We start from the raw sequence: 115,343 nt of genomic DNA on the forward strand, positions 1-115,343 counted from the left end.
GCACGGTTGGCATCCAGCCAGAATACTGCAGGCATACCACTCAGGCGTGAGCGGTTGACAGCCAATTTGACCCAATCACGGATAGGCTCGTCTTTGACCTGACACATGCGCCAGATATCACCTTTAGTAACCTCGTGTGAGAATACTTCCTCGCCAGCTTGGTTCAATACTTTGACCATACCGTCAGCTGGAATTTCAAAGGTCTTATCATGTGAACCATATTCTTCGGCTTTTTGCGCCATCAGGCCAACGTTCGGGCAGGTCCCCATGGTCGCCGGATCGAACGCACCGTTCTCACGACAAAAGGTAATAGTTTCATCATAAACACCGGCGTAAGAACGATCAGGAATCATTGCACGGGTATCCTGGCGTTCGTCGTTACGATTCCACATTTTACCTGAGTCACGAATCATCGCTGGCATAGAAGCATCGATGATGACATCACTAGGTACATGCAGGTTAGTAATACCTTTGTGCGAGTTGACCATCGCCAGGTCTGGCTGATCGTCGTAAACCGCCTGAATGTCCGCTTCAACTTCAGCACGTTTGTCGGCAGGCAGTTCTGCGATTTTAGCCAGCACGTCACCGAATCCATTGGTCGGGTCAACACCTAAATCATCGAACAGGTCAGCATGCTTATTGAATAGGTCTTTGAAGTAAACCTTCACCGCATGACCAAACATGATGGGGTCTGAAACCTTCATCATGGTCGCTTTTAAATGTAACGACAGCAGTACGCCCTCTTCTTTCGCTTTTGCGGTTTCACGAGCGAAGAAGTCCTGCAGTTTAGCGACGTCCATACGTGCAGCGTCAACCACTTCACCCGCCAGTACTTTGACCGAGTCTTTCAGTACAGTCTGGCCAGCAGGCGTGTTTAAAACAATTTTCAGGTCATCGGCAGCGGCAAAGGTGGTGGACTGCTCACTACCGTAAAAATCACCTTCGTCCATGTGTGCGACGCGGGTTTGCGAGTCTTTGCTCCACTTACCCATGCGGTGCGGGTGCTTCTTCGCATAGTTTTTCACTGATGCAGGAGCCCGGCGGTCTGAGTTACCTTCACGCAAGACCGGATTTACGGCAGAGCCTTTCACTTTGTCATAGCGCGACTTGATCTCACGCTCTTCATCCGATGCCGGCTCAAACGGGTAATCCGGAAGTTTATATCCCTGACTTTGCAGTTCCTTAATACAAGCGACCAGCTGCGGAATCGAGGCACTGATATTAGGTAGCTTGATGATGTTCGCTTCTGGTGTTTTGGCCAGTTCGCCAAGCTCAGCCAGGGCATCATTGATGCGTTGGTCTTCGCTCAGGTACTCAGGGAACAGGGCGATCACACGACCCGCCAGCGAGATATCACGAGTTTCAACTGAGACGCCTGCAGCTTCGGTAAATGCGCGGATAATCGGCAAGAAGGAGTAGGTTGCCAAGCGCGGCGCTTCGTCAGTTTCCGTATAAATAATCTTTGAACTATCAATCGCCATAGTCGTTCCTTACTAGGTTCGGAAAGGATTAGAAAAGTGGCGCGAAGTATAGCAAGGATGGGCAATATAGACCAGTCAGCCTAACTTAAATTCCACTATTCATGGTGTTTATTACTCTTCTCATAAATTGACAGTTATCCGTTTGCAAACTAGGAATAAGTAACCGCGTGACAACGCATAATAATTAAGGAGCGAGAAATGACATTGCGATGGATCAAAGTTCTTCTGGTACTCAGCATGGGGCTGATGTGCCTGTTCTATGCTTTGCAAAACATAGCAAATCTGGATGCAGTCTACTATTTTGTCGGCTCAGTGCTTACCATGGCTGATCACGAATACTATCCCAATACGTTCGCTTTTGCTGTTGAGGGGAATGGGCTCATCCAGGTCGCTTCCTGGATTATTATTTTACTCGAGGCGCTGGCCGGCTTATTGTTTCTGTTCGCGGCCTGGCTACTGATCAAGCAAATCAACTCCCCCGCCATTGTCTTTCAAAAAACCAAATCCATGACCTTTATCGCAGCGGGTGTTGCGACCTTAGTCTGGTTTGGCTTGTTTCATGTGCTCGGCGGTGCCTTCTTCCAAATGTGGCAAACACCTCTCGGCGATAGTGCCTTTAAAGGCTCCTTTACTTATTTCGCTTCAATATTGCTGATCACCTTTTTCGTCAATCTGCACGAAGACTAAAAAAAAAGCAGGCACCAAGTGCCTGCTTTGTGAACCTAAACGCTTGGCGTTTTAGTTTTAGTCAATTTTTGGCGCAGTCAGACCACGACGTTCCAGCAAAGCGTCAACCGTTGGCTTTTGGCCACGGAAGTCGATGTACTGTTGCATCGGATCTTTACTGTTACCTTTGGACAGAATGGCATCACGGAATGCCTGACCGTTTTCAAGGGTAAGACCGCCGCTCTCCTGCACGTACTTAAACGCGTCAGCAGCAAGTACTTCTGACCACATATACGCGTAGTAACCCGCTGAGTAACCGCCAGCGAACACGTGGGCGAAGAAGTTCGAGCGATAACGTGGTGGTACCGCATCAACGTCAACACCGTTACGTACCAGTGCGCCTTCTTCAAACTGATTCACATCTTCGATGCTTGCTGCAGCTTCCTTGGTCAGAGTGTGATACTCAAGATCAAGTAATGCTGCGGCAATGTACTCGAGCGTGTCATAACCCATGTTGAAGTTTTTCGCAGCCATGACTTTGTCCAGCAATTCCTGTGGAATTTGCTCACCTGTTTCATGGTGTTTGGCCATGTTCGCAAGAACTTTCGGGTTCAGCGTCCAATCTTCCTGGAACGTCGATGGGAACTCAACATAGTCACGTGACACTGAGGTGCCGGCCAGTGACGGGTACATAACGTCAGAGAACATACCATGCAAAGCGTGGCCCATCTCATGGAACATCGTGCTCACTTCGTCAAAGCTTAACAGCGTTGGCTCACCGTCAGCGGCTTTAGTGATGTTCATGTTGTTCAGGATAACCGGCTTGGTGTCCATTAAGTGTGACTGTGAAACGAACGAGCTCATCCAGGCGCCGCCACGTTTACCGTCACGGGTGAACCAGTCACCGTAAAACAATCCCAGGCTCTCACCATCAACATCTTTAACTTCATAAACGACAATATCGTCCGCGTAAGTCGGGATGTCGTCACGCTTTTCAAAGCTGATACCGAAGAGCTGGTTCATGGCATAGAATACGCCATCTTCAACAACGCGGTTGAACTCGAAGTATTGCTTCACTTCATTGGAGTCCATTGCGTATTTTTCTGCACGGACTTTTTCAGCATAAAATGCCCAGTCCCACGGCTCAACTTCAAACTCGCCGCCTTCAGCGTTAATCACATCCTGAATAGCGACCATTTCGCCTTTAACGTTGCTCACCACCGCAGGTACGAGGTCACGGAGCATGCTTTGCGCAGCTTCCGGAGCTGAGGCCATGCTGCGCTCAAGCACATAGGCACCCCAGTTTTCATAGCCTAATAATTCGGCTTTTTCAGCGCGTAATTCAGCAAGTTTTTTCACCAGTGGACGGTTATCCGTCGCGGTATTACCAGAACCACGAAGCGCAGACGCTTTCCAGACTTTCTCGCGCAGTTCACGATTTTCCAGTGACGACAAAATCGGCTGGCGAGTTGTGTTGGTTACTGTAATAACGTACTTACCTGGCATATCTTTGCTTTCTGCAGTACTGGCAAGGCGAGCAATTTGAGATTCAGTCAAACCTGCTAATTCCGCTTTATCTTCCACCACGACCATGTTCTCATCGACTAAGTTCATGAGGTTGTTACGGAATTCGGTGGTAACTGAAGACATCTCAGAGTTGATTTCGCGGATACGCGCCTGCTGATCATCGGACAGCTCAGCACCAGCGCGAACAAAGCCTTTATAGGTATCTTCTACTAAGCGCAAGGCTTCGCCTTCCAGCTGGTCGCGATTTTCATAAACGGTTTTTACCCGTGCGAACAAATCAGCGTTCAGATTGATGTTATCGCTATGCGCGGCAAACTTAGGCGCCATCTTCACTTGTAAGGCACGGAACTCATCGTTACCCGCTGAACCCGCAACGTTGCCAAATACCGCCGCAACACGGCCCAGTAACTGACCCGATTTTTCCATCGCTACGATAGTATTTTCAAAAGTCGCTGGCTCAGAATTTGCAGCAATGGCTTCGATTTCCTTAGCATGCTCTTCAATACCGGCAAGTAAGGCTGGCTCGTAATGAGCGAATTCAATTTTGGTGAAATCTGGAGCCTGAAACGGCAAGCTGCTCTCAGCATAGAATGGGTTGCTTTGGTTGAACTCAGCGGCTGCGCCTTGTTCGGTTGTTTGTTGAGTTTGCTCGGCGGCTTGTTCTGTCGCAGTCTGTGCTGCTTCTTTATCGCCACACGCAGCAACTGTGAGTGCTGCGCCGATAGCTACGGCAATGATGCTCTTACGCATTGGAGAATCTCCCTGTGGGTTCGTTGACCTACTACCTTAACAGATAGGGTTGGTTATTAACGCACAATAATGTAACCCTTGGTTACCGGGCACTCAAGAGCTTTTCGTAGCGTCAAACATGCGTTTGAACCTATTCTGACGAGCTTAAGCGACTTCTTTGACAGGGATCAGCGCCGCCAGACCATAATTTGCCCGAGCTTTGTCACAGTAAGGATTAGCAATTTCATCACCGGCCACAAACTCGCGACAGGGTGAAGGACGATTTTGATAAATGCGACATCCGACGTGTTTGCCGATCTCGCCTTCCAGCGCGACACAACGCGGTTGAGCCTGATTCGTGCCCTGCATGCAGAGTAGATGAGGATGGAAAATTTCGGTTAATTCTGAAGGAACGTAACCGGCAGGTGCGCCAGTGGCTTCACCCCAATAGAAAGACACGCGATAGAACGCGCAGCAAGCCCCACACGTCAAGCAGGCGGAAACCTTACTCATCGCGCAACACTCCAGAAGAAAAGTCTTATTGAAATGGCGGAGCGGACGGGACTCGAACCCGCGACCCCCGGCGTGACAGGCCGGTATTCTAACCAACTGAACTACCGCTCCGCAGCGGTCAATGCTTTCAGGAAAGTGGCGGAGCGGACGGGACTCGAACCCGCGACCCCCGGCGTGACAGGCCGGTATTCTAACCAACTGAACTACCGCTCCAGTTTCCTGATTCTGGGTTTCCCGGGTGGGTCCCCCTGAATGCGGAGCGAATATTACGAGGGCGGTCGCCCCTCGTCAACCTTTTTTTTGAAGTTTTGTTTTGTTTGCCTGAAAAACAATCAAATCGCCTTGTTTTCCTTACTTTCGCCCCTGCAGACCGATCGCAATTATGCGCAACTTCAGGTAATCTCCCTCTACATTACAGCGAATCACTACAAGGTTTATCAGCGGCATGCGACAAATCGTACTAGATACTGAAACCACCGGCCTTGACCCTGCGCGCGGACACCGCATTATCGAGATTGGTGCGGTTGAGCTTATTGGTCGTAAGCTTACCGGCAATACCTTCCATGTCTACATCAACCCGCAGCGCGTGGTTGAGCAGGAAGCCATTGGCGTACATGGCATCACCAATGAGTTCCTGCAAGATAAACCAGTGTTTGCTCAAATCGCAGACGAGTTTCTGGAGTTTATTAAGGGTGCTGAATTAGTCATTCACAACGCGCCTTTCGATGTCGGCTTTATGGACCATGAGTTCGCCCTCCTGCGCAATGGCACCGGCGCCACCCGCGATTACTGTGGTGTGCTGGATACCCTGTTGCTGGCGCGGGAAATGCGCCCAGGGCAGAAAAACAATCTGGATGCGCTTTGTCGGGCCTTTGGCATCGATAATTCTAATCGAACCTTTCACGGCGCGCTACTCGATGCGGAACTACTGGCCGATGTTTACCTGATGATGACAGGTGGCCAGACCAAACTGGAGCTTGCCACGCAAAAACAGTCCCATCAGCAAAACGGTCAGCAAGTAGACTGGCGGCCAGTGCAGGATAAACCCTCATTGCGGGTTATCAAGGCCTCGGCGGAGGAAGAACAAGCGCATCAGGAGCGACTTCAGCTTATCGACGCGCCACTCTGGCAGCAGCCCTCATGAAGCACGTACATATCTATACCGATGGTTCTTGTCTGGGAAACCCGGGCCCTGGCGGCTATGGTGCGGTCATTGAATATGGTGAGCATCGTAAGGAACTTGCTGCGGGGTATCGTCTGACGACCAATAACCGGATGGAGATGCTGGCCGCAATTAAGGCACTTGAAGCCTTGAAGCATCCTTGTCAGGTCACCCTTACTTCAGACAGTCAGTACCTTAAACAGGGCATCGAAAACTGGATTCATAACTGGAAACGTAACGGCTGGCGTACATCCAATCGTAAGCCGGTGAAAAATGCGGATCTTTGGCAGGCCTTGGACCAAGCGGTCCAGCGTCACAAGGTCAGTTGGGAATGGGTGAAAGGCCATGCCGGCCACCCCCAGAACGAACGCTGTGATGAATTAGCGCGACAGGCAGCCAGCGGATCCAAGCTAAGCGAGGACACTGGCTACCAGCCTTAGCTGAGTGCGGATACTCGATTATTCCCCGGTCACTTGCGGGTATTTGCGTTCGTCCCATGCCTGCATGCCACCATCAACTGAGATCACTTTATCAAATCCCATGCGTTGCAGTGACTCGGCAGCCAGCGCTGAGCGCCCACCTGAACGACAAATCAAATACAATGGCTGCGCTGCAATACGCTGCAGTGCGTCATCGTAGCCAGCGACATCCGGATGTTGGTTCAGCTGCATTTCCAGCACGCCCCGGGGCATATTGACCGCTCCGCGAATATGACCTGCTGCATACTCACCGGGCTCCCGCACATCTATCACCCGGGCTCCCTCGGCGATTCGTTGTTGCAGGGTATCGACATCGACCTCGTCGACATTGCTCTTTGCTTTTGCGCATAATTGTTGTGGTGTTAGCATCAGTACTCCTTCGGTTGGGTTTGGTTCGCCAGGGGTGCAGTCTGCAAATTTGGCCGTACCTGGCGGTGTTTATGGCGCTCGCTTACTAACGTTAACGGAAATTCTCGTTTTTTAGCAACAACTAAATAAAGCGCCCCACTTTGCGGAATAAATTTATAAATGCGTTCCATCCCTGCTTGCAGGATTCCCCAGCGCTGCTGCAACAGGCTCGGCGCGAAATACTGCTGTACCGTGACCTCAAAATTCAGTAATGACAGCCAGTCTAACAACCGGGCTTTACTAAAGTAACGGCCCGACCAAGGGTAACGCTTCATATTGCCCGGCCATAATCCCGTTAACAGGTTTGGGCTAAAAGGATTAAAGCCCACGTAGATTAATTTACCATCGGCAATCAAACTGCGGCTTACATCCCTTAATACTTGATGGGGATCGCTTTCAAATTCAAGCTGCCCCACCATCAAAATCGAATCCAGCGCGTCCTCCGCGAACGGCCAGTCGGTGCTTTTCGCTTGTACCTGTACTTGCTCATGCAGTTGCTCCGCGACGCTGAACTGATGGGCAACGGCAAATTTAGGCAGTTCCAGTTCAGCTGTCAGACAGCCCACCCTGGCAAAATGGTACCCATACAACCGCTCACAGTGGGGCGCTAGCTCCTGCTCAGTCTGCGTCTTCAGCCATTGGCCGCAAGCTAACTGCTGCCAATGCTTCGGCGCTTTCACTGCCTGTTCACGAAATGCGGGTTTTAACATGTGCTCCGTTGACCTGTATACTGTTCGCACGCGAATGCAAAATGAATGAGTAAATTATGCTTATATCCCCGATCAGAGCCTTTGATGATAACTACATTTGGGCGATTCAGCCAGCCAAGGGGAAGCCTGCTGTTATTGTAGACCCCGGTGATGAAAAACCTGTGCTGGCGTGGCTGGAAAAGCACAATGTGCAACTGGCAAGTATCCTGATCACCCACCATCATTGGGATCATACCGACGGTCTGATGCCGTTACTGGAGCACTACCAGGTGCCGGTCTACGGCCCTGCGAATCCGAAAATAGAAGGTATCACTCATCCCGTTGCCGAAGGCAATACCTTCGTACCTGAGGGTCTTCAAAGCCGCTTTGAAGTGATTGAAACGCCCGGTCATACCCTCGACCATATCAGCTTTTACACCCCGGGCCTGCTGTTTTGCGGCGATACCCTGTTCAGCGCTGGCTGCGGACGTATGTTTGAGGGCACAGCACCACAATTTTACACGTCTTTACGCAAACTGGCAGAACTTCCGGCAACAACCGCCGTCTACTGTACCCATGAGTATACTGCCGCCAACTTGCGTTTCGCAGCCGCTGCCGAACCTGATAACAAGGCTATCGAGCAAGCTCAACGGGACGTCGCCGCCCGGCGTGAGGACGACCAGCCCTCTTTGCCGTCGAGCATAGCGCGGGAGCTCGAAATTAACCCCTTTTTACATGCCCGGGATCCTGACGAGTTCGCACGATTAAGGCAGTGGAAAGATAAGTTTTAAACCCGTACACTGCTGTGCAGAACGTCGCAGAGATTTTATATATAGGAACAGGTTCACATGAAAAATTGGGTAGTGCTGACCATGAGTGCGTTGGCTCTGGCTGGCTGTCAGTCGACACCGACCGAGCAGCAGACGGCAAAAATAGAAACAAAACAGGAAGATAAAATCTCGCCAGCACCCCAGATTGATACCACGCCCGAGCGAGTTTTGTTAAGTCCACAACTGATCGCTGCCGAGCCTGTTATCGAAGAGCTGACACCACAGCAGGAAGCTGACGTCTGGGAACGTATCCGGCGCCAGCTGAGCATGCCCGTTCCTGATGAAGCCCGGATTACGGCGCAGCGGAATTATTACCTCAAGCATCCCGCTTATATGAATCGGGTGGCCGAGCGTGCTGCACCTTTTATGCACCTCATCGTGGCCGAGATAGAACGCCGTGGATTGCCTTTAGAGCTGGCTCTGTTGCCCATCGTTGAAAGCGCATTTGACCCATTTGCTTACTCCCATGGGCAAGCCGCAGGGGTGTGGCAGTTTATTCCGGGAACTGCGCGACAGTATGGCCTTGATATTAACTGGTGGTACGACGGTCGGCGCGATGTTTATGCCTCAACCCATGCTGCATTGGACTATCTCACCGACTTAAATAGTCGCTTTGATGACTGGTTGCACGCGCTCGCTGCTTATAACTCAGGCGGTGGCCGGGTCAACTCAGCTATTCGTAAAAATAAACGTCAAGGTAAAGCCACAGACTTCTGGTCCCTTGATTTGCCGCGGGAAACCCGTGCTTATGTACCAAAACTTCTCGCTTTGGCGGACATTCTGAAAAATCAGGACACCTATCAGGTCAGTTGGTTACCGATCCCAAACCAACCCTACCTGGAAGTGATTGAAACCGAAGCCCAAATTGATTTAGCGCTGGCTGCAGAGAAATCCGGGCTTAAGCTTGATCAATTGCACCACTACAACTCTGGCTACAATCGCTGGGCTACTGACCCCGAGGGGCCACATCGCCTGTTACTGCCACGGGAAAATGCGCAACAACTTAAGCACTGGTTAGCAACTGCCGACAGCAAAGACCTGGTCCGGTGGACCCGGCACAAAGTGCAGTCAGGAGAGAGCCTGATTGTCATCGCCAAGCAGTACCAGACGACCACACAAGCTATTCAGCAAGCCAATTCGATACGTGGCCACCTGATCCGTGCGGGGGATTACTTATTAATTCCAGCTGCCTCACGCGATCTGAAGGAGTATAACCTCTCAGCAGATCAGCGCTTGTCGGCGACCCAATCGCAACAACGTGGGTCTTACAAAATCACGCACGAAATCGCCACAGGCGATACCTTCTGGGATTTAAGTCGCAAATATAACGTCAACTTACGCCAACTTGCCAAATGGAATGGCATGGCTCCTACAGACCCTTTGCGACCAGGCCGGGAGCTGGTGGTATGGCTGACCGATGACAGTCAGCCAAGCGGTGTTACCCGGAGTATTCACTATCGGGTTCGCTCAGGAGATTCGCTCGCACGAATTGCACAGAAGTTTAACGTGCGAATCGGTGACATTGAGAAGTGGAACCAGATTACCAGAACCAAGTACTTGCAACCTGGTCAGCGCCTCAAACTTATTGTCGACGTGACCAGGTTAGGTGCTGACTCTTAACTTGTAATCAGCGCTTGCAGATCGTCTTCGCTGAGCACTGGAACACCCAGTTGCTCAGCTTTACTAAGCTTAGAGCCGGCATTCTCACCGGCGATGACAGCTGTAGTCTTCTTCGATACGCTGCCACTGACCTTAGCGCCCCGTGCTTGCAGTGCTTGTTTGGCTTCATCACGCGTCATTTGCGTGAGTGTACCTGTCAGCACGTAGGTATTGCCGGCCAGCGTTGCTTCACTGGCAGCCAGTTTTTCTATCGCCGGCCAATGAATACCTAATTCGAGCAACTCCCGCACGACGTCCTGGTTGTGAGCTTCGCGAAAGAACTGATAGATATGACTGGCGACAACTTTACCCACGTCATCAACTTCCTCAAGCTGGTCCTGAGAAGCCTCCTGTAGCTCCTCTAAAGAACCGAAATGACTGGCCAGATTCGCAGCTGTCGCCTCGCCAACTTCACGTATGCCCAGCGCGTAGAGAAATTTAGGCAAGGTCGTTTCCTTGCTGGCAGTGATCGCCGCAACAATGTTCTCGGCTGACTTCTCACCCATGCGCGGTAACATTGCTAGCTCGCGCGCCTTTAGTCGATAAAGGTCGGCCGGTGATTTTAACCATTCACGCTCAACCAGTAATTCAAGCAATTTATCGCCGAGACCATCAATATCCATGGCTTTACGTGAGGCAAAGTGCTTGAGAGCTTCTTTACGCTGAGCGCCGCAGATAAGGCCGCCTGTGCAACGGGCCACCGCCTCGCCTTCAGCCCGTTCAATGTTTGACCCACACACCGGGCAACAGCTCGGAAATTCGATAGCTTGGGCATCATCCGGACGGCGCTCGGTGACGACATTAACGACTTGTGGGATGACATCTCCGGCGCGGCGGATAATCACCGTGTCGCCCAGTTTAATATCCAGTCGCGCAATCTCATCGGCATTGTGCAAGGTGGCATTGGAAACGGTCACACCAGCGACTGCTACCGGCTCAAGCCGCGCCACTGGTGTAATAGCACCGGTTCTGCCGACCTGGAAGTCGACACCATGAATCACCGTCATTTCCTCTTGTGCAGGAAATTTCCAGGCGATTGCCCAACGTGGCGCACGGGAGACAAATCCCAGATCCTGTTGCTGCTTGATAGCATCCACTTTTAATACGATACCGTCGATTTCGTAGCGCAAATCATGACGGCGTTCGAGGATGTCAGCGTAATACGTCAGACAACCTGCGGAGCTCTCAACTTGTTTAACCTCTGCACTGACCGGCAAGCCCCAGTCCGCCAATTGCTGCAACCGCTCATAATGAGAGTCCGCCAGTTCTGCATCAGCGCTCACCACGCCCATGCTATAGGCATAAAAATGTAAAGGCCGCTGCGCTGTGATCCGTGAATCCAATTGACGCAGACTGCCAGCCGCAGCATTGCGCGGATTGGCAAAGGTTTTCTCGCCTCGAGCCAGCGCTTTTTCGTTAAACTCCGCAAACGCTTGCAGGGGCATAAAAACTTCGCCACGCACCTCCATACGTTCGGGAAAATTACCGTGTAGCTGCAGCGGTAAGTTGCGAATCGTTCGCACGTTAGCAGTAATGGCTTCGCCTGTTTGCCCATCGCCCCGGGTCGCCCCCTGTACCAACTGACCATTCTCGTACAGCAAGCTGACAGCGGCACCGTCTAGCTTTGGCTCACAGCAATACGCAATCTCTGAGCCACTGTCCAGGCGCTCTTCCACTCGGCTGGCAAATGCTTCAAACTCACTTTGTTCAAACGCGTTGTCCAGCGACAACATCGGCATTTCGTGACGCACTTGTGAAAAAGCTGAAACCGGCCGGCTGCCGACTTTTTGGGTAGGCGAATACTCACTTTGGAGCTCGGGATGTTGCCGTTCCAGTTCCTGCAATTCGCGAAAGAGTCGATCGTATTCAGCATCGGGCACTGAAGGCTCATCGAGTTCGTAGTATTCCTGATTATAACGGGTAATGAGCGTGCGTAGACGTTCTACGCGCTGGCTAACATCTGTGTCTGTCATAGCGTTTTGTTACTGCCGAATAAGTCGTTTACGTTCGTATTCACGAATGTTCTGATGAATATGCTGCACTGCCTGACGGGTCAACGGATTGCGATTCTCATCCAACACCTGGCCGCCATCAACTGCTGCGGCGAGCTTCTCTGCCGCGTTTTGCATCATGGTAAAGGCTTTTGTTGAATTACTTTTTATGGGTAATGCCAGAAATAATGCGACCCCTTTGGTTTCAAATTGCTCCATCGCATCAATATCAAAAGTGCCAGGATTAAACATGTTCGCCAAACTAAACAGCACAGGTCCCTGACCTGCGGTATCAACGTGACGATGAAAAATATCGAACTCACCGTATTTAAAGCCAAGTTCAGTCATTTGCTGCAATAACACTGGTCCGGTGATATGACCCATGACATGTAAAGCAATCACCAGATCGGGGGCTTGTGTCAACGCGGGTTCATCTCCTGGCTCTAACTCGAGTTCCATACTTTGCTGTGCGGGCTGGGATGGTTCCGGCTTATTCCGCACTGAGGCCGCTTTTGGCTTAGCTTTTTGTTTTGCGGGCTGTTGCTGTTCAGCCTGTTTCAGCTCATCGGGCTCTGCCGCCAGCGATGGCAAATCAAGTTCACCTTCATCGTCCATCGCCCGAATGGGCTTACTCCGTGGTGTTAACTCTTCAGCGTCCACTTGCGTGGGCTGTCGCGCTGCTTGCGCACCAGCTTCATTTTGCGTGCGTCCAACCACTTCTCGCGGTTCTGTTGATTGCTGGGTTCGAGCAACGTGACTACCGTCAGCCGAACGACGCGCTGCTGCTCCTGCCGGACGCTCCTGAGCGCGCTCAGAGGCGCGCTTAATCACGCGCACTTCACCGATGCCATCGTCATCAAAGCCCTGACCTGGCTGCGACTGCTGTTGGCGTTTACGCTCAAGCTCAAGTTCGCGTGCCTGGGCACGACGTTCATTACGACGTATATTCCACATACCGTGGCCAATAATCAGGCCAATCAGTAGCAGACCGATTACGCTAAAAACAATTTGCATGGTACTCATTGCAGGCTTTCCATGATCTGTGATTACCCTATAGTTCTTGTTTTTAAGAGGCTTCTGTTAGTGCGACGGCTTCGTCAACATCAACCGCTACCAAACGCGAGACGCCCGGCTCTTGCATGGTTACCCCCGCCAGGTGAGAGGCCATTTCCATCGCTACTTTATTATGACTGATGTAGATGAACTGAACCGTTTGTGACATCTCTTCCACCAATCGGCAAAATCGTCCAACGTTGGCATCATCAAGTGGCGCATCAACCTCATCCAGCAAACAAAACGGCGCTGGATTGAGCCTGAATATCGCAAAGACTAATGATAAAGCCGTCAGCGCTTTTTCACCACCCGATAACAAGTGAATTGTACTATTTTTCTTGCCCGGTGGGCGCGCCATAATGGCTACACCTGTTTCGAGCAGATCATCTTCAGTAAGTTCCAAATAGGCACTGCCACCACCAAATACTTTTGGAAATAACTCTTGTAAACCATTATTCACTGCATCAAAGGTGGTTTTGAAGCGCTGTCGGGTTTCCCGGTCAATCTTGCGTATGGCGGAATCTAACGTCTCCAGACTCGAACTTAAATCCTCATGCTGCTGATCTAAATAGGCTTTTCTCTCGCCTAAGGTATCAGCCTCTTCGATAGCCGCCAGGTTAATTGCGCCCAGACGTGAAATAGCACTTTGCAGGCGATCAACTTCCGCTTGCCAGGCGCGTTCGTTGGCATCTTCTGGCAACTGCTCCAATACCGGTTTCAGGGGCTGCTGCATCTCGTCTAGCACATTAAGAACGTTGCGGCTGCGCTCTTGCAGTGCAGCCAACTCCATCTGCGTACTTTGCAGTTGCTGTCGGGCATTTTCAATCCGGCTTTCAACACCTTTGGCGCCGCTGCTGACCTCATGCAATTGCTGTTCAACCTCAGCAAGTTTATTGGCCCACTCGCGGCGTTGTTCATCCACGCGTTCACGTTGCAGCAGGAGCTCTTCAAGCTGCAAAGCCTGAACTTCCAACTCTTCCTGTTGCTCAGTATCGGGATCAGCCAGCAGCTGCAACTGCTCCTGTGCCTGATGCTGTTGTTGCTGCAGCCGTTGCAACAGTGTCTGCGTATGCTGCAACTGGCTGCGCACTTGCTCGAACTGCAGTTTCTTATCCTGCAATCGTTGTTGTTGCTGCTGCAGAGCATCTCGCAACAGGCCCCGCTCAGCTTGCAATTGTTCACGCTTTTCCTGCCACTGCTCGTCACCCTGTGTGTCGTGCTGCTGCGCTTCGAAAGCGACCACCTGCATAGCAATTTCTTCCTGCTGCAGGGCCAACTCTTCGCTCTGTTCGGCCAGCTCAGACTGGCGCTGTTTCAGTGCGCCAAGTTTTTGTTCGAGCTCCTGCTGCTGCCGCGCTTGCCACTGCTGTTTTTCGCGCCAGGTGGAAAGTTCTGCCTGACATTGGCCATGATGCTCGCGCTGCTGTTGCAACGAAGCTTCCAGTTCCTGCCGCTGTCCTTTCTGTAGTGTTAAAGCTTGTTCCAGTTGCGTTAACTCTGTCGCAACTCGCGCCAGCGTCTCATCAAGCTGCATCAGTTCCTGTTGCTGCAACAGCTGACTGTCCGCCGCATCAATCTGAGAAGCTTGATATCCCGCCGCAGACCACATCTCCCCGGCCGCCGTTAAAGCGCATTGCCAGCCCGGTTCAGCGAGCTTGAGTTGGGCCTCAGCGGCATCTTTGACCAAGGCCACCTGCTGCAACCACGGCCAGTGTCGTAAAGGTCCCTGCATCAAGCTCGCCAGGCTTCTTGCCGGAGCATCGTCAGCCGTTAATACTACCAATCTCGTGCCTAGCTGCTCTGGCCAGGACGAGGGCTTGGTCGCCACCACATAAGCATCCAGCCAGGCTCCCAGCAACTGTTCTGCGGCAAAACGCCAAGCGTCATCGAGTATCATCGCCTCGCGAACCTGGCCATGGTGCTCGATCCGCTGCTCGGCGAGCCAGCCACCTAGTGCCTGCGGCCAGTCACTCGCCTGAGAAGCTTCTAACAGGGTTTGCAGCGAGCTCTGACGTCCCATCAATTGCTGCTGCTGTTGTCGCTGCTGCGTTAAATCCTGTTCTGTCTGCTGACGTTCTTCGCGCAACTGCTGCTGCTGTTGAGCGAGCTCCTGCAAGCGCTGTTCGCTGCTTGCCAGAGCGGCGGCAGCATCTTCCAGCCCGCTCTCAGCTGCATCAGCTTGAATCGTAGTCAGCTCCTGCTGCAGTTGTGTCTGTTGCTGCTGCAGCTCCTGTTGCTGCTGCTGATTACGCTGCACCTGGTCGGCCACACGCTCCTGTTGCAGTTGCAGTTGTTGCCCTCGTTCCCGCTGATGCTGTTGCGCCGCGATATGCGCCTGATAATCATTTTGTAGCTGCAGCCAAGCCTCTTCGTGAGCATCAAATTGCTGCTGTGCTTGCTCCGCCGTAACCGCCGCTTCGTCGAGCTCCGGCTGTAACTGCTCAAGCTGCAATTGCAGCTCCTCCTGCTGAGCCAGGTCACGCTGGCAGGTGTCGTTGAGTTGCTCCAGCTCGGCCTGTAATTGCTGCTGACGTTGCTGACGTTGCTGCAGTTGCTGACGGGCGCTCTGTAGCTGGTGTTCGGTGCGGGTGATCTCGTTACCTAACTGGTAGAACTGGTGCTGAATCTCATCGAGTTTAGCTTTGGTTTCCGCAGCCTGTTCACGCAACTCCAGAGAGCCGCGCTCACTGCCGCGTTGTTCAGCGATCCAGCGTTCCAGCTCTGCTTCGTGCTCGCGAACAGTCTGGCGCAGGCGCTCGGCCTGTTGTTCATGCGCAAGCCATTTCAAAGCCTGCAGCTCGCCTTTATACTTCCGCTCTTGCTGCTTGAGGTCTTTGTAACGCCGCGCTGCAGCCGCCTGACGTTGTAGTTTTTCAAGTTGCGAACCGAGCTCATCACGCACATCGCTCAGGCGCTCAAGGTTATCCCGCGTATGTTGCATACGATTTTCGGTTTCCCGGCGCCGTTCTTTGTATTTTGAAATACCTGCAGCTTCCTCAATGAACACCCGTAGTTCTTGTGGCTTAGACTCTATCAGGCGTGAGATCATGCCTTGCTCGATGATGGCATAGCTGCGCGGACCCAACCCCGTCCCCAAAAATAAATCCGTAATGTCGCGGCGACGACATTTACTAGAATTCAGGAAGTAGTCCGAGCGGCCATCGCGGGTGACCAAGCGTTTCACTGAGATCTCGGCGTAATTCGCGTATTCTCCCTGAATGCGACCATCGGAATTATCAAACACCAGTTCCACGCTGGCTTGCGAAACCGGCTTTCTGGCACCAGAACCGTTAAAAATGACGTCAGTCATGGCATCGCCACGCAGGTTTTTCGCCGAGCTTTCTCCAAGCACCCAGCGCACCGCATCTATCACGTTTGATTTGCCACAGCCGTTCGGCCCGACCACGCAGGTCATCTGGTGGGGGAAAGGCACTTTGGTCGCATCGACAAAGGATTTAAAACCAGCAAGTTTGATGTGTTTTAGGCGCATTCGGTCTGCAGCTGCATTGTTATCGTTGTCCGTTCATAATGCTAGATTTTGTAACATTTTCAAGGGTAGGTTAACTAGTATAAGCACGTATACTAAGTAAAGCTTTAGCAAATACAGACTTGCTCAACATCCAGAGGAGTAAAGAATGCCCCAACCAGCCTACAGTGACATTGGCGCAAGCTACGTTGCACGTGGTTTTGAGCTCGCATTTCAAAAAGGCGTGCGGCGCTATGCAATCATTCCGTTGAGTATTAATATTGTACTTTTTAGCATCGCGATTTATTTCATCTTTCACTATACCGCGATTTGGGTTGCTGATTTAGTCGCCTGGTTGCCGGAGTGGCTGCGCTGGCTAGAAGTTGTGGTCTGGCCGTTGATTATTATTGGCGTACTACTACTGTTCGCACTGACCTTTACCAGTGTCGCCAATATCATCGCTTCGCCTTTTAACAGCCTGCTCGCTGAAAAGGTGGAAGAACGACTTACCGGTATTCGCGCGCCAGGCGGCGGTGTGGCGGGCATGATAAAAGATATCCCACGTACCTTTGGCCGCGAAATGCAAAAGTTAGTTTATTTTATTCCGCGTACGCTGGGCTTCCTGCTGTTGCTATTGTTCTTGCCGGTGATCGGCCAGATTCTCTGGCTGCTCTGGGGGGGATGGATGATGACCATTCAATATGCAGACTATGCTTTTGATAACCACAAAATTCCGTTCCGGACCATGCGCTCCAGCTTGCACACCCATCAGGGCAAGAGCCTGACTTTTGGTGTTGTTGTCGCATTCCTGGCCTCCATTCCAGTGGTTAACCTTATTATGATTCCGGTTGCTGTTTGTGGCTCTACCGCGATGTGGGTAGATCATATGCGTGGCCAAAATTTACCCTAGCGCAACCGCCTGGCAATGGTTATGATGGTTAACATTCTGTTAGCTACTCAGGTTATTCAAGGTGGGTAAACTTCGCCATTACGCAGTTACATTGCTCTTGGTTTGCGGTCTCGGACCAAGCCTTCACGCCAGTGATGCTGATATCATCTGGGGCGTAAACAGTGCGCCTCCGTTTCACGTCGTTGAAGGGTATTTCGCCAAACAAGGTGTTTGTGATGCCATGGTCGAAGCTTTTCAGCGCGCTCTGCCTGATACCGATCAGCGCATCAGCCGTTATCCAGCCGGACGTATCGCCGCGTTGATCCGGCAAGGGGGAGATATTTGCTATCCCTGCGTGATTCGGCTCGAGCAGGATACCGACGTAGCATACTTCTCCGACACAATTTTGGAATATCCAGCGCATGGCATTATCACTCGCCCCGAACTGGCACAAACCTTCACCGAAAGGTTTGGCAATCCTGTCGATTTTGTCGAATTGCTTAAGACTGGCGACTATCGTTTCGGGCAGCCCTTAGGACGCCGTTACGGCACCTTGCAACCTTATATTGAACGGTTTTTGCATAATACCTCGCGCTTTAGCGAGATCTCTGGCGCTGATGCAAACGCCAACATGCTGGCGATGGTGAATGCATCGCGAATTGATTTCGTCGTCGACTACCCAATGCTGCTGAACTATCACAACCAAATACTTCCTATCGAATTGGTTTTTCTGCCGATTAAAGAGAACTATGGCGAGATAGTTGAAGGCGCCGTGGGCTGCCCTGCAACGCCTTGGGGTAAGCGCGCCATTGAGTTGATTAACAGCGCGATTCCTGAGGTGATACAAGATCCCAAGTTTGTTCGTGCAAAAGATCGTTGGCTTCTACCGCAGAACCCGTAAAATAGACGGATTACTGTGCATCTGGCACCTCTCTAAACTTGTATCTCTCAACACTATGGTTTGTCTAATACAATGAATCCTTTTTCTTCTTCTCTAGCGACAGTTACCGCGCTAACGCTGGCGTGTGCCAGCTCTTTGTATGCCACGGATGCTCAGGCATGGGGCAAAACGGGTCACCGCATCACCGGAAAAATTGCCGAATCCTACCTTAGCGAGGATGCGCGGGCGGCCATAACCGCATTGTTAGGCCCTGAGTCGCTGGCGGAGGCGTCCACTTATGCCGACGAAATGCGCTCCAACCCGAGTGAATTCTGGCAGGAAACGGCGAACCCGTTCCATTACGTCACCCTGAATGAGCCCCATAATTACCATGCTGAGGACTGTCCTCCGCAAGGCGACGCTATGAGCGCTTTAACTGAATTCACAGCAACCTTGCAGGATCCGCAGGCGAGCCGCGACGAGAAACAGCTGGCCTTACGCTTTATTGTGCATATCATTGGCGATTTACATCAACCCCTGCACGTGGGTTCAGCCGCGCTTGCTGATCGCGGCGGCAATGATGTCAAAGTCGTCTTTTTTGGCGAGCAGAGTAATCTCCACCGCGTATGGGACTCTGGCTTGGTGGATCATCAGCAACTTTCCTATAGTGAATTCTCGCACTGGCTGCAACGGAAAATCAGTGTGCAGCAAGCCGCATCCTGGGCCACACCCGATCCCTACACCTGGATTAGCGAGAGTTCAAAGCTTCGTGATGAGGTTTATCCGGAGACCGATGAGCCCTACCTGGGCTGGGATTACGTTTACAACTACACCCCAGTAATGAAAACCCGCCTGCAGCAAGGTGGAGTGCGCATTGCGGCTTACCTGAATCACGTTTTTGCCAAAGGTCAGAGTTAATATGAGTGTCGAGTCATTTGTGCCGGAAACAGCGCCGACTGCCGTGCAACCCAAAATTGGCTTTGTTAGCCTCGGCTGCCCAAAAAACCTGGTCGATTCAGAGCGAATTCTTACCCAGCTTCGCACCGAAGGTTATAACATCGTCAATACCTATGACGGTGCGGATATGGTCATTGTTAATACCTGTGGCTTTATCGACAGCGCGGTGCAGGAGTCGCTGGATGCTATCGGCGAGGCACTGCATGAAAACGGTAAAGTTATTGTCACTGGGTGTTTAGGTGCCAAAGACGATGAAATCCGTGAAGTGCACCCAAATGTACTGGCCATCACAGGTCCTCATGCCTACGAAGAAGTCATGGGGCATGTCCATACTTATGTACCCAAACCGGAGCGCATTCCGTTTGAAAATCTGGTTCCTGAAACTGGTGTGAAACTGACCCCGCGCCATTTCGCCTACCTGAAAATCTCTGAAGGCTGCAACCACAGATGCACATTCTGCATTATTCCATCCATGCGTGGCGACCTGATCAGCCGCCCGGTGGGGGATGTACTTGCTGAAGCGCAGCGTCTGGCGAATGCTGGCGTAAAGGAGTTACTGGTTATTTCTCAGGATACCAGCGCTTATGGGGTCGATGTGAAACACAAAACTGGTTTCTGGGACGGACAACCGGTCAAAACCCGCATGCTAGAACTGTGTGAAGCCCTCGGTAAACTCGGTATCTGGGTGCGTTTGCATTACGTTTATCCTTACCCCTCGGTGGATGAGGTTATTCCACTGATGGCAGAAGGTAAACTGCTGCCTTATCTGGATATTCCTCTGCAGCATGCCAATAAACGCATCCTGCGTCTGATGAAACGCCCCGGCTCTGCGGACCGTACTCTTGAACGTATTCAAAACTGGCGCAAGATTTGTCCCGAATTGACCATCCGCAGTACTTTTATCGTCGGCTTCCCCGGTGAAACAGAGGAAGAGTTCGAGGAGTTGCTGCAATTTTTACGCGAAGCTCAGCTCGATCGGGTCGGTTGCTTTACCTACTCTGACGTGGAAGGCGCAAAAGCCAATGATTTGCCTGACCCAGTGCCAGAAGCAGTAAAGCAGGAGCGCTATGCGCGTTTCATGGAAGTGCAGCAAGAGATCAGTGCCGCGCGTTTGCAACAGAAGATTGGCCGCACCTTGCAGGTGCTGATTGATGATGTCGATGCCGAAGGCGCTGTCGGCCGCAGTTATGCCGATGCCCCTGAAATCGACGGTCTGGTCTTCCTCAATGGCGAATATGACGTCAAACCTGGTGACATTGTTGCCGTGCGTATCGAACACGCAGATGAATACGACCTCTGGGGAACCAGAATCAGTTAAGCGTTTCGCGTAAGCTTGAAATGACGTATTGCTGTCGTAAAACTGACGTCGTCCTCGCTGAAAATTTCGCCTAAGCTCAGGTCATTGTTCAGCGAGGAATACTAATGAAAATCGACACAGCAAAGATCTTACAACTTCGCCAATTCCGCGGTTGGTCGCAACAGCAACTTGCCGATATCGCTGGAATAACCTTACGCACCGTCCAACGCATAGAGGCGTCAGGTGCAGCATCACTTGAATCAATACAAGCTCTGGCTGCAGCCTTTGAGGTTCCCATTAGTGAACTGGCCGACGAACGTAAAGCGCAGACCTCAGAGGCAATGCCGCAGGCAGTTTCGCAACAAAAACCCGACTGGCGAGACCGTTTGATTCAACTCATTGATTTCTCAGGTACGCTTAACCGGGCAGACTATTGGCGGTTTTTCTTAATTTCTGCGGTAAGCTTGGGATTAGCGACTCTGGTGCATCCCATACTTGCGGAAGCACTAGGGCTACTGGTAGTGGTTCCACTTATTGCGTTTGGATCCCGCCGCTTACGTGATGTGGGAGTTAGTGGTTGGTGGCAGTTGCTTGCTTTGGTGCCTTTTGGCGGTTTAGTCGTATTATTCCTGTTAGCGTTACCACGTGGCTACTATCAAAAAGCAACCACGCAGCAGTAACCAGACTCAGCGCCTCATGACTCGCTTTCGTCGTCGAGTAACTTATTATCAAGTTTCTTCGAGGTCTGGACGCCCATATCTTTAAACTTCTCGACGCGGCCAATTAAGTTGCCGCGTCCGGTCGAGAGCTTATTCATGGCGCCGTCGTAGTTCCGGCGCGCCGAATCCAGACTGTTGCCGATCTTTTGCATGTCTTCAATGAAGCCGACAAACTTATCGTAGAGTTTACCTGCGTCCGTCGCGATTTGTTGTGCGTTACGGTTTTGATACTCGTACTGCCAGATGTTGTTCACTGTCCGCAATGCAACTAACAAATTGGTTGGGCTCACTAACATGATGTTATTGTCCAGCGCCAACCGGATCAGTTCAGGATCGCGGTCAACCGCCAGCAGAAATGCGGGCTCAATAGGGATGAACATAAGCACGTAATCCAGCGTTCGCACACTTTCAAGTTGCTGATAATTCTTCTTACCCAGCCCCTTAATATGCGCGCGCAAAGAATTCACATGTTCATTCAAAGCCGCTTCACGGGCTTGCTCATCATCACTGTTGAAATAGCGCTCGTAGGCAACCAAGGATACTTTTGAGTCAATCACCACGTCTTTGTCGTTCGGTAAATGCACCACGACGTCAGGCTTAAAGGAACGACCGTCTTCATCGCGGTGATGACTCTGGGTTTCGTATTCGTTGCCTTCACGCAACCCTGACTGGTTCAGAATGCGCTCAAGTACCACCTCACCCCAATTGCCTTGAGTTTTGGTGTCACCTTTGAGGGCTTTAGTTAACGCCTCAGCCTCTGATGCCATTTGCTTGTTCAGATCCTGCAGTGACGTGATCTGTTGAGTCAATGAGGCTCGCTGCTTGAGCTCTTCAGTGTACTGCGATTCAACTTGCTTTTTAAAGGCTTCCAGCTGTTGTTTGAAAGGCGCCAGCGTAGTTTCCAGAGTTAGTTTGCTATGCTGCTGTAAGCGTTCTGACTTTTGCTCAAAAATCTGTTGGGCCAAACGTTCGAACTCTTTTTTCATGCGCTCTTCGCTGGCTTCCAGTAATTTTTGCTTTTCTTCGGCATGTTTTAGCGTACTTTCCAGTTTGCTCTGCGATGCAGCTAAATCAGCTTGCAACTGACTACGTTGCTGCTGCGCCTGCTGCACCTGCTGCTCAAGCTGCTGCTGACGCTGCTGAGCCTGTTGTAGCTGTTGCTGGTTGCGCTGCTCCGTCCGCTCTGCCTCAAGTTGAAGTTGTTGCTCTCGTTGCAAGGCGACCTCGTGCTGATGCGCCTTATCCTGCGCCAGCCGCGCCAGCTTTGGTCGTTGCAGCAACCAGCTCAAACCCGCGCCTACTGCCAGCGCAACCGCGCCGGCAGCTAACCATTGCCATGTCAAAAGACTAAGCATTTGCACCTTCCAATTTCACCCGCCAGATGGCCGGGCCAGTTTCGTGGGCATTTTCGCCAGTACTGTCAACGGCTACCGTCACAGGCATATCTTCCACGTCAAACTCATAGATGGCTTCCATACCTAAATCTTCGAAGGCAACTACTTTGGCCTGCTTAATGGCTTTCGCAACCAGATACGCAGCCCCGCCGACTGCCATCAGGTACACCGCTTTATGTTGCTTAATGCTCTCAACCGTGGCCGGTCCGCGTTCCGCTTTACCAATCATGCCAAGAATGCCGGTTTTGTCGAGCATAAGGTCAGTAAATTTATCCATTCGAGTCGCCGTCGTTGGACCCGCTGGGCCGACAACTTCATCACCCACCGGATCCACGGGACCTACGTAATAAATAAACTTGTTGGTGAAGTCCACCGGCAGGCTCTCACCATTATCGAGCATATCTTTGATACGTTTATGGGCAGCATCGCGACCGGTCAACATTTTACCCGACAGCAATACTGTCTCACCGGTTTTCCAGGTCTCAATGTCAGCCTGTGTCAGCTCATCCAGATTGACACGACGCGCGTCATCACCCAGCTCAAAGGTGATATCCGGCCAGTCTTCCAGCTTCGGTGGCTGAAGGTCAGCAGGGCCGGACCCGTCCAGGGTGAAATGAGCATGGCGGGTGGCTGCGCAGTTCGGAATCAAAGTCACAGGCTTTGACGCCGCGTGTGTCGGCGCAGTTTTGATTTTCACATCCATGACCGTAGTGACGCCGCCAAGACCCTGCGCGCCGATACCTAGTTTGTTGACCCGCTCGTAAATTTCCAGGCGCAACTCTTCTTCTGCACTTTGTGGTCCGCGCTCCAGTAATTCCTGAATATCCACAGGATCCATCAAGGCCTCTTTGGCCAGCACTGCCGACTTTTCGGCGGTACCGCCAATACCAAGTCCAATCATGCCCGGCGGACACCAGCCGGCACCCAGTTTCGGCATCGTCTCCACCACCCAATCGGCAATCGAATCGCTTGGGTTGAGCATGACCATCTTAGATTTGTTTTCTGAACCGCCCCCTTTCGCAGCAATCATGACCTCAACATTTGCGCCCGGGACCATGTCAATATGAACCACTGCAGGAGTGTTGTCACCGGTATTCTTACGCTTTCCAGCAGGGTCAGCGACAATAGACGCACGCAGCGGATTCTCGGGATTGGTGTACGCTTGGCGAGTGCCCTCGTCCACCATCTGCTGCACCGTCATATCCGTCTTATCCCATTGCACTCCCATGCCGACTTTCACAAAACAGGTCACGATACCTGTATCCTGACAAATCGGCCGATGTCCCTGGGCTGCCATACGTGAATTGGTCAGTACCTGCGCGATGGCATTCTTTGCTGCCTCGCTTTCTTCTTTGTGATACGCCTTTTCCAGCGCTTGTACAAAGTCCAGCGGGTGATAATAGGAAATATACTGCAGCGCGTCCGCAATGCTTGCTACGAAATCGGCTTGCCGAATGGTGGCCATGACTACCTCTACATCATCGGGTTATAATTGGCGGCTATCATAGCGTTTTCATGGCACGCTGACCAGTTTTCACCTGGCTTATGTTAAGCTATCCGTAAATCGTTCTGGAGTCGTTACACTGTGTCGATTACTGCTGTTTCTATTGACTTGAAAGTAGAATTTGCCGAGCTTTTTGCTGCCATTGCAGACGAGCCCTGGGCGCTTTTGCTGGATAGCTGTGAGCATCCACAAAGTGAATACGATTTTATTTTCCGCCAGCCCGAGCAAACCCTTACGGTCAATGATAACTGGCCGGAACAGCTGCGCCAGCTGCAAGCGCAGTTGCCCGCTTATGATGGACCTGCAACGGTGCCATTTCGAGGCGGGCTTGCCGGTGCTTTCAGTTACGATGCAGGGCGCGCGCTTGAGCATTTGCCCAGTCAGGCTGAACGCGATATCGCGCTGCCTGAGGTGGCTGTAGGGCTGTATTCCCAGGCGCTGATCCGCTGCCGTAAAAGCGGCGCAACCTGGCTGGTCGGGCGCAGCGACGAGATTACAGAACTGAGCGCCTTTTGGCGTAAGCAACTGGAGCAGAACACGCCGGGCAGCAAGCTCTTTCAACTTACCGCCGATTGGCAGAGCAACATGAGTCGCGCCGATTATCTGCAGAAGTTTGTCCGCGTGCAGGACTATCTGCATGCCGGGGACTGTTATCAGATTAACCTCGCACAGCGCTTCTCAGCACCTTTTTCAGGTGACCCCTGGGCAGCGTACCTGCAACTTCGCGCAGCTAACCAGGCGCCCTTTTCTGGTTTCATGCGCCTATCTGATGGGGCTATCCTCAGCCACTCCCCCGAGCGTTTCCTGCATGTGTCCGCAACAGGGCTGGTACAAACCAAACCTATTAAGGGCACGCGCCCTCGTGGTAAAGACTCGCAAACCGATTCAGCGCTTGCTCATGAACTGCAGCACGCCGCTAAAGACCGAGCTGAAAACGTGATGATTGTTGATCTGTTACGTAATGATTTAAGCCGCGTTTGTCAGCCAGGCTCGGTGCAGGTACCGAAATTATTTGCCATTGAGAGTTACCCTGCGGTCCACCATTTGGTCAGTACCGTTGAAGGGCAACTGGAAAGCCCGCAACAGGCACTGGAGCTTGTTGCCGCCTGCTTCCCGGGCGGGTCGATTACCGGCGCACCAAAAATACGGGCGATGGAGATCATTGACGAGCTTGAGCCTCATCGCCGCAGCTTCTACTGTGGCAGTCTTGGCTATATTTCGCAGCATGGTGAGACCGATACCAATATCGCAATCCGCACTCTGGTCGCTTGCAATCATACTATTTACTGCTGGGCCGGAGGCGGCCTGGTGGTGGACTCCGATGGCGCGGCGGAGTACCAGGAGACCCTCGATAAAGTGGCAAAAATCCTCCCGGTTCTGAGCAGCACGCTCGAGGCAGACTCAGCATGACCAAAGACGAATTTCTGCATCGCTTTCAGTTACATCCAACGCGCCAGGGAAAGCGTCCTGTGCGTAAGCGGTTACGTCCGGCAGCGGTCTTAATTCCGCTATGGGAGCGCGACGGGGAACTACAGTTAGTGCTAACTCAGCGCGCAGCAAATTTACGTCATCACGCCGGACAAATCAGTTTCCCCGGTGGTCGGCAGGAACCTGCTGACCGCTCGCTCTATGAAACTGCGTTACGTGAAGCCCACGAAGAAATCGCACTGGAGCCGAGCGCGGTCACCTTAGTCGGTCAATTACAAGACTACCCGGTCATCAGTAACTTTCTGATCCGCCCTTACGTTGCCTTCATTGACCCGCAGCATCCCTTGCAGGCCGATCCCCGTGAAGTCGCCGAAATCTTTACCGTGCCGCTCAAGCATGTTTTGCATCAACAGGAACATTTTGCCTACCGCCTAAGGCGTTTTTTGTACGATCAGGTATACTTTATTCCATATCAGCATAGAAACATTTGGGGAGCGACGGCCGGAATTTTGCGCGAATTGGCCGATCACGTGTATCCTGAAAGGCATTCATTTTTTCGTTCTCTCAACTAATAGGTTAACGATAACAGTTATGATAAGTGTTTTTGATATCTACAAAGTGGGCATCGGCCCATCAAGTTCCCATACCGTCGGCCCGATGCGAGCGGCGTTAGAGTTCCTGCGCGCGGCCGACGAGGCTGTCGGACTTGATCAGGCAACCACTATAAAAGTCGAATTATTCGGCTCTTTAGGTCAAACCGGTAAAGGCCATGGCACGGGTAAAGCAGTCATCCTTGGCTTGGCTGGCGAAGAACCTGAGACCGTAGATACCACGTCTGTCGATGAGTTTCTGGCTAACACCGAGAAAACTCAAAAGCTTAAGCTATTGGGCGAACATGAGATCAAGTTCCCTCGCGAAGGCGCCATTACTTTCCACCGCCGCAAGACCATGCCGCGCCATGCTAACGCTATGGAGCTGCGCCTGTATAAAGGCGATGAAGTGATCTACAAAGACCTCTACTATTCCATCGGTGGTGGTTTTATTGTTCGTGATGCCGACTTTGACGAGACGCTCGAAGAAGCAATTGAACAGTCCAGTCAACCCATCCCCTATCCTTTTGATTCAGCAGCCGAATTGCTTGCTCAATGCCAGGAGCACGGCTTGCGCATCAGCTCTTTGATGTTAGCTAACGAAAAAGTGTTCCGCAGTGAAGCTGATATCCGTAAAGGTTTAATGCATGTCTGGAAAACCATGGACCAGTGCATCGACACTGGCATTAAAACCGAGGGTATTTTACCCGGAGGCCTCAAAGTTCGTCGCCGTGCACCTGGGCTGTATCAGCGGTTGCGCAATGAGCGCTCAGCTGATCCCATGCAAACAATGGACTGGGTAGATTTATTCGCCCTTGCCGTCAATGAAGAAAACGCTGCTGGCGGCCGTGTCGTTACTGCGCCAACCAACGGTGCCGCTGGCATTATTCCGGCGGTGATGAAGTACGCCGATAAGTTCATTGGTGAATTAGATGAAGAGACCGTCGTCCGCTTCCTGCTAACCTCTGCTGCGATTGGTATCCTGTACAAGAAAAATGCCTCGATTTCCGGCGCAGAAGTTGGCTGTCAGGGTGAAGTAGGCGTGGCCTGCTCAATGGCAGCAGGTGCCCTTGCCGAACTTATGGGGGGGAGCGTGAGTAACGTTGAAAATGCCGCCGAAATTGGCATGGAGCATAATTTAGGTTTGACCTGTGATCCAGTTGGTGGATTGGTACAGGTTCCTTGCATTGAACGTAATGCCATGGGCGCTATTAAGGCCATCAATGCGGCCCGGCTTGCCCTGCGTGGTAGCGGTGATCACAAAGTATCGCTGGATAAAGTCATTAAAACCATGTGGGACACCGGCAACGATATGAAAACCAAATATAAAGAGACCGCTCGCGGTGGTCTCGCGGTGAATATTATCGAGTGCTAACGAACCTTAGGTGGCACCACCTATGCTATTACAATGTAGGTAGTTGCACTGAATTAAACAGGCGATCAACAGCTTCTTGAGTACGTTGTTGCATCGCCTCTTCCACCACACTCTTGGTCAGGTGCGGCGCGAAGGTTTCAATAAAATCGTACATGTAGCCGCGTAAAAACGTGCCTTTCCGAAAACCAATCTTCGTCGTGCTGGGCTCAAAAATATGCTCCGCAGGCAGCGCGACCAATCCTTTATCATTGCTTTCATCAAAAGCCATGGTCGCCACTACCCCGACACCTAAGCCCGCTCTCACATAAGTTTTAATTACATCTGCATCCGTTGCGGTAAAGACCACATTGGGCTCAATGCCAGCCTCATTAAAGGCTCTGTCTAATTCCGAGCGACCGGTAAAACCGTGCACATAAGTCACGATTGGATGTTCGCCAAGTTGCTCGATGGAGACCTTTCCGACGCTGGTCAGCGGATGATCCGTGGGTACAATGATAGAACGATTCCAGTGGTAGCAAGGCAACATCATTAAATCCTGATACAAATGCAGCGCTTCCGTGGCTATCGCAAAGTCGGCCTTGCCTTTCGCTGCTGCCTCGCTGATTTGCTCAGGGGAGCCCTGATGCATATGCAGGGATACCCGCGGATAGCGTTCCATGAATTGCTTTATTTTTGCCGGAAGAGCATAACGTGCCTGGGTGTGAGTTGTGGCAATATTGAGCTTGCCCTGGTCGGGTAACGTATGCTCGCTGGCTACAGCTTTGATACTATCGACTTGTGCAAGTATGCAGCGAGCAATTTCGATAACTTCCTGCCCGGCTGCGGTGACATGGGTCAGGTGTTTGCCACTACGCTCAAAGATCTGAATGCCCAACTCATCTTCCAGCATTCTGACTTGTTTACTGATACCGGGTTGTGAGGTAAACAGACTTTCTGCGGTCGCTGAAACATTCAGGTTATGATTTAATACTTCGACGATGTAGCGCAGCTGCTGTAATTTCATAGAAAGACCCAGTGTCGTTGCTTATTCTAAAAATATATAACACGTTGGCTATTTATTCCAAGATTTATATAGGAGGTTTTGTGTCTAGCTTGTCTGAACAACTCAAAAATTTAGGCTTTGAGGCCTCCGCTGAAGCACCTCAGGAGCAGAGTAACACTGCAGCGAGTATTGATACCAGTATCCCGGTTCGGATTCAACGACAAACTAAAGGCCGTAAAGGAAAAGGGGTGACTGTCATCATGGATCTACCCACAGACCCTCAGCTCCTAAGCGATTATGCCAAACAGCTACGGAAACAGTGCGGCGTAGGTGGCAGTGTCAAAAACGAAACCATAGAGCTTCAGGGTGACCAGCGCGAGGCAAGTAAGGCTTTTCTCGAACAACAAGGCTTTAAAGTCAAACTAGCTGGAGGTTAAGTAGTAGCCGAACGAAACTTCCCGGCCTTCATCACTCCAGTTAAGGTCACAAGCCAGCTGTTGCAACAAATCCAGACCACGTCCGTAAGGCAGGCTGGTTTTGTCGAGACTCGCTAACTCAGCCCTGGCCCAGGGCAAGCCGGTGTTGCGGACAGTAAACTTAAGGTAGTTCCGGCGCTGCTCAAAACACACCTCAATACTGATGGAGCCTGATGTCAGCGCCTGCAGACGATCTGCTCGTAATTGATAGTAATACGCGAAGCCCTCGGGATCATTTTTCATGCGTGAGTCCAGGCCAAGTAAACCATGCTCCAGTGCATTATTAAAAACTTCGGCTAACAGCAAGTAGATAGTGGTACGGTGGGCATGCAGTGCCGGCAAACGACCTAAAATTCCCAGTATCGAGGCCACCACATCGATTTGTTGCAGGTCTTCAGCGTCCAGAACGGTGGAAAAAACAAAGGGCAACGCCTGAAGTTCAGGCCCAATTTCGGGCGGTTCCAGGCCAGTAGGGCAACATTCAAGTATGGCCAGCGACACGTCATCCTGAAGCGGTTGGCTACCGCGAAAATTTTCAAGCTCAGCCACTAATCTGTCAAAATTAGCGGTCCCGGGATAGGTCTGGATAATTTCTTCAAATGCATCCATGCCCAGAAACTCATCCCGCTGGCTGAGCATTTCGATGACGCCATCGGTATACATCGCTATCGTATCATCGGTGCGAGTACTGATGGTCGCCACCTGGCTATCAAAGTCATCAACACTTAATACGCCAAGCGCCATATGTTGAGCTCGCAGTCGGTGCTTCACCATGCCATCGGGACCAAAAACTAACGCCGGCGGCATCCCCCCGTTCCAGTAGGTCAGGCGCTTGCCACTCGCCGACAGTTCCATTAAAAAGCAGGCACAGAACATATCACTGGGTAACAGCCGATGCAGCCGATAATTAAACTCGACCACCATTTCTGAGACAGAAACGCCACGATCGGCCATGGCAAAAAATGCTTGTGACAGAGGCAATGCCCCGGTGGCAGGGGCTAGACCATGACCCGTGAAATCGGCCATCAAAATATATAAGTTACCTAATGGACCTGGGGTGATTAAGCATAGGTCGCCATTAAACTTAGATGCCGGCGTTAGCAAGGTTCGAATATGTTCGTAGTGCGTAAAATTACGACTTAAAGCATTACGAAAGATGTGTTCTATCAACTCATGTTCACGTTCGACCCGTTGCGTGTGCCAAATCAAACTCTCACGCACAGCGTTTAATTGCCGGGCGGTATTAAAGCTATTTGCCATCAGGTCGATACGCTGCAATAGAACGCCGGTTTTTTCCGGCCATGACAGTACGTCGCCGTGCCACCTCAAGCTGGACTCTAGATCACTTGCACGAGGAAGGATGAGCAATTGCTGAGGACAGCGCAGGGGCGATAAAAGTTGTGGTACCAGTTCACTGGTCACCACGAGCGTGGGATGCACGTGGTTAAGATCTGAGCGCCAGTCAGAGAGGTTTTTAACTCGAACGCGCCGAGCGACGCGAAGACGCTGAAGTTTTTCAACAACTGAGATGGCAAATTCTGAACCATCCTGAAAGATGTCAATAACAATTTGCTGGGACGGCTTCAGCATCGGCGTTGCCTCTGCAAGGTGATTGTTATTCGATGGTAAACAATTTGTCGAAGCGTGAAATATCGAGAATGTTTTTTACTTCGGGACGGCTATTAATGATGTGGATACCTTTGACCCCATCACTCAAGGCTTTGCGCATATTAAGCAGCATCCCTAAAGCTGAGCTATCCAGGTATTCCGTTTCACGTAAGTCGATGTAGACCGTAGGCTTTTCGTCGCCAACTGAGCTGTAAGCGCGACGAAACTCCTGGACCAGGCCAAAGTCGAATTTGCCGTGCACTGCAATAGTGAGCTCTTTGCCATCATTTGAAACATGACGAGTGATCGACATTAGTCACCTACTTACCTTGTTATTATTAGATTAGACAGTTGTGAATAGTGCCAACACGAAGCGGCAAACACAAGCCTCAGCCGCCAATTATACGGAGAAATTCATAAAAAAAGCCGGTTTCGCTGAACCGGCTTTTTTCTTAACTTTCTGCTTAAGGTTTTTGCTGATATTTATTATAGAGTTGCAAGTGACGATTGTTTAAATCGACCAGCCGCCCTTCAATAAATAACATATCGACCTTTTGTCCGATCGGGTCTAACAAGTCGCCATCAGAAATAACCACAGTGGCTTGTTTACCCACATCCAGTGAGCCGACACGATCAGCAACGCCCATAAACTCAGCTGGCGTCAAAGTAATTGCCCGCAGTGCAGCTTCTTTATCAAGACCATAGGCAACTGCATTGCCCGCGGCAAACGCCAGGTTACGCACATCCCAGTAGCCCGGATAGCTGATGGCAAAGTCTACGCCTGCTTGTGCCAGTGTTGCTGGCGTCGAAAAGGCCTGATCGAAGGCTTCGTCATGCCGCGTTGGCAAGCCAAATGGCGCGCCATACACGACACGAATCTCGGCGGCAGCTAACTCATCAGCCATACGCCAGGCGTCACGAGCCCCCATAAGTACCCAGTCAAAGCCAAACTCTTTGGTCAGTTCCATAGCTTCCTGGATCTGACGTTGGTCGTCCGCGTGTACGAAAAGCATGCCACTGCCATCGAACAGTCCGAGCATAGCTTCCCAGCGCAAATCGGTACCTTTTAACTCACCGGCCTGCTTGGCATCGTAATAGGCTTTTGCTTCGATAAAGGCACGTTTAAGGTTCTTACGCGCTTCCGCATTTGCTTTACGTTGCTCCTCGGGTGAACGCGTCTCCCACCAGGAGTTACTCACACCCACTCGTGGCCAGTTCACATGAACACCGATATCCAGGCGCTCGCCCGCATCCTCATACGTCCAGCCATCCAACTGCAACAGGCTTGAACGACCCGTGATGAGCTCGCCCTGAGGAACGATCTGCGCGTGCGAAATACCGTTATAACGAATGGTCGGTATAACTTCGGAGTCCGGATTGTAAGCCACATGACCGCTCACCTCAGGGGTGACGGCGCCGGTTTCGTCGGAGTCTTCAGTCGCACGAACTGCTTCAATTTCCTTCAGACCCAGGGTGGTATCCATGGCAATGACGCCAGGATACAAATGTTTCCCTGTGACATCGATCACCTGCGCGCCTTCCGGAGTCGCAAGGTTTTTGCCCATGGCACTAATTTTGCCGTCAACCAGCAATAAATCAGTGTCTTGCTTAATACCATTGGTAATGGTGTAAAGAGTTCCACCTTGCAACAAAATCGGTTGCTGCTGCGGCTCACCAGGAACAATGTCATGCGCTGCAGCACTCAGGGTAAGGCTAGCAGCAGCAACTGCTGTCATTAGTTTTTTCATTATTAGTGTCCTCCGTGGCTATGCGCAGTAAAGGTTTGTAGCCATGTGTCATGCTCAGTATCGCAATGCCAGCTAGGTTGCTCACGCTTGTAGCCATTTTCCGCGCCATTGCTTGCCGCAGGATCAGCCAATACTTTCTGCATCAATGCTTGCTTCTCATCTTGCAACTCGGCACGCAATACCTGGTCACGCTCACGATCAAAGAAATTACGCGCATTGATCCAGGTCTGTTCAACCCGTGCATAAGAACTCAATGGATGGTTGTTCCAAATGACGAAGTCAGCATGCTTACCTTCAGTGATACTACCCACATATTGGTCGACTTTGAGCTGCTTCGCTGGATTTAAAGTGACCATTTTTAAGGCTTCATGCTCAGACATACCACAGTAGGTAACTGACTTGGCAGCTTCAGTGTTAAGACGACGCTGCAAGTCGTTGCTGTCTGAGTTGATACTGGTTAAGACACCTTTTTCAGACATCAGGCAGGCATTTTGCGGAATCGCATCATAAACCTCGAATTTATACGCCCACCAATCTGCGAAAGAGGAACCACCGGCACCGTGTTTCGCCATTTCTGACGCTACTTTGTAGCCTTCCAGAATGTGCGTGAAGGTGGTCAGGGTAAAGTTAAAGTCTTCCGCCAGACGCAGTAACATCAGGATTTCTGATTGCACGTAGCTATGTGCATGCACAAAGCGCTCGCGATCGAGAATTTCCAGCAAGGTCTGCAGACGATAATCCGGGCGAGGTGGTGCTGTTTTGGCACGCTCACTGCGGCTTAACTTTTCATAGGCCTGCATCCGCTCACGATAATCCAGCGCGGCGGTAAAGCCATCACGCATCAGCGTTTCAACACCCATGCGAGTTTGCGGATAACGTGTGCTCAACCACGATGGATAACGGCTTTGTTTGACGTTCTCACCCAATGCGAACTTAATCGATGGTGGTGCGGCGTCAAATTTCATCTGGTCTGCGGTTGCACCCCAGCGCAGTTTAATGACTTGTGCCTGACCGCCGATAGGGTTTGCCGAGCCGTGCAAAAGCTGCGCCATAGTGGTACCGCCAGCTAAGGACCTGTAGATGTGAATATCATCAGGATTGACAACATCACCGATGCGAACTTCTGAAGTGATAGCTTCAGACGCTTCGTTAACGCCACGATCAATGGCGATATGAGAGTGTTCATCAATGATACCGGGCGTGACGTGCATGCCAGTTGCGTCGATGACGGTATAGCCCGATGGCGTACGCAGATCTTTGCCGACGCGGTAGAACTGACCGTCGCGAACCAGAATATCAGCTTGCTCGAGAATGCCCTGCTCGTCTGCAGTCCATACTGTTGCGTTTTTGATATGCAGGTTTTGCCGCTCAGGCAGGCCATCGAGTCCGTAGGCAACGTTTGGATAGGTCAAACGGCTGACATAGTCGGTATGGGCCTGATCAGCGCTCTTTTCACTCTCGGCAGTCATCTGCTCCGCAGTGTCACGGCTACCGCTGAAAGTTAACTCACGACCATCAGGGCCTACTGCGACGCCAGCGTAGTTTTGCTCAGCTGTTTGTTCCAACTGCATGCGCCAGGTGCCGGCAACGCCAGCGAACTCTGTATCCACAACAAAGGACAGCTTGCTTTCGTCACGGCGGCTGGAACGTAACTTACTACGGGTGTCACCGATCACCAGCTCGCCACCGACTTTGTCGTCGCCTTTGAGTTCAAAGGTCACCGCTTGATTGGCGATAGTTGCTGCAATCGAACCGTTAAAGTCGGCTTTACGTAATGGCGCCAGTTCTTTCTCTTCACCTTGCAACCAAACAGACTTGATAGTCCCCGAGGTGAACAAGTCGCCTTCGGCAACCACGAAGTCAGCCATGTAGCCGGGGGCAATTTTACCGGCCTTATCGGCAACCCCAGCAATACGTGCCGGAACTGTTGTCAGCGCGGCCAGAGCGCGATCTTTGCTTAGCCCATGCTGCACGGCTTTGCGCAGATTGGGCCAGAACTCATCCGCTTTTTTCAACTGATGTAAAGTAAAAGAGAAGTCGATATCGGCCGCCGACAGGGCTGCCGCGTTACCTGGTGCCCGCTCCCAGTGACGTAAGTCTGCCAACTCAACATCCAGGTGATCGTTAACCCCCGATACATCGGGTGCAGCCGGAAAGTTTAGTGGCAGGATCAGCGTCGAATTAGTCGCTTTAATCGCGTCCAGACGCGCGTACTCAAAGTTCGAGCCGACATAGGTTACAGGTACGTCGAACTCACTGAATACAGTGTGCGCACGCAATAGCGACTTATCGTCAGAAACGGTAAAAACGAAGCCCTCTTGCTCGACCGGCCCTAACTCAGCTAACGCCGCGTTGTATTCGACAGGACCGTTGTAGGCATCTTTGCCATAGGCTTGCTCGTACCAGTTGGCGTCAGAGAGCGTTTGGCGAATCAAGGCAATCGACCCCATCAGCGAGTTCGGATACTGCTGTTGTGATGTGCCTTTATCGAAGGAACCAAAGTGACGTGCCTGGGCTTGATACACCACGTTGTTGACGATTTTATCTGCCAACGACAAGGTGACCGCCTGCCCCTGGAAGATACCGTCTAAACGGGCACTCTGGACAGCGGTGAAGCCTTGCTGAATGTAATCTTGAGCGCTCTTACTATCGCTCGCAGCATTATCGACCCACTGCACCTGGGCATGAATAGCGTCATTCGCGGCATTGCCACCTTCACGCTTATTGTTATATTCAGGTCGCGTCGAGAACCACGGTCCGCGCTGCTGTTTTTCCGGTTGAGGAACGCCGTAATTACTGTAGGCGTCGATAAAGCCTGGATACACTGTATGTCCTGACAAATCGACCACACGAGCACCTTCGGGTGCACGGTTGTTAGTATTGATGCGTTCGATTTTGCCGTTGCGGATAACCAGTGTTGCGTTTTCAATGGTTGTTCCGGGCTCGGTCACGATCGTCGCATTTTGCAGTGCGACATAGCTAGATGAGTTGTCGTGCAACCCTTGCACAGTGGTGGTTTGCGATGCTGATACCAGCGCTGGAAGCGCTGCACACATCGCAACCGCCAACTTGCTGAGGCGGTTACTGCTAATCATCGGCGTCCCCTTTATAAGGTTGGTCTGTGTTTGTGTTATGGTTTTTACTGACATCTTACTTAGCTTACATTAACGGCAGGGATAAGCTGAAAGCAATCCTTTAAAGGATAAACAGCTTAGTTAAGTCGGTAAAGCGTTGTAGTATCTGTTAAGAAGTCACTTCGAACAGCAACAATAAGGAAAACACAGATGTTCTCGAAAGCCATCCGCACTTCATTAATCGTCGCAGCCACCCTGGCCAGTGCCACGGTCGTTGCACAGCACGCGTTTAACGACGCCGATAAAGCCGTAGAGTACCGTCAAAAAGCACTCTCAGTGATGCAGAATAACTTTGCCTATATGGGCGATATGCTCAAAGGCGACATGCCATTTGATCTCAGCATTTTTAACGAGCGCGCTGAAGTGGTCGCAAAAATGGCCTCGGTACCTTGGGTGGGATTTGCGCAAGAAGGAGCCATGCCAGGCGCTAATACTGATGCGCTGCCGGCCATCTGGGACAACTGGGAAGATTTTCAGGAGCGCGCCCAACAACTGCAAACCGACGCCGATAATCTGCTTGCCGCGGCAAGAACTGGCGATCAACAACAGATGCGCGATGCCTTTATGACCACGGCGAAAAGCTGCAAAGGTTGTCACGATCAGTACAAAGACTAAGACTAACCCCAATAATACCAGGCAATGGTGGCCAGCACGGCTGCCATTAGCCAGGCCCAACCACTGGCATACAAGCGCGGCGCCTGCTCCAGCTTGCGTCTGCCATGCACCATAGACCCAAGCAGATTCTCACCGCGCAGACGGTAGACCAGAATAGCGACAACATGTACGCCAATAAAAGTGAGCAGTACGTTGAAGTTCAACTTATGAATATCCGTCAACTGGCTCTGGGTCTCACTGCTGACAAGACTCGCCAACGGACCGGAGAAAAAGATTTCGTCGGTGGCGAACAGTCCGGTTCCCAATTGCACAAAAATCAACGACCATAAAAGCAGCACGGCCCAACCACCGACAGGGTTATGGGTTTTGCCCGCTTGATAGTTGCCACTGCGCAGCTCTTTCAGGTGTTGCCAAAATGCACGGGGGCCTTTGACAAAGGTGGCGATGCGGGCGTTAGGGCTTCCGGCCACGCCCCACATCATTCGCGCCAGCATTAAAGCGCCGACACCAATAGCAATACGCAAGTGCCACTCCATGTAGGCATTTTCAGCAGTCCACCACAAGCCGCCTATAGCTACGACCAGTAACCAGTGATAACCACGTATAAAACTATCCCAGACCTTAACCATCCCAAAGCTCCGTTTGCGAATACCGTTTTTGCTGTTAGTTTGCTACTGTAAGAGACCTAGTCATTAAGGAGGTAGCCATGACGACCAGCCAAGTTAATGTAGTCATTGTTGATGACGATATTATTTCACTCGAAGTGATGAAAGCAATGCTCGCGCACTTTCCGGACGCTAAGGTTAAAACAGCTCTAACCGGTCAGGAAGCTTTCGATTTAATTATCGAGCAGCGCCCCGACTTAGTCTTGCTGGATCACGAGCTACCCGATTTTAACGGGGTCGAGCTGTATTGCAAAGTTCATGACCAGCTGGGTGATGCGACACCTGTCGCCGCCATGGTATCGGGTCACAAACCCGAACAATTTCAGGCCGAATGCGAAGCGGCAGGCATTAATAAGCTGCTACAAAAGCCGTTAGCGCCCAGCGACTTGACTGAGCTGATGCGCATCGCCGGCACTGGCAAGTAATCGCTGACTATCTTCCAGAAATTTTTGCGAGAACTCGCCGAAGTAGGAGCTTACTTCGGCAAATTTTTCGACAAACCTCGATTTATCTCCAGCTTCCAGTGCAGCTAAGTACTCATCAAAGGTTTTGAGGTAACGCCGTAGCATGGCGAAATTCTCAGGATGAGCCAGAATAATATCAGCATACAAATCTGCATTTTGGGCAAACAAGCGCCCTACCATCATCAGTTCAAGCCGGTAAATCGGAGAGCTCAAATCAAGTAACTGCTGCAAGTCAGCGCGCTCCTCTGCCAGATGAGCGCCGTAAACAAAAGTTGAGAGGTGTCGCATCACCTGAATAAAGCCCATGGCTTCGTCATGACGCGCAGCGGTGGTCGTATAGAGTTGCGCCCCCCAACGGGCAAGCGTGTCCAGCAACCACTGATAGGCTTCAGGTTGGCGGCCTTCAGCAATTACGATAAGTTGTTTGGCGAGTGTTGCCACCTGTGGTCCAAACATCGGGTGCAAGCCAACAACGGGGCCGTTATGCTGCGCCAGCATGGCCTGCAAAGGCTTTTGTTTGACACTGGTGACATCGGCGAGAATACACTGCTCTGGTAATGTTGGCAGGTTAGCAATCACCTCCTCTGTTGCCGCTATGGGAACGCTTACCAGCACTAAATCTGCGGCATGGCAGTACTCTTCTGCGCGGTGCCAATCGCCTTGATCCAGACTATAGACTGTCGCCCCGGCTTCACGGAAGCGCTCGACAAACAACCTACCTAAAGCACCGTCACCACCGACCACCACAATGGTTCTTTGTTCCAGGTGTACGTCAGCCGCCTGTTGCTGGTGATAGGATTCGCGGATAATCCGTCGCAGCACATCTTCGATTAAATCCGGTGACAGCCCTATTTTTTCGGCTTCTTCGCGTCTCGCTTCAAGCAATTTCGCCTCGCGCTCAGGCACATAAAGAGGCTGGCCCATGGCACGCTTGACCACACCCACTTCAGCAGCCAGCTGTTTACGCTGATAAAGCAGATTCAACAAAGCATTATCGGTCTCATCAATAGCTTCACGTAACTGCTGTAAACGTACCTCAGGGGTTGCTGTGGAAGGTTCAGACACGATAATGACTCCTAAATTAAGCGCATGCTCACATTGTGCCTGATTCTGGGCATAAAAAAACCCGCCAGTGGCGGGTTTTTTCAGTGCTTTCGTTAAGCCGGAGCTTAAGACAGCTTCTCGCGGATACGCGCAGATTTACCTGAACGCTCACGTAGATAGTAAAGCTTAGCACGACGTACCGCACCTTTACGCTTCACAACAATGCTGTCGATGATCGGGCTGTGTACCTGGAAAGTACGCTCAACGCCTTCACCGTTAGACACTTTACGAACCGTGAATGCAGAGTGCAAACCACGGTTACGCTTTGCGATAACCACGCCTTCAAATGCCTGAACACGCTCACGGTTACCTTCAACAACCTTAACATTAACGACCACTGTATCACCCGGAGCGTAGTCCGGAAGGTCTGATTTCATTTGTTCGTCTTCGATCGCTTTGATCAAATTGTGACTTACTTTTGCCATGTTAGCCTCACTTGCCTAGATTAACTACCCGAATCAGATTCAGCTTGATACTGGTGAATAAATTCCTCCAGTAACGCCTGCTGCTCGTCAGTCAGAGCTAGGTTATTTAATAATTCTGGACGTCTTAGCCAGGTTCTACCGAGAGCCTGCTGCAGACGCCAGCGTCTAATTTGTTCGTGGTTACCACTCAGTAATACCGGTGGCACCGCCTCACCATCTAAAACTTCAGGCCGTGTAAAGTGTGGACAATCGAGTAATCCAGCCGCAAAAGAATCTTCTGTTGCTGAGTCCTGATGACCGAGAACCCCCGGAATCAAGCGCGCCACACTGTCAATCATGACCATTGCGGGCAACTCGCCACCACTTAACACGTAATCTCCAATCGACCATTCTTCATCGACGTGGCGCATAATGACGCGCTCATCAATGCCTTCATAGCGACCGGCGATTAGGATCAACTTGTCATTCTCAGCAAGCTCACGCACACCTTCATGATCAAGTTTGCGACCCTGAGGTGATAAATAAATCACCTTGGTACTGGCTCCTAACTGTTGTTTGACAGCAGCAATCGCATCAGTGAGCGGTTGTACCATCATCAACATGCCAGGCCCACCGCCATAAGGGCGGTCATCTACGGTGCGATGCTTATCCTGAGTAAAATCGCGGGGATTGGTCAACGTTATGTCTAACAAACCATCGCGAACTGCTCTACCCGTAACACCGTTGTCGGAAATTGCCTGAAACATTTCAGGAAATAGCGTAATTACGCCAACCTGTAGTTTCGCAGCCATTAAAAGTCCGACGGCCAGTCCACAACAATACGTTTGTTTTCTTTGTCGACGTTCTGAATGTATTGACTCTGAATAAACGGAATCAAACGCTCAGAGCGACCAAACGCATCGTTACTATTCGCTTTCACCACCATCACATCATTCGATGCTGTGGCCATCAACTGGTCAACGACTCCCATGTTATAACCGTCGGTGTTTACGACCGTCATACCAATCAAATCGCGCCAGTAAAACTCATCCGCTGGCAATTCGGGCAATTGCTCGGCGCTAATCACTATGTCGGCACCTGTAAACAAGTGCGCAGCATCGCGATCATCGACACCGGCTAATTTGGCGATCAGTCCTTTATTATGTCGACGCCATTCATCGACAGTAACGTCCCGCACTTGCCCTTGTTGACGAATTTGCCAAGGGTGATAATCAAATATGGCTTCAACGTCGTCCGTGTAACTTTGAACTTTAATCCAGCCTTTTACCCCGTACACCGCGCCTAACTGGCCAACGACAACGTATTCAGCAGGATGATTCATAGCTACCCTTCAAACCGTCAAATTAAGCTGCGCTACGCGCATCTTTTAAAAGCTTAGAAACACGCTCAGATAAAGTTGCGCCGTTACCAACCCAGTGGTCAACACGCTCTAAATCGACACGTAATTTCTCTTCCTGACCACGCGCTAGCGGGTTGAAGAAGCCTACATTTTCAATGAAACGACCGTCGCGGGCATTGCGACTGTCGGTTACTACCATCTGGTAGAATGGACGCTTTTTAGCGCCGCCGCGTTGTAAACGAATGGTTACCATTACGTTCCTCGATACAGTTTTATAATGTTAAGTAAATAGAAAAACCTCCGACCGGGGTCGAAGAGCCCGGCAATTCTACCGATTTTTCCGTCGAATGCAAGTATTCTCTAGCGTTTAGGGAACATGCCTGGTGGCATTTTGCCACCCATTCCGCCCATGCTACGCATCATCTTAGCCATGCCGCCGCCTTTCATTTTCTTCATCATTTTTTGCATTTGCATAAACTGTTTGAGCAGCTTATTGACATCCTGCACCTGGGTTCCCGAACCGGCGGCGATGCGGCGTTTCCGTGAACCCTTGATCAAGTCTGGGAATTCTCTTTCTTTTGGCGTCATCGAGCTGATAATAGCTTCCATGCGCACCGTCATTTTGTCGTCGAGCTGACCTTTGACCTGAGAGCTCATCTTGCCCATTCCAGGCAGTTTATCCATTAAGCCCATCATGCCGCCCATGTCGCGCATCTGCGCCAGCTGTTCGCGAAAGTCTTCGAGGGAAAACTTCCCTTCTTTCATGACTTTTTTCGCGACTTTTTCAGCTTTGGTACGATCGACTTTCTGTTCCAGTTCGTCGATCAACGACATCACATCGCCCATACCCAGTATGCGCGACGCAACACGTTCCGGATGGAACGGCTCAAGTGCTGTGTTCTTCTCGCCCACCCCCAGGAATTTAATCGGCTTCCCGGTAATGTGACGGATTGATAACGCCGCACCACCACGCGCATCACCATCGGTTTTGGTCAGTATGACACCGGTCAGGGGGAGTGCTTCATTAAAGGCTTTGGCCGTATTCGCGGCATCCTGGCCCGTCATCGCATCCACCACAAACAAGGTTTCGATCGGTTTGATGGCACTATGTAAGTCTTTGATCTCGGTCATCATGGCTTCGTCAATCGCCGTACGACCCGCGGTATCGACCAAAACCACATCGATAAACTTCTTGCGCGCGTGGCTAATGGCAGCTTCAGCAATCGCCACAGGCTTCTGCTCAGTTGACGATGGGAAAAATTCCACCTCAACTTCTTGCGCCAACGTCTCCAATTGCTTAATCGCTGCCGGACGATAAACGTCAGCCGACACCACTAATACTTTTTTCTTCTCGCGTTCCCGCAAATATCGAGCAAGTTTACCGACGCTGGTCGTCTTACCGGCACCCTGCAAGCCCGCCATTAAAATAACTGCTGGCGGCTGAGTTGCCAGGTTAAGTGGTACATTGCCCTCGCCCATGGCATGCTCGAGTTCCTGCTGAACAATTTTCAGGAACACCTGGCCAGGCGTCAGGCTTTTATTCACTTCGGTGCCTACCGCGCGCTCTTTTACCCGCTTAATAAACTCACGCACCACCGGCAAGGCAACATCGGCCTCCAGCAAGGCCATACGGACCTCGCGCAGCGTGTCTTTGATGTTGTCATCGGTAAGTCGGCCACGGCCGGTAATGTTTTTTAATGACTGCGACAGGCGGTCGCTTAAATTCTCAAACATGGGATACTGTCCATCTACTGCTAGCTGACAATGATATTGCGCTGAGTATATCGTAATTCAAGCAAAGTTTCGCCATCCTATTGGGTTTCGTCACGACAATGCATATACTTGATGAACAATCTCAAGAAGTTAAAACTTAATTTGTGGGAACCTTGATGCTGATCCTTCTCCTTTTAACTCTGCTCCTCTACTGTGCCAGTGCCGGCGTTATGTGGCGTCAGCTAGCAACTGCTAAAGCGCCAAACACCCTGACCTGGGGCGTGGCAGTAGCTGCGGTGTTGAGTCACGGCATCTTGTTATGGAGTTACCTCGCCAGCGACGACTTTGACCATTTAAACGTTGCCAGTAGCTTAAGTGCGGTGGCGTTTTTATTAGCGTTGTTTGCGCTTTTTCGTGCGCACCGCAACAGTGGCCTGGTTCTACGTCCGGTCATCTATTTGTTTGCCGCGGTAAGCTGCATTATCTTGTGGCTGAGCCCAGCCAGCTGGGGGGCAAATATCGCCGAGAGCCATGGTCTGGTCATACATATCGTCCTGAGCCTGCTTGCCTATGCCATCCTCATGTTAGCGACCTTGTATGCGGTACAGTTGCTTTACCTGACCTACCTGTTAAAAAACCACCGGATGAATGCGCTGTCAGGTTACCTGCCACCACTCATGGTGGTGGAGAGCTACTTTTTTCGTTTACTGAGTACCGGCACCCTGTTACTTTTTATTGCCATTGGCAGCGGCTTTGTTTTCCTCAATGATATGTTCGCTCAGGGGCAGAGCCACAAAACTGTTTTGAGCTTAATTGCCGCAGCTATTTACTTGACGGTCGTCATCCTCCATGGTGTACAGCAAGTGCGCGGACGCAGCCTGGTAGTGGCAAGTGTGGTTGCCAGTATCATCTTAAGTCTGGGCTATTTCGGTAGTCGTTTCGTGCGCGATGTTTTGCTGAACTAAAGGTCTTCCCGGGTAAGAAAACTCAATGCCAAACTTGACTTGTCAGCGCAGCTCATTAAATTAGGCATTCAAGTATCCAATATAGGTAAATTTCTTGGACGAAATAGCCACGTCGACCCTGCTTATAATTCTGGGTCTCTTACTGTTTCTCTCGGCGTATTTTTCAGGTTCGGAAACTGGCATGATGTCAGTCAACCGCTATCGTTTGCGCCACCTCTCGCAACAAGACCATGCCGGCGCGAAACGTGTTCAGTATCTGCTCGACCGCCCTGATCGACTCATCGGCCTTATTCTGATCGGTAACAACCTGGTCAACATTGCCGCCTCGGCGATAGCGACAGTACTGTGTATTCGTTGGTTTGGTGATGCAGGAATCGTTGTTGCGACCTTTGCGCTGACCCTGGTGGTGCTGATTTTCGCTGAAGTCACGCCTAAAACCATCGCAGCACTACATCCGGAACGGGTGGCCTTTCCAAGCTCGCTGATCCTGAAGCCTCTGCTGACCCTCATGTACCCTATTGTGGCCGCTGTGAACTTTATCACCAATGGCTTTATGCGCCTGCTGGGGATCAATCCGAATACCACTTTGGGCCATGATGCTCTAAGCTCCGAAGAATTGCGTACCGTGGTCAATGAAGCTCAGTCCATGATTCCGAGCAGCCACCAGGACATGCTGCTCAGTATTCTTGATCTGGAAAAAGTCACCGTCGAAGACGTTATGATTCCCCGGGCGGAGATTAGCGGCATCGACGTCCAGGATGACATTAAGCTCATCATTAAACAGTTATCTCAGGCGCAGTACACCCGCTTGTTGCTCTATCGCAGCGAGATCGATGACGCTATTGGGTTTCTGCATGCCCGGGACATCATGCAGATTGTCACCAAAACCAGCGGCGATGCGGATAAAGCTGAATTGATACGGGCGGCGCGGGAGATCTATTACATTCCTGAAGGTACCCCGCTGAACGTACAGTTGCTCAAATTTCAGCATAACAAAGAGCGCATTGGCCTGGTCGTCGATGAATACGGCGACATTCAGGGGCTGGTCACTTTAGAAGATATTCTGGAAGAAATTGTCGGAGACTTTACGACGAACATCGCCCCCACTCCAAGTGAGTCGGTGAGTCCGCAGGAAGATGGGTCGCTTATTGTTGAAGGCACTGCCAACATCCGCGAACTCAATAAAGAGATGAACTGGGAGCTCCCCACCAGCGGTCCGAAAACCGTAAGCGGTCTGATCGTTGAATTACTGGGTGATATTCCGCAACATCCGCTGTGCCTGCGCATTGATGGTTACGCGTTGGAAGTCCTGGAATGCAGTGAGAGTATGGTAAAACAAATTCGATTCATTCCGAATGAATCGCGACATCTGGAACAGCAGAACCTCTTCAGTTAACTCAGAGCGTTCTGCTGTTAGCTAAAAAACATTCGCCAAAACCAGCCTTTCTGCAAATCATCTTCGCAGCTACGCAGTTGCGCGCCATAGGTCCCGGCGCGTTGCTTGACCTTTTCGGCGGTGCGCATCAGCCACGCCTTAGAACGGTAGGTTTGACGCTTATAGCCGCCCCAACCTTCATGATAATTCAGGTATTGCCCGTATGCGTCCCATTTTGAGACGCCATTAATACGCTGACTTTTGTCGATAAACCAGCCCATAAAGTCGATGGCGTCGGCAAAGGAGTCCCGCGAAGCCCAGCTATTTCCGGTTTCGCGTTCGTAATCATCCCAGGTGGGGGTTTTTGCCTGGGAGTAACCGTAGGCACTACTGACCCGGCCCCAGGGAATAATCCACAATAAATAATCCCGCGGTGGCACTGCATCGTGCTTGAATGAGCTTTCCTGATACATCATTGCCATCGGCACCTGGATAGGTACGCCCCAACGCTCCTGCATGTCAGCAGCTGCATCATACCAGTCACGTTTCTCATAGAAGATTTCGCACAAATCTTCCGGTTGTTCAGGCGGAGCTGAAGCACAGCCAGCCAATACAGCCAGCAGACAGCCGCTGACGATGGCTTTGACTTTCGCAGTCATGATGAGCCGCACTCCGCGGCGGTACAGCGGGCTTTCTCAAAATAAGTTTTCAGATAGTCATCAAACGAGGTGCCGCTATCCGCATCCTCACGTGCCTGCTGCTCGGCAATTGAAGCATCGCGCCAGCTGGAAAATTCGTCTTCAGAAAAATAACGCAACGGTTGTTGCAGTTCCTGTCGATACTGTTTCGCCAGACGCAAACCGAAATAACTATTATCCAGATCTTCATCGCGCAGAATACGTAACATCTGACCAGATAAGGTCAGCTCTGGATTCAGCACCATTTGATAATGCTCTGCCACGGTTTCCTGATAGCTTTGCCCCTGCTCGCCATCAAGGAATTTTGCGATGCTTTGCAAGTCAGCGAAAATCTCTTCCAACCAGTCGGCAATAGCACGGTCATAGCCGCGGTCGTTCAGGCTTAAGCGCGGATCACGGCCGTCCAGCACAACTTTATTAAAGTTACGCTCCGTCGCTTGCTGCTCGTCCCAGTTAAGTTCTGGACTGTCGCTCAACAGGCAGTGCAGTAACAGCATATCCAACATCCGTATTTGCCCCTCGGTAATACCTATGGGACTAAATGGATTAACATCCAGGGCTCTGACTTCAATGTATTCAACGCCACCACGCTCTAATGCCTGAGTCGGGGTTTCCCCGTTTAGGGTCACGCGCTTGGGGCGGATGGGGGAATAGAATTCATTTTCAATCTGCAAAATATTTGCATTCAGTTGGCGGTAGTCCGGAGTGCCATCGGCATTCACTTCTTTCACGCCAATTTTAGCGAATCGCTGTGAGGGCGTAGTAATTGCCCGGCGCAAACGCGTGACATAGTCGTTTAAAGAATTGTAGGTGATCTGTAAGTCAGCTTGTTCTTTATTGGTGTAGCCAAGATCACTCATTCGCAGCGCCGTGCCAAATTCACGGTACACAGTGCCTTTGCCAAGCTTTTTCAGCTCCATGGCGCCATCTGTGTGCTCTAAAAATGACTGACAAATTGCCGGAGAAGCACCAAACAGATAAGGGATCATCCAGCACAGGCGTTTGTAATTACGGATCAGACCAAAGTAGCGAGCAGAGATATAGTCTGCCGTCAGCGTTTCACCATCTTGTGCGGCGAGCGCTTCCCACATCCCCTGCGGAATCGAGAAGTTAAAATGTACGCCAGCGATGATCTGCATGCCGCCACCGTATCTATAGGTCAGCCCTTGCCGATACAGATTCTTCATGTGGCCGCTATGGGAGTCACCATAGCGCGCTATATGTATATCTGTGGCATCTCCGACAAAGCACGGCATGCTCAGTGGCCACATCAGTTCTTCACCCATATAACGGTAGGTGTAACTGTGAATGTCCGTCAGCTGATCAAGTGTCACCTGGATATCTGTCGCCACGGGGGTAATAAACTCAAGCAACATCTCAGCATAGTCAGTGGTGATATGCGGGTGTGTCAACGTCTTGCCCAGTTCGATAGGATGCGTTGTCGCAGCAAGTTTCCCTGCCGGTGTAATACGCAAACACTCACGCTCAATGCCGCGCTGGAAGCGCCGCAAATCCGCCTGATTCGATTGTGATTTTAAGTGCTTAAGTGTATTCAACAGAGTTGTCTGCAAACTGATTCCTGCCCATCACTACTTCCGCGTTAGATGATGCAAAGCTTACTGTTTATAAGCCGCTACGTCCATGATCTATGCATAATTTGAGTCAGTTTCATGACTTGGCGAATTTATCATTGCGTGGCATCATGACAACAGTTTTCTAAACACAATGGCTGCACACCACATGGCGTCGGACAAGAAACAAGCTGATAACGAGCACCTCCGCGAACTTGCTGACATGGAGCAAGCGATTGCAGCTGCCAAAGCGACCAATCAGGCGAAAAGTGAATTTCTCGCCAACATGAGCCATGAGATCCGCACCCCAATCAATGCCATTCTGGGCATGACTCAGCTCTGCCTGAAAACTGAGCTTACCGAAAAACAGCAGGGTTACCTGAAGTCAATCGAAGGCTCGTCGAAAATTCTGCTCGGTATTATTAACGACCTACTCGACTTCTCTAAGCTCGAGGCTGACAAACTTACCATCGAACAGATTCCGTTCGATCTCGAGGAAGTGCTGGGTAATCTGGCTGATCTATTTGCTTACCGGGCCCATGATAAAAACCTTGAGTTTATTATCCAACTTCCGCCCAATCTGCCGACTCGGTTAATCGGCGATGCGTTACGCCTGAATCAGGTGCTGGTCAATCTGGTCAGCAACGCAATCAAGTTTACCGAGCATGGCGAAGTGGTCGTGTCGGTCACGAAACTCGATGAAACGGATCAGCATTTATTTCTGCGCTTGTCCGTCACCGACACCGGTATTGGCATGGACGAAGAGCAACGGGCTCGACTGTTCCAGGCTTTTACCCAGGCCGATACCTCGACCACGCGGAAATATGGCGGTACCGGTCTGGGGCTTGCCATCAGCCAGAGAATCGTCAAGCTAATGAATGAGCACGGTATCGGGGTCATCAGCAGCAAAGGACAAGGAACAACCTTCTTTATTGAGCTCCAGTTACCATTACAGCAGCCAAAACAGCAGCGCATACCGCAGGATATTCTCACTGCCCTCGCACGTAAGCGGGTGCTGATTGTCGAGGATAACCTGACCACCCGGGAAATGCTCAGCGATATGCTGCGCAGCATACAGATGCAAGTCAGCAGTTTTAGAACCGCCGAAGAAGCGCGTGCAGCGATGAACTCAGAGACCTATGATGTCTGTATTATCGACTGGCAGCTGCCAGGGATGAACGGCATTGACCTATGTGAAGAGATAGTGCAACAGCCGGCTGCGCCAGCGTGCATTCTGGCCACCAGTTACCATGCCAGTGAACTGATCGAGCGCGCTCGTGAGCTGGGTGTAAAAGAGCAGCTTCTGAAACCTTATACCAGTAATAGCGTGATTCGGGCGCTGGCCTCAGTATTCGCGATCCGGCCCAAGCAGCAGGAAAATTGTCAGCAAGCAAAACTTGCAGAGCTGACCGGAACCCGAGTGTTACTGGTCGAAGATAATGATATCAATCAGCACATCGCGAAAGAAATGCTTGAGCACCTTGGTTTACAAGTTGAAGTGGCCAATAATGGTGCTGAAGCATTAGAAAATGTTGAGCGCGATGAATATGGCCTGGTGCTGATGGATATCCAGATGCCGGTCATGGACGGCTATACAGCGGCCAGAGCTATTCGCGCGCAGTACTCCTATGAGCGAGTGCCAATTATCGCCATGACGGCGAACAGTGCCACCGAAGATGTCGAACAGTCTCTGGCCGCCGGTATGCAAGATCACTTAGCCAAGCCCATTGATGAGAAAAAATTAAGACAAGCGGTTGAGAAGTGGTGCCGCCGCGATTGTTTAAAATCTTCAGATGCTCTGTACGAGAGTTCAGACGGCACTGCGGAGCAAGCCAAACGGCGTTATCCAACACATCATGATATCGACTTCCAAGCTTCTATGGAGCGTCTAAATCATAATGTCACGCTGTATACTGAATTAGTCAGGCGTTTGCATGAAAGCTATGATCAGGCGCCGCTCAAGGTCGTTGATTTTATCAGTAAAGGCCAGCATGAAGAGGCGCGCCGTTACTTTCATACTTTAAAAGGGTCAGCTGCAAACCTCGGCTTACTTGGTGTTGAGCGGCTTGCCACCCAACTGGAGCAGGCAATGAAAAACGCTGAGCTTGACCAAGTCGCTGACCATATCACCCGGCTAGGGCCGATGTTGGAGCAGGCTGCATTAGCTGCTTCTGATTTGGAACTTTGGGTTAAACGTCAACCACAAACCAAGTAGGTCATTATGATTCGTTTTTTGTTTTTAATTCCGGTCGTGTTATGCCTGATCTGGTGGATGTATTTACGGGCAAATGGGCATACCTTTTCACAGGGACGTAAAGGCTTCATCTATATTCTTATCGTCAGCGCCTTCATCGCGCTGGTCTACACATTGCTGATGTGGATCACCGGACGGCAGTTTTAACACTGCCGCCGGGTTCGGGCTGATTACCCCACCAGAGCCAGCAGGATACCTGCGGCTACGGCAGAACCTAATACACCAGCAACATTAGGTCCCATGGCGTGCATCAGCAGAAAGTTATTCTGATTCGCTTCCAGCCCCACTTTATTGACCACTCGAGCCGCCATGGGCACCGCAGAGACTCCTGCCGCACCGATCAACGGGTTAATTGGAGCTGTACTTAGTTTCGCCATGAGCTTCGCCATCAATACTCCTGAGGCGGTGCCGATACTAAATGCAACTGCCCCTAAACCCAGGATCCCCAAAGTTTCCAGGGTAAGAAACTCACTGGCGGATAACTTCGAGCCCACCGCTAAACCAAGGAAGATAGTGACGATATTAATGAGCTCGTTTTGCGCTGTCTTGCTTAAGCGTTCCACTACCCCAGCCTCACGCATCAGGTTACCCAGACAGAACATTCCCACCAGCGGCGTCGCTGTAGGAAGAAACAGTAAAGTTAAAAACAGTACAGCAAGTGGGAATAGAATCTTCTCTCGTCGCCCAATCTGACGCAGCTGCTCCATCTTGACGGCACGCTCTTCCTTGGTCGTCAGCAAGCGCATTATCGGCGGCTGGATGATAGGCACCAGCGCCATATAGGAATAGGCTGCAACGGCAATTGCACCAAGCAAGTCCGGACTTAATTTGGACGCCAGAAAAATTGCCGTGGGTCCGTCTGCGCCGCCGATGATCGCAATGGCTGAGGCGTCTTGCAATGAAAAATCAAAACCCGGAACCGCATTTAGCGCGATAGCACCAAACAGGGTTGCAAAAATACCGAACTGTGCTGCCGCACCAAGCAGGAGTGTACGTGGGTTCGCAAGCAAGGGGCCGAAATCGGTCATGGCGCCAACCCCCATAAAAATCAACAATGGGAACACCCCAGTATCAATCCCGACCACATAGATGTAGTACAAAATACCACCTGGCTCGGTAAAGCCAGCCAGCGGAATATTGGCTAAAATTGCACCAAAACCGATAGGCAACAAGAGCAAAGGCTCAAATTTGCGACTGATCGCTAAATAAAGCAATAATGCCCCGACGAACATCATCGCCGCCTGGCCCCAGGTAAAGGCAGAGAGTGCGGTGCTATCCCACAGAGTTAATAAACGATCCATGCTGCTGTTACTCCAGGCTTAGCAGACTGTCGCCGACGGCAACACTGTCGCCCTCGCGCGCGCTAACCTCTGCTACAACGCCAGCTCGGTCAGCTTTGATGTCAGTTTCCATCTTCATGGCTTCGAGAATAATCAGTACCTCACCCTCCTCGACTTCCTGACCCGGCTTCACCAGCACTTTAAATACATTTCCAGCAAGCGGAGCACTGATCACGGCAGCGTCGCTGGCGCTGCTATCACTTTCCTCGGTGACGGTTTCTGTCGTACTTACCTCTCCGGCAGGCCCCACTTCCACAGTGAAGCTCTTGCCATCCACTTTAACTTTGTAAGTTGCTTTTTCACCTTTGCTGGCCGGTACAGGTTTGTCAGCCTTTGGCGCCGTTGAAGGACTTGTGTCCGCCTGCGGTTCAGGTTCAAATGCATCAGGGTTATCGCGATTGGCGAGGAACTTCAGACCAATCTGTGGGAAAAGTGCGTAGGTCAACACGTCATCCACTTCATTGTCGGCAATGCGCAAAGACTTTTCTTTTTTATGCCGCCGCAATTCCTCGGTCAGTTTATCCATTTCGTCATCGATTAAATCCGCAGGTCTTACCGTAATCGGCTCATCCCCGTCCAGCACTTTGGCCTGCAGTTCTTTATTGACAGGCGCCGCTGTTGCGCCGTACTCACCCCGAAGCACACCTTTGGTCTCTTTCGAAATCGACTTATAGCGTTCGCCGGTCAGTACGTTTAATACCGCCTGGGTACCTACGATCTGTGAGGTTGGCGTCACCAGGGGAATGAAACCCAGGTCTTCGCGAACCCGCGGGATCTCTGCCAATACTTCATCGAACTTGTCCGCGGCACCTTGCTCGCGCAGCTGGCTTTCCATGTTAGTCAGCATGCCCCCGGGGACCTGCGCCAACAGAATTCGCGCATCGACGCCTTTCAGTGAGCCCTCAAATTGTGCGTATTTCTTTCTCACCTCGCGGAAATAACTGGCAATATTTTCCAGCTTTTCCAAATCAAGTCCGGTATCACGATCGGTATTTTCAGTCATTGCCACTATGGTTTCTGTAGCAGAATGGCCATAGGTCATACTCATTGAAGAGATCGCGGTATCCAGCATGTCGATACCGGCGTCGATAGACTTCTGGTAGGTTGCGGTGCTCAAACCGGTGGTCGCGTGACACTGCATGGCAATGGGCAAGCCTGTGGCCTCTTTTAAGGCCGTAATCAGGTCATAAGCTGCCTGGGGGCGTAATAATCCCGCCATGTCTTTAATACACAGTGAATCACAGCCTAAATCCGCAAGTTCGTTACCCATCTCAACCCATTTCTCCAGGGTGTGGACTGGGCTGACCGTATAAGCCATCGTGCCCTGCGCATGGCCATCGACGTCCTTGGCGGCTTTAATTGCGGTTTCCAGATTGCGAACGTCGTTCATCGCATCAAAGATACGAAACACATCAACGCCATTTTCTTTTGCCCGCTCAACGAAGCGACGCACAACATCGTCGGCATAATGCCGGTACCCGAGCAGGTTTTGACCGCGCAACAGCATTTGCTGTGGCGTCTTCGGCATGGCCTTTTTTAACTCACGAATGCGTTCCCAGGGATCTTCCCCCAGATATCTGATACAGGCATCAAAAGTTGCTCCACCCCAGGACTCCATTGACCAATAACCTACGTTATCCAGCTGCTCAGCAATCGGCAGCATGTCGTCCAGACGCATCCGGGTCGCCAGTAGCGATTGATGCGCATCACGCAGAACTAATTCGGTTAACTTTAATGGTTTTGTCATCCTTGGACTCCTCTTTAGGGGATTTACTCGTGCTCGCGCCGATAGGCATGTACGGCAGCTGTGATAGCGGCAATCCGTTGGCCTGAATGACCTGCATCCCTATGCTTAGTGGTGGTTGTACGAGCTGCAGTGGGCTGCTCTTCAGAACCGACAAAGCGACGTAAGCCGTGCATTGCGAGTAAGAGGAGCGTGAGGAAAACAAACACGGTGATCATGCCCGTGAGCATAATAGTGAGTGCTTCTGAGAGTTGCTGCTGCATCGTGATTAACCTGCTTTTTGAGCCATTTAAATAAGCGTAACTTAAAAGCAGAATAACACAACTTTCTGATGCGTAAGCCTTAGTTGACTATATAGAAGGTATAAATCAAGGAAATACAGCAGGTAGACATCTAGGAAATGGCGCGCTCGGGAGGACTCGAACCTCCAACCGCCTGGTTCGTAGCCAGGTACTCTATCCAGTTGAGCTACGAGCGCGTCGTTAAATCTGATATGGCTTGCAAGTGGCGCGCTCGGGAGGACTCGAACCTCCAACCGCCTGGTTCGTAGCCAGGTACTCTATCCAGTTGAGCTACGAGCGCGTTGCAAGATACAAATGGCGGTGAGGGAGGGATTCGAACCCTCGATAGGGCTACAAACCCTATACTCCCTTAGCAGGGGAGCGCCTTCAGCCACTCGGCCACCTCACCGCTTACTTGTGGCGATGAATTCTAGCGGCACTGACAATAATGTCAAACGATTTTTTTAGTTTTGCGGTGTGTTTGTGGGATTTTTAAACATCTCGAGCAAAATTCCCACAGAACTCGTCATTTTGACAGGTTATAGATCAAAAAAGCTGATGAACAGTCATCAGCTTTTGTGCAGGGGTAAACTAGTCCGACGACTCAGGCTTATCTTCGTTCTCGGCCTGAATCCGCATATAGATTTCTTCACGGTGCACTGAGACATCCTTGGGCGCATTTACACCAATGCGCACTTGATTCCCTTTGACACCCAATACTGTGACTGTGACCTCATCACCAATCATTAAGGTCTCACCCACGCGACGGGTTAAGATCAACATTATACCTGCTCCTTCCCTACTATTTATTTGTGTGGGCATCCATGAGAAAACACCACACGACCAGCCTGAATTATTCTCATCAGATTGCATGAAACCTCACCGGATGTCATGCAACTTTCATTCTAGCAAGGAAATCTGAACCATGACAGTTAGATTGCGCACCTTGGTGGTAACAAACCGACCGTTTATCGTAACGACTCCTCGATGCGGGTCTGTGCGGCTGCCAGAGCGTCCTTGATCTTACTACTGTCAGTGCCACCTGCCTGCGCCATGTCCGGGCGACCTCCGCCCTTACCACCGACTTCAGCAGCAGCGACATTGACAATATCACCCGCTTTTACCTTGCTCGTTAAATCTTTGGTCACGCCAACAATCAGACTCACCTTGTTGTCGTTCGCCAGCGCCAGTACAACGATGCCGCGACCCATCTGGTTTTTCAGGTCATCGACCATTCCGCGTAATGCCTTTGGTTCTACGTTATCGATTTCTGCCAGGATCACTTTTTCACCGCCAATCTCTAACGCATTATCCAGCAGGCTGCCCCCCGCCTGCGCAGCCAGTTGCTGTTGCAAATCGGCCAGTGAACGTTCGAGCCCTTTAGTGCGGTCCAGTTGTTGCTGCAGACGCTCAGGTAATTGCGCTGGGTCGGCTTTTAACAAGCCAGCACTGCGACGTAGCAGCTGTTGTTGATGCTGGGTATGGCGCATTGCAGGTAAACCACTTACGGCTTCGATACGACGAACGCCAGAGGCGATCCCTGCTTCACTGATGATGCGGAACATACCAATGTCACCGGTGCGGGAAACGTGGGTTCCGCCACAAAGCTCCATCGAGTAATCGCCCATCCGTACCACCCGGACATCGTCGTCATACTTCTCGCCAAATAAAGCCATTGCGCCAGCTTGCTTGGCTTCTTCAATCGGCATTAGAGCGGTCTTCAATTCATGGTTGGCAAAAATTTGCTCATTGACCTGCAGCTCAATGGCATCGATTTCTTCCGCCGTCAGGGCGGCAAAATGAGAAAAGTCGAAACGTAATCGCTCAGCATTCACCAAGCTGCCTTTTTGCGTCACGTGCTCGCCCAGGATGTTACGCAGTGCAGCGTGCAGCAAGTGCGTTGAACTATGATTGCGTTTAATCGCTGCGCGCCGCTGGCTATCAATCTCGACCTCAACTTTATCACCAAGCCGCAGTTCTGCCGCGGCTTTGCCATGGTGGGCAATAGCCTTACCAATGTATTGCGTATCTTCAACGGTAAAGACTGTGCCGTTGGCAGTGAAGCGTCCGATATCACCGACCTGACCACCGCTTTCAGCATAAAACGGCGTGGCAGAGAGCACCACCACCCCTTGCTGTCCAGGCTTTAAACTCTCGACCTGTTTACCTTCAGCAAACAGTTCAACCACCTCACTGGCGCCTTCAGTAGCATCGTAACCAGTAAACTCGCTACGGTGAGAGGATTTCAGGCGTTCGTTGTAATCGACGCCGAACTGAGAAGCCTGTTGTGCACGTTTACGTTGTGCTTCCATCGCCTGCTCAAAGCCTTCAACATCGATGCTGAGCTCTTTTTCGCGTGCAATATCGGCGGTTAAATCAACTGGGAAGCCATAAGTGTCGTAAAGCTTGAACACCACATCTCCCGGAATCACTGACCCCTGCAGGTCTGCCAATGCGTCATTTAAAATGGCCAGACCACGCTCAAGCGTCTTACCGAACTGTTCTTCTTCTCGCAGCAAGGCGTCAGTAATCACTTTTTCTTTGGTCTGCAACTCTGGATAAGCAGCGCCCATCTGGCGCAGCAGCTCTGGTACTAACTTGTGGAAAAAAGCACCCTGAGCCCCAAGCATGTTGCCGTGACGAACTGCACGGCGGATGATACGACGCAGCACGTAACCACGCCCTTCATTGGAAGGCTGAACGCCATCTGCAATCAGGAAGCTGCAGGAGCGAATATGATCAGCGATGACCCGCAAGGATTTGCTATCGAGATCCTCAGTACCGATAATTCCGGCCGCTGCTTTGATCAGCGCCTGGAACAGATCAATCTCATAGTTACTATGGACATCCTGCAGCACCGCAGCAATGCGCTCGAGCCCCATGCCCGTATCGACCGAAGGCTTCGGTAAAGGCTGCAGGGTGCCGTCCGCCTGGCGGTTGTATTGCATGAATACCAGGTTCCAGATCTCAATGTAACGATCACCGTCTTCTTCTGGAGTTCCCGGAGGACCACCCCAAACATCAGCGCCGTGATCGTAAAAGATCTCCGAGCATGGCCCACAGGGCCCCGTGTCGCCCATGGCCCAGAAATTATCCTTCTCACCGATTCTTGAAATGCGATCTTCAGGTACACCAATTTCGTTGGCCCAGATAGCGTAGGCTTCATCGTCCTCGGTAAATACTGTCACCCAAAGTTTTTCTTGCGGAAGCTGCAGCACGTTGGTCAGAAAATCCCATGCGTATTGGATCGCTTCGCGTTTAAAGTAATCGCCGAAGCTAAAGTTACCCAGCATCTCAAAAAATGTATGGTGGCGTGCGGTATAGCCCACATTTTCAAGGTCGTTGTGCTTGCCCCCAGCACGCAAGCAGCGCTGCGAGGAAGTCGCGCGGCTGTAATCACGTTGTTCATCGCCAAGAAACACATCTTTGAACGGCACCATACCTGCGTTAGTAAATAACAAGGTCGGGTCGTTACCGGGAATCAATGATGCCGATGCCACGCGCTGGTGACCACGGTCGGCAAAATAGGACAAAAACGCTTCACGGACTTCTGCGCTGGTCATACTCATGAACACTTCCTACTGCTGCTTATCAGGGTAAAATTTAGGGTCGATTTAGCGCGAAAGACTACCACGAAAGCAGAGTTTCGACTAGTCTGCACCGCCCGCCGTAATTTATAGTATTTAATTGTTGCAAAATAATTAAAACAAGGTAACTTTAAGCGCTTGACCTGGCCCGTAAGGCAATCCAATTTAACTAAAATAAAAAGGACTTTTTGTGCGTTTACTACTTTTGCTAACTTTTCTCATTCTCTCCGCAACGGCCACAGCGGGGGTTTCCCAATGGATACCTTTCGAACATCGTAACGGACAAGTAATGATGCAAGTCCAGGTTGCTGGAATTGACACCTATGCGATCATGGACTCCGGTGCATCTATCAATCTTATCAATCAAAGTTTCGTTGACCATCACCAGCTTGAACTGCAAAAGCTACGCGGAAAAATAATGATCCAGGGCGTGCATGGCAAAAGCGAACGTGATGTCTTTCGTGACGTCCCCACGGAGATGTTCGGCCAGAGCCTTGCGTTGGATTATGTTGCGGGCGATTTTGCCGGTAGCGATGTCGCGCTGATTATAGGTGCTCCTGTGATGGATAAGTATGTGTTCCAGTTTGATTATCCTAATAGTCGCTTGCGCCTGATTGACCATGACTCCATCGACATGATTAATGTTAAAAATCTGCCAATGCGATCGCGTCGTGATTACGACCAGCCTATTGTCCAGATCAATCTGAATAACGAAGTAGAAGCCTGGCTGATACTTGATACGGGCGCTTCAACCGGGATTTATCTGCAGCGTGAAATCGCTGAGAAACACGGTTGGCTTGAGAATTATCCGACCACAAAGCATCTCTCAAAAGGCGTTAATCAGATCGCCGAAGTTGAATCATTCCCGTTACCGCTACTGGGTTTTGGTCCCTTTGACTTAGCCGATGTGCGCGTCACTGTGCCAAAAGAGGGTGTACGGGCAGACTTTGGTAAAAACCGCTCAGAGCTGAACTCGCGCGTACGTGGAGTAAAGATCGATGGTCTTCTCGGCTATGATGTACTTAAGCATTTCGTGTTAACCATAGATTATAAAAACGGTCGGGGTCATATCCACGCCCCTTAAAGCTAGATCTTTACCTAATTTGTTACTCGGGCTGCTGCTGACGTTCCAGCGCAGCCTTGATTTCATCGAAACGGAAGCCGCGGCTTTGCAAATGACGCATAATTTTATCGCGTTGCTGGCGGGTTTCCGGAGGCTGCTCGCCAAATTTGCGATTAAGCCGCTCATAGCATAGCTCCGTCCAGTCTGGTGCCGCCTCATCGGTCAACCTTTGCAACAGCTCTTCAGTAATTCCTTTTGCGCCGGCAGCAGCCTTAATTTTCATCCAGCCATTGCCGCTACTTAACATTTGCCGTAACCATATTTCGGCATAGCGTTCATCGGACTGCCAGCCATGCTCCTGAGCAGTCGCCAATGACTGTTTAATGATACTGTCAGCATAGCCTCGCTGACGTAACTTTTGCCGCAACTCATGGGCACTGTGCTCGCGACGTCCCAGTAGCCTGACCACAGTTTCGTCTGCTTGCTGTTGTTCTTCATTACTCATAAACCACTCCTGCAATGGAATTATTTTTGCAGTTTACACTCTCAACTCATACCTGTTTAGAAAAAAGGACTTAATCATGCAACGTGTATTCATACTCCTCATCATTGCCACTACTTTAGCCCTGGCCGGTTGTCAGCCACAAGTTCCCGCAGCGACGCACAGTACCGCAGCACCCACCGTAGCTGTCAGCGCCTCGGCTTCCGTTGCAGCCGTACCTGATCGATTGCAGCTTAGCCTTTCCGTCGAGCGCCTGGGTCAGGATATCCCGGCGCTGAAAACCGAAGTCGATAAGATTACTGCCAACTTACTGAGCTACCTTCGTGAGCAAGGCATCAGCGACACTGCCATCCAGTCGTTTGCGATCCGTATCACACCTCAGTACCGCTATGACGACGGTCAGCAGCATTTAACTGGTTATCAGGTCTCGCGGCGTATGGTGATTGATTTTCACGATCCTGAACAGCACAGCCCTTTTCTTGAGTACGCCCTGAACAACGGAGTGCAGCGCGTCAGTGAGCCACAGTTAACGATCAGTAACGCTGATGAGCTCTACCAGCAGGCGTTGACCCAAGCACTGGAATTAGCTCGTACGAAAGCCGAGCAACTGGCACTGACAGCGGGAGTCACGATTATGGGTGTACAGGATATCCGCGAAAGCTCTAATCAGGCGCCGGTGACACGCTATCGTGTTCCTGCAGCGGAAATGCAAGCCGACGTCAGCTTACCTGGGCAGCAAGCCGTCGAAGCTCGTATTGAAGTCGTTTATCGTCTCAGTCAGGCGTTATAAGATGCCATCCGGCAGGAGTCAGGTAGGGTTGCGGTGAGACAATGTGGTCCGCCGCCTCCCCTTACAAACTCCATGGCATCGACAGCCACAAGAGCAAGCTTTGGAAATGCCCTTTGCAGCACGTCAACAGCTTTGCTGTCGTCAGTAAGGCCAAACTGCGGCACCACCAACGCGGTGGGCAAACGAACCAGGTTGGCGTAGCTGCATAGCAGTGGAGCGGCTCCACGTTGTAACACCCCAGGCCGGCGACGTACATCTGCATAGTTCAATGCAGGATCGGGTACCTGCCGCGCCGCTGGTAACTCAAGCCAGCGGTACTCTTTTGCCCAATCGCTTTGCCTGAGCCGCCGCAGTTCACGATTCCAGCACTCGTCCGTGCTGCTTTTGACGAACGCGATAGTGTCCTCAGCTATAAATTGCAGCTGATTATCAGTATGTCCGCCGGTTTCATCGGCGGCTAACGCATTCTCTAACCAGATCATACGCGAAAAGCCAAAGCTGTTGCTCAGCAGCTGACTAAGCTCGCTGCGCCTTTTCGCAGGATTGCGAGCCTGCAAACTGCGGCCATGCACCACCGCAGTCCCGTTGCCGTCATGGCTGAGCATGCCAGGCTCAAAAACCAGTGGCAAAGCGTTCAGCCGCAGGCCATGGCGCGCTGTCAGACGGCGGGCAAAGCGTCGATCACGTTGGTGTTGGGCGTTAATGCCCTGCCAGCCGTTAAATGCGCCAGCGATGGCAGTCACCTGCTGCGCATAGGACAGGTACAAGGGCGCGATATCTCGCACCCAGATATCATCGTAGGCAATCGGGAAGCAGGGAATACCGGCAGGGATCAGACTTAAAGCACTGTGGAGTTGCGGCGGATGAACGCCGAGACAAACGGGATGGTGTTGCGCGATAGCTGTCAGTGCTTGCAGCAGCTGGCGCTGCACCGGCGCTGCCTGGCCCCGCCAGACATCATCGCGATAAGGCCACAGCATTAGCAGTGGCCCAGCAGATTGCCAATCGGCGAGCAGTTTCATTTACTTACGGGTGCGTTGCTTCGATTCTTGCAGGCGTTTGGCCTGACTACGGCGAGCACGCGCATAACGTTTTTGCCGAGTTTCCTTGCGGCGTGGATCAACAAAGCTGCGATCTTCAGGAGACAGACCAACCATCTCGCGCAAATAATTAATTTGCTCTAAGGAGAGTTCGCCCCAGCCACTTTGTGGCAGACCTTGTTCAAGCTTGATATTACCGTAGCGAACCCGCATCAGGCGGCTTACCGTAGCGCCCTGGGACTCCCACAAACGGCGAACTTCACGGTTACGTCCTTCGGTTAAGACGACGCGATACCACTGATTCATTCCTTCGCCACCACCACGTTTGATTTCTTTAAACGAGGCAGGCCCATCTTCAAGCTGAACGCCCTTTTTAAGCTTGCGCAGCATAGCATCATCGACTTCGCCAAATACGCGTACCGCATATTCACGTTCAATCTGGTGCCCGGGATGCATTAACCGATTCGCCAGTTCGCCGTCCGTCGTGAACAGTAATAACCCCGACGTATTCACGTCGAGACGACCTACAGCAACCCATCGTGAGCCCTGCACTCGTGGCAGACTATCGTACACCGTAGGGCGTCCCTCGGGATCTTTACGGGTGCACAATTCACCTTCTGGCTTATGGTACATGAGCACGCGGCAAACCACATCTTCGGGCGGTTTAATCGCTACTTCATGGCCATCAATGCGAACCTTAGCGTCAGTATCGATACGCTCACCCAAAGTCGCAACCTGGCCATTGACACTCACTCGACCCGCAGCGATCTTAGCCTCTAATTCACGCCGCGAACCATGCCCTGAACGGGCTAAAACTTTTTGTAACTTTTCACTCATGGGGCACTTTCACTCTCTTCGGTCGCTGTCTCAGCGGGTCTCTCTTGAGTAATGGGCCCTGTATTCGATGCCTTTGCCGGGGGCTCTGGAATAGCAGGTAACTCAGATAGATCTTTCAGGTTAAAATAATCCAAGAACTCACTGGTGGTCGCATACAGCTGTGGTCTGCCAGGAACTTCCCGATGACCTACGACTTTTACCCAACCACGCTCTTGTAATGTCTTCATGATTTGCGAACTGACACTAACACCGCGGATCTCTTCGATATCGCCACGGGTAATCGGCTGTCGGTACGCAATCAAGGCTAAAGTTTCCAGCAGCGCCTGCGAATAGCGCGGGGGCTTCTCTTGCCATAGACCGGCGATTATACCACCTAATTCTGCCCGCGTCTGAAATCTGTACCCTGAAGCTACCTCATAAAGTTGCACGCCACGCTCTTGATAATCGCGCTGCAATTCCTCCAGGGTTTCACGCACAGTCTTGCGGGTTGCGTCCATACCATGCTCAAGAAGATAATCATTCAGCTGCGCTACGGATAAGGGCGTATCAGCAACAAATAGCACCGCTTCAATGATTTGTTTAATCTGTTGATTCTGCATAAACCTGCTCGCGGGTCGTGATATGAATTTCAGAGAACGCATCAACCTGAACCACATCGACTAGAGCTTCTTTGCTCAGCTCCAGTATCGCTAAAAAGCTTACCACAACACCCTGCTTCCCCTCACTGTGCTCGAATAAATCGGCAAAGCGCAGGCGCTGCTTGGTCTGCAATAAATCCAGAATTCTGCTCATTCGCTCCCTGGTTGATAGTTTTTCGCGGTGGATCTGGTGATGATTCTGCAATTCTGCCTGCGCCATGGCGCGACTGAACGCCACTGCCAACTCTGCCAGAGCGATATCGGGCAGATGTTGTTTTACCAGGTCTTTAGCGTCCGTCTCAGCCTGCACCACGAATAAGTCGCGCTCGGTCTGCGGCATTTCATCCAGATAACCTGCGCCGGTCCGAATCGCTTCGTACTCTTGCAAACGGCGCACCAACTCAGCGCGCGGATCAGTCTCTTCTTCATCTTCAGCGGGTGGCCGCGGCAACAACATACGGCTTTTGATTTCAGCGAGCATGGCTGCCATGACCAGATAATCCGCTGCGAGCTCAAGTTTGAGCTCTTTCATCATTTCGACATATTCCATGTACTGTCGGGTAATAGGTAAGATAGGCAGGTCGACGATATCAAGTTTCTGCCGCCGGATCAGATACAACAGCAGATCCATAGGCCCGGAGAAGCTCTCCAGAATCAATTCAAGGGCATCTGGCGGGATGTAAAGATCTTCAGGTTTATCTAATAAAGGTTCACCACGAACAAAACCGAGCGGCAAGGAGTGCTGTTGCGGTGATGCTGTCGACCCGGCCATGATTAGCCAAGCTTATCAAAAGGAGCAGGGTCACCGGAGCCGACCCGTGTTACTTTCACCACATCGTCAGCCAAATCTACCACTGTGGTCGGCGCTTCACCGCGATGATCACCATCAACGATAACATCCACCTGTCGCTCCAGCCGCTCTCTGATTTCATGGGGATCAGACTCTGCGAAATCATTGTTGCCAAGGATCAAGCTGGTCGACATCAAAGGTTCGCCAAGGGTCTCCAGCAATGCCATGGTAATAGGGTCGTCCGACACCCGGATACCGATCGTTTTGCGCTTCGGATTGAGCAAGCGCTTAGGCACTTCCTTAGTGGCTTTTAAAATGAAGGTGTAATGGCCTGGCGTATTATTTTTCAACAACCGAAAGGCCACATTATCGACACGAGCATAAATGGACAGCTCGGACAGATCGCGACACATCAACGTAAAATGATGCTCTTTTTCTATCTCCCGGATGCGACAGATCCGTTCCATAGCATTTTTGTCGCCAATACGACAACCAATGGCATAACCGGAATCCGTCGGATACACCATGACGCCCCCTTGCATGACCTTTTCTACGGCCTGCTGAATTAAACGCGGTTGCGGATTTTCCGGATGGATCGTGAAATACTGACTCATGTTTACTGATCAACCTCAGGTTAAACTGTTGATGGACTCCATTGACTCCATATTGGCACAGTGTCTGGCGGTAGACAAAGATTTTTGCCCAGCTCGCGCCATGGCCGCGGGCCATGAAAATCCGAGCCCGCAGAAGCTGCCAGACCAAGTTCCTTCGCCATTGTCGCTAATGCCAGGCGCTGCCCCGGACTTTGTTGACTGATGGCCACTTCAAGACCGTCTAAGCCATAGTTTTTCGCTTCCTGCAGCAACTTTCTTAACCACTTGTTACTTAACTGATAGGCGTGCGGGTGAGCAAGCACAGCTTTACCGCCAGCAGCATGCACCGCAGCTATGGCACTTTCCAGATCGCTCCAGTCGGTCGCCACGTAAGCCTGTTGCCCTTTGCCAAGATAACGTTGGAAGGCACTCTCAAAATCTTTGACCCAACCTTGCTCAACCAGCGCCTCGGCTAAATGCTTGCGCGTGGGCATGGTCAATTCTGCCGCCATAGGTGGTGTCACATCAATCCCAGCCTTGTGCAGTTTCTCAAGCATGGTTTGATAACGCTGATGTCGCAACTGCTGTTGCCGCTGCAGTAAGTCCAGCAGCGCCGGATGCTCCGCATCGACCTGCAAGCCGACCAAATGGATTTCAAAACCTTGCCAGCGACAGGTGATCTCAACACCGCTGATCAATTCAAGTTCAAGCTCATGGGCTGCAATTGCCTCGGCAGCCTGCTCGAGACCGGCAACCGTATCATGATCGGTGAGCGCGAGATGGGTGACGCCATGGGCTGCTGCTCGCTGCACTAGATCAGCGGGCGCTAGTTCACCATCAGAAAAATGGCTGTGACAATGCAGATCATAGAGGTGTTTGGACGCCTGATTCATAATGCTGCCGCCAGTTCTGCACCCTGTCGAATGGCGCGCTTCGCATCGAGCTCGGCGGCGACATCAGCGCCACCGATCAAATGCACCGACTGCCCGGCAACTTCAAGGTCATGCTGCAAATCACGCAGCGGTAACTGTCCCGCACAAGTGATAATGTTATCGACTTCAAGTAATTGTTGCTCGCCGTCCACTTCGATCCAAAGTCCTTCGTCAGTAATACGCTGATAGGTCACCCCCGGAATCATGTGGACGCCTTTTTTCTTCAGTGTCGCCCGATGCACCCAGCCGGATGTTTTACCAAGACCCTTACCAACTTTGCTGGTTTTACGTTGTAACAGCCACACCTCACGGTCCGAGGATTCAGGCTGCGGCTGGCTCAATGCGCCACGTTCCTGATATGTCTTATCAACGCCCCAGATTGCTGACCACTCATCAGGGTTTAAGGTCGGTGAGACACTGGTGGTTAAATACTCTGCCACATCAAAGCCGATGCCGCCGGCACCAATCAGCGCCACTTTCTTACCCACGGGTTTATGATCGCGAAGTACTTCGACATAACTCATCACCTTATCGCTCTCGATGCCTTCCAGTGACACCGCCCGGGGCACTACTCCAGTGGCTAATACGACGTCGTCAAAGCGGCCCGCTAACAGTGACTCAGCACTTTGCGAAGAGCCCAGATGTAGGTTGACACCGGTATCCATAAGTCGGTTCCCGAAGTAACGGAGGGTCTCATGGAACTCTTCCTTGCCCGGGATCTGCTTCGCGTAATTAAACTGGCCACCAATCTCATTATTGGACTCAAACAAATGCACCTCGTGGCCACGTTCTGCCGCGTAGCAGGAGAAAGCCAGCCCTGCAGGACCTGCACCCACCACCGCTATGCGCTTCTTCTGCGTTACCGGGGGCATCATCAGCTCTGTTTCATAGCAGGCCTGAGGATTCACCAGACAGCTGGCGCGTTTGTTTTCAAAGACATGATCCAGGCATGCCTGGTTACAGGCGATACAAGTATTGATGCGGTCGCTCTGCTGCGCTTCTGCCTTAGCCACAAAATTCGCATCGGCGAGCAAAGGTCGTGCCATAGAGACCATATCAGCCTCGCCTTTCGCCAGAATCTCCTCTCCGATCTCAGGCGTATTAATACGATTGACCGCCACCACTGGAATCGATACCTGTTCGCGGACACGCGCGGTAATCCAGCTAAAGGCGCCACGCGGTACCGACGTCACTATGGTGGGCACGCGCGCTTCATGCCAGCCAATACCGCTGTTAATTAAGGTCGCGCCTTCAGCCTCGATGGCTTTGGCCAGTTCGATAACTTCGTCGTATTCATGCCCTCCGGGCACCAGGTCGAGCATCGACAAGCGATAGATAATAATAAAATCCGGGCCAACTGCTTCACGCACAGCTTTCATGATTGCCAAAGCAAAGCGCGAGCGGTTGGCAAATGAGCCGCCCCACTTGTCCGTGCGCTTGTTGGTGCGGGGACATAAAAACTGATTAATCAGGTAACCCTCAGAGCCCATGACTTCAACGCCGTCGTAGCCGGCTTTTTGTGCGAGCCTGGCACAACGTGCGAAATGTTTGATGGTCTTTCGAATTTGCCGATCGGACATGGCTTTAGGCGTAAAGGGAGAAATCGGCGCCTTGAGTTTGCTCGGCGCTACCGCAAACGGATGATACGCGTAGCGTCCGGTGTGTAAAATTTGCAGACAGATTTTGCTACCGTGGCGCTGCACGGCTGCAGTGATTTGCCGATGTTTGGCGACATGCCATGGCCGGCTTAACTCTGAGCCAAAGGGCTGTACACGACCACGGAAGTTGGGGCTGATGCCTCCCGTGACAATTAACCCGACACCACCTTTTGCGCGCGCCTCATAAAATGCAGCCAGCTTCTCGAAACCGTTTTTTTCTTCTTCCAGACCGGTATGCATGGAGCCCATCAGGACTCTGTTTTTAATTTGCGTAAAACCTAAATCCAGAGGTTTTAACAGGTGGGGATAAACGCTTGCCACAGTGACCTCAACTTAAACGGGTGTTTGAATTAGTCCACTGTACTGATTTCACTGTCTGGCGGCAAGTGTCACGCGCACCAGACAGTGAAATCAAGGGGGGTTAGAAGTAGTAGCCTATATTAATGTTAAAGCGGGTGTTGGTATCTGTTGCGTTACCAGCCATTGAACCGCCAACGAAGGGCTGATTCTTCGCCGTGACTAAGTCGAAATAGGTGTACAAGCCACCAGCTGACACGGCCATGCCAAGTACGTTCATCACCGTATCTTCACCGCCACCGCGTTTATCCGTCATCAGACTGTAATCGTTGTAGAAGGTCAGGTTTGAAATCGGACCGATCTTGACTGGCAGGCTGTATGCAATATTGGCAGTATACAAGGTGGCTTTGCTCGGAATGGTATCGTAAAACGCATAAGCACCGACAACAATCCCCTCATTCGCCATGTCCATGTCGTAATCGTACTGACTCACCTGTCCCATAAAGGTCCAGCGATTGACGTTATAAACACCATGGACAGCGAATGCACTGCGGTCGCCAACATCATCGGAACCGTCGTTCATCTTGCCCATCTGTCCGGACAAACCCCATTCAAAGCTACGACCATCACTCAGCGCATACTTGCGCGCCACGCGGGCAGCGAAACTATTGCTTTCCCCGACCGCTAAGTCGGGCGTGTCATAGATACCTTCGCCGCTTAGTCGCACACCCAGTGGATCATAGGCATAACGATCTTCACGGTTGCTGACATAGCCATCAACTCCGCCTTGCTCATCATTTTTGAAGAATGCGATATCAAAATCCCATTCCGAATCACGATAACGGAGCTTAATGCCGGCGTCATGATCATCCTCCAGACCAACATAGAAATTGGAACTGAAGAAATAGTTATTTGAGTTATATGGGGTGTTGCCAAAGGGGACTTTGGTGATCCCCACTTGCCCCTGCCAGTTGTCATTGAAGTTATAGCCGACCCACGCGTGTTGTACCGACTCCATATACTGGAACCAGCGATACTGCGCCGACAGGATCACGTCACCAATGGTGCCGCTGTAATCAAGACGCAGCAGGTCAAAATCGATGTCGCCACCGCGGTCTTTGTTACCTTCATTATAGTCTTCCCAGACAAACTGAGTGCGCACCGCACCACCAATGGTGATGGGTGCATTTTCGGCAGCCTGAATATCTTCTTCGAGACGTTCAACCCGGGCCTGGAGAGCGGTATTCGCGTTGATCCGCTTACGCGGCGCAACCTCTTCGGCTCGAGGAGAGCGCTCAAGAGCGATTTCTTCAGTAACTTCCACGTCCTGTTCTTGCTTAGCCGCCAGTTGCGCTTCCAGTTCCTCGACACGTTTTTGCAAACGCTGCATTTGCTGCATGACTTCCTGCAGCTGTGTCGCGGTCACTTCGCTGTCACCTTGTTGCTGCGCCAGTGCGGGAGTACTCAGAACCGCACCTATACAGATTGCGAGTAGTTGCTTCTTCATCATTGACCTCCCTCTCTTAACGCAACACGTGCAAGAAATGCATGTGTTTGTGATAGTGGTCGATAACATCGCCAATCACGGCTTCACGTGACCAACCAAGGATATCGTAATCCTGACCACCTTCACGCAAGTGAACTTCGGCACGGTAGTACTTCTCTTCTTCCGAGACATCACGTGGGTGTTGCGGTTGCTCTTCCTCAGCATGAATAAACGCAGGCCGGATGTGGCTCACTAAATGAACCTGATAAACAAAGTCTATCTCATCACCATGGACCACGCGGAAAATCATTTGCTCGCCGTCGTCCTCTTCGATTTTTACAACCATATCGCTCTCACGCATTTCCTCCGCCACTTCATTTAGTGCGGGTTTGACCACTTGCGTTAAAAAGCGCTGTGCGACCTGCTGGCTTGGGAAATCGATAATATTGTGCAAACGTTCACGCCAATTCTTCGTGCTAGTGGCGGTGCCTGTCAGATAGTTATTCTGCAGCGCATCCTTTTTGTGCACGTCAACCCTTAGAGCTTTAATAAGACCGTAGGTTGCGAACAATAATATTATGGTGAACGGTAACGCACTCGCAATCGTCATGGTTTGCAAGGCAGCCAAGCCGCCCGCAAGTAACAACACGATGGCGACAACACCCTCACCACCGGCCCAAAAGATACGTTGCCAAATTGGCGTATCATCACGCCCATTCGAACAAAGCATATCGACGACCATCGACCCGGAATCCGAGGAGGTTACAAAGAAAACAATGACCATCAGCGTAGCCAGGCCGGCCAGGAAATCACTAAATGGAAAGCTCTCTAAGAAGGCAAACAGTGCCACAGGAACATCATTTTGAACTTGCTCAGCAAGCGAGGTCATTCCTTGGTTCAAAATCAACTCAATGGCTGAATTACCAAAGAACGTCATCCACATCATGGTAAAGCCTGAAGGCACGAGTAATACGCCAAGAACAAATTGGCGAATCGTACGACCTCGAGATACGCGGGCAATAAATAAGCCAACAAAAGGAGCCCAGCTTAACCACCAACCCCAGTAGAAAACTGTCCAACCACCAATCCAGTCACTTTTTTCATAAGCGAACAGATTAAATGTATTGCTGACTATTTCTGAAATGTAAGACCCCGTATTTTGCACCAACGCTTGGAGTAAGAATACGGTAGGACCAGCAACCAGCACAAAGATTAACAATAGTACCGCTAATCCCATGTTTAACTCAGATAATCGGCGGATGCCTTTATCCAGGCCCGTGGTCACCGAAATAATCGCTAACAGGGTTACCCCGATAATTAGCATGACCTGGACCGTGGTGGATACCGGGACACCGAATAAGTAGCCTAATCCTGAATTCACCTGCGCCACACCAAAACCAAGTGACGTTGCGACACCAAACACGGTACCTATTACCGCAAAAACATCGACCACATGGCCGATGGGACCATAGATACGCTCGCCTATCATCGGATACAAAGCTGAGCGCAAGGTTAGAGGCAAACCATGACGGTAGGCGAAGAATGCCAAAATAAGCGCCACAATTGCATAAATAGCCCAAGCATGAAGACCCCAGTGGAAAAAGGTCACTTTCATTGCCTCGCGCGCAGCTTCCGTGGTTCCTGATTCAACAACGGGCGGCGAAAGAAAGTGCATCACCGGCTCTGCTACACCGAAAAACATTAAACCGATACCCATACCGGCAGAAAACAGCATTGAGAACCAGGTTAGGTTCGAGTAATCGGGAGCAGAATGGTCCGGTCCTAATTTAATGGTACCGAAACGGGAGAAGCCAAGGTATAAGACGGAGAGCAGTATAAGAGCTACAGCTGCTACGTAAAACCAGCTACCATTTGTGATGATCGCTGACTGAATGGCGTCTAGAGTTTCATTGGCACCTTCAGGGAAAAAAGAAGTTAATAAAAGAATGATAAAGATAAGACCAGCCGCACTATAAAAAACGGGTGGATTCAGACGTGCTTTATCGGAAGATTCCATGCGTCTTACTCCTGTTGGTTTTTTTATTTTCATTAATTATAGAAACTTATGCGTAAGATGCGAGTTTAGATCAAAAAAAAAGGCCTCCAGAAAGGAAGCCTTTTATGATCACATCTTGCTATCTAATGTTTAGATAACTTCTGCGCGCTCTACAATTTCAACAAGTGCCCAAGACTTAGTCTTAGATACTGGACGAGTTTCGCGAATAATCACGGTATCGCCAGTCTTGCACGAGTTGTCTTCGTCGTGTGCGTGTAATTTGGTCGTACGAGAAATGTACTTACCATATACAGGGTGTTTAACCCGACGCTCAATAGCAACAGTGATAGACTTGTCCATCTTATCGCTAATGACACGACCTTGCAGAGTACGAACACGTTTTTCATCAGCCATTACGCACCTGCCTTCTGATTCAGAATAGTTTTCACACGTGCGATATCACGACGCACTTGCTTCAACATGTGAGTTTGATTCAGCTGACCAGTCGCTGCTTGCATGCGCAGGTTAAACTGCTCACGACGCAAACCCAGCAATTCTTCTTGCAGCTGCTCAACGGTTTTATCATTAAGTTCGTTCGCTTTCATTACATCACCGTCCGAGATACAAAGATGGTTTTGAATGGCAGCTTACGTGCCGCAAGAGTGAACGCTTCACGCGCCAGCTCTTCCGAGACACCGTCGATTTCATACAGGACACGACCTGGCTGAATTTGAGCTACCCAGTATTCCACGTTACCTTTACCTTTACCCATCCGCACTTCAAGAGGCTTTTGAGTAATTGGCTTATCAGGGAAAACGCGGATCCAAATTTTACCCTGACGTTTAACGTGACGCGTCATGGCACGACGAGCCGCTTCGATTTGACGCGCAGTCATACGACCACGGTCAACAGCTTTCAATCCGAAAGTACCGAAGCTAACTTTGTTACCTGCTTGCGCCATACCACGGTTGCGGCCCTTATGGACCTTACGGAATTTAGTACGCTTTGGTTGTAACATTTAGTATCTCCTTACTTACGGCCTTTAGGGCGTTTGGCTGGAGCTTGTGGCTTTTCTTCGACTGGCATACCGCCCAGTACTTCACCACGGAAGACCCAAACTTTCACACCGATGATGCCGTAAGTGGTATTTGCTTCAGCAGTTGCGTAATCAATGTCTGCACGCAATGTGTGCAGTGGTACGCGACCTTCACGGTACCATTCAGTACGGGCAATCTCTGCACCGCCTAAACGACCGCTAACTTCCACTTTGATACCTTTGGCGCCAAGACGCATTGCGTTCTGTACCGCACGCTTCATCGCGCGACGGAACATAACACGACGTTCCAGCTGACCAGCAATGTTTTCCGCAACCAGTTGTGCGTCCAATTCAGGCTTACGCACTTCTGAGATGTTGATTTGAGCTGGCACGCCAGTCAATTTTGAAACTGCTTGACGCAGCTTCTCAACATCTTCACCTTTCTTACCGATGACCACGCCTGGGCGTGCAGTATGAATGGTGACACGGATGCTCTTCGCAGGACGCTCGATTACGATGCGAGAAACTGATGCATTGCTCAGCTTCTTGCGAAGTAATTCACGAACCTGGTGATCACTGTGCAGGTTATCGGCAAAATCTTTTGTATTCGCGAACCAGGTTGCATTCCATGGCTTAGTGATACCTAGGCGAATACCATTAGGATGAACTTTCTGACCCATAACTTATCTCCTAGCTATCTGATACAACCACAGTAATGTGGCTGGTACGCTTAAAGATACGATCAGCGCGACCTTTCGCACGAGGCTTGATGCGTTTCATGGTAGGACCTTCGTCAACCATTACTTTTGCAACTTTAAGCTCGTCGATGTCCGCACCTTCGTTGTGTTCAGCATTCGCGATAGCTGACTCCAGCACCTTTTTCAGCAGACCAGCTGCGTCTTTAGGGCTGTAGTTAAGCACATCCAGAGCTTTCGCTACTGGTAAACCGCGAATTTGGTCAGCAACCAACCGGCCTTTCTGCGCAGATAGGCGGGCGAACTTGTGAATAGCAATAGCTTCCATCTTGTGTCTCCCTTACCGTTTCTTCGCTTTCTTATCAGCAGCATGGCCGCGATAAGTACGGGTTGGTGCAAATTCACCAAGCTTGTGACCAATCATTTCGTCAGAAACGAAAACTGGCACGTGCTGGCGACCGTTATGAACAGCAATTGTAAGGCCGATCATATCAGGGATAATCATTGAACGACGGGACCAAGTTTTAATTGGCTTCTTGTCCCCGGCTTCCAACGCTTTCTCCACCTTATTTAGCAGGTGAAGGTCAATAAATGGACCTTTTTTAAGAGAACGTGGCATGTTTAATCCTCAACTCTTATTTGTTGCGACGACGTACGATAAATTTATCAGTACGCTTGTTCTTACGGGTCTTATAACCCTTAGTCGGAGTACCCCATGGGGTAACCGGATGACGACCACCTGAAGTACGACCTTCACCACCACCGTGTGGGTGATCAACTGGGTTCATCGCCACACCGCGGACGGTAGGACGAACACCACGCCAGCGCGTTGCACCAGCTTTACCCAATTGACGCAGCATGTGTTCTGCGTTGCCGACTTCACCGATGGTTGCACGACAATCCGACTGAATTCGGCGCATTTCGCCAGAACGCAGACGTATAGTTACGTAACCGCCATCGCGAGCCAAAACCTGTACATAAGCACCAGCTGAACGAGCCAACTGAGCACCTTTACCAGGCTTCATTTCGATTGCGTGTACTACAGAACCTACTGGAATATTACGCAGTGGTAATGCGTTACCCGCTTTGATCGGTGCATCTGATCCAGACTGTACTTTATCGCCAGCTTTCATGCCTTTTGGAGCAAGAATGTAACGACGCTCACCGTCTGCATACAGAACCAATGCGATGTTTGCTGAACGGTTTGGATCATATTCCAAACGCTCAACTTTCGCAGGGATACCGTCTTTGTCGCGTTTAAAGTCGATCATACGGTAGTGATGCTTGTGACCACCGCCGATGTGACGAACTGTAATACGACCGTTATTATTACGACCACCTTTCTTGTTGTTTTTATCCAACAAAGGCGCGTAAGGTTTACCTTTATACAGGTCTTCGTTAACCACTTTAACGACGTGGCGACGACCTGGAGATGTAGGCTTACACTTAACTAATGCCATGTGAATTCCTCCTATTACTCAGCGCCGCCGACGAAGTCGATGTCAGCACCTTCTTTAAGGGTGACATACGCTTTTTTCCAGTCACTACGCTTACCGAAGCGCATGCCTGAACGTTTGGTTTTGCCTTTCACGTTGACTGTGCGAACGCCTTCAACTTCAACCTCGAACAGTTTTTCAACTGCCGCTTTGATTTCCGCTTTGTTGGCGTCTTTAGCAACTTTAAAAACAACCGTGTTGCTGGTTTCAGCTGCAACAGTTGATTTCTCAGAAACGTGAGGTGCAAGAATCACTTTGAGTAAACGTTCTTCACGCATCATGATAACACCTCCTCAAGTTGCTTCACTGCGTCCGCAGTCATCAGAACTTTTTCGAAAGCAATCAAGCTAACTGGGTCAACGCCCTGAACATCACGTGCATCAACCTTGTGCAGGTTGCGTGACGCTAAGAACAAGTTTTCATCAAGTTCTTTAGTCACGATTAACACGTCGTTCAAGCCCATTTCTTTCAGCTTTGCAGACAATTGCTTAGTCTTTGGTGCTTCAACACCAAAGCTTTCTACCACGACCAAACGGTCCTGACGAACCAGTTCAGACAAGATGCTTTTCATTGCACCGCGGTACATTTTCTTATTCACTTTCTGGGTGTGGTTTTGTGGTTTCGCTGCGAAAGTTACACCACCACTACGCCAGATTGGGCTGCTAGCAGTACCCGCACGAGCACGACCAGTACCCTTTTGACGCCACGGCTTTTTGCCGCCGCCAGAAACTTCAGAACGCGTCTTTTGTGCTTTCGAGCCCTGACGAGCACCAGCAGCATAAGCGACGACTACCTGATGAATCAGAGCTTCGTTGAACTCACGTCCAAAGGTAGCTTCGGAAACCTCAAGAGCGCCTTTTGCGTCTTTAAATGTTAATTCCATCACCATTCTCCTCAGACGTTACGCCTTAGCCTTGACTGCTGGCTTGATGATGACATCACCGCCAGTAGCACCAGGGACAGCGCCACGAATTAGTAACAAACCACGCTCAGCGTCTACACGTACAACATCAAGTGTCTGCACGGTAATTTGTTTGTTACCCATTTGGCCTGCCATTTTCTTGCCTTTGAATACCCGACCAGGAGACTGGTTTTGCCCGATAGAACCCGGTGCACGATGTGACAACGAGTTACCATGGGTAGCGTCCTGAGTACGGAAATTCCAGCGCTTGACAGCACCTTGGAAACCTTTACCTTTCGAAGTGCCGGTAACGTCTACTTTTTTGGTGTCCGCAAAAATTTCTACGGTGATTTCAGAACCTACTGCGAAATCATCACCTTCGCCGTCTTCCAGGCGGAATTCCCAGAGACCACGACCTGCTTCGACACCCGCTTTCGCGAAGTGGCCTGCAGCTGGTTTGTTTACGCGGTTCGCTTTTTTGTCACCTGCTGTAACCTGAAGCGCACGATAGCCGTCCGTTTCCTCAGTTTTAACCTGAGTCACACGGTTTGCAGTCACTTCAATCACAGTAACAGGTACAGAAGCGCCGTCTTCTTGGAAGACACGTGTCATTCCTACTTTACGACCGACTAGACCAATAGCCATTGTTAAAACCTCTCGTGTGTAATCCTATTACTGCCCGCTTAACCCAGGCTGATCTGAACATCAACGCCAGCTGCAAGGTCAAGACGCATCAGCGCATCAACAGTCTTGTCAGTTGGATCCATGATATCAATCAGACGTTTGTGGGTACGGATCTCGTACTGGTCACGCGCATCTTTGTTCACGTGTGGTGAAATCAACACGGTGAAACGTTCTTTGCGCGTAGGCAGAGGGATTGGACCACGTACCTGAGCACCAGTGCGTTTTGCAGTTTCGACAATCTCTGCAGTCGACTGGTCAATCAGACGGTGATCGAACGCTTTCAGTCGAATCCGAATTCTTTGATTAGCCATAAAAAATCAAAGCCTCAAATAATAAAGAGCATTTAAAAAAGAGCACAGAAAAAAACCTGCACCCTGGCAGCATACCGGGCGAGGTATTTTCAACGAAAATTCCATTCAATCCCCTATCGGGATTGCTGTGGCAACCAACTACCGGTTGAATTCTTCACCCCACAGGACACTAAAAGTACCCGAGGGAGCAACAACCGTGGCGACGGATTATACAAGAGTGAGACAGAAAAGCAAGGGGTAATACAGGCTGGTGAGCTTATTCTCTGTAGCGTGCTGCGCTTTTCAATCACTCAGTAAAAAGCGCAGCACTGACAGCTCGGTGCAAACCGATCAGTTGTTCTTTGCGTAGGCTTCCACTTCACGCCAAACGCGTAAAATATTCTCGTTCAGGATCTGTTTGATGTCCGCTTCAGAGTAGCCGCGATCAAGCAGACCCTGGATCAGGTTTGGATAGCTGGACACGTCTTTCAGACCGACCGGCAGGGAATCACCAACACCATCATAATCCGAGCCGATACCCACGTGGTCGATGCCGACCAGGTCTACGACATAATCAATGTGGTCCAGCACTTGCTCCAGGGTGGCATAAGGGAACGGGTTATCGGCACGTAGCGCAGCCACGCGTTGCTTGGCCTCTTCGCTCTCTTCACCGTATTTCTCATTCACTTTTTCAATTTGCTGGTTAAGCATATCGCGCCAGCGGTTCGCGGACTGAGTGACAAAGCTGGAGCCAAAGTTGATCATGATCACGCCGCCATTCTCGCCTAAGGCTTTAATCATATCGTCGCTCATATTGCGCTCAAAACCCGGAGTGTACCGGCGCAGTGACGAGTGGGAGGCAATCACAGGGGCTTTACTGATTTCAATCGTTTGCCAGAAGGCTTCATCAGAGACATGCGAAATATCCACCATGATGCCGATGTTGTTCATTTCTACCACCAACTCTTTGCCAAAAGGGCTTAAGCCGTTCCATTGGCGACGAATATCATAAGAGGAGTCAGCAATGTGGTTGGAGAGGGAATGCGACAGGGTAATGTAACGGATACCCCGCTCATAGAATTCTTTCAGATTGGCCATATCGCCTTCTATCGGCGAGCCGTTCTCCATGCCCAGGGCAAGTGAAATCTGACCTTGATCGTACTGCTTAAGTACGTCGTCAACGGTGTAGGCCATGGCAAATTTTTCAGGAGCCCGCCAGGCTAGCGCTTCCATACTATCGATCAGCTGATGTGCCAGTTGCTTACTTGCACCGGGGGTCTGTTCCAGCTGCGCAGGTATGTAAATCGACATAAAAGGTACGTTCAGGCCGCCGGCCACTGCGCGCGGATAATCAAAGTCGCCACCTTCGGTCGCTTCACTGACATCGTCCCACTTATTGTTAAGACGATACGGAACGTCAATATGGGTATCAATCAGGAGGTTTTCCTTTGCCAGCACCATTGCCCGCTCGCTTGCGGTGTAGCTTGCTGCCGCTGCATCCTGTGCCATTGCCGGCGCGATAGATGAAGCCGAAAGCGCAAGCGTAGTTGCCAGACTCAGGGCGCTGACCTTGCCAAACCATGCGTTAGTGTTCACTGCACATCCCTCTGTAATTTAAGATTACGTCGTTATTCTAATAGGTATGGTCAGCAGATTAGCACACTTATTTAACGGAAATCACCCTGTCTTCACCCCGTTAAGCGCATGGTTAGTGGCAACGACCGCAGCGCCGGCGATGATGCTTAGCACCGGCGCAAAGGTCAGAATAATCAGCCATGTAGATGTCGTTGCGAACATAGTGATTACTCCGGTTGGACACGTACTTGATTATCGTCGTTCTGGTTTTGCTTGTCAGTAGTAAGCGACGCATAGACCACCACCCGGTAAGGAATATCTTTGCGCATTTCTGCTAAGTTCTCAAAGCTTGAACGGCGGGTTTCGTTGGCCAGTTGTTGCTTGACCATCTGGGTTTGCGCAGCCAACGAATGACTTAATGCTTCATTCAGTGTGGGTTGCTTCGCCCATACTGGCGCGGTCATGGTGCTTGCGACAAGAGCTAAACTTAAAACTAACTTTTTCATTTTGTTCTCCTAGCTATGTTGATTCCCGTCGTCACAACGGGTTAAGTAAAGTCGCTAGAAGTAATACAAAGGTTGTGCCAACTCTCAAACTAAATACACAAGCACTTGTTTTATATTGTTTTTATTTTTAAATAAGAGAAGAAGGAGCCACTAGCCTGTGGCTTCTATTGTGGGGATTCTGCCAATTTTTGGTCAAATAACGCACGAGCATCGAGTACCAGCTGCAGTCCCCCGCGCACCAGTTGCTCAGCGGAATCGGCAGCTGGTCCCTGCTGACTGAGCCACTGCCGCCAGCGTCTTGCCCCTGGCTGGCCCTGGAACAGCCCCAGCATATGCCGGACCACATGCCAGCAACGTCCGCCTTGAGCCAGATGCGCTTCTATATAGGGGATCATCTGCTCGACGACCCTAACCTGCTCTTCAAACGAAGCTGCCGTCGCTGCAGGAACCTGGGGCGGAGCAGTAAGTATGCTATCAAAGCAGCCGAGAAAGGCTGGATTCTGGTAGGCTTCGCGGCCTACCATGACACCGTCCACATGCTGTAAATGGGCAACCACATCAGCCGCCTTAGCAATGCCCCCGTTTATCATCACATGCAGTTCAGGGTAACGCTGTTTGGCCCGGTACACGCGCTCGTACTGCAAGGGCGGAATTTCACGATTCTGTTTCGGGCTTAACCCTTGTAACCAGGCTTTTCGGGCATGCAAGGTCAGATGACGACAGCCAGCAGCAGTAATGTCATCGATAAAACGATAGAGAAACTCATCACTATCCTGCTCATCTATCCCGAGTCGTGTTTTCACAGACACCCGCAGCTCAGGCGCCGCCTGTTGCATCGCCTGTACACAGGCTGCCACCCTGTCCGGAGCCGCCATAAGACAGGCACCGAAACTGCCGTTCTTCACCCGATCAGAAGGGCAGCCCACATTGATATCGACCGCAGTATAGCCGCGCTCGTAGGCCCTGGCAGCGCACTCTGCCATGGCCGCAGGGTCACTACCGCCAAGCTGCAGCACCACAGGTTGCTCGGTGGGATTAAACGCCAGAAAATCATGCTTGCCGTGGATAATGGCGCCAGTAGTCACCATTTCAGTGAAAAGCACTGTTTTTGTGCTCAATAGCCGATGAAAATAACGGCAATGGCGATCAGTCCAGTCCAGCATCGGTGCGACAGCAAGTGTTGGAGATGCGAGTTGTTGGACCATAGTGACCTCTATCGGGCAAAGCGGAGGCCGTATTCTAAAGTTTTGGCCCCGCTTTGCAAGTTTTCGGGTTGGCTAGTCGTGCGCTGTCAATGGTGACGAGGCAGCAATGCTGGAGCGCGACGCGCCTTGGTTTGCTGCTCAAAGCCATAGGCGGCTTCAATCAGCTTGGCTTCGCTATTCGCGCCAGCAAAGAAACTGAGCCCGACTGGCAGATGATGCACAAAGCCCATAGGTACAGTGATATGCGGGTAGCCTGCCACCGCCGCTGGCGAGCTGGCAGAGCCCATGTAGTTATCACCGTTAATTAAATCAATCTTCCACGCAGGTGCCGTAGTTGGCGCAATGAGGATGTCCAGATCCTGACTTGCGAGGGTGGCATCGATACCATCGGGTCCAGCTGCCTGCTTGGCGCGTTTAAGAGCGGCTTCGTAATCTTCCTGATCAGCTTCGCTGCGGCCCTGTGCGAGGGTAAACAACTCCTGACCGAAAAACGGCATAATGGCGTCTGCCTGGGCTTGGTTAGCAGCGATCAAGTCGGCTAAATTACGATAAGGCGATTCGGGGTGCTGGGCAAAATAATGCGCCAAATCGGCCTTGAATTCATGCAGGAGTACGGTGAATTCGTCTTGTCCCCAACCGCGGCCATTCACGAACTCCACATCATCGACAATGATCGCGCCGGCGTCGCGTAATACCTGTAACTGCGTTTCAAGGACCGCATCCAGGCCGCTGTGATACCCCATCAAATCACGCATTACGCCAATGCGTTTGCCGCGCAATCCATCCGCGTTCAAGTGCTTGGTAAATTCCACCTTTGCTGCATAACTGGCGCTGTCGGCGGTATCTTCACCGAGCATGGCGCTGAGCAAATAAACGGCATCACGGACAGAGCGTGCCATGGGTCCGGCAGTGTCCTGACTGTGGGAGATTGGAATAATCCCGCCACGGCTGACCAGACCCAGCGTCGGTTTGATCGTGACAATGCCGGTTATGGCTGCCGGACAGACCAGCGAGCCATCGGTTTCGGTGCCCACCGCTAAAGGAATAAGGTTGGCACTGACGGCCGCCGCCGAACCGGCGCTGGAGCCACAAGTGCTGCGCGACGTATCAAAGGGGTTCTTGGTTTGACCGCCAACACTGCTCCAGCCGGAACTTGACGCAGTGGAGCGGAAATTTGCCCATTCACTCAGGTTGGCTTTACCGATAATAATTGCACCGGCATCGCGTAAGCGTTGCACTAAAAACGCATCGGCCGCCGGGTAGTGCTCTTTTAATAATAACGAGCCGCCGGTATTGGCTAAGCCATCAGCGGTATCAATATTGTCTTTCAACAGCACCGGGATACCATGCAAAGGTCCCCGCAGTGCGCCCTGCTCGCGCTCAGCGTCGAGTGTGCGCGCCAGCACAAGGGCATCCGCCAGCGGTAACAACTGATTGACTGCGCGCAAATCAGCACCTCGGCGGTTGTGCCGCGCGATTTGCTGATAATAATGACGCACCACATCTTCCGCACTCAAGGTGCCGACCGTCATGGCCTCCTGCAGTTCGTCGACCTGTGCTTCCTGGTAGTCAAACTCCGTTGCCCCCAGTGTCTGGCTTTGCCACAGCAGAGCAAGGCTCGCCACACTGAATAAAAGGTACTGCCAGCGCCGGCTCCCTGCTTGATTTATGCCTGTTGTCATTGCGGTTTCCTCGTTCGGGTTAATCGATAAGCTCAGTCTATCCCATCGTATGCGGGCGTGGTAAACTTTGCGACATGATGACAAAAGAAACTGCTCGACTGATCACTAAAGCAGAAAAATTATGCGAACAACGTGGAGCGCGGTTAACCCCTGCGCGCCGTGAAGTGTTCGAGATCCTCGCTGCTGAAACCGGTGCGATTGGCGCCTATGACTTGTTGGATAAGCTGCGCTCAGCAGTACCCAATGCCAAGCCGCCGACCATCTACCGCGCCCTGGACTTTCTTCAGGAACAAGGCTTTGTGCATAAAATCACTTCGTCAAACAGCTATGTCCTGTGCAGTCATTTCGATCATCAGCACCCGGTGCAGATGCTGATTTGCGAAAGCTGTGGTTCAGTGCAGGAAATCCAGTCAGAAGGGGTTTACAACGCGCTGCGTAAGCAGGCCGAAGACCAGGGCTTTCAGGTCGTCAGCCAATCTATTGAAGCCCACGGGCTCTGCCGCGACTGCGCTTAGTAGCCAGGCCCGTCAGGGATCTCATGCTGGGCAAGATTATCAAAGCGTGAGTACTGCCCCTGGAATTTGAGTTTTATGGTGCCGATAGGTCCGTTCCGCTGTTTCCCCAAAATCACTTCAGCAATACCCTTTTCTTCACTTTCCGGATGATAAACTTCATCACGGTAGATGAACATGATGACGTCGGCATCCTGCTCAATCGAGCCGGATTCACGTAAATCTGAGTTCACCGGGCGACGATTAGAGCGCTGCTCAAGTGAGCGGTTCAACTGTGACAACGCCACGACAGGAACTTCCAGCTCTTTCGCCAGGGCTTTCAGTGAGCGGGAAATTTCAGCGATTTCGAGTGTCCGGTTTTCTGACATGCCCGGAACCGTCATTAATTGCAGGTAATCGACCATAATCACCGACAGCCCGCCATGCTCACGGAATACGCGGCGCGCGCGCGACCGCACCTCGGTAGGTGTCAGTCCTGAGGAATCGTCGATATAGATATTGTTACGGTCTTTCAAAATAGAAATCGTCGAAGCGACCCGGCTCCAGTCCTCTTCTTTTAACTGACCGTTGCGGATACGGGTTTGGTCGACATGACTAAGTGACGCCATCATCCGCATCATGATCTGCTCGGACGGCATCTCCAGGCTAAAAACCAATACCGGTTTGTCTTCTTTAAGGGCAATATTTTCACATAAGTTCATGGCGAACGTGGTTTTACCCATGGAGGGTCGTGCGGCGACAATGATTAAGTCCGAGGACTGTAGCCCCGCAGTCATACGATCCAGATCCGTAAAGCCGGTGGAACGGCCAGTGACACCATTAGGGTTCTTACTGCGACTGAGTTCATCAATACGATCCACGGTGCGCTGCAGAATAGGGGCAATGGCCTGCGGTCCTTCGTTTGCCGTCGTGCGCTTTTCCGCAATATGAAATACCTTACTCTCCGCAATGTCCAGCAGCTCAGCACTGCTACGATTCTGAGTATCGAAACAGGACTCGGCAATTTCATTTGATGCGGCAATCATTTCCCGCAGGATCGCGCGTTCACGGACAATTTGCGCATAAGCCCGGATGTTGGCTGCACTCGGAGTGTTTTTGGCAATCTCGCCAAGATAAGCAAAACCACCCACATCCTTAAGCTCACCGGCGGCCTCAAGAGTTTCAGAGACAGTAATCAAATCTATCGGTTGGTTTTGTTCAGATAAGCGATGCATCGCACGGAAAATAAGGCGATGCCCGCGGTGATAGAAGTCATCACTGATGATGTCACCGGAAATCGCGTCCCACGCCTGATTATCAAGCATGAGCCCGCCCAATACCGACTGCTCTGCTTCAATTGAATGCGGTGGCGTTTTAATTGCGGCGAGTTTAGCGTCGTTGCGGTGTTTATCGGGGCGGTTTGCCATATCTCTCTCAGGTGAATCAGAACAATGGGTACGACTATACAAAAACCTGAGGATGGAGGGAAGCGGATCCGCTCGGATCCGCCTCTTATCGGTTATTTTTTACGAAGGATGATGTCACCGCTCATGGTGGTCAACTCGATAGTACCTGAGCCACTACCCAGACGAGTTTCCAGATTGGCACCTACACCCCATTTTGACTCCTCAACCCGGGCGTCATTGACGTCGTTGACAATACTGCCACCGCCACTGACGTTCGCTTCAAGGTTGGCATCGACGGCGCCTGAGAACAACAGTTCGACATCGCCGCTTACTGAGTTCGCTGAGATACGTCCGTTCCTGGTCAGGGCCAGAGTCGCTTTTACATCACCACTAACTGATTTCAAACGCAAATTTGAAACCGACTGCAAATCCAGCATTACATCGCCTGAAACGCTCTCGGCAGAAATATCACTGACGGACGTCCTCACGTCGATGTCACCACTGGTGGACGAATAGCTGGCATTGGAACCCGCGCCGTCCCGGTCGTCAATGTCACCGCTTACGGATTTAAGCGTCACCCGGCCGGTCAGTTTCTCGCTCTGAATGTCTCCACTGACGCTGGTGAGGTTGAGCTTACCGCGCAAGCTATGAGCATGAATATCGCCACTGACAGTGTTCAGCTGCACATCACTGCTAAAATCCCTGACCACAAAATCGCTGGAAACACCGCTGATATTCAGTTCAGCACTCGAGGGCAGATGAATTTCTAACTCTGAACCATGGTTGCCCGAGAAATTACCGCGTGCTGGCATTTCCACCCGAATCGTCAGATTATTGTCAGCGAGTTCAAACGTCATTCCAGTGGCATACTCATCGAGTTTACCTCTGACCTGTGCATAGGTTTCCTCGGTACCGATAATCTCGACCTCGCCACGCATATTTTCAATGGTTACCACAACATTCGCCGGCACATCCAGGCGTTTGTCGACGCTCTCCTGGGCAGCAAAGGCCGCGGTAGGGGCCGCGTACAGAACAGCGGCCACAGAGACACTGAAGAGCAGATTCATTAGCTTTTTCATCATTTTTCCCTCTTTTGATTAGACCTGTTGTAATTGTTCATTCACTTTAAATTGCGACTCCAGCAGCTCAAGTTCCTTGCTGTACAGCCATTGCAACAATTGCCACAACTGGCGGTTATTCGGTTCTTCGATCAGCTGTTCGCTGACTTCATGAATACTGGCGCGAATTTGTTCCAATTCCTGCTGTACATACCCACTTTTGCCGTCCCAACCCACTGTCTGATAATGACTGAGCAACATCTGTCGCTGTTGCTCATGTTGCTGATTCAAAACTGTCAGCAGCAGTTCGCTCTGCGGTGTAGCGGTACCTGGTGAAGACTGCATACTATTAAAGGTCACCAGGCCAACAGCCAGCACCGCGCAAGCGGCACTCGCCCAAGCCCAGTTCAACCAACGCCCACGGCGTCGGCCCGAACGTGAGATGCTATGCTCAATGCCGCGCCACAAGTCATGACCTGGCTGCGGCGTATCTTTACCGTCAGCAGCTTCACTTATCAGGCGTGCTAGTTTTTCATTCGCTGTCGTCATCGCTCAACCACTCCTCTAACATCATGCGTGCCCGATGCACTTGCGCTTTACTCGTCCCCACGGCAATCCCCATTTCCGCGGCAACTTCTTCGTGGCGTAAACCTTCAATACAATGCAAGACAAAAGCCCACCGCGTCTGCGCAGGTAAGCGCCGGATCAATTGATCCAACTCACTCAGATCCGCACTCTCCTGATACTCCAGGGTATCTGCATAACCGGCCTCGCCCGTTAGCCGCACCTGTTGCCAGCGCTTATTCTTGCGTAGCTCGGTAAGGGCAACCCGTGTCGCTACAGTGTGTAACCAGGTACTAAACTTACTTTCACCACGAAAGCTGGCAAGATTACCCCATAGCTTGATAAACACTTCCTGAGTCAGATCCTGGGCCATCTCGCTATTACCAGCCAGCCGCCAGACAAGTCCATAGACGCGCCGGTGGTGCCTTTCAAAAAGCTGCTGAAAAGCCTGTATGCTGCCTTGCGTTGCCTGCCGCACCAGCCCCCGATCGGGATCTTCTATGGCGCTCTCGCGGTTAAGTTGTACTGTCACTGGTTATCCCTTTTCATCCTACAGATACAGCTTGGGTGAATTTGCTTACTAACTTGGTCGCAACGACCGAAGTAAAGGTTTACACGGCTTGGAAAAAAAGCAAAAAAAAACCGCACCCTGCTCAGCAGGATGCGGTTTTTGAAAGCTAAATTGCTTAGTAGCTAAAGTTACTGACGCAGATTAATCTGTCGCAACAACTTGCAGCTTGATGTTAGCAAATACGTCGGCGTGCAAGTGCAGCTCGATGTCGTACTCGCCAGTTTCACGTAAAGTGCCGTTTGGCAACAATACTTCGCTCTTCTGCACTTCAACACCGGCCGCAGTAACTGCGTCAGCGATGTCTTTAGTACCGATCGAGCCAAACAATTTACCTTCGTCTCCAGCTTTTGAACTGATTACGATTGGATCAAGAGCATTAATTTTTTCTGCACGCTCTTCAGCAGCAGCCAGCTCAGAAGCAATTTTAGCTTCTAATTCAGCGCGGCGCTCTTCAAATACTTTAACGTTCGCCTGAGTTGCAGGAACTGCTTTACCTTGCGGGAACAAAAAGTTACGTGCATAGCCAGACTTAACAGATACTTGGTCACCCAAGCCACCTAAGTTGGCAATTTTGTCTAATAGAATGATTTCCATTGTTCGCTACCTCTGAGTTTCTGAGATCGTTCGCGATGCCGGCTTACTGATGTGAATCAGTATAAGGCAGCAACGACAAATAACGTGCACGTTTGATGGCACGCGCCAACTGACGCTGGTACTTCGCTGAAGTGCCAGTGATGCGGCTAGGAACGATTTTGCCACTCTCAGTGATGTAGTTTTTCAGAGTAGCGATATCTTTATAATCAATTTCTTTAACGCCTTCAGCCTTAAAACGGCAGAATTTACGGCGACGGAAAAAACGAGCCATGATGGTCTCCTCAAATCTTCACAAGTTGCCGGGCATGCAGTACAAGTTTTCCAACTCCGTTTTTATCTTCAATACGATTCAAAAAACCAGTTACTTGCAATTGCGTCCCAACGGTCAATTCATTTGCCCACTGTGGTGCTTCACTGCCACTTAACACGACTAAGATTCTGACGAAACTGCGTCGTGGTAGTCCTGCTTCCTGCTGCTCCGATTGATGATCAAATACGAAGCGTAAGTGCTTAATGCCTGCTGGACTGGTGGTTAATTTTGGTGGTTTGCTTACGCTGCCACCTAAATTCAATTGATTGCTTAGTTCCACAATGGTTAGACGTCACAAATCAGCTTACGCTGCTTCGCTGTCGCCTTGTTCTTCGTTGCGGCTATCACCTTTACGCTCTTCCTTTTTAGTCAAAGGAGAAGGTTCAGTGACGGCTTCTTTCTTACGCATGATCATGTTGCGTAACACCGCGTCGTTGTAACGGAAAGCTGTTTCCAACTCTTCGATAACTTCGTTCGATGCTTCGATGTTCATCAATACGTAGTGCGCTTTGTGCAACTTGTTGATTGGGTAAGCCAGTTGACGACGGCCCCAGTCTTCCAAACGATGGATGGTGCCGTTACCTTGTGTGATCGTGTCGCTGTAGCGCTCGATCATACCAGATACTTGCTCGCTCTGGTCCGGATGGACCATGAATACGATTTCATAATGACGCATTTCTGCTCCTTATGGTTCATAGCCACTGTTAGGCTCAGTCACACCTCAGCAGCAAGGAACGCTTTTGATAGTTTTGGTAATACTTCAGACTGATTTAAGCGGCGGGAGTGTAGCCGAATTTCACCCAGATCACAAGCTCGAGCCGTAGTTTTCTGCGTTTTCGACTAAATCAATCAAGACTTTCACGAATTGCTCAGGCAGCGCACCGACAGCATCAACAGGCCCCTGAATTTTAAAGCGTTGCTCTTGCGCTGAGCTGGCATCAGGACCCGGTTGTGTCAGTACACCGTGAATCACCACCTGTCCGGAGGATTGACTGACCTCTATATCAAGATCCCACGCATAAGCTTCGCTTGTTTCGGTGAGCAGCCACTCATGACGTTGGCCAATGCGTTGCTGCAAGTCATAGATAATATCCTCCGCCCTCGGGACATCGTCCTGAGCACGGTAGCTGACGTGCAACTGCGGTTTATTGGTACGTTCGCCCGGCAGGAAATTGCCGGTAGGCAACCAAGCCAGGGCCAGCAGCACCATCACCACGATTGAAAGCACCACCGGGCGCATGCGTAAAAAAGGTACCTTAGGCATCTCAGTTACCCTGCCGCTGGCGCACGGCTTCGAACAAACAAACGCCAGTCGCGACGGATACGTTAAGACTGGAGACGGTTCCCTGCAGTGGAATTTTAATCAGTTCATCACAGGTTTCACGGGTCAAACGACGCATGCCATCACCCTCTGCCCCCATCACCACGGCGACCGAATTTTTCAGATCGACAGCATAGACCGATTGTTCGGCCTCGCCTGCGGTGCCCATTACCCAGACTTGCAAGTCCTGCAATTGTTTGAGCGCGCGGGCAAGATTGGTAACTTGCACTAACGGCACAGTTTCTGCTGCGCCGCTGGCAACTTTGCGGACGGTCGGATTGAGTGAAGCTGACTTGTCTTTTGGCACAATCACAGCGGTGACGCCTGCGGCATCGGCGGTGCGTAAACAGGCCCCCAGATTATGCGGGTCAGTGATACCGTCAAGCACCAGAAATAAAGCCTTACCGGCACTTTTCTCTACCAGGTCAGGCAGATCGTTATCACTTAATAGCGGTGCTTCCTGAGCCGTCACCACTACGCCCTGATGATTGCCGCCCTCAGCTTTTTTTTCCAGCGTATGCTTAGGCACAAACTGTGGTCGAATCCCCATTTTCTGAGCGCTTTGCACCAAACTCTGTAACGCCTGATCCTGTCGCTCGCGCAATGCAAAAATTTCGATAACCCGTTCCGGGTGACGTTCAAGCAATGCTCGTACAGCATGCAAACCAAAGACGGAAACTTTCTTACTCATTTTTTGCGGCTACCCTTAGTTTTTGAGCTGCTTTTGGCGCCGCTTTTGCCGCGCTTACCTTTATTCGATGATTTTTTTCGCGGCTTGCGTGCAGGTTTTTCATCGCCCGCGGCAGCATCAGCTCCCGGCATGCGATCTTTGCCCGTCGGACTTTCCGCGGCCAGCAAGGTGAGATCGATTTTACGTTCATCGAGATTCACACTGCGGACTTTGACCTTAACTTTATCGCCAAGCCGATAAACGCGGCGACTGTTTTCACCAATCAGGAGATGACGTTCGTTATCGAAACGATAGTAGTCATTATCCAGGTTGCTGACATGCACCAGGCCATCAATAGAAAGGTCATCTATGCGAATAAACAAACCAAAGTTGGTTACTGAAGCAATCACACCAGTGAACTCGCCACCAACATGATCCTGCATGTATTCGCACTTCAGCCAATCGGCCACCTGCCGCGTCGCGTCATCTGCGCGGCGCTCGGTCATGGAACATTGTTCACCCAGCTCGTCGAGTTGCTCATCTGGGTACATCCATGCGCCAGCCAGGGCTTTATTCGGACCTTGTTGCTTTTTCAGTAAGGCTTTAATTGCCCGGTGCAACACCAGATCCGGATAGCGCCGGATGGGCGATGTAAAGTGTGCATACTCGTCCAGCGCCAGGCCAAAGTGGCCGGCATTGTCAGGGCTATACACTGCTTGCTGCATCGATCGCAGCAGCATGGTCTGAATGAGCTCGGCATCGGCACGCTCACGCACCTGTTCCAGCACTGCGGCGTAATCCGCCGGGTTGGGCTCATCGCCACCCTTCATGGTTAAGCCAAGCTCAGCTAAAAAACTGCGGAAGTTGGTTAAGCGCTCGGAGGAGGGAGGCTCATGCACCCGGAATAAAGCACCAGCTTCATCATGTCCCTCAATTAACCGGGCAGTCGCCACGTTCGCCATAATCATGCATTCTTCGATAATGGTATGGGCAACATTACGCCGCACTGGCTCAATGCTTTCAATCTTGCGCTGAGCATTGAAAATAAAGCGCGTTTCAAGGGTTTCAAACTCAATTGCTGAGCGTTGCTGACGAGCCGACTTTAACACCTTAAACAATTCATTCAGGTGATCAATTTGCGCCAGTACGTGTTGATAATCCTGGCGTAACTTCGGATCACCATCAAGAATATCGGCGACTTTATTGTAGGTCAGGCGCGCGTGCGACTTCATCACTGCCGGGTAAAACTTCGAGTCGCGTAGTTTTCCTTTAGCATTGATGCGCATCTCGGCGACCATACACAAACGGTCAACGTCCGGATTGAGTGAACATAGCCCGTTCGAAAGTTTTTCCGGTAACATCGGCACGACAAAATTTGGAAAGTAGACGGAGTTACCACGTTCCAGGGCATCTTTGTCTAACGCTGTGTTTGGGCGCACATAGTAACTGACATCTGCAATCGCTACCCACAGGCGCCAACCGTCCCCATCAGGTTCGGCACAGACAGCATCATCAAAGTCGCGGGAGTCTTCACCATCAATGGTGACCAGAGGTAATTCACGCAGATCCACCCGATCTTCATAAGCGTCCTGCGGCACGGTTTCGCCAAACTGTTCAATTTCTTTTAGCGTTGCCGCACTCCACTCCGTGGGAATATCGTGTTCGCGGATGGCAACTTCGATCTCCATTCCTGGTGCCATATGTTCACCAAGAATTTCGGTAATTTCCCCAATGGGGCTGGTGCGGCGGTTCGGCCGCCGGGTAATTTCAACCACCACAATCTGGCCATGCCGGGCACCATTGCGAGCGTCATCCGGGATCAGAATATCCTGATTCAGCCGGCTGTCATCGGGCACCACAATACCTAAGTCGTGATCGACAAAGAAGCGACCCACGATACCGCCCTGGCGCGGCTCGATGACGCGGACGATACGGCCTTCGCGGCGGCCTTTACTATCGCTCCCCTGCTCTTGCACCAACACCCGATCACCATGCAGCACACTGTACATCTGGCTTGGCGGAATGAATAAATCACCGCCACCGTCGTCAGGATGGCAGAAGCCAAACCCATCGCGGTGGCCGATAATGCGACCTTTAATCAGGTTCATCCGGGACGGCAGGCCATAAGCATTGGCTTTGGTGTAAATGAGTTGCCCATCGCGCTCCATCGCACGTAACCGTCGTTTCAGGCCGATATGCTGACGCTCATCGTCCAGCTTAAAACGCTCAACGATCTCTTCAAACGTCGTGGGCTTCAGGCGAGCTTCAATGGCCTCGAGCAAGTCCTCGCGCGACGGAATTTCTACTTCATACTCTGGAGCTGAGGACGAATTTTGTTCGTTCTTGTGACTCATATCACCTCAAAATTTTGTGAATCGGACGCTTGTCTAAGTTGCTCTTACTATAGCAGATTTCAGACACAACGTCGTAAATAGTGTACGCGCCTACGCACAAGGTCATCGCCCGTGAATCGACGCCAGTACGAGCAAGTTTTTGCAGTTTCCCAGTCCTCTGCTAGGCTTTGCACTCTGCCTGCTGTGGACAAAAAATAACCACCTTTAGCCTTCCAGGTCCATGACAGAGATCACTAGTCCGTTAAATTTCAACCTATTTAAGGAGATCTGGTCATGGGCAAACTTAACGCTATCAAGGCCATTTTTATTTGTAGTCTCACCACTTTGTTTTCAATGCCCGTTACCGCTGATGAGAGCAAAGAACTCATTAAACATGGCGATTACCTCGTCAATCACGTCATGGCCTGTGGCCATTGCCACGGCAAAGACCTGGCGGGCGGCACGGTCATCCCTGAAGATTTCGGCAACGTCTATGTGCCCAATATCACGCCACACAAAGCCACCGGAATTGGCCATTGGTCCCATGATGACATTATCCATGCTCTGCGTAACGGCCGGCGACCTGATGGTAGTGTCATCGGAATACCTATGCCGATTGAAATGTACAAAAGTCTATCAGATGACGACGCCAGAGCGGTTGCCGCCTACCTGCTAAGCCGCCCGCCTATTGCCCGAGCGACGCCAGCATCAGACTATCCTGATGGTTTTTTACAACGAGTGGACAAGTCGCGCCAGCCAATGGTGACTACTGTTGCAGCTATTGACTATTCAGATCCTATGGTACGAGGTGACTATGTTGCCACCCAGGCCCACTGTTTTGCCTGTCATACGCCGTGGCACGCGCAGGAACTTATAGGCGCCGGCGGAAATCCATTGCCCGTAGCAGAAAATATCTACATCTATTCGAAGAATATCACGCCGGCAGGTCCCGTCGGTGGCTATTCTGATCAGCAACTGGAGCATGTCCTTCGCACGGGAGAACTGCCTGATGGCAGCAAGCTGCATGAGATGATGCCAGCAGCCTTTTATGCGGAAATGAGTCCTGCGGATATGAGCGCGCTGATTGCTTATCTGCGATCACTGCCACCAGTTACGGTCGAACATAAGCGACAAGGACAACCCTAAAGAGCCAAACATCAGCTGGATTTTCGGCTGCGACAGCAGACAAGGTTCAAGGATTCGAACTGCAGATAAATAAGATGGTGCCGAAGGGGGGACTTGAACCCCCACGCTGTTACCAGCGGCGGATTTTGAATCCGCTGCGTCTACCAATTCCGCCACTTCGGCATAGAAGATTTGACTTGATTGTCGGTAGTGCGAGGCATTATACGCAAGGCAATTTTGCAATCAAGAAAATTATTACAGAAACGAAGCGTTCGCCTAAAACATGAGCAACACCGGCTTTTTCATCAGCTGCCTTGCTAATCCGCTGCCAGGACATGATAATCTCCATTTCGGTGATGCCTGCCAGGATCACCACTATCGTCATGAGCTTTAGATGAAAGGATCCCAAATGTCAGCAGCCAGCCCCTCCCATACCCTGCATGCGTCGTTTCCCAGCGCCGGATTTGGGCGCCGTCTCGCAGCCTGGATTTATGATGTGCTGGTTGCGGTTGCTGTGATTATGTTGTCTTCGGCACTAGCGCTGGCCTTTGCGGCAATTCTTACCAGTTCCGGTTGGTTGCAGCTGCCCGAAGGCATGGACCATGCGGGCTGGCTCAACAGCTCGCCACTCTATGCTATCTACCTGCTAAGCGTACTCGGTTTTTTCTTTGGCTGGTTCTGGCGCCGCAGCGGACAAACCCTGGGCATGCGTGCATGGCGTCTGAAAGTACAGCAGCGCGATGGCTCTCTGCTTACTAAAAAACAGGCTCTGATTAGAGTGATTACCTGCTGTTTCGGACTGGGTAATTTGTGGGTTCTGGTTGATTTTAAAAACCGCAGAGCCTGGCATGATTACGCTGCTGGAACTGAATTGGTTACCCTTTCAAAAGAAGCGAATCAGTTGTACTACTGGCGCGACCTCTAAATGCCCTGCAGCGCTTTAGCCACTGCGGCGCTGCATTAACCGCTGCGCCGCTGCATTAACCACAGTGCCGTGCCGGCAAACAGCAGACTTGGTAACAAAGCGCCCAGTAATGGTGGTAATTGATACACCTGGGCCAGGGGCCCGAAGATTTCATTACTGACATGAAAACCAAAACCTGTGATCACCCCGAGTAAAATCCTCGCTCCCATGGTGGTCGAACGCAACGGACCGAAGATAAAGGACAGCGCAACCAACAACATTACCGCAACGGTAACAGGCGCAAAGATTTTCCGCCAAAGGGCTAATTCGTAGCGCTCCGTTGCTTGTTGGTTAGCACTCAGGTAATCCAGATAATCAAGTAGCCCACTAATCGACAGCGCCTCTGGCTTCACTGTCACAACACCCAGTTTATCGGGGGTCAGAGAAGACTCCCAGACCCAACGCGGTAACTTTCGCTCGGTGATTTGCTCAACTTCATGCTCAGTAATGGTAACGTTATTCAGTACCCATTGGTCACCCTGATAGGTCGCACTGCCACCTTGTACGACGGACTCCAGCTGGCGGTTTTGACTAAAACGATAGACCGTCAGATCGCGCAGCCGACCGGTATCTTCCACTTCGGAAATATTAACAAAGTGGGCCCCGTCTTTTGCCCATACGCCTTGCTGGGCGGAAATTAAACTACCACCTGAAATCGCTGAAGCGCGCAATTCACGTCCCTGCGCTTCCAGTTGCGGAGCCACCCACTCGCCCATAGCCATTACCGCAAGCATCATGATGATTGCGGCTTTCATGACTGAGCCAACAATGTTCAGCCTTGAGCGCCCGGCAGCAAGCATGACCACTAATTCGGAGTTGCTGGCGAGCATGCCCATCCCGATCAGACCGCCGAGTAATGCCGCCATGGGGAAGAACACTTCAATATCGCGCGGCAGGCTGTACAACACAAAAAGTCCGGCATCTGCGACCGAATAAGTGCCTTTGCCCACCGATTTTAACTGTTCGACAAAACGGATCAGCGAGGACAAGCCGCTGAGTACGGCCAGGCTTAGTAAGGATGTCATCAGTACCGAGCGCGCAATGTAGCGATCGAGAATACTAAACTGCATCATGCTGGATTCCTCCGCAGCCGCGCCAACACACGCAAGCCAAACGGGCGTCCTTTACCTACTAGTATTACGCCAAAAATCAATAGCAGTACATGAATCCACCAGAGCCCGATAACAGCCGGGATCACCCCATCTGCGACAGCGGAACGGGCGGCCATCAACAACAGGAAGTAGCCAAGATAAATCAGCAATGCCGGCGCCATACGCGCAAACTTGCCTTGCCGAGGATTGACCCGACTCAGCGGGACCGCAATGAGGGTTAATAATGGCATCGCCAAAGGAATAGCTACGCGCCACTGCCATTCAGCCGCCGCTTCAGGATTATTTTCGCCCCAGAGCTCGGTGGTTTTATAGGCTTCCAGCTTACGGATATATTCGGTCGCTTCCTGTTCTTTAATTTGTAACTGGTAACTGCCGAATTCCATCACCTGATAGTCGCCCTCTCCTGAGTTGCGGGCGTACCTGGTACCATCTTTCAGCACCAGTTGCTGAGAGCCACTCTCATTGGCAATAACATTGCCCGTGTCAGCCATCACCACACTACCGCCGATCACCTGGTTTTCTTCATCACGCAGCGACTGGGCTACGAAAACCTCGTCCAGTTCGCCAGTTTCGGTCAGCCCCTGCACGAAAATCACCGCTTTTTGGTTACTGGCCTGTTGGAAACGACCTGGCATAATCACCGACAATCCGGTATCGCTGCGTGCACGCTCTTCTACCTGGCGCTCTTGCTCCAGCGACCAGGGCACCAGCCATAACGTCAACGAAGCCGTCGCCAGGGCCAGCAAAGTTGCCAACACCAGAGTCACGCGGGTAACGTACCATTCACTCACGCCACAGGCATGCAAAACCGTCATCTCGTTGTCGGCATAAATGCGACCATGAGCGAGAAGGATACCCAGGAACAAACTTAGTGGTAGAATTAAGGCAGCAAGTGCAGGAAGGTTCAAACCGAGCAGTTTTATGACGAGATCGCCGGGGATTTCACCCGCAGAAGCGTCCGCAAGCACCCGAACGAACTTTTGGCTGATAAAAATGGTCATCAACACCGTTAAAACGGCGATCTGAGATTTAAATGTTTCTCGCATTAAATAGCGGAATATACGCACTGGTGACCACTCTTAACTTTGCTTTTTGCTGGAAAATACGCAATTTTTCAGTAAACTTGTCGTTTTAACAAGAATTATTCTATGACAGCCCTACCCTGTCAACCGCCGAAAACGGGAGTTAGTATGGAGTTTAGCGTCAAAAGTGGCAGTCCGGAGAAGCAACGTTCAGCCTGTATCGTGGTCGGAGTCTTCGAACCTCGCCGTTTATCAGGCGTTGCTGAGCAGCTGGACCAGGTCAGCGAAGGCTACCTCAGTAACTTGCTTCGCCGCGGTGACCTCGAAGGTAAAGCCGGTCAAATGTTGCTGTTGCACCATGTGCCAAATATTTTAAGTGAACGCGTTCTTCTCGTTGGTTGCGGGAAAGAACGAGAGCTTGATGAACGTCAGTATAAACAAATTATCGAAAAAACCATTCATACTTTGAATGAAACAGGTTCAATGGAAGCTGTCTGCTTCCTCAGTGAGCTCCATGTTAAAGGTCGCGACACCTATTGGAAAGTGCGTCAGGCTGTCGAAGCCGCGCAAGCCGGTTTGTATACCTTTAATCAGCTCAAAACCCGTAAAGAAGAGCCGCGCCGCCCCTTGCGGAAACTGGTTTTTAATGTGCCCACGCGACGTGAGCTACCTTTAGGTGAGCGCGCCATTCAGCATGGCCTGGCCGTGAGTAAAGGCATGCTTATCTGTCGTGACGTGGCCAATATGCCCCCGAACATTTGCACACCACGCTACCTTGCTGAGCAGGCCGAAGCAATGGCCGGTAATTACGACAACCTCAGTTTCAGCACTGTTGAAGAAGCAGAAATGGCCGAGCTGGGCATGAATGCCTATCTGGCGGTTGGCCGTGGCTCTGAAAATGAGTCGGTGCTGTCACTACTTCATTACAAAGGTGCAGCTGACGATGTCCCACCTATCGTTCTGGTTGGCAAAGGTCTTACCTTTGACGCGGGTGGTATTTCTATCAAGCCATCCGCCAATATGGACGAAATGAAATACGACATGGGCGGCGCAGCGTCGGTGCTAGGTGCTATGCAAGCTCTGGCAGAACTGCAACTGCCGATCAATGTGATCGGCGCTGTGGCCGGCTGTGAGAATATGCCCGATGGTAAAGCTTACCGTCCCGGTGATGTGTTAACCACCATGAGTGGGCAGACCGTGGAAGTCTTGAACACTGATGCTGAGGGCCGCCTGGTGCTGTGCGATACGCTGACCTATGTCGAACGCTTCTCGCCAGATACCGTCATTGATGTGGCCACTCTGACCGGTGCCTGTATCATTGCCTTGGGTCATCATGCCAGTGGCCTGATGAGCACCCATAATCCACTTGCGCACGAGTTGCTGAATGCCTCTGAACAAAGTGGTGATCGAGCCTGGCGACTGCCTTTATGGGATGAATATCAGGACGCCCTGGATAGCCCCTTCGCTGATATGGCGAATCTTGGTGGTCGCGATGCAGGCTCCATTGGCGCCGGTTGCTTCTTATCCCGCTTTACCAAGAAGTATCACTGGGCGCATCTGGATATTGCCGGTACAGCCTGGCGCAGTGGCGCCAAAAAGGGCGCAACCGGACGACCTGTGCCGTTGCTGACCCAGTTCCTTTTGAACCGAACAGCTGCAGGACAACAGGATTAGTATGGTGCAGGGCATTTTCTACGTACTCGATGGATTGAGCGAAGAGCAGCAGTTGCAGTTCTTCTGTCAAACCATCTGTGAACGCTGGCGTGAGTTTGGTAGCGTTCGCGTCTGGTGTCGTGATCAACAGCACGCAGAAATGCTGGATGAAGCCCTATGGCAGCAGCCCGCTGACGCCTTCGTACCACATAATCTGGTTGGCGAGGGCCCGCCCTATGGTGCGCCAGTCGAGCTTTGCTGGCCAACAGCGGCGGTCAGTCAGCGCCGCTGCAAAGTCAGTGTCAATTTTATGCCAACAGCACCGCAGTTCGCCGGCGCTCAACTGATTGTTGACCAGGTGCCGAGCGCGCCTGAGCAACGCCAGGAAGCGCGCGAGCGGTTTAAATGGTATCGCCAACAAGGCGTGAATCTCAGCACCGTTAATGTCGCTGAGACCGCAACACATTCAAATTAAATTATTGTCGTGAAGGTTACTCATGGATAAAACGTATTCGCCCAATGCTATCGAGCAAGCGCTCTACCAAAAATGGGAGCAGGCAGGTTATTTCAAACCCTCCGGCCAGGGCAGTAGTTACTGCATTATGATCCCGCCCCCCAATGTGACGGGTAGTCTGCACATGGGCCACGCATTCCAGCACACCATTATGGATACGCTGACGCGTTATAAGCGCATGGACGGTTTCAACACCCTCTGGCAGGTTGGCTCCGACCATGCCGGCATTGCCACGCAGATGGTAGTTGAACGGCAGTTAGCTGCGCAAGGCACCAGTCGTCAGGAGCTTGGCCGCGATGCCTTTATTGACAAGATCTGGGAATGGAAAGAGCAATCCGGTGGCACCATCACTCAGCAAATGCGTCGCCTTGGCGACTCGGTTGACTGGGACCGTGAGCGTTTCACCATGGACGAAGGTCTGTCCAACGCTGTCAAAGAGGTCTTCGTACGCCTGCATAAGGAAAACCTGATTTACCGTGGCAAGCGCCTGGTGAACTGGGATCCTAAGTTGCAAACGGCCATCTCTGATCTGGAGGTGGAAAATAAAGAACAACAAGGCCACATCTGGCACTTGCGCTATCCACTGGCGGATGGCGCTAAAACAGCAGACGGCAAAGATCACCTGGTGGTGGCCACAACCCGTCCCGAAACTATGCTCGGCGACGTCTGTGTTGCTGTGCACCCAGACGATGAACGCTATCAGGCACTGGTAGGCAAGTTTATTGATTTACCGCTGGTGCAGCGCCGTATTCCTATTATTGCCGACAGCTATGTGGATCAGGACTTCGGTACCGGTTGTGTGAAAATCACCCCCGCCCACGACTTCAATGACTATGACATTGGCAAGCGCAACAAGCTGGCGATGATTGCAGTACTCGATGACCACGCCCATGTGCGCGAGCGTGCAGGTTTATACACAGCAACCGGCGAGGCAATCGACACTATCGATGGCTTTGATGGCACTTTGCCAAGCGCCTACCAGGGCATGGAGCGCTTTGCTGCACGGAAACAGATTATTGCCGATTTTGATGCCGCAGGTCTGCTCGATAAAGTCGAGCAACATACCAACAAAGTTCCTTATGGCGATCGTGGCGGCGTGCCAATAGAACCGCACCTGACCGACCAATGGTATGTGCGCGTTGCGCCTATGGCGGAAGTCGCTACGCGCGCGGTTGAAGACGGCGAAATTCAATTCGTTCCTAAACAGTACGAGAATATGTACTTTGCCTGGATGCGCGATATTCAGGATTGGTGTATTTCCCGTCAGCTTTGGTGGGGACACCGCATTCCAGCCTGGTATGACGAGCAAGGTAACGTGTACGTGGGTCGTGACGAAGCTGAAGTGCGTCAGGAGCACAACCTGAGTGACGATGTGCGCTTACAACAGGATGAAGACGTGCTGGATACCTGGTTCTCTTCAGCGCTTTGGAGCTTCTCTACGCTCGGTTGGCCTGAATCGACGGAAGACCTGAAGACCTTCCATCCTACGGATGTACTGGTGACCGGCTTTGACATCATTTTCTTCTGGGTGGCACGCATGATTATGATGACCATGCACTTCCTGAAAGATGAGCATGGCAAACCACAAGTGCCCTTTAAAACCGTTTACGTCACTGGCCTTATTCGCGATGAGGAAGGCCAGAAAATGTCAAAGTCAAAAGGTAATGTACTTGACCCTCTGGACATGATCGATGGTATTGAGCGCGAGAAGTTGGTCGCAAAGCGTACTGCAAATATGATGCAGCCGCAGCTTGAAGCAAAGATCAAAAAGCGTACGGAAAAACAATTTCCAGAAGGTATTAGCGCCCATGGCACCGATGCTCTGCGCTTCACTTTGGCAGCTTTGGCGTCAACAGGTCGGGATATCAACTGGGACATGAAACGCCTGGAAGGTTACCGTAACTTCTGCAACAAGTTATGGAACGCCAGCCGTTATGTGCTGATGAATACCGAAGAACATGATTGCGGTCTCAAAGGTGGCGAACTGACCTTGTCCCTTGCCGATCAGTGGATTATTGAGTGCTTCAATGACACGGTTAAGCAGTTCCGTAGCGCGCTCGACAATTACCGCTTTGACCAGGCTGCCGCCATTGCTTACGAATTTACCTGGAACCAGTTCTGTGACTGGTACCTGGAGTTAACCAAACCGGTGTTATTCAATGGCAACGAAGCTGAACTGCGTGGCACCCGCAACACGCTGGTGACGGTACTCGAGCAATTGTTGCGCTTGTTACATCCACTATTGCCATTTATCACCGAAGAGATTTGGCTTCGTGCAGCGCCACTGTCCGGTGAGCGAGGCGATACCATTATGTTGCAAGCCTACCCGCAAGTTCAGGCAGAGCGCTTTGCCAGTGCCCGCGATGACATGGAATGGCTCAAGCAAGTGATTGTCGCCATCCGCAATATTCGTGGCGAAATGAACCTGTCACCTAACACACCTTTGCCAGTGTTAATCGCCAACGCGGATACGCAGGCGCGCGCACGCTTGAAGCATAATGCCAGCTTCCTGAGCGCGCTGGCGAAACTGGAGACAGTTGAGTTTATCGATTCTGCTGACGAGGCGCCAGCAAGCGCAACCGCATTGGTAGGCCGGATGGAACTGCATATTCCGATGGCTGGACTTATCGACACCGCGGCAGAGTTGGCGCGGCTGGATAAAGCCATCGAGAAAGCCGAGAAAGAAGTGGCTATGTTCTCGCGTAAACTCAGCAATGACAACTTTGTCAGTAAAGCCCCTGCTGAGGTCATTACGAAGGAACGTGAAAAGCTGCTAAACGCCGAAGAGACCTTGCAACAATTACGCTATCAACGAGAAAAAATCGCCGCCCTATAAGGCGGCGTGGGGCTGGCGGCTGACGCCGCCAGCGCTATTACTCTTCTTCGTCATCGCCAAAGTAGGTGCCCCAGCCGTCATACTCGACCCCTGTTTGAGCAGCCAGTTCAGCCACTTCGATGGCCTGAGCTTCAATTTTTTCCTGTTGCAGCGGTAGCTCGCTGACCGCCGCAAACGCGTACCAGCGGCTGCCATCATCCAGCTCAAACTCATCGGCATCGTCAACGTGATAGCCGACCTTAACCAATTCCACAGCAGCCTTTTCCAGCTTGGTGAAATCCGGGCTCGCCAGATGATGCTCAATGGTATAGATCTCATCTTCTGGTGCACCATCGGCTAATAAGGCTGCTATTGTTTCGCCGGTTTGTTCGCGGATAGCCTGTTTATCTACGCTCATAAGAATTCCTCTTAGCGGTTCGCTTGTTCGGCAAGCTCATGATCGAGCGCACTGATTTTTAATTGCATTTGCTGATGACAATGAGCGACCAGCGCCCGAACATTATCGGCTGAGTAGTCGCTAACCTTGATAGGAGGCAACATTTCAATCAACACCTTACCGTTGTTCCAACGATTCAGTTTAATCCGGCCATGCAGGTTTGAGACGCAAATAGGCACGATCGGCACGTTGGCCTGCAGTGCGGTGCGAAACGCACCGGTCTTGAAGGGCAGTAAACCGCGGCCATAGCTGCGTGTACCTTCTGGAAAGAGCAGCACAGAGATCTGCCGTTCTGTTATCGCCTGCGCGGCCTGATCGATGGTGCCACGGGCACGGCCCGTATTTTTGCGATCAATCAAAATATTTCCGGCCAGCCAATATAACTGTCCAAAAAAAGGTATCCACTTGAGGCTCTTTTTGCCGATACTCACTGACCGCGGTGGCATCGCGCGACTCAGGGTGAAGATATCATAGGTATTCTGATGGTTGGCAATGTACACATAAGGCCCGCCTTCAGTCAGCCCATCAGGAACACGTATCTCCAGCTTCACTCCTAGCAACCGATGCATACTGCCATATAAATGAGCGAAGATAGGAGTATTGTTGGGGTGAAACGGCCGGGCCAGACAAAACAGCAGGCCAAACACCCCAGACAGGACTACAAAAAAGCCAAGTAAAATAAGTCGTACAACAGCGAGCATGCCATCTCCTCTTTTTGCTGCCCGCTAGTATACCTGTTTCAGCGAAAAAAAACGTCCCATCAGCCCTGACTATCGACAGTTATCGCATCGACGCGTTGCAAACCGCGGGGCAGCTTATTGCCCCGACGGCCGCGCTCACCGCGATAATGTTCAAGATCAGCAGGCTTCAGTGTCAGTTTTCGCTTGCCGGCCAGCAGAGTGATTGCCGCATCTTGTGGCACCACATTGGTAGCAACTACATACTCTTCCCGCGATTGTGCCCGCAACGTCGGAATACTGATCATCTTATTGCCCTTCCCTTTTGACAGTTCAGGTAGCTCAGATACCGGGAAGATCAGCATGCGTCCTTCGTTAGAGACGACCACCACCTGATTAGTTTCGACCTCACTGACAGGGTTTGGCGGGAGTATTTTCGCCCCTGCAGGAAGGTTCAGAACAGCCTTACCGTTCTTATTGCGGCTCACCAGATCTGCAAACTTGCAAACAAAACCATAACCGGCATCAGAAGCCAACAGATAACGCTGTTCATCCTTGGCCATCAGCACCTGTTCTACAATTTCGCCGGCCACCATGCTGAAGCGTCCGGTTAAGGGCTCACCCTGAGTTCTCGCAGAAGGCAATAAATGTGCTTCACAGGAGAAGCTACGTCCAGAGCTGTCAAGGAAGACAACTTGCTGATTGCTCTTACCCTGAGCTCGCGCCAGGAAGCTATCTCCCGACTTGTACGCCAAGCTGCTACCATCGACGTCATGGCCTTTGGCCGCACGTACCCAGCCTTTCTTAGACAGCACCACGGTCACGGCTTCGGCCGGCGTCAGGTCACGTTCACTCAGTGCTTTGGCTTCTTGGCGTTCCACTAATGGCGAACGGCGGTCGTCACCATACTTTTCAGCGTCTGCCAATATTTCCTTGCGGATAAGGGTTTTTAAACGACGGTCAGAACTGAGCAGCAATTCAAGTTGCTTACGTTCTTTCTCAAGTTCATCCTGCTCACCCTTCAGCTTCATTTCCTCAAGCTTGGCTAAATGACGGAGTTTCAACTCAAGGATAGCTTCAGCCTGTGTTTCAGTGAGCTTAAAGCGCTTGATCAGTTCCGCTTTCGGTTCGTCTTCGTAGCGGATAATGGCAATGACTTCATCCAGGTTAAGGTAGGCGACCAACAAGCCTTCAAGGATATGCAGGCGCGCCATCACCTTGTCCAGACGATGCTGCAAGCGGCGGGTTACTGTGGTTTGCCGGAACGTCAGCCATTCCTTTAGCACCGTCAGTATCGGCTTAACCTGCGGACGTCCGTCTAAGCCCAACATATTAAGATTGACCCGATATTGCTTTTCCAGATCCGTCGTCGCAAACAGATGTTGCATCATCTGCTCAACATCAACGCGGTTGGAACGCGGCACAATCACCAGACGCGTCGGGTTTTCGTGATCCGACTCATCGCGCAGATCGGAAACCATCGGCAACTTCTTCGCCTGCATCTGTCCGGCGATTTGCTCCAAAACTTTAGAGCCTGACGCCTGATGCGGGAGCGCGTGGATAACTACTTCGCCATCTTCAAGTTGGTATTTAGCGCGCATTCTGATGCTGCCACGTCCAGACTCATAGAGTTTTACAATCTCGTCCGCTGGGGTGATGATCTCCGCGTCGGTGGGATAATCAGGACCACGTAAATGTTCCATGACCTCAGCTAAATCTGCCGATGGTTTTTCTAACAGCAAAGCGCAGGCATGGGCAACTTCACGGGCATTGTGCGGCGGGATATCTGTTGCCATACCGACGGCAATACCGGTGACACCATTGAGCAGAATATGCGGTAACCGTGCCGGCAACATCCGTGGCTCTTTCATGGTGCCATCAAAGTTTGGCGTCCAGTCAACGGTGCCTTGCCCTAACTCACTTAGTAGCAGCTCGCTAAAGCGTGAAAGTTTCGCTTCTGTGTAACGCATCGCTGCGAAAGATTTTGGATCATCCTGCGAGCCCCAGTTGCCCTGCCCATCTACCAGTGGATAACGATAGGAGAAGGGTTGCGCCATAAGGACCATAGCTTCGTAACAGGCACTGTCGCCATGCGGATGAAACTTACCGAGAACATCACCGACGGTGCGCGCGGATTTCTTATATTTGGCCAGCGCCGACAAGCCAAGTTCTGACATGGCATAAACGATGCGTCGCTGTACCGGTTTGAGGCCATCGCCAATATGCGGCAAGGCGCGATCCATGATGACGTACATGGAGTAATTCAAATAAGCGTCTTCGGTAAATCGGCGCAACGGAATTTGTTCTACTGTGTCCATCGACATTCTTTTTGTTCTCCTTAAAGCTCAGCCAGATCGACCAGGTTGCCCTTACTTTCCAACCAGTCACGACGGTCACTGGCACGCTTTTTCGCCAACAACATATCCATCATTTCTTCAGTGGCGCTGTCATCGTCAACAGTTAACTGCACTAAACGTCGGGTGTTGGGATCCATGGTGGTTTCCCGCAGTTGCAACGGATTCATCTCACCCAGGCCTTTAAACCGCTGGACGTTCACCTTTCCCTTGCGCTTTTCCGCATCAATCCGATCCAGAATGCCTTGTTTCTCATCTTCATCGAGGGCGTAAAAGACCTCTTTGCCCACGTCGACCCGGTATAATGGCGGCATGGCCACGTACACATGGCCATTGTCGACAAGTGCCCGGAAATGACGCACAAAGAGCGCGCACAACAAGGTAGCAATGTGCAGACCATCGGAATCCGCATCGGCCAGGATGCAGATTTTACCGTACCTTAATTTCTCTAAATCGACTGAGTCCGGATCCACCCCCAGAGCGACGGAAATATCATGAATTTCCTGAGAGCCCAGAATTTGATCCGACTCAACTTCCCAGGTATTCAGAATTTTACCGCGTAACGGCATCACCGCCTGGAAGTCACGATCCCGGGCTTGTTTCGCTGAGCCGCCGGCAGAGTCACCCTCGACTAAAAAGAGTTCTCCGCGCGCTGGGTCCTGAGTGGCACAATCCGTCAGTTTGCCCGGTAACGGCGGTCCTTGAGTGACCTTCTTGCGCACCACTTTCTTACTGGCACGCATGCGCCGTTGCGCATTGTTGATACAAAGATCAGCAAGCAGTTCGGCTTGTTCGGTATGCTCGTTCAGCCACAAGCTGAAGGCATCTTTGACGACCCCCGAAACAAATGCCGAACACTGCCGTGACGACAAACGCTCTTTGGTTTGTCCGGCAAACTGCGGATCCTGCATCTTGACCGAAAGGATATAAGTGCAACGCTCCCAGATATCTTCCGGGGTTAAACGCACCCCCCGCGGCATCAGATTACGGAACTCACAGAACTCACGCATGGCTTCAAGTAAGCCCTGGCGTAAGCCATTCACATGGGTACCACCTTGCGGAGTCGGGATCAGGTTCACATAACTCTCGGCCACGCCCTCGCCGCCTTCCGGCAACCATGTCACCGCCCAGTCGACGGCTTCCTGGTTACTGCTGAAACTGCCGATAAAAGGTTCTTCCGGCAGTGTGGGTAACTCTTCTACGGCTTCAACCAGATAGTCCCTGAGACCATCTTCGTATTGCCAGGTCTGTTCATTATCATCAATCAGGTTACGAAAGGTGATTTTCAGTCCTGGACAAAGTACAGCTTTGGCCCGCAACAGGTGGGTCATCTTCAGTACTGAAAATTTCGCGGAATCGAAATATTTCGGATCTGGCCAAAAGCGTAAATGGGTGCCCGTATTGCGTTTGCCGACGGTTCCCGTGACTGTCAGTTCACTGACTTTATCACCGTTTTCAAAGGCCATTTCGAAAACCTGGCCGTCACGTTTTACGGTCACATCGACTCGTGTCGAGAGTGCGTTCACCACGGAAATGCCGACGCCATGCAGACCGCCGGAAAAGTTGTAGCTTTTATTCGAAAACTTACCGCCCGCGTGCAGCTTGGTCATGATCAGCTCTACGCCAGGCACACCCTCTTCCGGATGCACATCCACTGGCATCCCACGACCATCATCCTGAACTTCGAGGGACTGGTCGGGGTGCAGAATGACCACCATTTCGCGAGCATGGCCGGCCAGAGCTTCATCCACACTATTATCGATGACTTCTTGGCCAAGATGATTAGGGCGAGTGGTATCGGTATACATGCCCGGGCGACGACGCACGGGTTCAAGGCCATTGAGGACCTCAATCGCATCTGCTTTGTAATCTGACATGCGCTCTTCTTTTTGGTGACAAGAATTGTTGTTATAGGATGCTCATATACTGTTACAGGATGAGCGGAAACTCAAGCTAGTATTCGGTCGCCAGCCCCTGTTCACGAATAAGTTCCAGCCATTCCTGCAAAAATCGGTTTACCTGGAATTTTTCGTTGCTCTGGTGCATGGCGCGATTGGGTTGTTCATAGACGGCCTGCAGGCGCGTAACATTTTGGCTGCGGGTGACTTCAGCCAGCTGCGCATCATGATAGAGCCGAACTTCAAGCTCCGTTTCAATCAGACCCGGTAGCTTGGCCTGCAAGGCATGCTGCTTGATACGAACATCGGTGGTATAAGGCGCACGCTGAGTAACGGCCACCCGAAAATGCAGGTGAGACCCCACCTTGATGAGCTGCTCGCGGCCCTGCTTGATGTGTGCCACCAGTTTCATCAAGGTGGCGTAATTGACTGCAGCAAGCCGTTGCAATGCAGCCAGATCAAACTGGTAACGCTTTCGTTTGACGTCGCTAATCATAGTTTCTGTTTAATTATCCCGCACATATTGCAAGTGAAGTTGTAACCATTGTAGCCCAATCACACTGGCGGCATTGTTAATTTTTCCCTGTTCCAGCAGTTGCACGACTTCGGTACGTGGCAAAACGTGCACCCGGATATCTTCATTCTCACTGGCTACGCCGCCTTGTTTCGAAGCTTGACTGCTATCGACCCGGGCCACATAGACGGAGATCTTCTCGGTGCAGCCCCCGGGTGTTGATAAATAAGTCAGAGCATAATCCAGTTGTTCCGTTTGCAAGCCGGCCTCTTCTTCGAGTTCACGGTGCGCGACTTGTTCAGGGTTCTCATCCGGATCATCGATCATGCCCGCGACAAACTCGAGCAACCAGGGTGAGTCTTCCTGCTCCAACGCGCCAATTCGAAACTGCTCGAGTAACACCAACGTGTCGCGCTCGGCATCGTAGGGCAACACCACCACTGCGTGGCCTCGATCCATAATTTCCCGATCGAAGACCTTAGACCAGCCCCCGCTGAAAAGCTTATGTCGGATGCGGTAATTAAAGAGGCTCAGAAACCCCTCGCGAATCGACTTTTTCTCGATAACTTCATAATCATCGTGATTAAATTTTTGCACAGTAAACCTTTTACCTTGGGAGTACGTCTGTAATGGATTGAATTGATTCAACTGGTGACTACGAGAAAGTGTATCTTTTGGTGCACACATCTCATAATTAGTTACATTTAAGCACGTCCTGTTGCAACTGAAAGCATGAAACCGACGAACTATCGGGTGTATGCTAGTAATCATTCAAATGTGTATGTAAAATACCGAACAATTAGCAACGGTCATCTGAGCCAGATAAACCTATCAGGACAACTGAACTCATGAATAAAAAGATTCTTTCAGCTCTAATCGGACTTACTTTTGCCACGGGAAGTTCAGCCACTTATGCTGACGACCTCGCACAAATTTTTCAACTCGCTTTACAAAACGACCCAACCCTAAAGCAAGCTCAGGCGCAGCGTGACGCCGCGCGTCAAGGCGTTGATATTGCTCAGGCGGACTGGTGGCCACAGGTTGGCTTTGAAGCCGGTTACTCGCGCAGTACCCGTGAAACCCAGGACTTCGATAGCTCTGGTAATATTTTCATGTATGACATTACCTCCTCTGGCTGGAGCGCTGGCGTCAACCTAAGTCAAACACTCTTCAGTAAGAGCGTTTGGGAACAAACCGCGATTGCCGAAAAACAAGCCTATCAAGCTGAAGTCAGTTACCTCAGCGAACGCCAGCAACTCATGATCCGCGTGGTCAACGCTTACTTTACTGTGCTTGAGCGGAAAGACGACCTGGAGTTTGCCCAAGCAGAGAAACGTGCCATTGAGCGTCAGTTGGAACAAACCAAACAACGTTTTTCTGTGGGGTTGACCGCCATCACCGACGTACATGAAGCCCAAGCTCAGTTTGATAACGCTGTAGCGCGGGAAATTCAGGCACAAAACGCGGTCGAGATCGCTCAGGAAGGTCTTCGTGAGATCACCGGCCGTTACCATCAGGACATCGCTGAACTCGACACAGAAAACTTCTCTCCGAGTGCACCTAATCCAGAAAACGCCGACAACTGGGTCACGACTGCTGAAGATAAAAACCTGCAGCTGCTGGTGCAGCGCGTAGCTGTTGAGATCTCAGATCAACGTATCGATTTAGCGCTCGCCGGTCACTACCCCCGAGTCTCCTTGTCAGGCAGCTTTTCAACGCAAGACAGTGAGAGTGAAGTTTTAGGCCGTACCTCAAACCCGCCGCGCATGGACAGTTCATCAATTGGCGTTAGCCTGAATGTGCCCCTGTTCAGTGGTTTCCGTACTTCCTCGCAGGCCGACCAGGCTCGGGCGAACTATGTGGCCAGCAGCCAACAGCTTGAATTTACTCGTCGTAATGTTGAACGTGAAGTGCGCAGCTCTTACTACGATGTGGTCGCAGCTATCGCCACCATTCGTGCACTGGAACAAGCTGTTATCTCTGCTGAAAGCGCGCTGAAAGCAACTCAGACCGGCTTCGAAGTAGGCACGCGCACCATTGTTGACGTGCTCGACAGTACCCGTAATCTGTTTAATGCTCGTCGCAACTTGTCGACTGCGCGTTATAATTACATCCGGCAATCACTGACACTACAACAGGCTTCAGGTAAGATCAGTGAACAAGATCTGATGGCAATTAACGCAAGTCTCATTAATGAAAATAATTGAAAAACCTAAATTTGAAGCACGGTTTTTACTTCCTAAGTATTGGCTGACCTGGTTAGGGGTCGGCCTTCTTTATTTTATTTCCTGGCTTCCTTACAAGTGGCAACTCGCCATGGGCCGTGGTCTGGGCCGGCTTTTCTATCGATTTGTTCCAAAACGTGCAGCCGTTGCCCGGCGCAACCTTGAGCTGTGCTTTCCTGATAAGTCAGCAGATGAAATAGAGCAGCTGGTGCGTACCAATATGGAAAATACCGGCATTGCTTTTTTTGAAACGGGCATGGCCTGGTGGTGGCCGGATTGGCGCATTCGTCGCAAGCTCCATGTCCATGGTGTCGAGCATCTTCACGCCCCCCTTCGCGAAGGCAAAGGCGTACTCTTGCTACTGTTCCACTTTTTAAGCCTGGAAGTGCATGCCCGATTGCATGGCTTTATTCAGCCGGCGGTAGGTCTTTACCGGCCGCACAACAATGCTTTGATGGAGTTTTTGCAAACCCGGGGCCGCGGCCGCTCGAATAAATACATGATCCCCCGCACTGACGTTCGTAGTATGAAACAGGCGATTGACCAGGGTGAGATCGCGGGCTACTTGCCAGACCAGGATTATGGTCGCAGACGTACGGTTTTCGCTCCTTTCTTTGCGGTTGAGAAGACCAGTACCACCACCGGCACTTTATTATTTGCCGCCAGTAAAAAGTGTGCTGTGCTCAGCACCACGTGCTTTCGCCGCGCGGATGGCAGCGGCTATGATGTGACCTTTTACCCGGAGTTTGCCAACTTCCCTACGGACGACCCTGTGGCGGACGTGACGCGCGTCAACAAAATGGTCGAGTTTGCGGTATCTCAGTGTCCGGAACAGTACCTCTGGGTTCACCGCCGCTTTAAAACCCGACCCAACGAAGACGATCCTAGTCTTTATCAATAACCTCTTTAAACCAATGTTGCCAGGCTTGCTGCACCACTTCCCGTTCTTTATCTACGGGTAGGTGTGTCAGCGAGCCATGCTCATCTAAAGCCAGTTGGTGCAGCCATTCGCGCTCACGTATATACACCTCGATCAGCGCCTGCGCCCGCTCCGCTTCTAAAATCCCCAATTCTCCCGCCGCTTCGATGATACGTACATTGTCCGAATGACGGGTCAGTTCCGGGTACTCATGGCTGTAACGCAACACCAGATACTGCACCAGGAATTCGATGTCGGTAATGCCACCGACGCCTTGCTTGAGATCAAAGGCAAAACTAGCCTTGGAACTGGAGTCACGAAGTTCTTTATGCGCGCGCATCTTTTCGCGCATGTTAACCACAGTTTCAGCCAGTTCCTGACCGTCTCGTTGCTTTGCGAGCTGCTGCCGGCGCAGCTGGTTAAAGGCATCGCGCAATTGCGAACTGCCAAACACCGGGCGCGCCCGCACCAAAGCCTGCAGCTCCCAGGTCCAGGCATCCTCGGCTAAATAGCCAGCATAGGTATCCAGCCGGCTTACCAACAGACCGGATTTGCCTGAAGGCCGCAGCCGCATATCCACCTCATAAAGAGTTCCAATCATAGTGCGTGTGGTAAACAGGTGCAGGATCCGCTGCGCTAAACGTAAATAAAACTGTTGGGTTTCGAGAGGTTTTGCACCATCTGTCTCACCCTGATAGTCACTGTCTGTGACAAACACTAAATCGAGATCAGAACTGTAGCTAAGCTCAAGCCCACCGAGTTTACCGTAGGCAATAACAGCGAATCCGGTATCCTCAATCGAACGTCCGGGTGGACAACCATGGCGTGCGACCAGATGCTGCCAGGCCAGACCGACCACATGCCCGATAATCGCCTCGGCCAGGTAACTTAAATGGTCACTTACTTTCATCAACGGCAATGCGCCACTGATGTCCGCTGCCGCGATTTTCAACTGACACGATTGCCGCGCCTGACGCAGCGCGTTCATCTGCGCTTCAAGATCGTCTTCCTGCTCAGGAATGCGTACCATGTAGTCGTTGATTATGGCAGGGTATTCGCTGAGTTCTGGCAGCTCATACAGATGCTGTGGATCAATCAGTTCATCGAGCAGAATCGGAAAGTTAGCCAGATGCTGGGTAATCCAGGAGCTGGCCCGGCAGAGTTTGATCAACTGCTCACGGGCGCCAGCGTTCTCCACCAGTAATTCGACGTAAGCGGTCCGACTCATAATTCGCCTAAGTACAGTAAACACGCGTTCCAGCACGATTTCGGCATCCGCCAACTGCAAACTTCGCTGCAATAATAAGGGTACCAGTCTGGCCATCGCCTTGCGCCCGCGGGGGCCGCTACCGCGTTTACGGACTTCCAGACGTAAATCGCTGACCGCCGCCCACACCTGCTGTGCACGTTGCTTATTCAGGCCTGCATCGTGCAGCACATCGAGCGCGGTGTCGTCTTCGATCATATCCTGCCAGAGCAATTGCAATGCGCCGGCATCCTCATCATCTGCTTCGTTATCGCCGATAACATGCTGAAAGTGCCCATGCACCTTCGCCATATAGGCACGGATCTGTTCAGAGAGCTCGTCCCAACTACAGGAAAAAGCTTTCGCCACCCGCAGCTGACGCTCAGCGTCTGCCGGTAAGCTTTGCGTTTGCTCGTCATTGAGTTGCTGCAAAACATGCTCAACCTTACGCAGAAACTCATAGCACTCGAGTAACTCCCTGACCGCCGTCGAAGACATCAGGCCAAGCTCGTCAATGGCCTGGTAAGCCGCGTAGAGCGACTGGGTCTGCAATTGTCGCTGCTGCCCACCCCGGATCAACTGGAACGTCTGGGCGATAAACTCCACCTCACGAATACCACCAGGACCCAGCTTTATATTATTCTGCACACCCTGGCGCCGCGTTTCCTGAGTGATCAGGGTTTTCATCTTGCGCAGCGCATCGATGGCTGAAAAATCAATGTAACGACGATAAACAAAAGGCCGCAGCAACTGCCGTAACTGCTGTTCGTAATCTGCAGAAGCGCCAATCAAGCGTGCTTTCACCATGGCGTAACGTTCCCAGTCGCGCCCCTGCTCCTGGTAGTAGTATTCCAGTGCAGCCAGGCTGGTAACCACAGGACCCGACTGGCCAAAGGGGCGTAAGCGCAGATCGACACGAAAAACCCGACCGTCGCCGGTCATCGTATCCAGCAACCCCACCAGCGCCTGCACCAGTTTGGTAAAGAAAACATTGGTCTCAATTGGCTTCTTTGGGTGGTCCGTCTCACTTTGTTCTGGATAGCAAAAAATCAGATCAATATCAGATGAGAAGTTCAGCTCTTTACCGCCAAGCTTGCCCATGCCGATGATCAGCAAGGGCTGCGCCTGACCTTGCTCATCACGGGGCGTGCCATGACGCTCACACAATTGAGCATAAGCCCAGTCACGCGCAGCAATAATAAATGCGTCGGCGGCCGCAGAAATATGATTCAGGGTTTCTCTTAACTCAAGTTGCTGGTCAAGATCTGCAGCAGCAATGCTGGCAAACCAGCATTGCCGATAGCGACGCAGCACCTGCTGCGCGTCGCTCTCATCATTGGCCTCAGTCAGCGCGCGCTGCAATTGCGGCAGATAATCGTCAGTAGCAGGTAAAGTGACTTTGCCGGCAGCATCGATGGTTATTGCATCAGCATCGTTGTGCCAGACTCTGGCAATAAACTCACTAATCGAACACCAGTAATCCCGCTGTTGTCTGTCTTTACTCATGCTTTAGCCCAGCCAGTAGGGTTCTTGCTTCAATGCAGCTTTGCGCGAGTGTTCCAGCGCGTACAGCAGCGACTCCAGTTGCACGGTTTGCCAGTTGAGCAAGCGCTCAGGCTGACTGTCGTCATTATCTTTAATAGCATCCCGGAGCAGCTTCAATGCCATAATTTCGCGAATGCCGCGGACCATGTCCTGCCAGGGCGCCCGAAACTGCTCACGATCTTCTTCGTCAAACAGGTAGCCAACACAATAGCCCAGCTGCAAAGAGCTTAGCAGCAGCGGCAGTTGTTTCAGGTAATACTCGGGTTTGAGATCGCCCTCTTTGGCAAACGCATCAATGACGCTTTGCCAGTCTTCCCGCAAGCGCTGGCTTGCCCACTGCCGCAGCGGTAATTGAGAAATCTGCTCATGTCGAGGTTGCTCATGGCACAGGGCCCCTAACTCGAGCAAGGTGAGTTGATAGTCATCACGAACACTCAGACTTTGCACCAGCTCCAGCTGCACCGAATGTTGCTGTTGCTCCTGGATGATCTCAAAGAGTTTCGGATGTTGTTTCAGTGCGCGATGGTAGGCACCGTCCTCAGCGGTCAGCTCAGTGAGCCCGTCGTAACGACTTAACCAGCCCAGATGACCCAGCATCTGTTCCAGACGTAAAATATGATCGCCCACATCCACCTCCAGGGTGGCCAACTGTTGCAACACAACCTTACTTAGACGGATACCATCTGTGATACCTGCCACAGCCCGCACACTGGGGACTTCCGTCAGACAGGCATCGTTATGTTGCCAGTACTGCAGCGCATAGGTGAGCGCACGGTAGAGTCCAGCGCCTACGTCATCATTGGGTTGCTGCGGTACAAAATGCGCATGGGTAAAAGGTTCAAGCACGGTCTTGCCCGCCAGCATGTAGCCGCGAGCTGCCTTGCTGAGGCTTCCCAGTCGCGCATTCAGACGGGTGATGAAACGGCGCGCCAAACGATAGGCGTCGGCGATATCGCCTTGTTGAACTTCAATTTCAATTTCCGCCAGCGGCCGCTCGTCATCGCCAACTTTAATCGAGCCCTCATCGTAAACCAGCTCAATGCGACCATCGCCACTTGGCAAGCGCCAACGGTAACGGGTGAAATCCGTCCGGAAAATTTCTTCAAGTTCACGGTTGATATCGAACAGCGCAAAATCATCGGGCCAGATATCTTCCTCAAATAAGGTCAGGTCCGGTACCTCAGAGGTAATGACGGTATTGTACTCTGGCCGGCTATGCACGCCGCCCAGAACTTCTCCGGCAAGTTTCACAGTTTGCTCAAGCTCATCACCGCGCTGGCGAATACGCAAACCGATATCATGCTGCCGTAAACGCAGATCTTCGGTGTCAAAATAGCGGTTACTTAACTCTAACTCTGCCATTTCTGCGTCTTTTGCCAGGTTTTGGCATAACGCCAGCACCTGCTCGCGGGTAGCACCATCGACTAATAGTTTGATTTCAATTTCCTGACTCACAAAAACTCTCACGTGCCTCGGCTAAACTTAGTTATCTACGGTACTCGCAGGCCGCAAGCGGGTCAACTGAAATGGGCTTGACAGCGCAGTACAAAAATTGCACCGTGGACAGCGAATAAAAGTTGTAAAAAACTGATTGTATGGGCTTTACGCGCGCAGAAAAAGACATATACTTGCGCGCAAAATATGCCCTCTCAAGCCTTTGGCTGAGTCTTACAGGAGATGCTATGTTCAAAGCCAGTGAAGTACTTCAGGCTCAGTATACAAGCGCCGACCTCGGCAGTTTGCAGCGCGCCATCACCGACAGCTATTTAATCGATGAAGACGCGTACATGCAGGAACTTATGCAACTGGTTCCGAGTGACGAGGCAACCCTTGATACAGTGACTGATAGTTCGGCTAAATTAGTAAACACCGTGCGCGATCGTGCGCAAGGCGGTGGCATTGATGCCTTTCTTCAGGAATACAGTCTTGATACCAAAGAAGGCATTATTTTGATGTGCCTGGCCGAGGCCCTGTTGCGGGTTCCGGATGCGCGCACCGCAGATGCTCTGATTCAGGACCGCCTGTCTGGCGGTGACTGGCAGAAGCATATGGGCGCAAGCGCATCCTGGTTGGTGAACTCCGGGAGTTGGGGGTTGGCACTGACCAATGCGGTCATCAATCCGACCGGCCAACCGATGGAAACCCCTCGCGGGGTATTTCGCCGGCTCACTCGCCGGTTAGGTATGCCTATCGTGCGTAAGGCGACTTACACCGCGATGCGAATTATGGGCAAACAGTTTGTCCTGGGTCGCGACATCGAAGAAGCCTTAAAAAATAGCCGGGCCAATCGTGAAATCGGCTATACCCACGCCTATGACATGCTCGGTGAAGCCGCTCTAACCATGGCCGATGCTCGCCGTTACCATGCCGAATACGTGAATTCGATAGAGGTTGTGGCGAAGGAGAACTTTAACAATCCGAAGGCGCCACGCCCTACCATCTCAATTAAATTGTCCGCGTTACACCCACGTTACGAGGCTGGCAATCAGGGTCGGGTACTGACGGAGTTGGCCCAGAGCCTGACCGAGCTGGTCAAGCTAGCGAAAGAAGCTGACGTTGGGGTTACCATTGATGCCGAAGAAGCGGATCGTCATGAGCTTTCCCTCGAGCTTTTCGAGAAAGTCTATCGTAGCGGCGTCTGTAAAGGCTGGCCGCGGTTTGGTCTGGTGGTGCAAGCCTATTCGAAGCGCGCATTACCGACCCTGTGCTGGTTGACTGCACTGGCGAAAGAGTGTGGTGATGAAATACCGGTGCGCCTGGTAAAAGGGGCTTACTGGGATACTGAGATCAAACTCTGTCAGATGAATGGTCTCACCGGCTATCCGGTGTTCACGCGCAAGGCCAATACCGATGTCAGCTATCTGGCCTGCTCGCGTTACTTACTGAGTGAAGCGACGGATGGTGCAATTTATCCGCAGTTCGCGACGCATAATGCCCAGAGTGTGGTAGCCATCCGGCAGATGAATGAGACCTATAAACGACGTATTGAGTTCCAACGCCTGCATGGTATGGGTGATGACCTGTACGATACGCTACTGCAGGATGACCCGGAAATAACCGTACGTATTTATGCCCCGGTAGGTGCCCACAAAGATCTTTTACCCTACCTGGTAAGGCGTCTGTTAGAAAATGGTGCCAACACCTCATTTGTCCATAAGCTGGTCGATCCGGCAACGCCTGTGGATGAGCTGATTAAGCACCCGATGCGCACTATCAACAAGTACGAGCGCCTGGCAAATACCAAAATTCCATTACCGACGCAGATTTTCAGCGATCGCAAAAACTCGTTAGGATTGAACATGAATATTCATTCGCAAGCAGATGATTTTATTGCTGCGGTGCAGCAATACCGTGACAAGCAATGGCAAGGTGGCCCGATCGTTAATGGCGATGTCATCGATGCGCACCACCGTGTCAGTATCACCAGTCCGCAGGAAACTCAGCGGCAAATCGGCAGTATCTGTTGGGGTGACAAAGCGCTTGCCGAGAAAGCCCTGAACAGCGCCAATGCCGCTTACCGTCGCTGGCGCGATACCGATGTTGAAGTGCGGGCGAGCGCTTTAGAAAAGTTTGCCGACCTGATGGAAGCCAATCGTGACGAACTGATTGCCTTATGTTCTCTTGAAGGGGGCAAAAGCTTACAGGACGGTATCGATGAAGTCCGTGAAGCCGTTGATTTTTGTCGCTATTACGCCGTTGAAGGCCGTAAACTGATGGGCGAGCCGAAAACCTTACCAGGTCCCACAGGCGAATCCAACGAACTCATTGTTGAAGGCCGTGGTACCTTTGTCTGTATCAGCCCCTGGAATTTCCCCTTAGCTATTTTCACCGGCCAAGTGGTGGCAGCGCTGGTTGCTGGCAACTGTGTCATAGCTAAACCAGCGGAACAAACCGGCTTAATCGCATTCCGAGCCGTGCAGCTGCTACTTGAAGCTGGCATCCCTGGCGATGTGGTGCATTTCATGCCTGGCAGTGGTGCTGAAGTCGGCTCATTCCTGGTCAGCCAGGAAGATATCGGTGGGGTATGCTTCACTGGTTCAACCTACACCGCCCAGTCTATTAATCGTGCGCTTGCCGCACGCACCGGCCCCATTGTGCCGCTCATCGCTGAAACAGGTGGTCAGAACGCGATGCTCATCGATTCGACCGCGTTACCTGAGCAAGCGGTCACCGACATCGTTGACAGCGCCTTTACGAGTGCGGGACAGCGCTGCTCAGCATTACGCGTGCTGTTCGTTCAGGATGATATTGCCGACCGTGTGATTGAGCTATTAAAAGGTGCGATGGCCGAACTGGAAGTAGGCGATCCCATGCTGCATGAAACTGATGTGGGTCCGGTTATTGATGGCGTTGCCAAGAGTAACCTGGAGCAGCATGTCAGTGATATTTCTCAGGCCGGCCGTCTGATTGCTCGTGCACCGATGCCTGATTATACCAATGGCGGAACCTTCATGGCTCCTACAGCCATTGAAATTGACAGCATCAATCAGTTGGTTAAAGAAAACTTTGGTCCGATTCTGCACGTGATTCGCTACTCGACCGATAACCTCGACGAGGTAATCAAGAGTATCAATGCCACAGGTTTCGGTTTAACCTTCGGCATTCATAGCCGTAACGAAACTTTTGCCGCTGATGTCGCCCGTCGTATTGACGTCGGTAACGTTTACATCAACCGTAACCAGGTCGGCGCAGTAGTTGGCGTGCAACCGTTCGGTGGGCGGGGTATGTCAGGTACAGGTCCAAAAGCAGGTGGACCCCATTACCTCACCCGCTTTATCACTGAAAAAACGCGCAGCAACAACATTACTGCTGTTGGTGGTAACGCGACCTTGCTATCACTGGGCGATTAAAACTCGCCCAGTTCATGCAGGTACAATGACTGGCTGCCGTCATCGACGGCGGCAGCCAGACTTTCAATGCGAGGCAACAATCGCGCCATAAAGAACTTCGCCGTTTTCACTTTGCTCGACAGGTAGGGGCGCTCAGCGACAAGTGGTAACGCAGCTTTGGCCATACGTAGCCATAAATAGCCGTAGATCAGATACCCCAGAAGATGCAGATACTCAACCGCCACACTGTTGATAATGTTTTCGTCATCACCTACCTGCGCCAGTACCCTTTTTGTTACTGCATCAGCACGTTTGAGCGCTTGCGCCAGCTGCTCATATTCAGCTTCTAATTCTGCTACAGGATCTGCCAGCAACGCCTGAATATCCTCAACCAACGGCTGTAATAGTTCACCTCGTGAGCCGGCGACTTTGCGACCCAGCAAATCCAGCGCCTGAATACCATTGGTACCCTCGTAAATTTGCGCAATGCGGCAGTCCCGCACCAGTTGCTCCTGTCCCCATTCGCGGACATAACCGTGCCCACCGAAAACCTGCTGTCCCACCACCGTGGTTTCAAAACCAGTATCGGTAATAAAGGCTTTGGCAATCGGAGTCAGTAAAGCGACAAGTTTATCTGCACGCGCTTTTTCTGCCGCATCGGCACTAAATTTGGCGGTGTCCAGTTGCTGTCCAACATAGGTCGAAAACGCGCGCCCGCCTTCAACAAAAGCTTTCATGGTAAGTAACATACGACGGACGTCACCGTGGACAATCAGCGGATCGGCTTCTTTATCAAAATTACGGTTGGCCTGAGCACCTCGCCCTTGAATGCGCTCCTGAGCGTATTCCAGCGCATTCTGATAGGAACGTGCTGCAGCACCAAGCCCCTGAATACCAACCCCCAGACGCTCGTAATTCATCATCGTAAACATCGCTGGCAGTCCTTGATGCGGAGCTCCAACCAGCCAGCCCTTGGCGCCATCAAAGTTCATTACACAGGTTGCGGATGCATGGATGCCCATTTTGTGCTCAATCGAACCGCACTGCACAGTGTTACGCTCACCCACATTACCGTCTGTATCCGGCAGATATTTAGGTACGATAAACAGACTAATACCTTTGCTGCCAGCTGGAGCGTCAGGCAATTTAGCTAAAACCAGGTGGACGATATTTTCAGTTAAATCGTGCTCACCACCGGTAATAAATATCTTCGTACCAGTGACCGCAAAGCTACCGTCATCCAATGGTTCAGCTTTGGTCCGGATAATCCCCAAATCTGTTCCAGCGTGAGGTTCTGTCAGACACATGGTGCCGGTCCATTCACCGGCGGTCATACGTGGTAAGTAAAGATTCTTCAATTCATCGCTGGCATAAGCATCGATGGTGATGATGGCGCCGGCAGTTAAGCCCGGATAGAGTGAGAATGAAATATCTGCAGCACAGAGGATTTCTTCGTACTGTGCGGAAACAACTTTAGGCAGTCCCATACCGCCAAAGTCCGGATTAGCGGTAACGCCTACCCAGCCTCCTGCAGCAAGTTGCTGGAAATTTTCTTTGTAATTGGCAGGTGTGGTGACGACTCCGTTATCGAAGACGACACCTTCTTCATCGGCCGCGCGCGCGTTCGGTGCGATGATGGTTTCGGCTAGCTTGGCAGCCTCGTCAATGATGGCTGTCGCCATTTCCATAT

The 115,343-nt window shown here is 51.4% G+C and carries 106 protein-coding genes, 6 tRNA genes and 1 pseudogene (2 of these 113 cut by a window edge); 31 read left to right on the forward strand and 82 right to left on the reverse strand.

Going from position 1 to position 115,343, the window contains the following annotated elements; genetic code table 11:
- On the reverse strand, positions 1 to 1,481 hold the 5' portion of the coding sequence (locus J6J34_RS11045; RefSeq protein ID WP_301721864.1) for an NADP-dependent isocitrate dehydrogenase. It extends 745 nt beyond the left edge of the window; 1,481 of the gene's 2,226 nt are visible here — the first part of the coding sequence; the start codon lies at positions 1,479 to 1,481; its stop codon lies beyond the left edge, outside the window.
- Positions 1,482 to 1,679: 198 nt separating this feature from the next.
- Here J6J34_RS11045 and J6J34_RS11050 point away from each other — a divergent pair, with 198 nt between their 5' ends.
- Complete coding sequence (locus J6J34_RS11050; protein WP_301721863.1) at positions 1,680 to 2,168, forward strand: DUF2165 family protein; 489 nt, start codon at positions 1,680 to 1,682, stop codon at positions 2,166 to 2,168.
- Between the two features lie 57 nt (positions 2,169 to 2,225).
- Here the strand turns inward: J6J34_RS11050 and J6J34_RS11055 are convergent, their stop codons facing one another.
- The 4 genes from J6J34_RS11055 to J6J34_RS11070 all read right to left on the reverse strand — a co-directional run bounded on the left by J6J34_RS11055 (position 2,226) and on the right by J6J34_RS11070 (position 5,129).
- A complete protein-coding gene (locus J6J34_RS11055) occupies positions 2,226 to 4,424 on the reverse strand; it encodes a M3 family metallopeptidase (protein ID WP_301774081.1) in 2,199 nt (732 codons plus the stop codon).
- 144 nt (positions 4,425 to 4,568) lie between these two features.
- Positions 4,569 to 4,916: a YkgJ family cysteine cluster protein gene (locus J6J34_RS11060; RefSeq protein WP_301721861.1), complete on the reverse strand. Its 348-nt coding sequence runs from the start codon at positions 4,914 to 4,916 to the stop codon at positions 4,569 to 4,571.
- A 34-nt stretch (positions 4,917 to 4,950) separates the two neighbouring features.
- Positions 4,951 to 5,027, reverse strand: a tRNA-Asp gene (locus J6J34_RS11065).
- A 25-nt stretch (positions 5,028 to 5,052) separates the two neighbouring features.
- Positions 5,053 to 5,129, reverse strand: a tRNA-Asp gene (locus J6J34_RS11070).
- Positions 5,130 to 5,361: 232 nt separating this feature from the next.
- Here J6J34_RS11070 and dnaQ point away from each other — a divergent pair.
- Together dnaQ and rnhA are read left to right on the forward strand one after the other, a co-directional pair.
- A complete protein-coding gene (gene dnaQ, locus J6J34_RS11075; protein WP_301721858.1) occupies positions 5,362 to 6,060 on the forward strand; it encodes a DNA polymerase III subunit epsilon in 699 nt (232 codons plus the stop codon).
- Entirely contained in the window at positions 6,057 to 6,518 is a 462-nt protein-coding gene (gene rnhA, locus J6J34_RS11080; RefSeq protein WP_301899037.1) for a ribonuclease HI, read from the forward strand. The genes dnaQ and rnhA overlap by 4 nt, the downstream gene beginning before the upstream one ends.
- Positions 6,519 to 6,536: 18 nt before the next feature.
- On the opposite strand, the gene J6J34_RS11085 is transcribed toward rnhA, so the two are convergent.
- Positions 6,537 to 6,926: a rhodanese-like domain-containing protein gene (locus J6J34_RS11085; protein ID WP_301721854.1), complete on the reverse strand. Its 390-nt coding sequence runs from the start codon at positions 6,924 to 6,926 to the stop codon at positions 6,537 to 6,539.
- The gene (locus tag J6J34_RS11090; RefSeq protein ID WP_301721852.1) at positions 6,926 to 7,675 is read right to left on the reverse strand and encodes a methyltransferase domain-containing protein; all 750 of its coding nucleotides are present in this window, start codon (positions 7,673 to 7,675) and stop codon (positions 6,926 to 6,928) included. Before J6J34_RS11090 ends, J6J34_RS11085 begins: the two co-directional genes overlap by 1 nt.
- 56 nt (positions 7,676 to 7,731) lie before the next feature.
- Here J6J34_RS11090 and gloB point away from each other — a divergent pair, with 56 nt between their 5' ends.
- Together gloB and J6J34_RS11100 are read left to right on the forward strand one after the other, a co-directional pair.
- Positions 7,732 to 8,445 (forward strand): hydroxyacylglutathione hydrolase, encoded by a 714-nt coding sequence (gene gloB, locus J6J34_RS11095; protein ID WP_301721851.1) that lies wholly within the window; start codon positions 7,732 to 7,734, stop codon positions 8,443 to 8,445.
- Between the two features lie 57 nt (positions 8,446 to 8,502).
- Positions 8,503 to 10,104, forward strand: a complete 1,602-nt coding sequence (locus J6J34_RS11100) for a lytic transglycosylase (RefSeq protein WP_301774077.1) — start codon at positions 8,503 to 8,505, stop codon at positions 10,102 to 10,104.
- Here the strand turns inward: J6J34_RS11100 and ligA are convergent.
- The 3 genes from ligA to smc are packed head-to-tail and all read right to left on the reverse strand — an operon-like array spanning position 10,101 to position 16,677.
- Complete coding sequence (gene ligA / locus J6J34_RS11105; RefSeq protein WP_301774076.1) at positions 10,101 to 12,116, reverse strand: NAD-dependent DNA ligase LigA; 2,016 nt, start codon at positions 12,114 to 12,116, stop codon at positions 10,101 to 10,103. The genes J6J34_RS11100 and ligA overlap by 4 nt on opposite strands.
- Before the next feature lie 9 nt (positions 12,117 to 12,125).
- A complete protein-coding gene (zipA, locus tag J6J34_RS11110) occupies positions 12,126 to 13,157 on the reverse strand; it encodes a cell division protein ZipA (RefSeq protein WP_301834744.1) in 1,032 nt (343 codons plus the stop codon).
- A 43-nt stretch (positions 13,158 to 13,200) separates the two neighbouring features.
- Complete coding sequence (smc, locus tag J6J34_RS11115; protein ID WP_301899038.1) at positions 13,201 to 16,677, reverse strand: chromosome segregation protein SMC; 3,477 nt, start codon at positions 16,675 to 16,677, stop codon at positions 13,201 to 13,203.
- Positions 16,678 to 16,822: 145 nt separating this feature from the next.
- Here smc and cysZ point away from each other — a divergent pair, with 145 nt between their 5' ends.
- From cysZ to J6J34_RS11140, 5 genes are all read left to right on the forward strand, one after another.
- Positions 16,823 to 17,563: a sulfate transporter CysZ gene (gene cysZ, locus J6J34_RS11120; RefSeq protein WP_301721835.1), complete on the forward strand. Its 741-nt coding sequence runs from the start codon at positions 16,823 to 16,825 to the stop codon at positions 17,561 to 17,563.
- A gap of 61 nt (positions 17,564 to 17,624) precedes the next feature.
- Positions 17,625 to 18,443 (forward strand): hypothetical protein, encoded by an 819-nt coding sequence (locus J6J34_RS11125; protein WP_301721834.1) that lies wholly within the window; start codon positions 17,625 to 17,627, stop codon positions 18,441 to 18,443.
- A gap of 72 nt (positions 18,444 to 18,515) precedes the next feature.
- On the forward strand, positions 18,516 to 19,340 hold the full coding sequence (locus J6J34_RS11130) for a S1/P1 nuclease (protein WP_301774070.1): 825 nt from the start codon (positions 18,516 to 18,518) through the stop codon (positions 19,338 to 19,340).
- A 1-nt stretch (position 19,341) separates the two neighbouring features.
- Positions 19,342 to 20,697, forward strand: coding sequence for a 30S ribosomal protein S12 methylthiotransferase RimO (gene rimO, locus J6J34_RS11135; RefSeq protein WP_301721829.1), 1,356 nt, complete (start codon positions 19,342 to 19,344; stop codon positions 20,695 to 20,697).
- A 104-nt stretch (positions 20,698 to 20,801) separates the two neighbouring features.
- On the forward strand, positions 20,802 to 21,356 hold the full coding sequence (locus J6J34_RS11140; RefSeq protein WP_301774068.1) for a DUF805 domain-containing protein: 555 nt from the start codon (positions 20,802 to 20,804) through the stop codon (positions 21,354 to 21,356).
- A 14-nt stretch (positions 21,357 to 21,370) separates the two neighbouring features.
- Here the strand turns inward: J6J34_RS11140 and rmuC are convergent, their stop codons facing one another.
- Positions 21,371 to 22,750: a DNA recombination protein RmuC gene (rmuC, locus tag J6J34_RS11145; RefSeq protein ID WP_301774066.1), complete on the reverse strand. Its 1,380-nt coding sequence runs from the start codon at positions 22,748 to 22,750 to the stop codon at positions 21,371 to 21,373.
- Positions 22,743 to 24,254 carry a fumarate hydratase gene (locus J6J34_RS11150; RefSeq protein WP_301721825.1) on the reverse strand — a complete coding sequence of 504 codons (1,512 nt, stop codon included), beginning with the start codon at positions 24,252 to 24,254 and terminating at the stop codon, positions 22,743 to 22,745. The genes rmuC and J6J34_RS11150 overlap by 8 nt, the downstream gene beginning before the upstream one ends.
- Positions 24,255 to 24,374: 120 nt before the next feature.
- Here J6J34_RS11150 and pabB point away from each other — a divergent pair, with 120 nt between their 5' ends.
- Genes pabB through J6J34_RS11165 form a run of 3 tightly spaced genes read left to right on the forward strand, consistent with a single transcriptional unit; the run spans position 24,375 to position 27,686 of the window.
- On the forward strand, positions 24,375 to 25,703 hold the full coding sequence (pabB, locus tag J6J34_RS11155) for an aminodeoxychorismate synthase component I (protein WP_301721824.1): 1,329 nt from the start codon (positions 24,375 to 24,377) through the stop codon (positions 25,701 to 25,703).
- Positions 25,700 to 26,293: a CoA pyrophosphatase gene (locus tag J6J34_RS11160; protein WP_301721823.1), complete on the forward strand. Its 594-nt coding sequence runs from the start codon at positions 25,700 to 25,702 to the stop codon at positions 26,291 to 26,293. Before pabB ends, J6J34_RS11160 begins: the two co-directional genes overlap by 4 nt.
- A 19-nt stretch (positions 26,294 to 26,312) precedes the next feature.
- Positions 26,313 to 27,686 carry an L-serine ammonia-lyase gene (locus J6J34_RS11165; protein WP_301721821.1) on the forward strand — a complete coding sequence of 458 codons (1,374 nt, stop codon included), beginning with the start codon at positions 26,313 to 26,315 and terminating at the stop codon, positions 27,684 to 27,686.
- 28 nt (positions 27,687 to 27,714) lie between these two features.
- Here J6J34_RS11165 and cysB read toward each other — a convergent pair whose 3' ends face one another.
- Entirely contained in the window at positions 27,715 to 28,689 is a 975-nt protein-coding gene (gene cysB / locus J6J34_RS11170; protein ID WP_301721819.1) for an HTH-type transcriptional regulator CysB, read from the reverse strand.
- An 80-nt stretch (positions 28,690 to 28,769) separates the two neighbouring features.
- Here cysB and J6J34_RS11175 point away from each other — a divergent pair, with 80 nt between their 5' ends.
- The gene (locus tag J6J34_RS11175) at positions 28,770 to 29,105 is read left to right on the forward strand and encodes a translation initiation factor (protein WP_301721818.1); all 336 of its coding nucleotides are present in this window, start codon (positions 28,770 to 28,772) and stop codon (positions 29,103 to 29,105) included.
- Here J6J34_RS11175 and J6J34_RS11180 read toward each other — a convergent pair.
- The 4 genes from J6J34_RS11180 to J6J34_RS11195 all read right to left on the reverse strand — a co-directional run bounded on the left by J6J34_RS11180 (position 29,091) and on the right by J6J34_RS11195 (position 35,595).
- Positions 29,091 to 30,734 (reverse strand): ATP-binding SpoIIE family protein phosphatase, encoded by a 1,644-nt coding sequence (locus tag J6J34_RS11180; protein ID WP_301721816.1) that lies wholly within the window; start codon positions 30,732 to 30,734, stop codon positions 29,091 to 29,093. The two genes, J6J34_RS11175 and J6J34_RS11180, sit on opposite strands and share 15 nt — an antisense overlap.
- Before the next feature lie 25 nt (positions 30,735 to 30,759).
- Positions 30,760 to 31,065 (reverse strand): STAS domain-containing protein, encoded by a 306-nt coding sequence (locus J6J34_RS11185; protein ID WP_301721810.1) that lies wholly within the window; start codon positions 31,063 to 31,065, stop codon positions 30,760 to 30,762.
- Between the two features lie 151 nt (positions 31,066 to 31,216).
- Complete coding sequence (locus J6J34_RS11190; protein WP_301721808.1) at positions 31,217 to 32,500, reverse strand: amidohydrolase family protein; 1,284 nt, start codon at positions 32,498 to 32,500, stop codon at positions 31,217 to 31,219.
- Positions 32,501 to 32,502: 2 nt separating this feature from the next.
- On the reverse strand, positions 32,503 to 35,595 hold the full coding sequence (locus J6J34_RS11195) for an amidohydrolase family protein (RefSeq protein ID WP_301836419.1): 3,093 nt from the start codon (positions 35,593 to 35,595) through the stop codon (positions 32,503 to 32,505).
- A 189-nt stretch (positions 35,596 to 35,784) separates the two neighbouring features.
- Here J6J34_RS11195 and J6J34_RS11200 point away from each other — a divergent pair, with 189 nt between their 5' ends.
- Positions 35,785 to 36,249: a c-type cytochrome gene (locus J6J34_RS11200; RefSeq protein WP_301721805.1), complete on the forward strand. Its 465-nt coding sequence runs from the start codon at positions 35,785 to 35,787 to the stop codon at positions 36,247 to 36,249.
- 2 nt (positions 36,250 to 36,251) lie between these two features.
- Here J6J34_RS11200 and J6J34_RS11205 read toward each other — a convergent pair whose 3' ends face one another.
- Positions 36,252 to 36,878, reverse strand: a complete 627-nt coding sequence (locus J6J34_RS11205) for a cytochrome b/b6 domain-containing protein (protein ID WP_301721802.1) — start codon at positions 36,876 to 36,878, stop codon at positions 36,252 to 36,254.
- Positions 36,879 to 36,955: 77 nt separating this feature from the next.
- Between J6J34_RS11205 and J6J34_RS11210 the strand changes: the two genes are divergently transcribed.
- On the forward strand, positions 36,956 to 37,339 hold the full coding sequence (locus tag J6J34_RS11210; RefSeq protein ID WP_301721800.1) for a response regulator: 384 nt from the start codon (positions 36,956 to 36,958) through the stop codon (positions 37,337 to 37,339).
- Here the strand turns inward: J6J34_RS11210 and tyrA are convergent.
- The 6 genes from tyrA to ffh form a co-directional block, all read right to left on the reverse strand.
- Complete coding sequence (gene tyrA / locus J6J34_RS11215) at positions 37,286 to 38,443, reverse strand: bifunctional chorismate mutase/prephenate dehydrogenase (RefSeq protein ID WP_301721799.1); 1,158 nt, start codon at positions 38,441 to 38,443, stop codon at positions 37,286 to 37,288. The genes J6J34_RS11210 and tyrA overlap by 54 nt on opposite strands.
- Before the next feature lie 104 nt (positions 38,444 to 38,547).
- Positions 38,548 to 38,907 carry a 50S ribosomal protein L19 gene (rplS, locus tag J6J34_RS11220; protein ID WP_301721798.1) on the reverse strand — a complete coding sequence of 120 codons (360 nt, stop codon included), beginning with the start codon at positions 38,905 to 38,907 and terminating at the stop codon, positions 38,548 to 38,550.
- Positions 38,908 to 38,927: 20 nt separating this feature from the next.
- The gene (gene trmD, locus J6J34_RS11225; RefSeq protein ID WP_301721796.1) at positions 38,928 to 39,698 is read right to left on the reverse strand and encodes a tRNA (guanosine(37)-N1)-methyltransferase TrmD; all 771 of its coding nucleotides are present in this window, start codon (positions 39,696 to 39,698) and stop codon (positions 38,928 to 38,930) included.
- Positions 39,698 to 40,228, reverse strand: coding sequence for a ribosome maturation factor RimM (rimM, locus tag J6J34_RS11230; protein ID WP_301721795.1), 531 nt, complete (start codon positions 40,226 to 40,228; stop codon positions 39,698 to 39,700). The genes trmD and rimM overlap by 1 nt, the downstream gene beginning before the upstream one ends.
- Before the next feature lie 22 nt (positions 40,229 to 40,250).
- Positions 40,251 to 40,499 carry a 30S ribosomal protein S16 gene (rpsP, locus tag J6J34_RS11235; RefSeq protein ID WP_301721794.1) on the reverse strand — a complete coding sequence of 83 codons (249 nt, stop codon included), beginning with the start codon at positions 40,497 to 40,499 and terminating at the stop codon, positions 40,251 to 40,253.
- Between the two features lie 107 nt (positions 40,500 to 40,606).
- Positions 40,607 to 41,980 carry a signal recognition particle protein gene (ffh, locus tag J6J34_RS11240; RefSeq protein ID WP_301721792.1) on the reverse strand — a complete coding sequence of 458 codons (1,374 nt, stop codon included), beginning with the start codon at positions 41,978 to 41,980 and terminating at the stop codon, positions 40,607 to 40,609.
- Between the two features lie 155 nt (positions 41,981 to 42,135).
- Between ffh and J6J34_RS11245 the strand changes: the two genes are divergently transcribed.
- On the forward strand, positions 42,136 to 42,924 hold the full coding sequence (locus J6J34_RS11245; RefSeq protein ID WP_301721788.1) for a cytochrome C assembly family protein: 789 nt from the start codon (positions 42,136 to 42,138) through the stop codon (positions 42,922 to 42,924).
- A 94-nt stretch (positions 42,925 to 43,018) separates the two neighbouring features.
- On the forward strand, positions 43,019 to 44,320 hold the full coding sequence (locus J6J34_RS11250) for an HlyC/CorC family transporter (RefSeq protein ID WP_301899039.1): 1,302 nt from the start codon (positions 43,019 to 43,021) through the stop codon (positions 44,318 to 44,320).
- A 17-nt stretch (positions 44,321 to 44,337) separates the two neighbouring features.
- On the opposite strand, the gene J6J34_RS11255 is transcribed toward J6J34_RS11250, so the two are convergent.
- Together J6J34_RS11255 and gshA are read right to left on the reverse strand one after the other, a co-directional pair.
- A complete protein-coding gene (locus J6J34_RS11255) occupies positions 44,338 to 44,958 on the reverse strand; it encodes a transglycosylase SLT domain-containing protein (protein WP_301721786.1) in 621 nt (206 codons plus the stop codon).
- Positions 44,955 to 46,568: a glutamate--cysteine ligase gene (gene gshA / locus J6J34_RS11260; protein WP_301899040.1), complete on the reverse strand. Its 1,614-nt coding sequence runs from the start codon at positions 46,566 to 46,568 to the stop codon at positions 44,955 to 44,957. The genes J6J34_RS11255 and gshA overlap by 4 nt, the downstream gene beginning before the upstream one ends.
- Before the next feature lie 169 nt (positions 46,569 to 46,737).
- Here gshA and J6J34_RS11265 point away from each other — a divergent pair, with 169 nt between their 5' ends.
- The gene (locus J6J34_RS11265) at positions 46,738 to 48,783 is read left to right on the forward strand and encodes a response regulator (protein WP_301899041.1); all 2,046 of its coding nucleotides are present in this window, start codon (positions 46,738 to 46,740) and stop codon (positions 48,781 to 48,783) included.
- Positions 48,784 to 48,789: 6 nt separating this feature from the next.
- Entirely contained in the window at positions 48,790 to 48,969 is a 180-nt protein-coding gene (locus J6J34_RS11270) for a hypothetical protein (RefSeq protein ID WP_301721780.1), read from the forward strand.
- Positions 48,970 to 48,992: 23 nt separating this feature from the next.
- Here the strand turns inward: J6J34_RS11270 and J6J34_RS11275 are convergent, their stop codons facing one another.
- The 8 genes from J6J34_RS11275 to alaS all read right to left on the reverse strand — a co-directional run bounded on the left by J6J34_RS11275 (position 48,993) and on the right by alaS (position 55,756).
- On the reverse strand, positions 48,993 to 50,123 hold the full coding sequence (locus J6J34_RS11275) for a sodium ion-translocating decarboxylase subunit beta (RefSeq protein WP_301721779.1): 1,131 nt from the start codon (positions 50,121 to 50,123) through the stop codon (positions 48,993 to 48,995).
- Between the two features lie 7 nt (positions 50,124 to 50,130).
- Positions 50,131 to 51,909 carry a sodium-extruding oxaloacetate decarboxylase subunit alpha gene (gene oadA, locus J6J34_RS11280; RefSeq protein WP_301899042.1) on the reverse strand — a complete coding sequence of 593 codons (1,779 nt, stop codon included), beginning with the start codon at positions 51,907 to 51,909 and terminating at the stop codon, positions 50,131 to 50,133.
- A 23-nt stretch (positions 51,910 to 51,932) separates the two neighbouring features.
- Positions 51,933 to 52,169, reverse strand: a complete 237-nt coding sequence (locus tag J6J34_RS11285) for an OadG family transporter subunit (RefSeq protein WP_301721777.1) — start codon at positions 52,167 to 52,169, stop codon at positions 51,933 to 51,935.
- A 138-nt stretch (positions 52,170 to 52,307) separates the two neighbouring features.
- Positions 52,308 to 52,384, reverse strand: a tRNA-Arg gene (locus J6J34_RS11290).
- Between the two features lie 27 nt (positions 52,385 to 52,411).
- Positions 52,412 to 52,488 (reverse strand) — tRNA-Arg (locus J6J34_RS11295).
- 15 nt (positions 52,489 to 52,503) lie between these two features.
- Positions 52,504 to 52,596, reverse strand: a tRNA-Ser gene (locus J6J34_RS11300).
- 182 nt (positions 52,597 to 52,778) lie between these two features.
- The gene (gene csrA / locus J6J34_RS11305) at positions 52,779 to 52,970 is read right to left on the reverse strand and encodes a carbon storage regulator CsrA (RefSeq protein WP_301721775.1); all 192 of its coding nucleotides are present in this window, start codon (positions 52,968 to 52,970) and stop codon (positions 52,779 to 52,781) included.
- Between the two features lie 185 nt (positions 52,971 to 53,155).
- Positions 53,156 to 55,756, reverse strand: a complete 2,601-nt coding sequence (alaS, locus tag J6J34_RS11310) for an alanine--tRNA ligase (protein WP_301899043.1) — start codon at positions 55,754 to 55,756, stop codon at positions 53,156 to 53,158.
- Positions 55,757 to 56,063: 307 nt separating this feature from the next.
- Between alaS and J6J34_RS11315 the strand changes: the two genes are divergently transcribed.
- Complete coding sequence (locus J6J34_RS11315) at positions 56,064 to 56,858, forward strand: aspartyl protease family protein (RefSeq protein ID WP_301721771.1); 795 nt, start codon at positions 56,064 to 56,066, stop codon at positions 56,856 to 56,858.
- A gap of 22 nt (positions 56,859 to 56,880) precedes the next feature.
- Here J6J34_RS11315 and J6J34_RS11320 read toward each other — a convergent pair whose 3' ends face one another.
- Positions 56,881 to 57,342 carry a regulatory protein RecX gene (locus tag J6J34_RS11320; RefSeq protein ID WP_301721770.1) on the reverse strand — a complete coding sequence of 154 codons (462 nt, stop codon included), beginning with the start codon at positions 57,340 to 57,342 and terminating at the stop codon, positions 56,881 to 56,883.
- A 76-nt stretch (positions 57,343 to 57,418) separates the two neighbouring features.
- Between J6J34_RS11320 and J6J34_RS11325 the strand changes: the two genes are divergently transcribed.
- A complete protein-coding gene (locus J6J34_RS11325; RefSeq protein ID WP_301721769.1) occupies positions 57,419 to 58,129 on the forward strand; it encodes an SIMPL domain-containing protein in 711 nt (236 codons plus the stop codon).
- Here J6J34_RS11325 and J6J34_RS11330 read toward each other — a convergent pair.
- From J6J34_RS11330 to J6J34_RS11445, 24 genes are all read right to left on the reverse strand, one after another.
- On the reverse strand, positions 58,117 to 59,151 hold the full coding sequence (locus J6J34_RS11330) for an agmatine deiminase family protein (RefSeq protein WP_301899044.1): 1,035 nt from the start codon (positions 59,149 to 59,151) through the stop codon (positions 58,117 to 58,119). The two genes, J6J34_RS11325 and J6J34_RS11330, sit on opposite strands and share 13 nt — an antisense overlap.
- A complete protein-coding gene (gene rluB, locus J6J34_RS11335) occupies positions 59,152 to 60,006 on the reverse strand; it encodes a 23S rRNA pseudouridine(2605) synthase RluB (protein WP_301721766.1) in 855 nt (284 codons plus the stop codon).
- Positions 60,003 to 60,605: an SMC-Scp complex subunit ScpB gene (scpB, locus tag J6J34_RS11340; protein WP_301721765.1), complete on the reverse strand. Its 603-nt coding sequence runs from the start codon at positions 60,603 to 60,605 to the stop codon at positions 60,003 to 60,005. Before scpB ends, rluB begins: the two co-directional genes overlap by 4 nt.
- Positions 60,586 to 61,416: a segregation and condensation protein A gene (locus J6J34_RS11345; RefSeq protein WP_301899045.1), complete on the reverse strand. Its 831-nt coding sequence runs from the start codon at positions 61,414 to 61,416 to the stop codon at positions 60,586 to 60,588. The genes scpB and J6J34_RS11345 overlap by 20 nt, the downstream gene beginning before the upstream one ends.
- Positions 61,417 to 61,418: 2 nt before the next feature.
- A complete protein-coding gene (locus J6J34_RS11350) occupies positions 61,419 to 62,048 on the reverse strand; it encodes an L-threonylcarbamoyladenylate synthase (protein WP_301721762.1) in 630 nt (209 codons plus the stop codon).
- A 20-nt stretch (positions 62,049 to 62,068) separates the two neighbouring features.
- Positions 62,069 to 62,920, reverse strand: coding sequence for a PHP domain-containing protein (locus J6J34_RS11355; RefSeq protein WP_301774050.1), 852 nt, complete (start codon positions 62,918 to 62,920; stop codon positions 62,069 to 62,071).
- Complete coding sequence (locus tag J6J34_RS11360) at positions 62,917 to 64,938, reverse strand: oxidoreductase (RefSeq protein WP_301899046.1); 2,022 nt, start codon at positions 64,936 to 64,938, stop codon at positions 62,917 to 62,919. The genes J6J34_RS11355 and J6J34_RS11360 overlap by 4 nt, the downstream gene beginning before the upstream one ends.
- 100 nt (positions 64,939 to 65,038) lie before the next feature.
- Positions 65,039 to 66,424 (reverse strand): carbohydrate porin, encoded by a 1,386-nt coding sequence (locus J6J34_RS11365; protein ID WP_301899047.1) that lies wholly within the window; start codon positions 66,422 to 66,424, stop codon positions 65,039 to 65,041.
- A gap of 13 nt (positions 66,425 to 66,437) precedes the next feature.
- On the reverse strand, positions 66,438 to 68,450 hold the full coding sequence (locus J6J34_RS11370) for a BCCT family transporter (protein ID WP_301899048.1): 2,013 nt from the start codon (positions 68,448 to 68,450) through the stop codon (positions 66,438 to 66,440).
- 96 nt (positions 68,451 to 68,546) lie between these two features.
- On the reverse strand, positions 68,547 to 68,810 hold the full coding sequence (gene rpsQ / locus J6J34_RS11375) for a 30S ribosomal protein S17 (protein WP_301721754.1): 264 nt from the start codon (positions 68,808 to 68,810) through the stop codon (positions 68,547 to 68,549).
- Positions 68,810 to 69,001 (reverse strand): 50S ribosomal protein L29, encoded by a 192-nt coding sequence (gene rpmC / locus J6J34_RS11380; RefSeq protein WP_126754486.1) that lies wholly within the window; start codon positions 68,999 to 69,001, stop codon positions 68,810 to 68,812. Before rpmC ends, rpsQ begins: the two co-directional genes overlap by 1 nt.
- Positions 69,001 to 69,414 (reverse strand): 50S ribosomal protein L16, encoded by a 414-nt coding sequence (gene rplP, locus J6J34_RS11385; RefSeq protein ID WP_126762622.1) that lies wholly within the window; start codon positions 69,412 to 69,414, stop codon positions 69,001 to 69,003. Before rplP ends, rpmC begins: the two co-directional genes overlap by 1 nt.
- Before the next feature lie 11 nt (positions 69,415 to 69,425).
- Positions 69,426 to 70,112, reverse strand: a complete 687-nt coding sequence (gene rpsC, locus J6J34_RS11390; protein ID WP_301721751.1) for a 30S ribosomal protein S3 — start codon at positions 70,110 to 70,112, stop codon at positions 69,426 to 69,428.
- A 10-nt stretch (positions 70,113 to 70,122) separates the two neighbouring features.
- Positions 70,123 to 70,455 carry a 50S ribosomal protein L22 gene (gene rplV, locus J6J34_RS11395; protein WP_126769551.1) on the reverse strand — a complete coding sequence of 111 codons (333 nt, stop codon included), beginning with the start codon at positions 70,453 to 70,455 and terminating at the stop codon, positions 70,123 to 70,125.
- Positions 70,456 to 70,467: 12 nt separating this feature from the next.
- Complete coding sequence (gene rpsS / locus J6J34_RS11400) at positions 70,468 to 70,746, reverse strand: 30S ribosomal protein S19 (RefSeq protein ID WP_026860408.1); 279 nt, start codon at positions 70,744 to 70,746, stop codon at positions 70,468 to 70,470.
- Between the two features lie 16 nt (positions 70,747 to 70,762).
- The gene (gene rplB, locus J6J34_RS11405) at positions 70,763 to 71,587 is read right to left on the reverse strand and encodes a 50S ribosomal protein L2 (RefSeq protein ID WP_301721746.1); all 825 of its coding nucleotides are present in this window, start codon (positions 71,585 to 71,587) and stop codon (positions 70,763 to 70,765) included.
- A gap of 14 nt (positions 71,588 to 71,601) precedes the next feature.
- Positions 71,602 to 71,904 carry a 50S ribosomal protein L23 gene (rplW, locus tag J6J34_RS11410; protein WP_301721744.1) on the reverse strand — a complete coding sequence of 101 codons (303 nt, stop codon included), beginning with the start codon at positions 71,902 to 71,904 and terminating at the stop codon, positions 71,602 to 71,604.
- Positions 71,901 to 72,506: a 50S ribosomal protein L4 gene (gene rplD, locus J6J34_RS11415; protein ID WP_301721743.1), complete on the reverse strand. Its 606-nt coding sequence runs from the start codon at positions 72,504 to 72,506 to the stop codon at positions 71,901 to 71,903. The genes rplW and rplD overlap by 4 nt, the downstream gene beginning before the upstream one ends.
- A gap of 18 nt (positions 72,507 to 72,524) precedes the next feature.
- Positions 72,525 to 73,169 carry a 50S ribosomal protein L3 gene (rplC, locus tag J6J34_RS11420; protein WP_301721742.1) on the reverse strand — a complete coding sequence of 215 codons (645 nt, stop codon included), beginning with the start codon at positions 73,167 to 73,169 and terminating at the stop codon, positions 72,525 to 72,527.
- A 38-nt stretch (positions 73,170 to 73,207) separates the two neighbouring features.
- The gene (gene rpsJ / locus J6J34_RS11425) at positions 73,208 to 73,519 is read right to left on the reverse strand and encodes a 30S ribosomal protein S10 (RefSeq protein ID WP_008488677.1); all 312 of its coding nucleotides are present in this window, start codon (positions 73,517 to 73,519) and stop codon (positions 73,208 to 73,210) included.
- Between the two features lie 330 nt (positions 73,520 to 73,849).
- Positions 73,850 to 75,007 carry a dipeptidase gene (locus tag J6J34_RS11430; protein WP_301774297.1) on the reverse strand — a complete coding sequence of 386 codons (1,158 nt, stop codon included), beginning with the start codon at positions 75,005 to 75,007 and terminating at the stop codon, positions 73,850 to 73,852.
- 293 nt (positions 75,008 to 75,300) lie between these two features.
- A complete protein-coding gene (locus J6J34_RS11435; protein ID WP_301721734.1) occupies positions 75,301 to 75,579 on the reverse strand; it encodes a hypothetical protein in 279 nt (92 codons plus the stop codon).
- 164 nt (positions 75,580 to 75,743) lie between these two features.
- A complete protein-coding gene (dusA, locus tag J6J34_RS11440) occupies positions 75,744 to 76,784 on the reverse strand; it encodes a tRNA dihydrouridine(20/20a) synthase DusA (RefSeq protein WP_301899049.1) in 1,041 nt (346 codons plus the stop codon).
- Between the two features lie 86 nt (positions 76,785 to 76,870).
- Positions 76,871 to 78,466 (reverse strand): amidase, encoded by a 1,596-nt coding sequence (locus tag J6J34_RS11445; RefSeq protein ID WP_301899050.1) that lies wholly within the window; start codon positions 78,464 to 78,466, stop codon positions 76,871 to 76,873.
- A gap of 74 nt (positions 78,467 to 78,540) precedes the next feature.
- Here J6J34_RS11445 and zur point away from each other — a divergent pair, with 74 nt between their 5' ends.
- A complete protein-coding gene (gene zur, locus J6J34_RS11450; RefSeq protein WP_301721730.1) occupies positions 78,541 to 78,981 on the forward strand; it encodes a zinc uptake transcriptional repressor Zur in 441 nt (146 codons plus the stop codon).
- Here the strand turns inward: zur and dnaB are convergent.
- From dnaB to rnr, 11 genes are all read right to left on the reverse strand, one after another.
- Positions 78,978 to 80,384, reverse strand: a complete 1,407-nt coding sequence (gene dnaB, locus J6J34_RS11455; protein WP_301721729.1) for a replicative DNA helicase — start codon at positions 80,382 to 80,384, stop codon at positions 78,978 to 78,980. The genes zur and dnaB overlap by 4 nt on opposite strands.
- Before the next feature lie 92 nt (positions 80,385 to 80,476).
- Entirely contained in the window at positions 80,477 to 81,445 is a 969-nt protein-coding gene (locus J6J34_RS11460) for a DUF4097 family beta strand repeat-containing protein (protein ID WP_301899051.1), read from the reverse strand.
- A 15-nt stretch (positions 81,446 to 81,460) separates the two neighbouring features.
- Positions 81,461 to 81,970, reverse strand: a complete 510-nt coding sequence (locus J6J34_RS11465; RefSeq protein WP_301721725.1) for a hypothetical protein — start codon at positions 81,968 to 81,970, stop codon at positions 81,461 to 81,463.
- Positions 81,954 to 82,517, reverse strand: coding sequence for an RNA polymerase sigma factor (locus J6J34_RS11470; protein WP_301721723.1), 564 nt, complete (start codon positions 82,515 to 82,517; stop codon positions 81,954 to 81,956). The genes J6J34_RS11465 and J6J34_RS11470 overlap by 17 nt, the downstream gene beginning before the upstream one ends.
- 180 nt (positions 82,518 to 82,697) lie before the next feature.
- On the reverse strand, positions 82,698 to 83,150 hold the full coding sequence (gene rplI / locus J6J34_RS11475) for a 50S ribosomal protein L9 (RefSeq protein WP_301774036.1): 453 nt from the start codon (positions 83,148 to 83,150) through the stop codon (positions 82,698 to 82,700).
- Positions 83,151 to 83,193: 43 nt separating this feature from the next.
- On the reverse strand, positions 83,194 to 83,421 hold the full coding sequence (gene rpsR, locus J6J34_RS11480) for a 30S ribosomal protein S18 (protein ID WP_006956988.1): 228 nt from the start codon (positions 83,419 to 83,421) through the stop codon (positions 83,194 to 83,196).
- 10 nt (positions 83,422 to 83,431) lie between these two features.
- A complete protein-coding gene (gene priB / locus J6J34_RS11485) occupies positions 83,432 to 83,740 on the reverse strand; it encodes a primosomal replication protein N (protein ID WP_301721716.1) in 309 nt (102 codons plus the stop codon).
- A gap of 24 nt (positions 83,741 to 83,764) precedes the next feature.
- Positions 83,765 to 84,136 carry a 30S ribosomal protein S6 gene (gene rpsF / locus J6J34_RS11490; protein ID WP_301721715.1) on the reverse strand — a complete coding sequence of 124 codons (372 nt, stop codon included), beginning with the start codon at positions 84,134 to 84,136 and terminating at the stop codon, positions 83,765 to 83,767.
- A 129-nt stretch (positions 84,137 to 84,265) separates the two neighbouring features.
- Positions 84,266 to 84,724, reverse strand: a complete 459-nt coding sequence (locus J6J34_RS11495; RefSeq protein ID WP_301721714.1) for a hypothetical protein — start codon at positions 84,722 to 84,724, stop codon at positions 84,266 to 84,268.
- Between the two features lies 1 nt (position 84,725).
- On the reverse strand, positions 84,726 to 85,472 hold the full coding sequence (rlmB, locus tag J6J34_RS11500; RefSeq protein WP_301721712.1) for a 23S rRNA (guanosine(2251)-2'-O)-methyltransferase RlmB: 747 nt from the start codon (positions 85,470 to 85,472) through the stop codon (positions 84,726 to 84,728).
- A complete protein-coding gene (rnr, locus tag J6J34_RS11505; RefSeq protein ID WP_301721711.1) occupies positions 85,469 to 87,805 on the reverse strand; it encodes a ribonuclease R in 2,337 nt (778 codons plus the stop codon). Before rnr ends, rlmB begins: the two co-directional genes overlap by 4 nt.
- 273 nt (positions 87,806 to 88,078) lie before the next feature.
- Between rnr and J6J34_RS11510 the strand changes: the two genes are divergently transcribed.
- Positions 88,079 to 88,930 (forward strand): c-type cytochrome, encoded by an 852-nt coding sequence (locus J6J34_RS11510; protein WP_301899052.1) that lies wholly within the window; start codon positions 88,079 to 88,081, stop codon positions 88,928 to 88,930.
- Between the two features lie 75 nt (positions 88,931 to 89,005).
- Here J6J34_RS11510 and J6J34_RS11515 read toward each other — a convergent pair.
- Positions 89,006 to 89,092: transfer RNA gene (locus J6J34_RS11515), tRNA-Leu, on the reverse strand.
- A gap of 226 nt (positions 89,093 to 89,318) precedes the next feature.
- On the opposite strand from J6J34_RS11515, the gene J6J34_RS11520 reads away from it, so the two are divergent.
- Positions 89,319 to 89,834 (forward strand): RDD family protein, encoded by a 516-nt coding sequence (locus tag J6J34_RS11520; RefSeq protein WP_301721707.1) that lies wholly within the window; start codon positions 89,319 to 89,321, stop codon positions 89,832 to 89,834.
- Between the two features lie 35 nt (positions 89,835 to 89,869).
- Here J6J34_RS11520 and lptG read toward each other — a convergent pair whose 3' ends face one another.
- Together lptG and lptF are read right to left on the reverse strand one after the other, a co-directional pair.
- Complete coding sequence (gene lptG / locus J6J34_RS11525; RefSeq protein WP_301721706.1) at positions 89,870 to 90,946, reverse strand: LPS export ABC transporter permease LptG; 1,077 nt, start codon at positions 90,944 to 90,946, stop codon at positions 89,870 to 89,872.
- On the reverse strand, positions 90,943 to 92,052 hold the full coding sequence (lptF, locus tag J6J34_RS11530; protein ID WP_301721705.1) for an LPS export ABC transporter permease LptF: 1,110 nt from the start codon (positions 92,050 to 92,052) through the stop codon (positions 90,943 to 90,945). Before lptF ends, lptG begins: the two co-directional genes overlap by 4 nt.
- A 123-nt stretch (positions 92,053 to 92,175) precedes the next feature.
- On the opposite strand from lptF, the gene pepA reads away from it, so the two are divergent.
- The 3 genes from pepA to J6J34_RS11545 are packed head-to-tail and all read left to right on the forward strand — an operon-like array spanning position 92,176 to position 97,010.
- Positions 92,176 to 93,681 carry a leucyl aminopeptidase gene (gene pepA / locus J6J34_RS11535; protein ID WP_301774030.1) on the forward strand — a complete coding sequence of 502 codons (1,506 nt, stop codon included), beginning with the start codon at positions 92,176 to 92,178 and terminating at the stop codon, positions 93,679 to 93,681.
- 1 nt (position 93,682) lies between these two features.
- Complete coding sequence (locus J6J34_RS11540) at positions 93,683 to 94,135, forward strand: DNA polymerase III subunit chi (protein ID WP_301721703.1); 453 nt, start codon at positions 93,683 to 93,685, stop codon at positions 94,133 to 94,135.
- A gap of 22 nt (positions 94,136 to 94,157) precedes the next feature.
- Positions 94,158 to 97,010 (forward strand): valine--tRNA ligase, encoded by a 2,853-nt coding sequence (locus J6J34_RS11545; RefSeq protein ID WP_301899053.1) that lies wholly within the window; start codon positions 94,158 to 94,160, stop codon positions 97,008 to 97,010.
- A gap of 37 nt (positions 97,011 to 97,047) precedes the next feature.
- On the opposite strand, the gene rraB is transcribed toward J6J34_RS11545, so the two are convergent.
- From rraB to J6J34_RS11575, 6 genes are all read right to left on the reverse strand, one after another.
- Positions 97,048 to 97,407 carry a ribonuclease E inhibitor RraB gene (gene rraB, locus J6J34_RS11550; RefSeq protein ID WP_301721699.1) on the reverse strand — a complete coding sequence of 120 codons (360 nt, stop codon included), beginning with the start codon at positions 97,405 to 97,407 and terminating at the stop codon, positions 97,048 to 97,050.
- A gap of 11 nt (positions 97,408 to 97,418) precedes the next feature.
- On the reverse strand, positions 97,419 to 98,147 hold the full coding sequence (locus J6J34_RS11555) for a 1-acylglycerol-3-phosphate O-acyltransferase (RefSeq protein WP_301721698.1): 729 nt from the start codon (positions 98,145 to 98,147) through the stop codon (positions 97,419 to 97,421).
- Between the two features lie 59 nt (positions 98,148 to 98,206).
- Complete coding sequence (gene parC / locus J6J34_RS11560; RefSeq protein WP_301899054.1) at positions 98,207 to 100,447, reverse strand: DNA topoisomerase IV subunit A; 2,241 nt, start codon at positions 100,445 to 100,447, stop codon at positions 98,207 to 98,209.
- A 14-nt stretch (positions 100,448 to 100,461) separates the two neighbouring features.
- The gene (gene parE / locus J6J34_RS11565; RefSeq protein ID WP_301774027.1) at positions 100,462 to 102,354 is read right to left on the reverse strand and encodes a DNA topoisomerase IV subunit B; all 1,893 of its coding nucleotides are present in this window, start codon (positions 102,352 to 102,354) and stop codon (positions 100,462 to 100,464) included.
- A 76-nt stretch (positions 102,355 to 102,430) separates the two neighbouring features.
- The gene (locus J6J34_RS11570; RefSeq protein WP_301721695.1) at positions 102,431 to 102,871 is read right to left on the reverse strand and encodes a DUF1249 domain-containing protein; all 441 of its coding nucleotides are present in this window, start codon (positions 102,869 to 102,871) and stop codon (positions 102,431 to 102,433) included.
- 9 nt (positions 102,872 to 102,880) lie between these two features.
- On the reverse strand, positions 102,881 to 103,486 hold the full coding sequence (locus J6J34_RS11575; RefSeq protein ID WP_301899055.1) for an NUDIX domain-containing protein: 606 nt from the start codon (positions 103,484 to 103,486) through the stop codon (positions 102,881 to 102,883).
- Positions 103,487 to 103,737: 251 nt separating this feature from the next.
- Here J6J34_RS11575 and tolC point away from each other — a divergent pair, with 251 nt between their 5' ends.
- A complete protein-coding gene (gene tolC / locus J6J34_RS11580; protein WP_301774025.1) occupies positions 103,738 to 105,096 on the forward strand; it encodes an outer membrane channel protein TolC in 1,359 nt (452 codons plus the stop codon).
- Positions 105,089 to 106,015, forward strand: coding sequence for an LpxL/LpxP family Kdo(2)-lipid IV(A) lauroyl/palmitoleoyl acyltransferase (gene lpxL, locus J6J34_RS11585; RefSeq protein WP_301721955.1), 927 nt, complete (start codon positions 105,089 to 105,091; stop codon positions 106,013 to 106,015). Before tolC ends, lpxL begins: the two co-directional genes overlap by 8 nt.
- On the opposite strand, the pseudogene glnE reads toward lpxL, so the two are convergent.
- Positions 105,999 to 108,773 (reverse strand): annotated as a pseudogene (gene glnE / locus J6J34_RS11590) (bifunctional [glutamate--ammonia ligase]-adenylyl-L-tyrosine phosphorylase/[glutamate--ammonia-ligase] adenylyltransferase); the annotation flags it as partial. The gene lpxL and the pseudogene glnE overlap by 17 nt on opposite strands.
- A 15-nt stretch (positions 108,774 to 108,788) precedes the next feature.
- Positions 108,789 to 110,279, reverse strand: coding sequence for a CYTH domain-containing protein (locus tag J6J34_RS11595; RefSeq protein ID WP_301721691.1), 1,491 nt, complete (start codon positions 110,277 to 110,279; stop codon positions 108,789 to 108,791).
- A gap of 227 nt (positions 110,280 to 110,506) precedes the next feature.
- On the opposite strand from J6J34_RS11595, the gene putA reads away from it, so the two are divergent.
- Complete coding sequence (gene putA / locus J6J34_RS11600; RefSeq protein WP_301721690.1) at positions 110,507 to 113,674, forward strand: bifunctional proline dehydrogenase/L-glutamate gamma-semialdehyde dehydrogenase PutA; 3,168 nt, start codon at positions 110,507 to 110,509, stop codon at positions 113,672 to 113,674.
- On the opposite strand, the gene J6J34_RS11605 is transcribed toward putA, so the two are convergent.
- Positions 113,671 to 115,343, reverse strand: partial view of an acyl-CoA dehydrogenase C-terminal domain-containing protein gene (locus tag J6J34_RS11605; RefSeq protein WP_301899057.1) — the 3' portion only. The gene runs 103 nt beyond the window's last position; the window shows 1,673 of its 1,776 coding nt (coding positions 104-1,776); its start codon lies beyond the right edge, outside the window — the gene reads right to left on this strand; it ends in the stop codon at positions 113,671 to 113,673. The two genes, putA and J6J34_RS11605, sit on opposite strands and share 4 nt — an antisense overlap.

The sequence above is a fragment of the Pseudidiomarina terrestris genome (genome assembly GCF_030466405.1).
Classification (GTDB): Bacteria; Pseudomonadota; Gammaproteobacteria; order Enterobacterales; family Alteromonadaceae; genus Pseudidiomarina; species Pseudidiomarina terrestris.

What these genes read in the sequence shown, in the direction of transcription:
- J6J34_RS11050 (WP_301721863.1), top strand. Translation starts at nt 1,680, where the DNA reads ATGACATTGCGATGGATCAAAGTTCTTCTGGTACTCAGCATGGGGCTG.
- J6J34_RS11055 (WP_301774081.1), bottom strand. Translation starts at nt 4,424, where the DNA reads ATGCGTAAGAGCATCATTGCCGTAGCTATCGGCGCAGCACTCACAGTT.
- J6J34_RS11060 (WP_301721861.1), bottom strand. Translation starts at nt 4,916, where the DNA reads ATGAGTAAGGTTTCCGCCTGCTTGACGTGTGGGGCTTGCTGCGCGTTC.
- dnaQ (WP_301721858.1), top strand. Translation starts at nt 5,362, where the DNA reads ATGCGACAAATCGTACTAGATACTGAAACCACCGGCCTTGACCCTGCG.
- rnhA (WP_301899037.1), top strand. Translation starts at nt 6,057, where the DNA reads ATGAAGCACGTACATATCTATACCGATGGTTCTTGTCTGGGAAACCCG.
- J6J34_RS11085 (WP_301721854.1), bottom strand. Translation starts at nt 6,926, where the DNA reads ATGCTAACACCACAACAATTATGCGCAAAAGCAAAGAGCAATGTCGAC.
- J6J34_RS11090 (WP_301721852.1), bottom strand. Translation starts at nt 7,675, where the DNA reads ATGTTAAAACCCGCATTTCGTGAACAGGCAGTGAAAGCGCCGAAGCAT.
- gloB (WP_301721851.1), top strand. Translation starts at nt 7,732, where the DNA reads ATGCTTATATCCCCGATCAGAGCCTTTGATGATAACTACATTTGGGCG.
- J6J34_RS11100 (WP_301774077.1), top strand. Translation starts at nt 8,503, where the DNA reads ATGAAAAATTGGGTAGTGCTGACCATGAGTGCGTTGGCTCTGGCTGGC.
- ligA (WP_301774076.1), bottom strand. Translation starts at nt 12,116, where the DNA reads ATGACAGACACAGATGTTAGCCAGCGCGTAGAACGTCTACGCACGCTC.
- zipA (WP_301834744.1), bottom strand. Translation starts at nt 13,157, where the DNA reads ATGAGTACCATGCAAATTGTTTTTAGCGTAATCGGTCTGCTACTGATT.
- smc (WP_301899038.1), bottom strand. Translation starts at nt 16,677, where the DNA reads ATGCGCCTAAAACACATCAAACTTGCTGGTTTTAAATCCTTTGTCGAT.
- cysZ (WP_301721835.1), top strand. Translation starts at nt 16,823, where the DNA reads ATGCCCCAACCAGCCTACAGTGACATTGGCGCAAGCTACGTTGCACGT.
- J6J34_RS11130 (WP_301774070.1), top strand. Translation starts at nt 18,516, where the DNA reads ATGAATCCTTTTTCTTCTTCTCTAGCGACAGTTACCGCGCTAACGCTG.
- rimO (WP_301721829.1), top strand. Translation starts at nt 19,342, where the DNA reads ATGAGTGTCGAGTCATTTGTGCCGGAAACAGCGCCGACTGCCGTGCAA.
- J6J34_RS11140 (WP_301774068.1), top strand. Translation starts at nt 20,802, where the DNA reads ATGAAAATCGACACAGCAAAGATCTTACAACTTCGCCAATTCCGCGGT.
- rmuC (WP_301774066.1), bottom strand. Translation starts at nt 22,750, where the DNA reads ATGCTTAGTCTTTTGACATGGCAATGGTTAGCTGCCGGCGCGGTTGCG.
- J6J34_RS11150 (WP_301721825.1), bottom strand. Translation starts at nt 24,254, where the DNA reads ATGGCCACCATTCGGCAAGCCGATTTCGTAGCAAGCATTGCGGACGCG.
- J6J34_RS11160 (WP_301721823.1), top strand. Translation starts at nt 25,700, where the DNA reads ATGACCAAAGACGAATTTCTGCATCGCTTTCAGTTACATCCAACGCGC.
- J6J34_RS11165 (WP_301721821.1), top strand. Translation starts at nt 26,313, where the DNA reads ATGATAAGTGTTTTTGATATCTACAAAGTGGGCATCGGCCCATCAAGT.
- cysB (WP_301721819.1), bottom strand. Translation starts at nt 28,689, where the DNA reads ATGAAATTACAGCAGCTGCGCTACATCGTCGAAGTATTAAATCATAAC.
- J6J34_RS11180 (WP_301721816.1), bottom strand. Translation starts at nt 30,734, where the DNA reads ATGCTGAAGCCGTCCCAGCAAATTGTTATTGACATCTTTCAGGATGGT.
- J6J34_RS11185 (WP_301721810.1), bottom strand. Translation starts at nt 31,065, where the DNA reads ATGTCGATCACTCGTCATGTTTCAAATGATGGCAAAGAGCTCACTATT.
- J6J34_RS11190 (WP_301721808.1), bottom strand. Translation starts at nt 32,500, where the DNA reads ATGAAAAAACTAATGACAGCAGTTGCTGCTGCTAGCCTTACCCTGAGT.
- J6J34_RS11195 (WP_301836419.1), bottom strand. Translation starts at nt 35,595, where the DNA reads ATGATTAGCAGTAACCGCCTCAGCAAGTTGGCGGTTGCGATGTGTGCA.
- J6J34_RS11200 (WP_301721805.1), top strand. Translation starts at nt 35,785, where the DNA reads ATGTTCTCGAAAGCCATCCGCACTTCATTAATCGTCGCAGCCACCCTG.
- J6J34_RS11205 (WP_301721802.1), bottom strand. Translation starts at nt 36,878, where the DNA reads ATGGTTAAGGTCTGGGATAGTTTTATACGTGGTTATCACTGGTTACTG.
- J6J34_RS11210 (WP_301721800.1), top strand. Translation starts at nt 36,956, where the DNA reads ATGACGACCAGCCAAGTTAATGTAGTCATTGTTGATGACGATATTATT.
- rplS (WP_301721798.1), bottom strand. Translation starts at nt 38,907, where the DNA reads ATGGCAAAAGTAAGTCACAATTTGATCAAAGCGATCGAAGACGAACAA.
- trmD (WP_301721796.1), bottom strand. Translation starts at nt 39,698, where the DNA reads ATGGCTGCGAAACTACAGGTTGGCGTAATTACGCTATTTCCTGAAATG.
- rimM (WP_301721795.1), bottom strand. Translation starts at nt 40,228, where the DNA reads ATGAATCATCCTGCTGAATACGTTGTCGTTGGCCAGTTAGGCGCGGTG.
- rpsP (WP_301721794.1), bottom strand. Translation starts at nt 40,499, where the DNA reads ATGGTAACCATTCGTTTACAACGCGGCGGCGCTAAAAAGCGTCCATTC.
- ffh (WP_301721792.1), bottom strand. Translation starts at nt 41,980, where the DNA reads ATGTTTGAGAATTTAAGCGACCGCCTGTCGCAGTCATTAAAAAACATT.
- J6J34_RS11245 (WP_301721788.1), top strand. Translation starts at nt 42,136, where the DNA reads ATGCTGATCCTTCTCCTTTTAACTCTGCTCCTCTACTGTGCCAGTGCC.
- J6J34_RS11255 (WP_301721786.1), bottom strand. Translation starts at nt 44,958, where the DNA reads ATGACTGCGAAAGTCAAAGCCATCGTCAGCGGCTGTCTGCTGGCTGTA.
- J6J34_RS11265 (WP_301899041.1), top strand. Translation starts at nt 46,738, where the DNA reads ATGGCGTCGGACAAGAAACAAGCTGATAACGAGCACCTCCGCGAACTT.
- J6J34_RS11270 (WP_301721780.1), top strand. Translation starts at nt 48,790, where the DNA reads ATGATTCGTTTTTTGTTTTTAATTCCGGTCGTGTTATGCCTGATCTGG.
- J6J34_RS11275 (WP_301721779.1), bottom strand. Translation starts at nt 50,123, where the DNA reads ATGGATCGTTTATTAACTCTGTGGGATAGCACCGCACTCTCTGCCTTT.
- oadA (WP_301899042.1), bottom strand. Translation starts at nt 51,909, where the DNA reads ATGACAAAACCATTAAAGTTAACCGAATTAGTTCTGCGTGATGCGCAT.
- J6J34_RS11285 (WP_301721777.1), bottom strand. Translation starts at nt 52,169, where the DNA reads ATGCAGCAGCAACTCTCAGAAGCACTCACTATTATGCTCACGGGCATG.
- csrA (WP_301721775.1), bottom strand. Translation starts at nt 52,970, where the DNA reads ATGTTGATCTTAACCCGTCGCGTGGGTGAGACCTTAATGATTGGTGAT.
- alaS (WP_301899043.1), bottom strand. Translation starts at nt 55,756, where the DNA reads ATGAGTATGACCAGCGCAGAAGTCCGTGAAGCGTTTTTGTCCTATTTT.
- J6J34_RS11315 (WP_301721771.1), top strand. Translation starts at nt 56,064, where the DNA reads ATGATGCAAGTCCAGGTTGCTGGAATTGACACCTATGCGATCATGGAC.
- J6J34_RS11320 (WP_301721770.1), bottom strand. Translation starts at nt 57,342, where the DNA reads ATGAGTAATGAAGAACAACAGCAAGCAGACGAAACTGTGGTCAGGCTA.
- J6J34_RS11325 (WP_301721769.1), top strand. Translation starts at nt 57,419, where the DNA reads ATGCAACGTGTATTCATACTCCTCATCATTGCCACTACTTTAGCCCTG.
- J6J34_RS11330 (WP_301899044.1), bottom strand. Translation starts at nt 59,151, where the DNA reads ATGAAACTGCTCGCCGATTGGCAATCTGCTGGGCCACTGCTAATGCTG.
- rluB (WP_301721766.1), bottom strand. Translation starts at nt 60,006, where the DNA reads ATGAGTGAAAAGTTACAAAAAGTTTTAGCCCGTTCAGGGCATGGTTCG.
- scpB (WP_301721765.1), bottom strand. Translation starts at nt 60,605, where the DNA reads ATGCAGAATCAACAGATTAAACAAATCATTGAAGCGGTGCTATTTGTT.
- J6J34_RS11345 (WP_301899045.1), bottom strand. Translation starts at nt 61,416, where the DNA reads ATGGCCGGGTCGACAGCATCACCGCAACAGCACTCCTTGCCGCTCGGT.
- J6J34_RS11350 (WP_301721762.1), bottom strand. Translation starts at nt 62,048, where the DNA reads ATGAGTCAGTATTTCACGATCCATCCGGAAAATCCGCAACCGCGTTTA.
- J6J34_RS11355 (WP_301774050.1), bottom strand. Translation starts at nt 62,920, where the DNA reads ATGAATCAGGCGTCCAAACACCTCTATGATCTGCATTGTCACAGCCAT.
- J6J34_RS11365 (WP_301899047.1), bottom strand. Translation starts at nt 66,424, where the DNA reads ATGATGAAGAAGCAACTACTCGCAATCTGTATAGGTGCGGTTCTGAGT.
- J6J34_RS11370 (WP_301899048.1), bottom strand. Translation starts at nt 68,450, where the DNA reads ATGAAAATAAAAAAACCAACAGGAGTAAGACGCATGGAATCTTCCGAT.
- rpsQ (WP_301721754.1), bottom strand. Translation starts at nt 68,810, where the DNA reads ATGGCTGATGAAAAACGTGTTCGTACTCTGCAAGGTCGTGTCATTAGC.
- rpmC (WP_126754486.1), bottom strand. Translation starts at nt 69,001, where the DNA reads ATGAAAGCGAACGAACTTAATGATAAAACCGTTGAGCAGCTGCAAGAA.
- rplP (WP_126762622.1), bottom strand. Translation starts at nt 69,414, where the DNA reads ATGTTACAACCAAAGCGTACTAAATTCCGTAAGGTCCATAAGGGCCGC.
- rpsC (WP_301721751.1), bottom strand. Translation starts at nt 70,112, where the DNA reads ATGGGTCAGAAAGTTCATCCTAATGGTATTCGCCTAGGTATCACTAAG.
- rplV (WP_126769551.1), bottom strand. Translation starts at nt 70,455, where the DNA reads ATGGAAGCTATTGCTATTCACAAGTTCGCCCGCCTATCTGCGCAGAAA.
- rpsS (WP_026860408.1), bottom strand. Translation starts at nt 70,746, where the DNA reads ATGCCACGTTCTCTTAAAAAAGGTCCATTTATTGACCTTCACCTGCTA.
- rplB (WP_301721746.1), bottom strand. Translation starts at nt 71,587, where the DNA reads ATGGCATTAGTTAAGTGTAAGCCTACATCTCCAGGTCGTCGCCACGTC.
- rplW (WP_301721744.1), bottom strand. Translation starts at nt 71,904, where the DNA reads ATGATGCGTGAAGAACGTTTACTCAAAGTGATTCTTGCACCTCACGTT.
- rplD (WP_301721743.1), bottom strand. Translation starts at nt 72,506, where the DNA reads ATGGAATTAACATTTAAAGACGCAAAAGGCGCTCTTGAGGTTTCCGAA.
- rplC (WP_301721742.1), bottom strand. Translation starts at nt 73,169, where the DNA reads ATGGCTATTGGTCTAGTCGGTCGTAAAGTAGGAATGACACGTGTCTTC.
- rpsJ (WP_008488677.1), bottom strand. Translation starts at nt 73,519, where the DNA reads ATGGCTAATCAAAGAATTCGGATTCGACTGAAAGCGTTCGATCACCGT.
- J6J34_RS11430 (WP_301774297.1), bottom strand. Translation starts at nt 75,007, where the DNA reads ATGGCACAGGATGCAGCGGCAGCAAGCTACACCGCAAGCGAGCGGGCA.
- J6J34_RS11435 (WP_301721734.1), bottom strand. Translation starts at nt 75,579, where the DNA reads ATGAAAAAGTTAGTTTTAAGTTTAGCTCTTGTCGCAAGCACCATGACC.
- dusA (WP_301899049.1), bottom strand. Translation starts at nt 76,784, where the DNA reads ATGGTCCAACAACTCGCATCTCCAACACTTGCTGTCGCACCGATGCTG.
- J6J34_RS11445 (WP_301899050.1), bottom strand. Translation starts at nt 78,466, where the DNA reads ATGACAACAGGCATAAATCAAGCAGGGAGCCGGCGCTGGCAGTACCTT.
- zur (WP_301721730.1), top strand. Translation starts at nt 78,541, where the DNA reads ATGATGACAAAAGAAACTGCTCGACTGATCACTAAAGCAGAAAAATTA.
- dnaB (WP_301721729.1), bottom strand. Translation starts at nt 80,384, where the DNA reads ATGGCAAACCGCCCCGATAAACACCGCAACGACGCTAAACTCGCCGCA.
- J6J34_RS11460 (WP_301899051.1), bottom strand. Translation starts at nt 81,445, where the DNA reads ATGATGAAAAAGCTAATGAATCTGCTCTTCAGTGTCTCTGTGGCCGCT.
- J6J34_RS11465 (WP_301721725.1), bottom strand. Translation starts at nt 81,970, where the DNA reads ATGACGACAGCGAATGAAAAACTAGCACGCCTGATAAGTGAAGCTGCT.
- rplI (WP_301774036.1), bottom strand. Translation starts at nt 83,150, where the DNA reads ATGGAAATCATTCTATTAGACAAAATTGCCAACTTAGGTGGCTTGGGT.
- rpsR (WP_006956988.1), bottom strand. Translation starts at nt 83,421, where the DNA reads ATGGCTCGTTTTTTCCGTCGCCGTAAATTCTGCCGTTTTAAGGCTGAA.
- rpsF (WP_301721715.1), bottom strand. Translation starts at nt 84,136, where the DNA reads ATGCGTCATTATGAAATCGTATTCATGGTCCATCCGGACCAGAGCGAG.
- J6J34_RS11495 (WP_301721714.1), bottom strand. Translation starts at nt 84,724, where the DNA reads ATGCCTAAGGTACCTTTTTTACGCATGCGCCCGGTGGTGCTTTCAATC.
- rlmB (WP_301721712.1), bottom strand. Translation starts at nt 85,472, where the DNA reads ATGAGTAAGAAAGTTTCCGTCTTTGGTTTGCATGCTGTACGAGCATTG.
- rnr (WP_301721711.1), bottom strand. Translation starts at nt 87,805, where the DNA reads ATGAGTCACAAGAACGAACAAAATTCGTCCTCAGCTCCAGAGTATGAA.
- J6J34_RS11510 (WP_301899052.1), top strand. Translation starts at nt 88,079, where the DNA reads ATGGGCAAACTTAACGCTATCAAGGCCATTTTTATTTGTAGTCTCACC.
- J6J34_RS11520 (WP_301721707.1), top strand. Translation starts at nt 89,319, where the DNA reads ATGTCAGCAGCCAGCCCCTCCCATACCCTGCATGCGTCGTTTCCCAGC.
- lptG (WP_301721706.1), bottom strand. Translation starts at nt 90,946, where the DNA reads ATGATGCAGTTTAGTATTCTCGATCGCTACATTGCGCGCTCGGTACTG.
- pepA (WP_301774030.1), top strand. Translation starts at nt 92,176, where the DNA reads ATGGAGTTTAGCGTCAAAAGTGGCAGTCCGGAGAAGCAACGTTCAGCC.
- J6J34_RS11540 (WP_301721703.1), top strand. Translation starts at nt 93,683, where the DNA reads ATGGTGCAGGGCATTTTCTACGTACTCGATGGATTGAGCGAAGAGCAG.
- J6J34_RS11545 (WP_301899053.1), top strand. Translation starts at nt 94,158, where the DNA reads ATGGATAAAACGTATTCGCCCAATGCTATCGAGCAAGCGCTCTACCAA.
- rraB (WP_301721699.1), bottom strand. Translation starts at nt 97,407, where the DNA reads ATGAGCGTAGATAAACAGGCTATCCGCGAACAAACCGGCGAAACAATA.
- J6J34_RS11555 (WP_301721698.1), bottom strand. Translation starts at nt 98,147, where the DNA reads ATGCTCGCTGTTGTACGACTTATTTTACTTGGCTTTTTTGTAGTCCTG.
- parC (WP_301899054.1), bottom strand. Translation starts at nt 100,447, where the DNA reads ATGTCGATGGACACAGTAGAACAAATTCCGTTGCGCCGATTTACCGAA.
- parE (WP_301774027.1), bottom strand. Translation starts at nt 102,354, where the DNA reads ATGTCAGATTACAAAGCAGATGCGATTGAGGTCCTCAATGGCCTTGAA.
- J6J34_RS11570 (WP_301721695.1), bottom strand. Translation starts at nt 102,871, where the DNA reads ATGATTAGCGACGTCAAACGAAAGCGTTACCAGTTTGATCTGGCTGCA.
- tolC (WP_301774025.1), top strand. Translation starts at nt 103,738, where the DNA reads ATGAATAAAAAGATTCTTTCAGCTCTAATCGGACTTACTTTTGCCACG.
- putA (WP_301721690.1), top strand. Translation starts at nt 110,507, where the DNA reads ATGTTCAAAGCCAGTGAAGTACTTCAGGCTCAGTATACAAGCGCCGAC.